Below are 98,621 nucleotides of genomic sequence, written 5' to 3'. Positions count from 1 at the left end.
CGCCCTCCGGGAGAGGGCTAGGGTGAGGGCTGTTGATTCACACTTTGAGGCTCAAGTTCGGCTCGGTATTGCACGTCGGCGTATCTCGCCCAAACACCTCGGTCAGTTCCCTCTCCCTCCGGGAGAGGGCTAGGGTGAGGGCTGTTGATTCACACTTTGAGGCTCAAGTTCGGCTCGGTATTGCACGTCGGCGTATCTCGCCCAAACACCTCGGTCAGTTCCCTCTCCCTCCGGGAGAGGGTTAGGGTGAGGGGCTGTTGATTCACGCTTTGAGGCTCAAGTTCGGCTCGGTATTGCACGTCGGCGTATCTCGCCCAAACACCTCGGTCAGTCCCCTCTCCCTCCGGGAGAGGGTTAGGGTGAGGGGCTTTTCAGTTGTGGGTTGGGGCTTGGGATATTTCGTGGTTATCCAGCACGCGGTTCACCGCGAGTTCGGCGAGCATGATGATTTGCTGGATCGCCAGAATGGTGCGTCGCTGCGGCAGTTCGATGTACGCGGCGATGTCGCTGGTCATGAGGCTGGCCTGGGCCAGTGATTCACAGGCGTGGACCAGCAGGCTTTCGCTGTCTTGATCGGGGGCGACCTGGAACATGGTGCTGGGTTTGTGGAAGCGCAGGGTCAAGGCGTTGGGTTTGAGGTAGTGGTCGAGGGCGCGTTCGGCGGCCTCGTGGAATCTTTTTGAACCGGGGAATTCGTAGGGGGTGGTGTCGTCCGCTGCGGGCGGATTGGGGGTTGGTTTGATCATGGTGAATACTCAGTTGGTGAAAGTGGAGCTGCCTTCGATTGCCGCGACGCAATCTGAGGTGGCAGCTGTACGCGGGTTCGCGGACCGATAACTGAGAAATCGGCATACCTCCAAGGACGGTATCCCGCGCACAGCCGCCATGACACAAGCTACAGGCACCGAGGTGCCGTGAGGTTGGCGATTATGCATCAGTTATCGGACCGCGACGCCCGTTCGCTGAATTTGCAGCGACCCTCAGAGCCTATCCAGCCGATTTCCGAGGCACAACCGACGCGACTTGTCGGAAAACTCTCGCTGACAATGCGCTTCTGTAGGACGAACACCGTCCTTTGTAGGAGTGAGCCTGCTCGCGATAGCGGTAAATCAGTCACCGAAGATGTTGGCTGACATACCGCTATCGCGAGCAGGCTCACTCCTACAGGTTTTGTGGTGAATTCTGAAATGTGGTGCACAAAAAAGGCGATGTCCCTTGCGGGGCATCGCCTTTTTTTACCGCCGTTGAAGCTTATTCCGGCAGTTTGTAGGCAATGATGTAGTCGCCCATTTTGGTGCCCAGCGAACCGTGACCGCCGACAACCAACAGCACGTATTGCTTGCCGTCCTTGCCGGTGTAAGTCATCGGGGTCGCTTGACCGCCCGCAGGCAGACGCGATTTCCACAGCTCTTTACCGCTGTTCACGTCGTACGCGCGCAGGTACTGGTCGAGGGTGCCGCTGAGGAAGCCGACGCCGCCAGCCGTGACCATCGAGCCGCCCATGCTAGGCACGCCCAGGGTGAAGCCGATCGGGATTGGCGAGCTGTCGCGGCTGGTGCCGTTTTTGCGTTTCCACACGACTTTGCCGGTGGTCAGGTCGATACCGGCAACGTAACCCCAGGCCGGGGCCTGGCACGGTACGCCGAGTGGCGACATGAACGGGTGCATGATCACGGCGTATGGCGCGCCGGTGTTCGGTTGCACGCCAGCGGTTTCGCTTTCGCGTTTGCTGCCGGCGGCGACTTGCTCGCGTGGCACCATTTTCGAAACGAAAGCCATGTAGTTCGGGCTGGTGAACAGGATCTGACGAACCGGATCGACCGAGACGCCGCCCCAGTTGAACACACCCACGTTACCCGGGTAGATCAGGCTGCCCTGTTCCGACGGCGGGGTGTACTGGCCTTCATAACGCAGTTCTTTGAACTGGATGCGGCACAGCATCTGATCGAACGGGCTCGCGCCCCACATGGCTTTTTCGGTCAGTTCCGGGGCCAGCAGGTTGAGGTCCGAACGGGCCTGGGTCGGTGCGGTGTGGTCGCCTTTCACGGCGCCTTGCGGGACCGGGATTTCCTTGATCGGAATGATCGGCTTGCCGTCACGACGGTCGAGGACGTACAGGCTGCCCTGTTTGGTCGGGGCGATCAGCGCCGGTTTCACGCCGTCGGCGGTTTTCATGTCGAGCAGGGTTGGCTGGCTGCCAACGTCCATGTCCCACAGGTCGTGGTGGGTGAACTGGTAGTTCCAGCGCACTTTACCGGTGGCCAGGTCCAGAGCAACGATACCGGCGCTGAATTTCTCGGCGCCCGGGGTGCGGTCAGCGCCCCACTGGTCTGGAGTCTGGTTGCCCAGTGGCAGGTACACCATGCCGAGTTTTTCGTCGACGCTGGCCAGCGACCACATGTTGGCCGAGTTGCGGCTGTAGGTTTCACCCGGTGCCAGAGGCTCGGTGGCGTCTGGCTTGTCGCTGTCCCAGTTCCATACGAGGTGACCGTCGTGCACGTCGAAGGCGCGGATCACGCCCGATGGCTCGTTGGTCGATTCGTTGTCGGTGACGTGACCGCCCATGATCACCAGATCACGAGTAATCGCGGCTGGCGAGGTGGAGTAGTAGCCACCAGCGGTGAACGGGCCGATACCTTGGGTCAGGTCGACCACACCTTTGTTGCCGAAGCCTTCGCAGATTTTGCCGGTGTCGGCGTTCAGTGCGATCAGGCGGGCATCAGCGGTTGGCAGGTACAGACGACGCGGGCAGGCCTGAGCAACGGCTTTGCCGGCTTCGGAAATCACCGCGGAGGCGGCATTTTCAGTTTTGGCGTACGCGGCTTCGTCGTAGTACGACACGCCACGGCAGGTCATGTGCGCGAAGCCTTTGAAGCCGACCGGGCTCTTGATCTGCGGGTCGAAGCGCCACAGTTCTTTGCCGGTGTCCGGATCCAGCGCCAACACTTTGCTGTGCGCGGTGCAGGCGTAGACCATGCCGTTGGCTTTCAGCGGGGTGTTTTCGTTGGTCAGCTCGACCGGGTCATCCGCCGTCGGCAGGTCGCCGGTCTGGATGCGCCAGGCTTCTTGCAGCTTGCCGACGTTGGCCGGGGTGATCTGCTTCAGCGGCGAGTAGCGGTCACCGAATTCGGTGCGGCCGTAAGCTTGCCAGTCGCCATCGGGCATGGCTGGCGCGGTGCTGGTGGTGTCTGCGGTGTCGCGACCCAGTTCGCCGAAGGTTTCGCCCGGGTGGGTGAACAGGCTGATCAGCGCGGTGAGACCAGCGAGAACCACGGCCACGGTCAGGCCGCGAGTGCCCATTGGCGCCGGGCCGTCAAGCAGTAGCGGACGGCGGAACCACGGCAGCAACATCACGAAGCCGAGGACAAACCACAGCGCCAGACGTGGCACCAGTTGCCACCAGTCCAGACCGACTTCCCACAGCGCCCAAACGGTGCTGGCGAACAAAACGATGGCGTACAGACCCAGTGCCGCACGACGACGCATCAGCAACAGAATGCCGGACAGCGCAATGCCGATACCGGCCAGCAGGTAGTACAGCGAGCCGCCGAGCATGCTCAGCTTGACCCCACCGGCCAACATGGCCAGGCCCATCAGTAGAAGCAGAATGCCGAGCAGGCTCGGTAGCAAACGGCCCCGACTCGAAGCACTTTCGGTGCTCATAGTGTGATTCTCCGTGACGTTTCAAATAGTCCCGCGCAGTAGTCACTGTAGATGACGATTGAGCGTGGGCATGGTTCAGATAAAAACTTGTCTAGCTAACGAAATTCATTTGTAGGCCTTCGCCTGCTCGCGATGGAGGTGTGTCAGTCTCTGGAGGTGTCGCCTGAAACACCGCTATCGCGAGCAGGCTCACTCCTACATTTGATCCGTGGTGTGCTTTAGAACGAAGACTGGATTTTGATCCCGCCGATCAGGGCGTCGTCGACGTTGTTCACGCCACCGGGGTGGCGGATGTATTGCAGGTTCGGACGTACGGTCAGCCAGTTCGTTACATGCACGCCGTAATACAGCTCGGTGCTGTATTCGGTGTCTTGCGGCGGCAGGAAGGACGGATCGTCATAGTCGTAAACGGCGTTGGCCTGATTCGTCGCTTCGGCGTTTTTGCGGTAGGCCGGGTTGACGTGTACGCGGGCGAGGGCGAAACCGATGTCGTCCTTGGCGCGCGCATCGAACGGGCCTTTGTAGGTGATGCCGGCCTGCACGTAGTTGTCGATCGCGTTGGTTTTCTTGTCGTGCATGGTGCCGTTGGCGAACACGCTCAAACCGCGACTGTTATCGCTGGCCACGCTGGTGACTTGCTGCTGAATACCCAGCCAAACCCCGTGTTTGCTCGACGCGCTGCGGTAGGCTTCGCCGCTGAGGGCCGCCGGTTGGCCGTTCTGATCTTTATAAGCGTCAGTGGCTTTGGCGTTGCTGTAGTAGTAACCGGCGCGGTATTCGCCCGGCAGGCCGTTGAGTTTCGGCGTCCACACCAGTTCGATCGGCAGGATCGCGCCCTGGGTGCCGCTGCCGCTGAGTTTGAAGCCGTTGCCGCGATCGAGGTTCGACGGGTTCTGTTCGTAGGCGCCGACCTGTGCGTACAACTCTGGGGTCAGGTGATATTTGACGCGCATCGCCCATTGGCTGACCGGCCAGTTGTACCAGATGCCGCCGACCCAGTTGCCGACCTGCGAGCCGCAGAACGCGAGGTTCTGGAAGTCGCACGGGAAGATGTTGAAGTCTTCGCCTTCGCCGAAACGGCCAACCTTGATGTCGAGTTTCTGATCGAAGAATTTCTGCTGATACCACATCTGCGTCAGGCGGGTGGTCTGGCCACGGCCCCAGACTTCCTGCGCCGAGGTGAAACCACCAACGCGCGGATCGTTGATGCGGTCGTTGCTGATGTTGTTGCCGCTGCGCTTGGTGATGGTCAGTTGAAACTCGGCGTCGTCCCAGCCGAGGATCTTTTGCAGATCGAGGTGCGTGCCCAGACCGAACTGATCGCTGTAACGCGCGGTGCGATCATGGTCGTAGCCGCCGTGCAGATTACTGCCCATTTCGCCGGTGTAATCGAGTTTGAAGTCGTAGCCTTTTTCCGAGAGTTCGGTGCGCGTGCCGTTCCAGTCACCGAGCATGTACGGTGACTCACTGTCGAACGCGGGGGCCGCTTGGGCGCAAGTGGCCAGACCGAGGGCGGTGCAGACACCGATGGCGCGCAGGGTTGAGATAGCGCTGTCTCGGGAGAAGGAAAAATCGGGCATGGATAAGTCTTTTTTTGGTGTTTTCGGGGTGCAATTCGAGCGCTTCAATATGTCGCAGGCAGTGAAGCGATTCAGCAGAAGGGCGGCAGGATAATGATCTGTTACAAAAAGACAAAGGCCTTTTGTGAACATGCATCCTTTCGGATTTGGTAACAGTGCTAAAAGATCGCAGCCTTCGGCAGCTCCTACATTGAAATGCGTACACGTGTAGGAGCTGCCGAAGGCTGCGATCTTTTGACCTTGACCTACATTTGAAAGGAAGGCCTTCCACCCAACCACCCCCTCGGCTAAGGTGCGCGGCTTCTGCATTTTCACTTCGCCCAAAGGCCTGGCATGAACGACCAAACCCCCGATCCGCTGCACGGCGTCACCCTCGAACAGATCCTCAACGCATTGGTGGCCCATTACGAATGGTCGGGGCTGGCCGAGCGCATCGATATCCGCTGTTTCAAGAGCGATCCGAGCATCAAGTCGAGCCTGACGTTTCTGCGCAAAACCCCGTGGGCGCGGGAAAAGGTCGAACGTCTGTACGTGAAGTTGATGCGCACCAAGCGACCGCTCTGAGGTGGACGCCGTCGGGCGCCAACGCCTGATCACCTGCGCAGCCGTATTGGGCTGGGCAGGATTGGGCATTCAGATGTATCTGGTTTTGTATTACCGCTTGAGCAGTGGTGGCAGCCTGATGGGCGGCCTGATGAGCTATTTCAGCTATTTCACGGTGCTGACCAACATTGGCGTTGCAACGGTGCTGACCTGCGCCGTCACTGAGCGAGAATCCGCTGCGCGCCGCTGGTTTTTGCAACCGTGGGTAAGCAGTGGGATTGCTGTCAGCATTGTTGTTGTCAGCCTGGGCTACAACGTGTTGTTGCGCAGCCTGTTCCGGCCCGAAGGGGTGCAGATTGTTGCCGATGAACTGCTGCACGACATCATGCCGTTGGTGTACCTCGTTTATTGGTGGGGCTGCGTACCCAAGGGAACCTTGCAGCTTCGGCACGTGCCGCTTTGGTTGATTTACCCGGTCTTGTACTTTGCCTATGCTTTGCTGCGTGGGCATTTGCTCAGCGCTTATCCGTATTGGTTTCTCAGTGTGAGCCAGTTGGGTTATCCACAGGTGTTCATCAATGCCGGGGGGATATTGCTGGGATTTGTGCTGATTGGACTGCTGTTGATTGGCCTTGACCGAACTCGGCGATGAAAGTCAAAAGATCGCAGCCTTCGGCAGCTCCTACATTGGATGCGTACACCTGGAGCTGCGGCACGCTGCGATCTTTTGATCTTGTTTTTGAAAAATCAAAGTCAAAAGATCGCAGCCTGCGGCAACTCCTACGGGGGGGCTCAGTCCTCCTCGGGAGTGCCTTCGGCGCGCCAGTAGCCGACCGCTTTGATCAGTTGCTCATCCAGCCCATGCTCGTCGATCAGCACCCGACGAATCTGCCGTGAAACCTTGGTCTCCGTCGCGACCCACGCATACAGATTGCCCTTCGGCACCTGCAAGTGTTTCACCGTGGTCAGCAGATTGTCCTTACCGCCTTCGCGCAATACCCAGATCACGTTGACCTGCGCTGCACTCTCCAGCACTTGCTGTTCGGCGCCGTTTTCCACTTCGATCACCACCAGTGCCTTGCGATTGGCCGCCATGCCTTCGAGACGTCGGGCGATGGCGGGCAGGGCGGTTTCATCGCCGATCAGCAGATAGCTGTCGAAAATGTCCGGGACGATCATCGAGCCGCGCGGGCCGCCGATGTGCAGGAACTGTCCCGGTTTGGCCTGTTCTGCCCAAGTGGAGGCAGGGCCGTCGCCGTGCAGGACAAAATCGATGTCCAGCTCCAGCGCATCGAGGTCATACCGGCGCGGCGTGTAGTCGCGCATTTCGGGTTTCGGCCCGTCGTCCTTGCCGGCACCGAGCACCATGGTCTCCAGTGCGGCGGCCTGCTCGGCGTTCTGCGGGAACAGCAATTTGACGTGATCGTCCGTGCCCAGACTGATGAATCCGGCCAACTCCGGGCCGCCAAGGGTGATGCGGCGCATGCGCGGGGTCAGGTCGACCACGCGCAGCACTTCAAGCTTGCGGCGTTTGATTTCGTGCATCACGCGGTGAATGGTTTGGGTATCGACTGCGGTCATTCGGCTTTCTCCTGGGCAGATTGAACGGCAGGGCCGTCGACAATGGCTTTGGCGGTGTCGTTGAGCAGGTCACGCACACGCAGGATTTCTTCCGGGCTCCAGCGCCCGTGGTGCATTTGCAGGGCGTGGCGCAAGTTGTGCACCGCTTCATGAATTTCTGCCGGCCGATCATGGCCGCGCAGTGAGCGTTTGCTGACGTCGATGCGCATGCGTACGCCGTCGAGGGCGATGGCTTGTTCGCTCAAGGACAAACGCCCGGCGTCGGTGACGCTGTAGCGTTTTTTGCCGCCCTCGGCGTCGCCGGCAATCAGGTCGCTTTCTTCCAGAAAGGTCAGGGTCGGGTAGATCACACCGGGGCTCGGGCTGTAGGCGCCATCGAACATGCCTTCAATCTGGCGGATCAGGTCATAGCCGTGGCACGGCTGTTCGGCGATCAGCGCCAGCAGCAGCAATTTCAAGTCGCCTGGAGCGAACACGCGGGGGCCACGACCGCCGCGTTCGCGGCCGGGGCGCTTCTCGAAGCCGTCACGGCCGTCGCCGTGTTCGCGGTGGGGGGAATGATGGTCTCTCATTTTTCCTTCTCTCTCGTCGTGTTTAGATACAACTTAAGATATATCTTAATGCCCGCGCAAGACCTTCTGACCGACGGCGACTTTCCATCAATCGAATTTTCGGCCGCAGGGGCGCGCAAATGATCAAAAAAAACGATATTAAAGCGCCCGCTAAAGGCGCAGTTTAGTGCTAACTCTCTAATAACCGATGACAGCCTTTATTATCAGGAAAGTGTGGTATCGGTCTTACGGAAGTTACTGCAAAAGTTGGCGCGTCAAGACAGATTGCTGGCGCGCTGTAGTCTCTCTCTTACAGTTGAGCTGGTACTTTTAAGAAAATCACGGTTTTTTCTTTCCGGGGTAATGGTCGACAGGCTACAAGTTCCTCGGAAGTTGCCTGCTTACTTTAAATATAAATTGGTTGATGCTTGTCTGGCGTTGCAAGTTGGGGTGGGCGCAAATCGCTCGTGACCGTTTCGCTCGCCAAAAACTTGTAACGAATCAACCCCTTTATATAAGACAGGTATTGAATGATGCTCAAGAAACTCGCCTTTGCCGCACCTCTGACCGTATTGGCCATGAGTGCCTCCATCGCGTTCGCCGCCACCGAAGCAAAACATTCGATCAGTCTGGTTGCGCATGTGCCTGCCGACGATTTCTATGCGGTACCGGTCGATGCCGATCTGGTCAACAAGGACCAGGACATGAGCTACAACCCGTCGACTGCTTCGATGCGTGAGGTCAATGGTCATTTCGACGTGCTGCACACGGCCGGCAAGGTCCACGCTCGCTTGGAAAGCGTGCCGAAGCTTATCGCCGGCAGCCAGACTATCGATCTCAAGGTCGAACTCAATGGCAAGACGCTGACCACCACCTCCCAGGAAGTGGTCGGTGATGCAGAGTCCAATACACGCTACCGCGCACCGTTCAAAATCAGCGCGCCAGGCGCCAAGCCAACCGCTGGCGATTACACCGGCGTGGTCATGCTGGTCGTAGAACCTTCGGTTTGATCGCTACAGGCAGCAACTAACGCTTACTTTTCCAAGTAACGTAACCGGCCGGCAACTTGTCTGTTGTCCGGTCGGGCTTTTACTTTCCGGTAACCAGAGTATTCGTTCATGTTTCCGATGACGCCCATCGCGGCTGCGCTTGCATTGCTTTCATGCACCAGCGTACTGGCGGCGCCTGCACCAGTTGATAACACCCCGCGAAGCTTACTGGCGCAGGCAAAAGGTTTGCCGGCAGACTTTGAAGAGCACTTTTTTGATGTTCCATTGGCGGTTCGCGTGGAACTTGATAGACAACCGTTGGGCGAGGCAATGATTGTATTGTCGCGCGATGATCGTATTACCTTGCTCGACTTTACCGACACCAGCGACAGTCGTTTCAGCGCCAGTGAGCGTGAAACCTGGGCGAGCATTCTCAAACCCGGAGTCGCGTTGGGGGCGTGTAGCGGACAATGCCCCGAGCAATTGCTGGCGGTGCATTACAACCTGGAAAACTCCTTGCTCTCGATTGCCACGGAAAATGCCGAGCGCGATCTGCAGACCCAGCGCTTTCACGATCAGCCCGAGGGCGGCAGCAGTGGACTGATCTTGCGCAACCAGCTCAACTTCAACGGCGGTCAGGACCAGGATCCGGGTGGCCGTCTGGGCTTGGAGGCCAGTGGCAGCCTCGGTAACTGGAGTCAGACCCTCAACATGCAATTGGCGCGTCTCGGCGGGCCGGACGACAAGACTTATCACGCAATACATGAGCTTTATACCCAGCGCGAACTGCAGGGCAGTTTTTTCCGCTTGGGTTATTTCACCCCCAATTCCGAAGGCCTGACCCGTCAACCGCGTTCATTCGGTACCAGCCCCGACACGGCGGTGGGCGTGATGTACGGCAGTTCCGACAGCCTTGCGGTGGACAGTCCGCGACCGAGTGTTTATCCGATCTTTGTCACGGCCAACCGGCAGGCGTCAGTGGAAATCTATCGCGATGGCCTGCTGATCAATACCCAAGCGGTTCCCGCAGGCTTGCAGACACTTGATACCCGGCCCCTGCCTGGCGGTATCTACGAAGTGGAAGTGCGTTTGATCGAAGACGGTCAGACGACCTCGACCACTCAGGAACTGATCTACAAACCCGTCAACTGGAGCAACCTCGACGACCGCTGGCGCTACAACCTGTTCGCCGGACAGGAAAGCAAACTGTTCAGCAACTGGGATGAGCAGGACAGTGGCGACATGACCGCCGGCGCCTCGGTCAATTATCTGCTGCATCCGCGGGTGATTCTCGGACTGTCGGCGCGCCAGGTACGCGAAAAACTGCAATACGGCAGCTCGATCGACTGGAGTGTCGCGGACAACACCAGCTTTTACGCCAATCTTTATCAGACCGAGGATCACGGCTCCGGCGTAGATTTGCAGGGGTTATACAACTACGGCGCCGGGAGCCTGGTGATCAGCCACAATCGCAGTTGGCTCGACACCCGCAATACCTATGACACGCTGCCCGACGGTACGCGCGTACGCCAACGCAACGTCTTCACCGGCGAGACCAGCAATTCGTCGCTGGCGCTCAGTCACCGGATCAGCCGCAAAAACTCGCTGAGTGCGCGGGTGTCCCACAGCGAGGGCAATGTTGAAGGTGTCGGCGCCGATCTGGGCTGGTCGCAGCGTACCGAGCTATTCGGCAGCGACGCCAATTGGCGGCTGTCGTTGTTTGATCGGCCGGGCAGTTACAGCAGCGGCGATGCGCGCAATCGCGGCGTCGACCTCAGTGTCAGCATGGCGCTGGGCGGGGCAGGCCAGCAACTATCCGGCAGCATCGGCAGCCGTACCGCACGTGATGGCAGCCGTGACAACAATGCTTCGGTCGGTTATCGCAAAGACCTGCAAGACCATGTACTGCAAAGTGTGTCGGTGACGGCGCTGACTGACACTTATGGCGTCGGTCTCGCCAGCCTGGCGAACTTTCGCACCGACACGGTCAATGGCGACGGCTTCCTGCAGCGCTCCTCGTACAACGGCAACTACACCGGTGGCGTGAACCTCGACAGCACGGTTGTCGTCGGCGGTCAGCGACTGTTGATGACCAGTCAACACCATGGCCGTGGCGCGGGCATGATCGTCGATGTCGAGTCGGACATTGCCGGCATATCCCTGCGCGCCGACGACCTCAGTGGCGGCAGCGCGGCACTGCACCCCGGACGCAACTTCATCCCGCTTACAGCCTATCGAAACAGCTCGGTGAACTTTGACTTTGAGGGCAACCACGTCCCGGCGGCGAGTATCGAACCGTCGCGTACCCGTTATCACCTGAACAAGGGCGGCGTGGAGTATCGCAAGATCCGGGTGATGAAAACCCTGACCGTTCTTGGCCGGTTGCTCGATCCTCAAGGCCGGCCGCTCAAGGGCCACCACGTGATCAATCACGCCAGCCGTGGCGTCAGCGAAGTCGACGGGTTTTTCTCGATGGAGATGCATGCCGGCTCGCCAACCCTGCAAGTGCGCTACGCCGACCAGTTGCTGTGTCAGTTCCGGCTCGACACCGACAAACATCGCAGTGAAAACAACGTGCTGATGATCGGGGATCTGCGCTGCTCGCCGGATACGTTGGCCGAGGCCACCCACAAGGCAGAGACCGCGGGTTGATATCGACCCGCTTCAGGAGGTTTTACAGACATGAACGTCGCACACTCAGCTACACCCCGTCGTTGGCTGCCAGTCATTGCGTTGGCCGTGATCGCTTTTCCGGTCTACGCCGAACAGGTTTCGATTACCGCCGAGTTCAGGCCCGACTCGTCCTATCCACACCGCAACAAATTCCACAACACCACGCCCTCCAGCGGTTACTGCACTTACGATCCGGCGCAGTGCGAGCAGAACGAAATATTCAGCTTGCAGGTGCCGATCCAGTTCGATTCCCGCACGCCCATTCCGGCCAACCATGCTTCGCCCCGACAAGGCGTGATGTTTCAGGCGCCCACCCAATGGCGGGAGCTGACGGTCTATCACGAAACCACCCGTGAGCCGGAAAAGGTCAGGGTACGCATCGTCGGCGTCGGTTCCCAGGTCGTGACCGATGACGTGATCAAACTGGTCGGCGGTGCTGCTGACTACCGTATCGCTCATAACCTGTTGTGGGGCTCGAGTTGGGTCAACGCTCCGGCACCTTGTCTGTACAGCGGGGTGGGCTGGTACGGCGAGACCACTTACGCGTTTTTCTGGAAAACCCCGTCGAGCAGTGTGTGTGGCAAGCAGGCCAAGTTCGATGTTCCGTGGGTACGCCTGGGGTACCTGGATTTTGCTTATGAGCTGGAAACGCCCAACCCTTTGGGCATGTCTTCGGGGAATTACATCGGCGCGCTGACGTACACCGTCGGGCCGAACGCGGATTTCGATTTTGGCGACGTAATGTTGCCCAATAGTTCTTCTCTGACCTTGAACTTCAATCTGGATGTACAGCACACCCTCAAGGTCGAGATTCCGCCGGGTGGCGAGAAAATCCAGCTGGTGCCAGCCGGTGGCTGGCAAAGCTGGCTGCAGGCCGGGCGGCGTCCGGTCAACCTGTTCCGCGATCAGACTTTCAACATCTCGGCGTCGTCGCGTTTCAAGATGCTAATAGGCTGCGGGCCTGGCGTTAATGGCGAATGCGCACTGGAGGAGTCCGAGAATGGCCGGCGGGTCGAGCTGTTCGTCAGTGTCAGCCTGCCCAATGGCATAACCGACCTTTCCGGCCAACCGGTGCGGCGCGTGCGACTGAGCTCAGGTGCGGGGAATGAGCTGTATTTCAAACCCGGCTTCTATGTGGATCGGGCACCGGGAACCCTGCATTTCGAAGTGCCTGCGCATTCCATGGCAAACATGCTGCGGCCCGGTGAAGGCCGAGGCGGCAGTTACTCCGGTGTTGTCGTGGTGATCTGGGATTCGGATATCTGATGGGCTGTGTATCGGTGAGTCGAGCCAGCACTGTGTTAAACGACCAAGGAAGCAAGGTGATGAAACGTCTGTTGTTATTAATGGGGTTGAGCGGGTTTTCCCTCGGTCTGCAAGCCGGGCCGCAGATCAACGTGGGGGCGGTGTACGACTATCTCGATGGCGACAAAAGCACTTACCTGAAACGGGTGTTCAACAGCGGTGACAGCACCGCATTCGTCAAGGTCAACATCCTCGAAATCGTCTATGAGGCCGACGGTACGTCGCGGGAAATCGAGGTCAGAAACCAGGCGGACATGGCCAGTCGTGATGGCCTCATGGCCAGCCCGGCACGGCTGATCGTACCGGCCAATGGCATGCAGGGGACACGCTTGCTGCTGATGGGCGAGCGTGACACTGAGCGCTATTTCCGTGTGCGGTTCATTCCCGTGGTGCCGGAAAAGGAAGATGAATTCGCAGTCTCCGCCGAAGAGCGTGACGAATACAAAAACAACTTGTCTGCCGGGGTCAACGTCATGACCGGTTTCGGCACGGTGTTCTTTGTGCGCCCGAAAAACAGCCGATTCGACAGCGTGATCGAAGATGCGCCAACGACGTATCGAGTGCGTAACAACGGCAACACCGTGGTGGTGGTCGATGAGTTTCGCAACTGTGCGCTGAAGGACGAAAACACCTGCGAACCGACGACCAAACACCACATCCGCGCAGGCAACAGTTTCGAATTCGACAAGATGCCCGGACGCGAATATCGCTTCAATCTGGTCGAGGGCGACAGCAAAAAGGCTTTGCGCGTCGCCGGCAACTCATCACGGGATGACCTGAGATGATCAAGCAATCGTTCATTGCCTTGTGCACGGGCGTTCTGATGTTGTTCAGTGCTGTTTTATTTGCGGCGCGCGAGGAGCACCGGTTCCAGGTGTCGGTGGATATTCCGACGCTGGATTTTTACGTCATACCGGCCGAGACGGACTGGATTCATCGCGCGCAGATTTTGCCATGGAATGTCGACACGAAGACCTTGGGCGGAGTGCGCAAACACTTCGACGTCAGGCACGACACCAATGCGATCGAGGCCCGGCTGGACAGTGAAGCCTACCTGTCCAATGGCCGCGACGAGCAAAACATCTATTTGCGTGTCAGCTTTGCCGGTTCCGTGCTGACTCATGCGACGCCGCGTCAGGTGCTTTCCGCCGAGCAGGCCAGGGCCGGAGGGCGTTACGTGCTGGATATTCAGCCGATCGTGCCCGCCGGTGGCTACAAGCCGGGAAATTATTACGGCAACGTGCACCTGATATTCAATGCGGCGGCGCCCTGAGTTCGCAGGTCTGTCCGGTTTCAATGAACAGACCCAGGACTTTACGTCGGAATCAAAGTCCGGCGCGCTTCAATGCTTCACGGGTCAAACGTCGCGCGAGCTCCTTTTCGTCATCGCCCAGATCGATCAGTAAACGATCGAATACCGCGTCGCTGATGGGGGCTTCGTCAAAGATCACGGTCGGCGGCACCGGTAATTCGTTGATCAATGCGTTGAGTTGCTCCCGAAGCGTTGCGCGATCGTCGTCGGAGGTGGACTCAACCCATTGGCGCTGGGTTTCGCGCAGGCTTTCAAGCCGCTCATATCTGGTTTGATACAGACGTTTATTGCTTTCGCTGCGCACCGGGTATTTGTCGCTCAGGTATTGCGTCCAGAAATCGAGTTCGAGCATCGCGTTTACCAGGCCGTCACCTTCACCCAGCGCCAGTACGGTGTCATACGCCTGATCAATCATCGCATCCGAGACGCCGGACACCTGTCGGTACAGCATGCCTTCGGACTGCCAGGGCAGACCGAGGCGTTTGGCCAGTCCGGTCTGATACGCCAGGTAGATTTCAACGTCATCGGGGTTGCCGCCACGGCTCGCGACGTCGGCCCGGGCAATCTCGTTGACATGCTCCAGTCGCGCTGCACCTTTTGCCAGTGTCACCAGTTTCAGCTCAAGTTCTGCCGGACCGATGGAGTAGGCATGTGCTTCGAAAGCCAGGACGTTGATGCCCATATGGTTGAACAGCTGCGCTCCGGCATCGGCGCAGTCCACCGGTGCGACCACCATGGTGAACAGTTTTTCCCGCAGACGAGTGTCAACGTGCACGGCGTCGAGCATGCGCCAGACGCGTTGCATCAGTTGATCGCGAACGGCCCCCCCGGCGCGGTAATCGGCAAAGTCCCGGACACTGAGCAAGGTCGCCATGAACGGCTGGGCGGCAGGCTCCTCGACCAGTTCGGCCCAAGGTGTCTCGCGGTTTACGCCCCAGCCTGGAACGTCGCCCCAGTAATCGGCGCCGTAGGTCGAGACGATCGAGGTGTTTTGCGCATGACCAAGCGGTATGAGAGGCTCGGGAGGCAGGGCCATCGAGCGACGGTGTGCCTGATAGCGCAACTGGTTGATTTCCGACAGCCCGGCGACGTCGAGTCGCGTGCGTGCCACCAGCCATTGCGCATCGGATCCCGTCATCACTTCAGGCAACCGGGCGAGCGGATTGCCGCGCAAGTCGAGGAGAAAACCACGCGGGCGGGGCTTGGCCAGCGTTCCTTCGGGCCAGGCGGTCAGCCCGGTATTTCTCAGTGTGATCACCTTGAGGCGAGGCATGCGTGTGAGGTCGGGCGACAGGTGCAATGGGTTGTCGTCCAGTTTCAACACTTCCAGATAAGTCAGGCTGCGCAGACGTGCGACGGCGGCGGGATCCAGGACGATCTGGTTATCGCTCAAGCGAAGACGCTCGAGCCGACGCACCGAAGAACCTATCTGGTCCGGCAAACGTGTCAGTCCACAACCTTTGGCACTGAGCTCGATCAGGTGCGGGAAGTCTTTGAGCAGGCTGGACGGGTCCGTGGCAAACCGTGTGTTGTCGAGTTTCAGTACGGTGACTTTGTCGAGGAATTTCTTTAGCACGGGCCGCTTTGCCCACCAGGTCTGCAGGTCCAGAGGCAGCATTTCCCGCGAGAGGTCGAGGGTGTAAGACGTGGGATCTGCGCGGTTGCCGAGGTCCTCATTCATGCGTTCGAAACAGTCGAGCAGACGCTCATAAATATGCAGCCCGCCATCGTCGCGAAAACTCTGACTCTGCGGCCCCCAGGTCTCCGGTTGCTGGTAACGCCAGCGATGAACGATATTGCGCAGCTCATCGAGATCCTTTGCCTGAGTTTCAATGGCTTTGAGCGGTTCGCCTTGCTCGGTCAGGGCTTCAGCAAATACGTTGACTTCATGCGGGCTGAAATGCGGGTGCAGATCCTCGATGCGCTCCTGCAGGGTGGCGGCATTTTTGGTCAAGCCTGCGCCACGCACCAGAAACAATGTGTCGTATTCAGCCACCGGGCGTATCGGTGGGCTGGCGAGCAGCGTGCGGCGCTCACTCGGCGCCGTGGTCTTGGCGAGAATCCACTGTTTGAAGGGTTCGATCTCGCTCGGCCGGTAACCCAGGACACTGCCGCCGTCCTTGTCGATGGCGTGAAGGATCGATTCATACAGACCACTCGTGTCGTGGATGGGACGATTTTCGCCATCGCGTACTTGATAGCGGTCTGTCGCGAGCCGCACCAGCACTCGAACCTGTCCGGCTGAATCGCTACCGGCGCTGCAGCGTAACTCGCCATCAAAAGCGCCATCACGGATCTCGATCCGCAGGGCTCCGAAGGTGTCGCTGTAGTGGCGCAAGGTCCCGAGAATCAGACGCTCGCTGTCAACGTTGCTCAGCGTTTCGAGTTGCAAGCCCTGGGCGGCCCTGACCGATTGCAGTTCGAATTGCACCTCGCGCGCCAGTGTTCTCAAGCGCAGCGGCAAACGACGCCGCAGGGCAATCTGCTGCAACTCCATCGGCCGCGCCTGGGTAATGACACGTTCTGCAAGGACGGACGTGAGTTGCGGACAATCCACCAACACTTGTCGGGCGGGTAGCGACGGTGCTGGTGCGACCTCATCTGGCGCCATACCCAGGTGTATCAGGGTGTCGAGCAACAAGGGCGGAGGCGGAGTGTTTTCAACATGCATGCGACGCAGCGTGTTCTCTTCGGTGCCGGTAAACAGACGAATCTGTTCCAGTTGCGTATCGCTTGAACCTTCAGTGCCATGGACGACCCGGCGCATCAGTTGCGTAGTGGACCACTGTCGCGGGTTTTCCGTCTCGCAGACCCAGGCGCCACGGGCGTTGTGCACGAGAGCAGGCGAGTAGGCGCGGGGCCGCTGTGGATGGCGAATACGATGCTGGCCGGTAAGCCGATCCTGCTTTACTTCAAACAGATGCTCGTTTAACCGCAACAGCTGTTTGTCGCCGACCGAATGCAACCCTTGTGCATCGGGCGTTACGGTTGTCGGCAGGGCCTGATCGGGCAAGCGATAGGGCGTCAGGTCAGGATTCCACAAGCGCGTCTGGCCGTCCGCCAGTTGCACCGGCTTCATGCCCTCGATGAACGGCGACAACTTGAACCGGGCGACACGACCGAGGGTGGCTCCGGCGGCAAACGCACCCAACTGAACAACGCTTTCGAGTACGCCGATCGCTTGCTCACCCGCCTCGGCAAAGTGTCCTTCAGCCATATCCACCACTCCTTCGAATGCGCCATCAAGCAATTGATAGGTGGTGTAAGCCAGCATCAGTTCGCCCACAAAGGGTACGAACGGTGTTACTACCAGCAATGCTACGTTGAAAATGTCCGAGAGCAGTTTCTCCAGATTGTCCCACCAGGCCCAGCGCGCCATTTGATCGGCGTAGGCGGTCGAAATCGCAATCTCTGCAGCGTCACCAAGGATTTTGTTGAGCTTTTGGCGATACAGATAACCCCATAGATCACCGTTGAAACGAGTCTCGCGATCATCCCGGAACCGCAACAGGCTGAATTGCAGGTTGGGGTTGTCCACCGGTGTATCGCGCCAGCTCGGTGCGTTGGAACCGGGCGGTGCGGGTTGCCATTTAACCCGGCTCAGGCGGTCGTTCAAACGTGAAAAGAAATGCCCACGCTGTTGCTGATCGACGAACTGGCTGAAGAACGTCTGATAGCTTGCCGGCGAGGACTTGTCGCGTAATTGCCGGGTGAGCTCGCTCATGAATTCGAGCGCCGAGGCGTATTGCTTGAACGGATGTTCAGGGTCGTGGGGAACGTAGGCAATTATCGGGACAGGCGCTTTCGCGCTGCCGGCATCAGGGATGATGAGGATAACCCCGGTCAACGTCACGTCCATCAGGGCAAGGTTGTAATAATCGACCGGTTGACCGTTCCATTGCAGGTGGCGGCGGTCATCCAGCATGCCTTTGACAACGTGGTAGGCATCCTCGGTGAGGTCTTTTTTAATCAGCGCCATACGGGCGGCAACATTCATCGCGGACTTTTGGCTGAGCACGACTTTGTGCCGTAGAACCTGCTTTGCAACGCCATCGGACGGCAGTAGAAACGCATGCAAATGCTTTTCGTAGCGAGCGCCGAGATCCAGTTCCCGACACAATGACTTGAACTGTTCGACGGTCAATTTGCGTTTAAGTGGCTTAACGCTGAAACGCCCATTGGCGTCAGGGCGAGTGATGAACTCCGAGTCCTTGCTGAAGACTTCGTCACGGGAAAAATTATGCAGCGCAGCATCCAGCAGAGAGACGGTGCGGCTTTTCGTTCCGGCAGCGAAGTCATGCGTCCACCATGATGTATTCACTGGCGCATACAAGCGCAGCCAGGTGTGCTCGACGTCATCCTCGACAGCAAAGCGCTGCTTAAGCGCCTCCTGTAACAAGGGTTTGGCAAAGGCGTAGACGTCTTGCAGGTTGCTCAGTGCGCTATCGACGCCGTTCTGGCTTTTCCAGGCCAGTTGCAGGTCGTTTTTCAGGCGTTGGTGATCCCGGGTTGAAGCCTCTCGATGCCACGGTGCAAGGGGCGCGCGGATATTTTTCAACTGCTTGATGCGCGCCGCATTACTGCTCAGCAGCCAGGCTGGAAGGGCTTTTTCGATTGTCTCGTAATGAACGCTGGCATCAGCAGGCGCCAGCGTTGATGGTGCGGGCGGTCGCCCAGGCAAGGGAATGAGGGGCATTGAGGTGATCGTCCTTGATCAGAATGGGACAATCAGACTAGGCAACAACACTCGCCTGAAAAAGCGCAAAAAACCGCTCGTTACGCTAATGAAATGGATTTCTTGCTTCGAAAATCAGGGTGCAAAAAATACAATGTTATCGCCACGCCAGAAGCGCTCTGTGCATCAACGCGCTGCGGTGACCTCCGGCGTCTGGCACATCGTGTGCGTGCCCGGTTGCAAGTAAGGTGACAGGATCGGCGCCATACCCTTGAGCACCTGCACCGGCAGTGCCGAGGTAAATTTGAAGTTTTCCGCCGAGCGCCCAGGCACGAAGGCGGTCAGTGTGCCGAAATGGTTGTTGCCGATGTAGAACACAAAGGTCGCCGTGCGGTTGATTGATTTCGAGCTGAGGATGCGTCCGCCGGAGCCGATGGCTTCGATGCGGTTGTCGCCGGTTCCGGTTTTGCCGCCCATGACCAGTGGCGTGCCGTCGGCGGTTTTGAAACTGCCGGAAACACGTTTCGCCGTCCCCGAGTCCACCACTTGCGAGAGCGCCTCGCGCATGGCCGTGGCGACTTCCGATGGCATCACTCGTTTGCCCACGTGGGGGTCATTGGTCACGCGTGTTTCGTACGGAGTGTCGGCGGCAAAATGCAGGCTGTCGATACGCAGCGTCGGCATGCGCACGCCATCGTTGAGGATGGTGCCAATCAGTTCGGCCAATGCCGCAGGGCGATCGCCAGAGCTACCGATCGCAGTCGCCAGCGATGGTACGAGATGGTCGAACGGATAACCGACTTTCTGCCAGCGCTGGTGAATCTCGAGGAACGCTTCGATTTCGAGCATGGTGCGGATGCGACTGTCACGGGCGCCCTTGTGCTTGCTCTTGAATAGCCAGCTGTAGACTTCCTGACGCTCGAACTGACTGGCCTTGACGATCTGGCTGAACGTCGCGTCGGGGTTGTGCAGCAAGTAGCCCATCAACCACAGGTCGAGTGGGTGGACCTTGGCGATGAAGCCTTGATCGGGCAGGTCGTAGGTACCGGGGCCATAGGAATCGTAAAGGCGGATCAGGCGATCGTCGGTGAGTTTTTCTGTCAGCTTGGCGCCTTTGAGGTGTGCGCGCACGAAGGTGTTGAAGTCTTCCTGAGTGGCATCCGGCAACAGATAACGGTGTACCGCAGCCATGCGGATCGGCGTTGGACGCATGCTGTCGAGGAACGTATCAAGCCGCGCCTGAGTGTCCTTGTTTTTGTATTTCTTCCAGAATTTGAGCAGGAACGAGGTGCCTTCGCGGTCGGCGAAATTGGCCAGGTATTCCTGACGGCGCGGGTCGCGATCATCCTTGAGCAATTCGGCGCTGCTGTTGGGGCCGGAGTAGGTGACGTAGCGCACCACATCGCGCATCAGGCGAATGAACGGCAGGTTGATCGATTCCCGTAGAGCATCGCGCAACGTCGGTATGCGACCGTTGTCTTCCTTGCGAAAGTTGTGGAACACATGCAGACCGCCACCGGTGAAAAACGCCTCGCCGGGGCTGGCGGAGTATTTGCGATCGAGCGCTGCGCCGAGCATTTTCGACAGGTCGCGATCCTTGTTCTGCATCAGGTATTCGATGACCCACTGGCTCAGGCGATCCTGATCGGGGACTTCGACTTTCTTCAGTTCCGGCACTGACATGCCGGCGTATTTGTCGTGCAGTTCGGAGATGATTTGCAGGTACGTGGTCAGCACCCGCATCTTCGCCGTAGAGCCGAGTTCCAGCTTGCTGCCTTCGTTGATGTCGAACGGCTGATCTGTACTGTCGGTCTGGACGCGCACCCGCGAGCCGTCCGGAGTCAGTTCGAACAGTGTGAAGCTATAGCGCACCTGAGTGGTGCTGGTCGGGGTCAGCAGACGCTCGCCCATCAAGCCGATCTGCGCGGCGAAGGCCGGGTCGGCGAGTTTTTTCAGGTACTCGGTGGCCTGGGTTTGCAGGTCGCCTTGCAAGGTACTGGTGGCCGACAGATCGAGGCGATCAAGGTCGTACAGCGGACGGTTGAGCATGGTCGCCAGACGACTGCGGGCGACGCTGATGCCCTTGTTGGTTTCGATTGGCTGAATCGTCGGCTGGGTCTGCCAGTCTCGGTAGGTGACTTTGCTGGCCAGGGCGGCATCGGCCAGGGTGCTGTCGATCACAGCGTTCTGTTTGAGCAGGCGCAAGTGGCTGTCGGTGAGGTCGGCGAGCTCTTCGCGGCCCTTGGTCAGGTAATGCGACGGACGACGTTGGGCGATCATCAGCGAGAGCATTTCACGCAGGGCCAGGCCTTTGTCGGCCATGGTCTTCGGATCGGTGGCCGGGCTGTTCAGTTGCTCGTTGGCCTTATTGAAATCGCTGCCGTACCAGACCCGCAAGCCTTCGGCCATGCCGTGCACTTCACCATGCCCCGGCACCGCCGACAGAGGCACGCTGTTGAGGTAATCGCGAACGATGTTCTGCCGTGCACCAAGAGTTTCCGGGCCGGGCTGATAGGCGCGCACGCTGGCGGAAATCATCTGGCGGATCTTCTCCGCGCCGGACACCGTCAGGCCGTCCGGTGAGTGGCGGTATTTTTCCAGTTGCGTCGCCAGCGTACTGCCGCCGGCCGATTGACCGGGCAGGTGCAGCAATTTCGCCACCTGTGACCACGCGGCCATGCCGAAACGCGGCCAATCCACCGCCGGGTTGGCGCGGGGCTGTTTGGGGTCGAGCAGGAAGCGGTTTTCAATGAACAACAGACTGCTGACCACCACCGGCGGAATGGCCGCGAAGCTGGAATACAGTTGTTGCGGATAGTTGTACTTGTACAGCGGTGCAGCGCGGCAATCGGTGATGGTCAGGCCGGCCTGGATTTTTTCCGAATACGGTACGAACAGACCTTTGTCTGTGTAGCTGAGCAGGGCCGGGGAGAAACGCGTTTGCTCGGTGATCACGTAATTGCGCTTGAGCAGGCGCGGCAGGAATTCATCGAGAGAGCTGTAACCCAGGCGCAAATCAAACGGGCCGTTGCCGGGGTAGTGAATCGCTTCACTCGGGCCTGATTCCAGCTTGTAGGTGAGCGATGACGCGTATTTGCTGACTTCGGCAGACTGGAAGCGCGAGGTGCGCATTTCCTTGGACGCAGCCAGTCCTACCACGATCGCAATAATCAGCAGCAACAACCAGAAAGCCTTCCAGCCATGCCGGGAACGGCGTGGTTTTTCGGGGACAGGCGCTTGATCCACACGTTCAGTCGGAACCACGGTTTTACTCGAATCGGTTTGCCACAAAGCGCCCATAGTCGACTGATCCATTACGCAGATTGATCGGACTTGTCTGAAGCTTAGACGGTGGTTGGCGATGGTGAAAAAATTGTGAAGGGTTGAGGGTGGGGAAGTACTGAACAAATCTGGAAGTGGGGCCGATGGCATTGAGGTTTAGAAATTTTGTGGCGAGGGGATTTATCCCCGTTGGGTTGCGAAGCAACCCCAAGGCCAGTCACTGCAGTTTGTCTGATACACCGCGTTGACTGGGTTACGACTGCTGCGCAGCCGAGCGGGGATAAATCCCCTCGCCACAAGCGGGGGGTTATAGCCGCAAGCATCCCAGAGCGGGTAATCACCTACGTTTTCAACCAAGCCCGCCCGCAGCGGATTGGCCACGATATACCGAGCAAAAGGCAGCAAGTCCTCATCATCACGAATTGCACGGTCGTGAAAACCGCTTTGCCACAATGGGCCTTGGCGTCCGGTCTTGTGATTGAGGGCCTGAGTACAGCGGGCCTTTATTCCGCCAATGACGTCAGCAAGCGTGCCGCTTTGCAGCTGTACCAGCCGGTGGAAATGATCCGGCATCACCACCCACGCGATGGATTCAACTTTGCCTTGGTCATGCGCCTTGCGAAGTTCTGCCACCAGTAATCGGCCTGTTTGCCAGTCTGCAAAAACCGGTTGGCGCTGGTGAATCACTGAGGTGATGAAGTAGGCGCGGCCGGGTTCGGAGAATCGGCCTTGGCGCAGGCGATGAGAGTTGGGTTGGACGGTCATATTGCTTCCTTGCATTGATTGATCACGCATCAAGACTAGTGCCAGGTCGTCCGACTCGGATCTGCAATGCTGAAGGAAGTTTCTGAAATGAGTGAGGGACCTGTGGCGAGGGGATTTATCCCCGTTGGGCCGCGAAGCAGCCCCAAATCCAGACACCTCAATCCTTCTGTAAGAATGCATTTGCAGGTTTTGCGACTGCTGCGCAGCCGAACGGGGATAAATCCCCTCGCCACAGGAAATCCACTTACTTGTGAATGGGTAGAGGCCTGGAAATGACCGGGTTAGAGCTATCCAGCCGTAAATACTGCCAAGTCAGGGGCATGACGGTGCACCAATGCTGTGCAATACTCGGCGCCTTTTTCGGCGGCGAAAATTCCTACAAAACGCAGGGAATGCCTCTCCGCAAACCGGGCTTTTGCCGAGAGTTGTCGCTGAATGTTGTGGTTTATAGAGTGAAAACTCCTGCCCAAGGCTTTTTATACTGCACGCCCCGCTGATCTTGCAGGTTTTGTCCTACAAGACGCGTTTGCCCACGAGGCAGGCGCGGTTTCACGGCAGCCAAGGCTTATCGGCCGACGCTTCGATACTCGGTGGTCATATCCAATAACAAGACGAGGTTGCACCCCCATGCCAGTCGGCAATCACCTGCCTCACGGCGAAACCGCTCAGGGCGGTCCGCTCAAACGCGAACTCGGCGAACGGCATATTCGCCTGATGGCGCTCGGCGCCTGTATCGGTGTCGGTCTGTTTCTAGGTTCGGCCAAGGCCATCGAAATGGCCGGGCCGGCGATCATGATTTCCTACATTCTTGGCGGTCTGGCGATCCTGGTGATCATGCGCGCCCTCGGCGAGATGGCCGTACACAATCCGGTCGCCGGCTCGTTCAGCCGCTACGCACAAGATTACCTCGGCCCGTTGGCGGGCTTTCTTACCGGCTGGAACTACTGGTTCCTGTGGCTGGTGACCTGCGTCGCGGAAATCACCGCAGTGGCGGTGTACATGGGCATCTGGTTCCCCGATGTGCCGCGCTGGATCTGGGCCCTCGCGGCGCTGGTCAGCATGGGCTCGATCAACCTGATCGCGGTGAAAGCCTTCGGTGAGTTCGAATTCTGGTTCGCTCTGATCAAGATCGTCACCATCATCGCCATGGTCATCGGTGGCGTCGGCATCATCGCCTTCGGTTTCGGCAACGACGGCGTGGCGCTGGGGATTTCCAATCTGTGGGCCCACGGCGGCTTCATGCCCAACGGCGTGCAGGGTGTGCTGATGTCGCTGCAGATGGTCATGTTCGCCTACCTCGGTGTCGAGATGATCGGCCTGACTGCCGGCGAAGCGAAGAACCCGCAGAAAACCATTCCCAACGCGATCGGCTCGGTGTTCTGGCGCATTCTGCTGTTCTATGTCGGCGCGCTGTTCGTGATTCTGTCGATCTATCCGTGGAACGAAATCGGCACTCAAGGCAGCCCGTTCGTGATGACTTTCGAGCGTCTGGGCATCAAGACCGCTGCCGGTATCATCAACTTCGTGGTGATCACCGCCGCGCTGTCGTCGTGCAACGGCGGCATTTTCAGCACCGGGCGCATGCTTTACAGCCTCGCGCAAAACGGTCAGGCGCCGGCCGGTTTTGCCAAGACCTCGAACAACGGTGTGCCGCGTCGTGCGCTACTGCTGTCGATCGCCGCGTTGCTGCTGGGCGTTCTGCTCAACTATCTGGTGCCGGAAAAAGTCTTCGTCTGGGTCACCTCGATTGCAACGTTCGGCGCGATCTGGACCTGGGTGATGATCCTGCTGGCACAACTGAAATTCCGCAAAGGCCTGAGCGCCAGCGAACGTGCCGGCCTCCAATACAAGATGTGGCTGTACCCGGTCAGTTCGTACTTTGCGCTGGCATTTCTGGTACTGGTGGTCGGCCTGATGGCGTACTTCCCGGACACCCGTGTGGCGCTGTATGTGGGGCCTGCGTTCCTGGTCCTGCTGACGGTGTTGTTCTACGCGTTCAAGCTGCAACCGACCAACGTTGCGCACGGTGCGACGGGTTCGGCTTCCTGATCCATAACGCCTGAAAAGCAAAAGATCGCAACCAGCGGCAGCTCCTACAGGGAATCGCATCCCAATGCAGGAGCTGCCGCAGGCTGCGATCTTTTGACATTTACCACCGGTCTGAAAGACCGATACAAAACAATTTCTCAGGTTCAAATCGGTATCACTTCGCGCAGCAGTGAACAGAGGCGCACCGATGAGGATCAGCGATTTTGTCGTGCGCGAACTCGGCCGGCGTCAGGTGCTGCTGTTCTTTCTGCTCGCGACCGCGCTTTACGTCCTGCCGCTGATCCTTGCCGACTTCGCCTATATCGACGACAACTGGCGCGCCCTCGCGGCGGGTAATGCCTGGGCCGGACAGGGTCGTCTGTTCGCCGACTGGTTGTATCAACTGCTGACATTCACCGGCGCCGCGCCCAACATCTTTCCCCTGCCGTTATTGCTCGCCACCGTGGCCATCAGCCTGGCGCTGACACGCCTGACGTTTCACTACTTCCGTGAACCGACCCTGGCCGCTTGTCTGGTGCCGTTGCCGCTCTGGTACAACCCTTTTCTGCTGCAGAACCTCTCCTATCAGTACGACGGCCCGAACATGGCCCTGAGTCTGGTGGCGATGATCTACGCCATCACCTTTGTCGGTGCCTCTCGGGTGCAGCGCTGGCTGGTGCCGGCAGCGTTGATTGCACTGGCCGTCGGGCTGTATCAGATCAGCCTTAATGTATTTCTCGGTTTGTGTTGTGTGGAGTTGCTCAGGGCTGTGCAACAACGAACTCCCTGTGCTGACGTCTGGCGAATGCTCGCTGGAAAAGTGGCGCAACTGACCCTCGGCGTTATGATCTATGGCATCACCGCATACCCGTTCATGACCCATCAACGGCAAGCCGATTTGCTCGATTGGAGCGCGCACCCTCTGCTGCAGATCGCGATCAACCTGGGGCGAATACTGGAAAAACTCGCGCTGTTGTTTCACGGAGGCTACAGCTGGATATTCGCGGCGCTGATGCTGTGCGCACTGGTCGGTCTGGTCGGCGTGGCACGGCAAGCACAAGCATGGCGACATGTGCTTTCAGCTTCCGCGTGTCTGGCGTTGATCGCACTGTTGGTACCCGGCATCACGCTGCTGTTCCGCGATTTCAACGAAGGCGCGCGGACGCTGATGGGCTTCGGCGTCCTGCTGGTTGTGCTGTTCTACCTGGCCAATTTTGCATTGGCGCAACATCACCGCCGATTGCCTTTGCTGCTGATCATCCCGCTGCTGGCAACGCTAGCGCTTTCCTTCGCCTACGGCCGAGTGTTGACGCAGCAGAAAACCTTCGCGACGGCAGCCCTGTACAGCCTGGGGCACGATATCGGCGGTGATCGTGAGTTGCGCGAGGCCAAGCGTATTTACCTGTCGATCAATTACTCCGATCGCTGGCTGGCGAGTGCCGAGGGCTCGTTCAGGCAATTGCCGGTTTTGCGTTACCTGCTGAACGTCGACTACTACATGCTCGCGGAAAACCTGCCCTCTGTCGGCATCACCAACGTGGTCGCCGAACGCGAGCGACGCAACGCCACCCATGTCGGTTACTTGGGGTATCCAGCGCGAGTAGAGAGCCTGTACTACCGCATTTATCTGATCGGCGATTACGCCTTCATCGTCATGAAAGAACCGCCGCATGGCAGGTTGTTGCAGTGGTGAAGGACGACGACCGCTCATCGTTTTCAGCCGCGCACCTGTAATTTATGACAGTAGACCGACCTTGCGTCATGCCCTAGCGTGACCCTTCGTCAAATACGGCGATGGCAAGGAACCGCGATGAAAGGATTCTCTGCGTTGACGGTGATCGGAATTGCCGATGGACTGATCCATTGGCAGCTGTTTTTTGTCCTGTGCACTGCCGTCGGGCTGACGCAGGCGGCGAGCAATTTTGCGGCGTTTTGCGTGGCGGCAGCCTTCTCTTTCTACGTGAACATGCTCTACACCTTCGAAAGCCGGACATCGGTGTTCGGCTATCTGCTGTTCATCCTGTTGATGGGCGGGTTGAGCTTCAGCATTGGCGCGATCGCCGATGCCTGGGACTTGCCGGGGTTGATGACCGTGGCAGTGTTCACCCTGATCAATCTGCTGCTGGGGTACGGCTTCTTCAGGTTTGTACTGTTTCGCGGGCAAAAAGGATGAAGCCCTGGACGACGGCTGCGACTTTAAATCGATCGCTGGCGCCAGAGCAGGTTGATCGACTCGCTCTCGCAGCTGTTTTGCTCATTGCGCTATTCGTGCGGTTCTACGCCATTGCAGTGCCGGCAATCTGGTACGACGAAGCCTACAGCCTGTTGCTCGCACGCGAAGCACCCGCCCGAATCTGGGCGTTGACGGCGTTGGATGTACATCCGCCGCTCTACTACGTGCTACTGCATTACTGGATATTGTTGTGGGGCGATCGCCGTTTGCGGTTAGAGCCTTGAGTGCACTGGCCGATGTCGGCACGTTGCTGCTGAGTATCAAGTTGATGAGCCTGATCTCCACACGCAGAGCGACGTGGATCGCTGCTGTGCTGTTGGCTTTTTTGCCAATCTCGGTGCGTTATAGCCAGGAAGCCAGGATGTATACCTTGGTCGGGTTCTGGCTGATGGCGGCGACCGTGGTGTTGGTGTGCTGGATCAGAGCCCCGGAGCAAAAACGCTTTTCGCTTATTTACGTGTTGCTGATGGTTGCTGCGTTTTATACCCATTACTTCGCAGGACTGTGCGTGCTGGTGCACTGGTTGTTCTGGTGGCAGAGCCGGTCCTCCAACACTGCCGTTGCGATCCCGTGGGGGCATTGGACAGTCGCCAACCTTGCCATCGTGTTCTGGTATCTGCCCTGGATCCCGCCGCTCATCGAACAGCTTTCCATCACCAATAATTTGCAATGGATCCAGCCTGTCACGCTGCAAGATGGCTTGGCGCTGGTATGGCAATTCATCGTTCTGGGAGATTCGCGTCGCTCCCTTTGGCAGGTGATGCCGTTTGCGCTGATGCTGCTGTGTGCGGCAACAATCATTAGGAAACCGAGCGGCGAGCGTCGATTCAGTGTGTTGCTGGTCAGCTATTTTTTTGTCCCGGTGATCGCTCTTTATCTGATCAGCCTGGTTCTTCCATTGTTTGTGCCTCGGTACCTGGTTTTTTCGGCACCCGCGCTGGCGATGATGATTGCCGCAGCGTTGGATACCGGGGGGACACGGCGGGCGTTCCTGGCGATGATAGCGCTGATGCTTGTCGTAGCTGCGCAGTTGCATGGGCTGACAATGGTCTATCGGCAAACCGATGGATTGAATGGAACGGGCGCGCGCCAAAACACTGGACTGGCTTCATTGGTGGCGCAGTTGAATCAGAAAGCCCGTCCGGGGGACGAGATCATTATCGCCAGTGTGTTCTGGTTCTTGCCTTTCGCTTATTACAACACCACAGGCATTGAGCCAAAATACGAGATCCGCTCATCGATGGATGAGTTCTTGAGACTTACAAGTCGGGGAGCCTTGAGCCTGATCAATGATCCTGCCAAGAGCGCCTACATCGACGGCGTGACGGCGCTGGATTGTCGTAGCCAGAGGGTGTGGTGGGTAACCGATAAGTCTTTGTCGCAAGCCCGACCGCTATTTGCAAAGGACCGTGCTCCTTCGTTTGTATTCAACGGCGGGAATGTTTTCGCGTATCTGTTCAGTTCAGACGCAGTGCTGGCCCCAGGGGAGGCCAGCACGTCAGTTGCTTCTATGCCGTCACCAGATCATTCGGCTCAAAACTGTCCGCCCGCGCCATCTGCCACATCCGCGAATAGAACTCGCCATTCACCTCGCCAGTGAGCAACTCACCGGGTTTGAGGAACACATGCAGCTGCGAGAACAGTTTGATCTCGGTCGCCGACATGCGTCGCACCAGGTGCTTGGCCGACAGTTGCGATGGATGTTCAAGGCCTGCGGCGGCGAGCATTTCCGCCAGCGCCTTGAGGGTGCTGCGATGGAAGTTGAAGACGCGTTGCGCCTTGTCCGGCACGACCAGGGCACGTTGGCGCAAGGCGTCCTGGGTGGCGACGCCGGTCGGGCATTTGTTGGTGTGGCAAGACTGCGACTGAATGCAGCCGATGGCGAACATGAAACCGCGCGCGGAGTTGGCCCAGTCGGCGCCGATGGCCAGCACGCTGGCGATGTCGAAGGCGCTGACGATCTTGCCGCTGGCGCCGAGTTTGATCTTGTCGCGCAGGTTCAGGCCGACCAGAGTGTTATGCACGAACAGCAGGCCTTCGCGCATCGGTACACCGATGTGGTCGGTGAACTCCACCGGAGCGGCGCCGGTGCCGCCTTCCTTGCCGTCGACGACAATGAAGTCCGGAAGGATGCCGGTTTCCAGCATGGCTTTGGCGATGCCCATGAACTCCCACGGATGGCCGAGGCAGAACTTGAAACCCACCGGTTTGCCGCCGGACAGTTCGCGCAGTTGCTGGATGAAATGCATCATCTCGATCGGCGTGGAAAACGCGCTGTGACGTGAGGGCGACACGCAGTCTTCGCCCATCATGATGCCGCGTGTTTCAGCGATTTCTTTGGTGACTTTGTGCTTGGGCAGGATGCCGCCGTGGCCGGGTTTGGCGCCTTGGCTCATCTTGATTTCGATCATCCGCACTTGTGGATCCTGCGCCTGGGTGGCGAAGCGTTCCGGGTCGAAACGGCCGTCGCTGCTACGGCAACCGAAGTAACCGCTGCCCAGTTCCCAGGTCAGGTCGCCACCGTGTTCGCGATGATACGGGCTGATGCTGCCTTCGCCAGTGTCGTGGGCGAAGTTGCCGAGTTTCGCCCCCTGATTGAGTGCGCGAATGGCGTTGGCGCTGAGCGAGCCGAAGCTCATCGCCGAGATATTGAACAGCGATGCCGAGTACGGCTGTGTGCATTGCGGGCCGCCGACGGTGACGCGGAAACTGTTCGGATCGCTCAGCGGCGCCGGGCGCATCGAGTGACCGATGAATTCGAAACCGGCCTGGTAGACATCGATCAGCGTGCCAAACGGTTTGTCGGCGCTTTCGTTTTTCGCGCGCGAATAGACCAGCGAGCGCTGGGCGCGGGAGAAGGGCAGGGCGTCGCTGTCGGATTCGAGCAGGTACTGGCGAATTTCCGGGCGGATGCCTTCGACCAGGTAGCGGATGTTGCCGAGGATCGGGTAGTTGCGTCGCACTGCGTGCGGGCTCTGCATCAGGTCGAATACGCCGAGCAGGCTCAGCACACCGGTAACGGCGGTGATCGGCCAGAGCCAGTCATGTTCGAGGAAAGGCAGGCTGGCGAGGGTGAAAATCACGCAGACGGCAAAGAAGGCGTAGCGGCTCAGGAGTGACAGGCTCATACGGTTTCCTTGGTTCGGACTCAATGGATTGCAAACCTATTGGATGGGCCTTTGTGGCGAGGGTATTTATCCCCGTTGGGTTGCGAAGCAGCCCCAAAACCATCACGGCGATTCAACTGAAAGACCGCATGCACAGGTTTTACGACTGCTGCGCAGCCGGACGGGGATAAATCCCCTCGCCACAGGGAGATTCATCGACACAGGAAAGCGTGTCAGGCGTTTTGTGCCTGAAGAAAAATCGAAAACAGCTCGGACTGGGATTTGATCCCCAGCTTGCTGTACATGTGTTTCTTATGGACTTTCACGGTTTCTACGGAGATTTCCAGCTTACGGGCGATCTCTTTACTGGAGCAACCGCTGAGCATCAAACGCCCGACGTCCAGTTCCCGGGCGGTCAGTTGCGCGCCCTTGAGTTGCTGCACCGACGCTTCCAGTTGCACGCGCCAGTCTGGCTGCGCAGGTGTGGCGGCGAGCGCTACGGTTTCGTTGATTTCATAGGGTAGCCGCTGGCGTAACAGGCCGAGCACCCACGGCTGAATCAACGACAGCAGGGCAATCTGCTCAGCGCTGAAACGCTTTTCGCTGCCCAGTGACAGGCACAACGTGCGCTCACCTTCGAGCTGGCAATTGAACTGGATTTCGTCGGCCACCACATTCAGACGAAAGTATCGCTGGTAATACTCGGTCAGCTCGAAATGCTCCGGGGCAACCTCCGACAGGCGATACAAACCGGTGCGCGATTGCTCGCGGCAGGCAATGTAAAACGGGTCGAGCAGATACAAACCACGCAGATAATCCTGAAACAACTGGTCAGGACTGCCATCTTCACCGGGGCATTCGGCAAAGACTTGCGGGTGCTGATCGGCACTGAACAGCAACGCTACCCAGCTATCGAACGGCACGTACTGATCCAGCAGGCGCACCAGTTGCGCCCAGAAATTTGGCTTGTCGAGCGCGTCGATCAGTTGCCCGACGGCGCGGTGCCAAGTGATGTCGTCAAACGAGAGTGTCATGCAACTACCCCTATCGGGTTACCCCGGCCGCGTGATTCCCTGGCCGGCTGCTTGCTGCGCATACTGGCCCACAGACAGCCACCGGGCAATCTTTCAGCGCCCGACGCTCATAACAAGGAACTCCCATGAAAGTCGAACTCGCCCAACTGGCGGGCCGTGACAATGGCACGGCATACAACCTCGAACGCGCGCTGACGGCGATTGCCGCGTGTGCTGCCGACACACAATTGCTGGTGTTCCCGGAAACCCACCTGATGGGCTTCCCGAGCGCCGAGACTGTCGCGCAAACCGCCGAGCCAGTCGATGGGCCGACCGTCAGTGCGGTGCTGGCGGCCGCTCGCGAGCGCAACATTGCGGTGGTGATCGGCATGGCCGAGAACGACAACGGGCGCTTCTTCAACACCACGTTATTGATCACGCCTGAAGGCATCGCCCTGAAATACCGCAAGACGCATCTGTGGGCGTCGGATCGCGGTGTGTTCGAGGCCGGCGACCGTTACGCCACCTGCGAGTGGAACGGGGTGCGCGTCGGCCTGTTGATCTGCTACGACATCGAGTTCCCGGAAACCGCGCGTGCCCTGGCGCAACTGGGTGTCGAGTTGCTGATCGTGACCAACGGCAACATGGACCCGTACGGCCCGACGCACCGCACCGCGATCATGGCCCGCGCCCAGGAAAACCAGGCGTTTGCGCTGATGGTCAACCGCGTGGAAGCAGGCGATGACGGCTTGATGTTTGCCGGTGGCAGTGCGCTGGTGGATCCGCTCGGTTCGCTGCTGTTTGAAGCCGGACGTGAGCAAGGACAGTTCAGCGTCGAGCTGGATTTCACTCAGCTGGCCATTGCGCGCAAGGATTACCGTTATCTCGATGACCAGCGATTGAAGTTGCCGGGGCAGGTGGTGGAGCGCGGCGATGGTGTTCGCGAATTGTTGATTCCACACCGTTAACTGCCGCCCTCACCCTAACCCTCTCCCAGGGGGAGAGGGGACTGACCGAGTTGATTGTTCGAGGTACGCCGACCTGAAATACCGAGTCGAACTGAGGATTTGAAAGCGCAAATTCAAGGCCGAACCCAGGATTTGAAAACCCATGGAGATCTGCTCCCTTTCCCCCTCTACCCCTTGGGGGCGGTCCGACGTTTCGGGAGGGCTGGGGTGAGGGGGAGAAGATTTCAAGTCGAACAAAAAACTCAAGCAACACCAGAACAACAAAACAAACCCGAAACATTCGCCGAACTCGGCTCTGCCATAAATCCAATAAAATTCGGAGTAAGTCGCTCATGGCTCGTTTGCAACGCACCCTGTCATTAGGGTCGGTGGTGCTGTTCGGCATCGCCTACATGACGCCGATCATTGTCCTCGGCACCTTCGGCATTCTTGCGCAATCCACCGCTGGCATGGTGCCGGCCGCTTACCTGGCGGCACTGGTGGCAATGTTCTTTACCGCCATGAGCTACGGGCGCATGGCGGCCGCGTTCCCGGTCGCCGGCTCGGCTTACAGCTACGTGCGCAAGGCGATCAGCCCGAAACTCGGCTTCATCGCCGGTTGGGCGGTGCTGCTCGACTACCTGTTTCTGCCCATGGCGATCTGGCTGATCGGCGCTGCTTACCTGGCTTCGGCGTTCCCCTCGATTCCACAATGGATTTGGGTGCTGGCGTTCATCGGCATCACCAGCGCGATCAACATCGTCGGCCTGAAACTGGCCAACGGCATCAACGCCCTGTTGATGCTGGTGCAGTTCCTCGTACTGATCGCGTTCGTCGCGCTCTGCGTGCACTACATCGGCGGCGATGCGAGCACACCGCTGTGGTCGATCAAGCCGTTCTTCAACGGTGACATGCAAATGCCACTGATCATGAGCGGCGCGGCGATTGCCTGTTATTCATTCCTCGGTTTTGACGCGGTCAGCACGCTGACGGAAGAAACCCGCGATCCGCGCCGCACCATTCCCCGGGCAATCATGTTGATCACCTTGATCGGCGGATTGATCTTCGTCGGCGTGTCGTATTTTGTGCAGATCGCGCATCCGTCGTTCCAGTTCGACAGTGTCGACTCGGCGGCTTACGAGATTGCCCGCAACATCGGCGGTGATCTGTTCGTGTCGATTTTCCTCGTCGGTCTGATCGTCGGCCAATTCGCCTCCGGTCTGTCCGCCCAGGCCAGCGGTTCACGGCTGTTGTTCGCCATGGGCCGCGACGGGGTGTTACCGAAGTCGTTTTTCGGCACCCTGCACGCGCGTTTCGGCACGCCGGTCAACAGCATCCTGCTCTGCGCGGTGGTGGCGCTATTGGCGCTGAAACTCGATGTGACGACTTCTACTTCATTCATCAATTTCGGCGCGTTCCTCGCGTTCAGCCTGGTCAACCTGTCGGTGATCTTCCATTACTGGATCGCTGGCGAGAAAAAGGGCCCGCGTGAGCTGGTGCTGTTTTTGATCTTTCCGTTCATCGGTCTGGTCGCGGATTTGTGGCTGATGGTCAGCCTCGATCATCTGGCGGTCTATCTGGGGCTAAGCTGGCTGGCCATCGGCGTGGTGTATCTGGCGGTACTCACCGGCGGTTTCCGTCGCCAGCCGCCGGAAATGGATTTCCAGGAAGCGACCTGAGATCGTCGGCAACGGCTTTGCGCACAAACGGCAGGCATGTGATGCTTGCCGTTTTTGCGCCAAAGGCTTTCTCTGCCATGTCGACTTTTTCTACTCAAACGCCTGCCCTGATTCGCATCGCCGCAGCGCTGTTGCTTAACACTGACGGCCAGACCCTGTTGGTGCGCAAGCGCGGCACCACGGCGTTCATGCAGCCGGGCGGCAAGATCGAAGCGCACGAGTTACCGGTGCATGCGCTGGCACGTGAGCTGGAAGAGGAATTGGGTTTGCAGATCGATTCGGCGCAAGCGACGTTTCTCGGCCAGTTTTCCGCCCCCGCCGCCAACGAGCCGGGATTCGTTGTACAAGCAGAGATCTTCCAGCTGACCATCGACGCTGAGGTCACACCGGCAGCAGAAATCGAAGAGGTCATCTGGATCGATCCGGCCACTGATCCTGCGGTTGATCTGGCGCCATTGACACGCGACCTGATCCTGCCGTTTTATCGCCATTCGCTCACAGCAATTGCCTGATCATCCACGCAAGGGACTTTGCCATGATCCCGCTTCAAGACCTGCTGATTTTCGCCGCCGCCGCGTTGCTGATGGTACTGACACCGGGGCCGAACATGATCTATCTGATTTCACGTTCGATCTGCCAGGGACGCCGGGCCGGGGTGACATCCTTGTTGGGCGTGGTGGCGGGGTTCTTTGTGCATCTGTTTGCGGCGGCCGCCGGTCTGACTGCGGTTTTCCTCGCGGTGCCGGTGGCTTATGAAGTGTTGAAGTGGGCCGGTGCGCTCTACCTGTTGTGGCTGGCCTGGCAAGCGGTAAAACCCGGCGCGCGGTCGCCGTTCGAAGCGCAACAACTGCCACCGGACTCGTCGCGCAAACTGATCACCATGGGCTTTCTCACCAGTGCGCTGAACCCGAAAATCGCGGTGTTCTATCTCTCGGTGTTTCCACAGTTCATCAGCCCTGAACACGGCTCGGTGTTCACCCAAAGCATCATCCTCGGCCTGACCCAGATCAGTGTCAGTTTCTGCGTCAACCTGTTGATCGCAGTGTTTGCGGCAGGCATTGCCTCCTGGTTCGTACGCTATCCGACGTGGCTGGCGGTACAGCGTTATTTCATGGGGTTCGTGCTGGGCGCACTGGCCGTGCGGCTGATGCTTGAGCAACGCAGGACGGCGTGAACATGTGGATCGAACGGCTGGACGCCAGTCATGCGCTGGCTTATCGAGAATTGATGCTCGAAGCTTACGATCGCCACCCGCAGGCGTTCACTTCCAGCGTGCGCGAGCGCGCGGCGATGCCGTTGAGCTGGTGGGAAGGGCGCCTGACCAGCAAGCTTGACGTGGTGCTTGGCGCTTTTGAAGGTGGCACGCTGGCCGGTATCGTCGGCCTTGCCTTTGAGCCGCGCGAGAAAGCCCGACATAAAGCCACCTTGTTCGGCATGTACGTCTCGGCCGACTTCCGCGAGCATGGCCTGGGATTCGAACTGGTCCAGGCGGCACTCGCCGAAGCGCAGAAGCATCCTGCCTTGAAACTCATTCAATTGACGGTCACCGCCGGCAATGAGGCCGCCTTCAACCTCTATCAGCGCTGCGGGTTTATTCAGTTTGGTCTGGAGCCTTTGGCCGTGAGGGTGGGCGAAGACTATTTCGACAAGATCCACATGTGGCGCGAGGTCAGCATGCAACAGAACAGGGACGAACCAATCGATCTGCCCTTGTCCGGCTGTTGATCAAGGGTATTCAAGGTCAGGCAATGGTCCGGTATAAACCGGCAGTTCGGGATCGGCCTCGGGCGCGCTCATGACGCCGCCTGCTTCAGTGTTCAATCGCACGACTTTTATGTTCCGTATACCGAAGTCGTTGCCGTGGCTGCCATCCTGGGAATTGGTGATGTACAGGCGTGCCACCTGTCGTTCGGTGATGGTGAAGGCATTCAGAAAAAGGTACCAGATGCCATTCTTGGGCACTTCACGGCGGTCACCAGGCGCCGTCGCCAGACTGGTCGCTGCGCACAGGATGGGGTTGATCAAGTGCGGATCTGGGCTGTCGGCAACATGGGTGCCTTCAAACGTGAATCGGTACTGTCCGGGGATGAACGAGAAGTCGCGATAGAGCACCGCCCCGGCAAAACCGGTCGGGGCGCCGACGTCGGTGAAGTTGAAAAACGCGGTCACCCATTGATTGCTCATGGGGAACTGGCGGATAGAGCCGGAGCGCGCGCCGGTATGGGTGATCCAGCCGTTATAGGCGGCATCGGCCAGCGACGTGTAGTGATCCTCCCATTCCCGCGGTTTTGTGTTGATGACGATAGAACCCGTCGCCGACACCTGGCTGTTGCCCAATTGATCGACGATCCGGGCATTTACTTGATGCGTGCCGTCACCGATCTCCTTGAGTTCAGCCGCGGTCAGGGTGTACGTGATCGGATTGGCTGGAAAAACATAGGGGATTGTTTTGCTCCAGGTCCCGACCGTCAGTCTCACGTCGTCATATTGGCGCGGGTAACTGCGGGTAAAAGTGAATGTGGGCAGCTGTGTCAGGCTGACACTGGGCGGATGGCTGACGGTGATTTCGCAAGCCGGGTAATGGAACAGCACGTTCAGCACCGGGGTCGAGTCGTTGTGGTTTCCGCTGGGCCGGGTCACCCGGTAAAACAGCGTATTGGCGCCATCCACCAGCCATCCCCAAGGCAATTCCATTTCTATCCGGTCGTTCTCTTCGCCTTTCCTGATGTTCTTGATCACCGAGGTTTGCTTGCCGTTGGCCCACAATTCCACGGAGTCGCCGATGGCCAGTGTGGTCGCAAGCGTCGTCAGCGGATCAATCACCATGTACAGGCTGCTGGACGGCGAATGAATGCTAAGGGGAATGCCGCCGTGATGGGTTCCAGCCGGCAGCACGGGCGTCCTCCATCCCGGAATGAACATGGGCAGAAGCGCCAGCGCTTCGTTCGCCTGCGATGAATGGAGCGTGCTGTTCATCTTCTATCCTCGGGCCAAGGGTGCCGGAACCGGTTCGGGGCAGGCACCATCAGAGCGCGATAGCAGCGGTGTGTCACCTGTCAGACCTGACAGGTGAGGGTGGTTTCAAGACCAATGGTCATTCAGCACCTGCAGTGAACATTTTTGACACTCAGCGAACCGCGCTGACACCGTCCAGGGTCGAGAACGAGGTGTCCTTGGCGGTCAGGAGGAAATCGCGCATGTACGGCGCATCGAGCATGTCCGCACGAATCGCCGCGTACAGGGTGGCAAACAGGCCTTTCTCGCCGAGGCGCTTGGCCTTTACGTAACCACGCGAGCTGTACTCATGCAGCGCCCAGTGCGGCATGCCGCAGACGCCACGGCCGCTGGCAACCAGTTGCATCATCATCACCGTCAGCTCGGAAGTGCGTACCTGTGCAGGCTCGATGTCGGCCGGTTCAAGGAAACGGGTGAAGATGTCCAGGCGATCGCGTTCTACCGGGTAGGTGATCAGGGTTTCGCTGAGCAGGTCTTCGGGGACGATATACGGTTTGCTCGCCAATGCATGTTGATTGGCCACTGCGAGCATGGCTTCGTAGGTGAACAGCGGCACGTAGGTGATGCCGGCGATTTCCAGCGGATCGGAAGTCACCACTAGATCGAGATCGCCACGGGCGAGTGCCGGTAGCGGCGCGAAGGAAAACCCCGAGGCCAGATCGAGTTCGACTTCCGGCCACGCGTCGCGGAACTGGTCGATGGTCGGCATCAGCCACTGAAAGCAGCTGTGGCATTCGATGGCCATGTGCAGACGCCCGGCAGTGCCACCCGCCAGCCGGCTGATGTCACGTTCGGCGGCGCGCAGCAGCGGCAGTGTCGCGTCAGCCAGTTGCAGCAAACGCAACCCGGCGCTGGTGAAACGCACCGGTTTGGTTTTACGTACGAACAAGGGCATGCCCATGCGTTCCTCCAGTTCCTTGAACTGGTGGGACAGGGCCGATTGGGTCAGGTGCAGACGGTCGGCGGCGTCGACCAGGCTTTCGGCTTCGCGCAGGGCGTGCAGGGTTTTCAGATGACGGATTTCAAGCACTGCAGGCTCCATGAAACAAATTTGTGATAAGAGTGATTGCGGTGAGTTTGTCTCATGTTGGTGAAGCTGTCGACCAGCATGCCTTTCTTCGTGTCCGGGGGGTATGTCGGCGGAGCACCGGCGATGCTCCGCCGCTTTTACCTACAGCTTTGAAAAGTGCCGAATGCCCAGCGCTCTACCGACATCGCCACGCCAGATCGCCTCGACCTGCGCGCCACTTGCTGCCTGCGCCTGCTGCCATTGCAGACCAAGGTTGCGCTGCTCGGGCAGTTTCAAGTGGGCTTTGACGAAGTCCTCGAAAGGTACTTTGTCCGACGTGTAGTGAAAGTGCGCATACCAGAGCGCGCGTGGCGGATTAGCGGTCAGATCGCGCACCTCGTACTCCTGGAGAAAGTCTTTGCGCCCGTCGACTCGTTTGCCCAGTGCGCGCAGTGCGCCTTCCTTGCGGATATCGACTTTTTTCTGTTGCAGCAGATAGTCCAGATATCCCTCGGTAGGTGTTCTGCTGCGCAGTGACTGGTCGATGCGCAACGTACGGCCGAGGCTTACCAACTCCTGAGCCTTGTCCTGCAATTGCACGACCAGCGGCTCGTCTGGCGAAAGCCGCGCGATGGCGTTCGCACGGGTACTCAGTTCTGTCGATTCACTGCCGAGCATGTGTTCCAGATCGATTGGCAGCATGTCCTGGCGCGCGTAACCGGTGACTTTGCTGTTATAGGCGGGTAAGGCGGCGAGACGCTTGCGGGCTTCGCTCAGCAGGGGTTGTACGTTGGTTGGCAAGGATTGAGCAGAGGCCGCGGGTTGCGCGTCCAGATGGTACTTGCCGCTCGAACGCGGCAGCCAGGTTTCCCGGTAACCGTCGAGTCCTGCGATGGTGAACCGCTTTTGCCGGGTCCCGGCATCAATACTTTCGATACCGATCAGCAATTGGTTGTCCTCGGTTTCAAACAACTGCTTGCCGCCCGCTTCTTTGGGTTTGATCGCGGGACGTTGCTTGATCGCTTGACGGGCATGCTGTTCAACCTGGGTCAGACCGTCGAGAAACGCCTTGACCTGCTCGAGATCCAGGTGCTGCGGATAACCCAGCGTCCAGGCGTTCAACTGACGGCGAAAGCCGGCGTAGATTTCCAGGCAGTCCTCGATCACACGGTTGCGTTGGGCAAGGCTGGCATGAACTTGAGGTAAATGATGTTGCGTCAGCAGCGCACGTCCGACCTTGCCCCGGGCTTCTTTGAGTTGCACGTGAAAGTAGACCCAGGACAGGTCGGCGACCGCCTCGTAGTGGGTAATGATCTCCAGAAGGTGCGCGGTTCTGAGGTAATAGTGCGTGGTTTCGCCAAACCTCAGGTTGAGCGGCGCGAGTTCCGCCGTCATTTTGGCTTTATGCGTCTTGTTGGTGATGCGGCTATTCCACAGATTGGCCTGTTCGATGAGCCCGTGCTGGTGATCGAACTCCTTGAGGAAGTTTTTGCGCACAATCTTGCGTTGTGCCATGAGGCTGACATGGGCTGGAGTGTTATCGACGGGCGTCGCATCAGACTGCGCCACGAGTTCATCGACATTGTCCAGATGCTCAAGCAGGCGTTGGCGGGAAATGGTCTCGCGCTGCAATGACCGATCAACCTGCATCCATGCGCAGCGACTTTGAATGTCTTTGAGGAGCTGGCGTTTTCCACCATGACTCAGCGGCATTAGTTCGGCAACATTCTGGTATAGCTCCTGAGCCAGTTCGATATCGTTGATACAGGCTGCGTCGACCGTCGCTTCCAGAGTTTTTCGCTCGGTAATGGACAGTTGGTTGTAACGCTCCAGAAGTTGGTTGGAGCTTCGCGTCTGGCTATCAAGGCGCCGGATACAGGCATCGGCAGTGTTGGTCAGGGTCAGTTGCCTGCGCAGTTGGCGATCGGTCCACCAGCGCGGCAACCACTGACGGATGGATTCGGGCCAGAGCGGGTCGAGGCCATTGGCCAAATGCCCGATGGCCGCGCCACCGCCGGCACCGCCGCCGTCCATCAACGTGCCATGCACGGCGTAATGGGTGTTCCATTGACCGGCCTCATCAAGGGCGATCGGCTGTTTATAGGAGCGCGCCCACGTGCCATAGAGCCTCCAGCCGCGCGGGGTGTCGTGCAACTCAATGCGGTAGATGCGACCCTGACGCACCATGAAGTCCCCATCGGGATGGCGATAGACATTGCGATAAATGCCGTGGCTATCGGTTCGCAGACCCGTCAGGGAAATCTCGAACTCATACTCGTAGCCCTTGAAACGATCGAGTGACTGGCGCGCCCATTGCCATGAGGTCGGCATGGCACCGGACTTTGTTGTCAATGCTGTCACGCGGCGCTGGCGGGGTATCAGGCGAACGGCGGCGGGTACCGAGACCGTGCCTGGAAGAATATCCATGGCGGCATCGATCAGGGACAACAACACCGATTCGACTTCCGCCAGACCGTGCCCGATGTCTCCGCGCAGAAACGCCGCAACCGCCAGATTGGCGCTGTTCCAAGCGTCATACAGGGCGACCGAAGCGCCGATGAATGGCAGCATGCCCACAGCCATTTTCAGGTAGTTGAACAGCGTGCCGGACTTCAGTGCGCATGTTTCCAGATACAAAGCGTCATTGGAGCGAGAACTGCTGCGATGAGCTTCCAGCACTCGGCCCATGTGCACATCGAGCAGGTGCGTGGCCAGTGACGTCGAGGTTGGCCAGGCCAGCCCGGTGCCGATCAGCGCGTGGAAATTGCGCAGTTGCGCCTCATTGATCCGGCTGACATGGGTGGCAAAATCGCCGCTCAAGGTGCGCCCGGCCAAGTAGTTGACCATGCTCGCGTCTACGCAACGTTTGAACAGATCCAGACGTGCCTCTTCCAGCGTGGCGTACTGGCGCAGGAAAACGCCGTCGGTGCTGTCCGGCAAATACAGCAGCGTCAAACCGCTGACCTGTTCGACGATAAACGTCACCCCGGCCAGGGTGCTCGGTCCCTGATGGGCGGTGTCCGTGCCGCCGACGGTCAGATGTGCAGGCAACAGCACGATACGTTTGCCGTTGACGGTATACGCCTCCCGCGTCGAGGCATCGATGGCAATCTTCAGCAACGCGTGTCCGGCACTGTCGATATGCCGTTGCAGTACGGCGAACTCGCCTTGCAGCTTGAGCATCAGCCTCAACGGCTCACTAAGGCATTCGCGCCGATACGCCAGGTCGAACGCTGATTCGTCGGGCGCTCCCAGAAAGGCCTGACGGACAAGAGATTCATAATTTCCGGCTAGGTCCAGATCCGTTAATGACTTGCGCAAATAAGCCGGAGTCAATCCGCTTTCCACCGCTTTTCGATCCTGCTCATCTTCGGCGCTGACCTTGACCCGCAGGAATGACAGCCGCCACCACATCGCCTGGTCTATGTTGTCTTGCGCCAGTTCATCGAGCAGCATTTCGCTGCGCCGAAGACTCCCTACCAGAGTGTTGCGTTGCGGTGTGCCGGGCGCTGCGCCGTCGATCAGGGTTTTCTGCCAGGCGGTGCTGTCGGGCAAATCCAGCGTCACGGTCACGCTTCGCTTGAGCGAGAAATCCTTGCGCAGTCGAGCGTCAATGCGTTTTTTGCCGAAGGCAGATCGCGCTGGAAGATCGCGTTCGAGCAACGCATGGGAGCGCTGCATGGCGTGGAGGTAGTCACGGATCAACGTTTTGATGCGCGTAACTTGTGCATTCTCCAGTTTGTCCAGCCAGGCCGGCAGGTTCCCGGCCAGGGCAGCGGTGCGTTCCTGTTCGAGACGATAGGCGAATGCCAGTTCGCGTGCCTGGGACGAGGGCACGGTCAGACGTGTGAGATGTTGTTCGCGCAGTTGTTCCATCGCGGCCGCCCGTTCTCTGGCATGGGAGGGCAGTGGATTGTCACTGATGACGGTCGCTGCCTGCTGCTCGCATTGATACAACTGCTGTTCAAGTACCCAAACGAACGGATTGCCGATTACCGGCGTCAGTTGCAACAGTGATTTCTGGTCATTGGCCGAGTGCTTGAACAGCTTTTGTTCCAGCGCCTGGCGAGAACTGAACCGCTGCAGTCCGCCGAACTGCCCGGGCCAGTAGAGCAACAGGCTTTCAGTGGCATCCGGCTCCAGCGCCCAGGGTGCGGCGATGACCAGGACACCGGTTAGATCCTCAACCTTCGAGTGGTCATCTGCCATTGCCGACAGAGTCACACGGGCAATTACCGTTTCCGGGGAACTCAGTGTCTGCTCGGGCGCGTCCAGCAAGGCAATGATTCGCCGGTGCTCATCGACGGAGAGCTGATTGAGCGTCAGTTGCAGTTCGACCTCGGCGCGCAAGCCGCGCAAGCGGGCCTGATGCAGGGAGTGGTAATGGGCATTGGTGGCGTGACGCAGTTCGAGCATTTTCAGCGGAGCGCGGTGCTCGAGCAGCGCTGAAGCCGCGTTATGGCTGGCGTTTTGCGCCTCGCTCAAGGCGTCGAACTGTTGCGTCAGTTTCTGCCGCTGCGGGGTGTTCAGGCTGGCAGCCACGGCATCGCCGAGTAACTGTTCGAGGGCTTTCTGTTCAAGGGCCAATGCCTGGCTGCGCTGGTTGAAGGGAATGTCGGGGTTTAACAACCCGAACGGGGCGGGTTCGCCGTCGGTGTCCGTAGCGGCGGTCAAGAATGCGGAGGGCGCGCTGATCAGGTCCTGGATGTCGAGCCATGCTGGCGCCGGGTGTTTATCGCCCGGCAGATTGTACAGCGGCTCGAGATTAAGCTTGAGCGGGTCCAGGCCGAGCACCTCTTGCGCCAGCGTGACCTTCTCCAGCCGGGGTTGCCGAGTGCTTTTACGGCAGTGCTCGATCAACCAGTGCTGAAGTTCAGCCTGGTGCTTGAACAGGCTCAACGCTGGCGAGTGTGAAGGCAGATACAAAAAATGAGTGGCGGACAACTCGCCGTCCAGACGAATCAGCAACGCGCCCGGCAGCAGGACATGGCTGTCATCGGCACGCTTGAGCCGTGGTTGCACGACATGCACGTTGCTCACTGCGGTGGCTGCCGGATCAATGAGTCCCAGCAGTGTCTCCGATTGCCCGGTGCTGATGGACCCGGTGGCAAGTGCGAATTGGCAGGCTGCCTCAAAGTGCTGGCGATAGATGTGCAGCGCCTGCTCACGGCGTGAACGTGGCGTACCGGTCGCGCGAGCGCTCCAGTCGCGCTCGCCGGTCAACGGTAATTGAGCCATGAGCTCAAGCCATTGGCGGTGACAGTCGCGCAAGCGCGCGGCAGTGCTCAGGTGGAGGTTTTGGTCGAGGCTCTCAGGCAGTGAAAGCCCGAGGCCGAAGTCGACCGGTGCGGGCGGGGGAAGGTTGGACATGACAACAGAACTCCAAGGGCTTGAAAGACCGGACCTGGCCGGTTTTCAAGCCATTAGAGAGCAGCGCGCGAGGACGAGTGCGGTACATAGTTATCGCATTGAGCGAAACCGCGTCCCTGAGGCGTTTATCTGCCCGTTCCATTGCTCAATTGTTGTACGCGGATGTTGCGTATGGCCATGTCGTTGCCATTGGTCAAGTTCCGCAGGCTGCGAATGTAAAAGGTAGCCTTGCTCGTCACCGCAGTGAATTGCATCTGCAGCAGATAGGGCGTGCTGTCTCTCAATGGCGTAAAAGGCCCGGTCTGCCGCAAGGTATTATCCATGATGGCCAGATCCATCGATGGGTCGTAAAGGCCGGTTGCGCTCCAGTTGAAGAGCTCGGCGCAAAAGCGGTAGGTCGTTCCCGGGGTCACCGCCAGTTCCTTGTACAAGAGAATACCGGCATGGTTGACCGCGCTGCTGGTGTGCGTGAGGAATATGAATCCCCACATGTTCTGTTGGAAGTAGCCGTCGGGCATTGCCGCATTGCCGACGATCCATTTGTTCTGTGGATCGGCGCCCAATGCCCTGTCATCCAGATCCGCCTTGATGGTAACGGTCCAGGTATTGGACGTTTGACCGCCACCCGGCGTTTTGGCCGTCAGCGCATGTGTGCCGAAGCCGACATCGATGTTCATTCGCCAGATCCCGTCAGGGCCGACGGGAACGCTGAGCAATTCGATGTCGTTTCGGTAAATGAGTACGCTACTGTTCGGCGATCCTGTGCCGATCAGCTGTGGAGTGGGATCGTCGCAGCTGCCACCATTGACCACCTGCCCGGTGATGGCGCCATTGTTGTCGATCAACTGGGTAATCGCCGGACGGACAAGACTTTGCGTTTTGATCGTCAATTCGAGCATGGGAAAGAACGCGTCAACGCCTGCACGGTCGCTGAAGTTGGCGATCGAAAGTCCGAATACCTGACTTCCGTCTGTGAACAGTTTCAGCTGCTCCCGATTGATCGTGCCTGCCAGCCCGTTGCGAACGTGGTCCGCGGTAATCGTACCGTCAAACAGTAAGATGACATGGCTGGATTCATTGCCGCTCAGTGCTACGCGAAGTTGCGTGCCGACAGCAATGAACAGATAAGCTGGCAGTGACCAGTGCGCGTCGCCGCTGAAGCTGTTGAGGTTGAGTACTTTGTCGTCCGTCGCTTCTTTGATATTCATACGCGGATAGTTGATTTGCGGATTGGCTACGTCGAGTACTCGGTAGCGACGCAGACCGGAACGCCGATCGGGTTTGCCGCTTTCACTTACGCTGCAGGAAAATGTGACGTCGGTAGCGATGTTCGCTGGAATGGCGGTCGCCGGCAGATTGAACAGTATTTCGCCGCTGCTGTTACCTTGCTGTGGGCTGAGCACCGGACTGCCAAACCCGGGGCGACCGGTGACGGTAAGGGTATAGCGCTTGCTCGAGTTCATTGCCGGATCATGAACGCGCACGGTAGCGGCTTCGCGCGTGTCCAGTGGTTGCACGCGATTGCCGGGTAACGCTTGTAACAGCTCGGGTGCCGGTAGCTGGGCGGCGGCGCCAATGGTGATCGACAGTGACTCTGACTGCACCACCGGGGTGCCGGGATTTTCGATCTTGTAGAGCGTGGTCAGCGCACTGCTTTCAAATCGCCCGATATATTCGGCAGGTACGGTAAAGACCACCGGCTGGGAGGCATCAACGATGATTTGCGCGAAAATATACAAATGGGTAACCCCGTCGCTCCCTACGACCTGCCAGTACAACTGCACGGTGGCGTTATTGACCAACGGCCAATAGGTGGGGATGCGTATGTGAGCCAGCGAGGTATCGGCGGGCAGCTTTCCATCCTGCTGCTCATCGATGGTCGGCGCGGCGGCGGGCAGGCTAATGCCGCTGATGGTCGCGATATAGGATTTTGAAGAGCTGAGCGTTGCTGCTCTTTGCCGGGTATAGCTGAGTGTCAGACTCCCGCGTATACCGTTCCGGACGAAGCCGTTCTCCAGATCGACGCTCAAAGAGCGGGTATTTCTGTTCACATTGATCTCGGTGATTCGTTCGAGCCTGTCCCCGGCGGCCGTGTTCAACACCATCTTGAGCGTCACAAGGTCACCGTCAGCGAACTGTTCGTTCAGCAGTACCGTGGCTGTCGCGCCGCTCAATTGATCGTGTCTGAGATCATCCGGGTTGCCCGGGGAAGCTTCATCGATGACAGGCGCGGTCAGCAGCATTTCTGTGGGCTTGAGGTCGAGGACAACGGGCGATGACCAACCGCTGTCATTTTCGACGATGTCGACGATTTCGTAGGCGATTACCACTTTGTTCGTGTTGGGCAGGCTGCTCAGCAAGGCAGGCGTCAATTCGAACAGCAGGTCGCCAATGCGGGTGACGGTCTGGCTCAATTGACGAGGGCCGAACATCAGGTAAACCAGATCGCCGACTGCCTGATATTGGTACTGCCGCACCGTGACGTACATCCCCTTGTCGAGCACATTTTTATCGATGACCGTTTCGGATGGGATCGGTAGGGCCAGCCCTTGATTGTTGGGCAAGTCGAGACGGTTATCCTCTTCGCCCGGGCCGAAAGGTTTGTACAGCAGCGGCAGGGACGGCGAGGTCTCCTGGTTTCCGCTCAAGCGTTCAACCTCGTAGTACAGCTGTCGGACTTGCGGAACCGGTACTGGCTGGGCAAATTCGCGCTGCAGTATTTCGGCCGGAAGGTGAAAGGGAACTGGCTGATTGACGTAATCGCCCACCGCGAAAATATCGCCCAGTGGTATCGGTCGCGCGTCTTCCTTCAGAAACAGGCGGATTTTATCCGTCGCCTCCATGTTCATGTAAGGAAAAATGTAGCCCAACAAGCCGCGGCGGTCACTGTTCACCATGTTGCGATTAATGCCTGCAACGTTACTCGGCAAACTTTTGTATCCGACGATGAATGGTGGATATTGCGCCAGCACTCGTAATGGGTTCGGATCCGAGGAAAAAACCAGTAGCTGCGTCGCGGCATTGGCATTTTTGGACAGTTCGGTCATGACAATTGCTCCATCGTGGATTCTGGCGCACCGGTCCTCCTGAACAGGATGGTGCATTCCTTTGCCTGATTGAATACCGCTGGAGGCTGACTGCCTACTGACAGAACTAACAGGTGCAACAGCGTTTTCGACGAGCGGTATTGCCGTATCAGTCGACTGCCGCAACCGCTCGGCGATCTTCATCAAACTGTCACGCAACTGTGGCAGCGCGCTTGAACGAACTTCATCAGACTCGCGCTCTACTGGGGTTCTGCGTTTCGGTGTTTTCCATGCATAAAGGTTTTTCAGCAATCGCGGCCTTGGTGGTCGCGCTGTTGTTCGCGGCGCCGGTATTTGCGGCAGCGCGTTGTGACGTCGATGTACCTACTGAGCACGTTGATCTGCAACAAGTCAGCATTGCCTACCAAAGCATCGGCCGTGCATCGGATCCTGCGTTGCTGTTGGTGATGGGGCTGGGCGGGCAGTTGATCCATTGGCCGGATGAAGTCGTGGTGGCTCTGTGTCAGCAAGGCTTTCGGGTGATCCGCTACGACAACCGCGATGTCGGTCTGTCGACCTGGCGCCAGGCACCGGCCGAGGCCAACCTGACGTTTGAAGTGCTGCGCTACAAACTTGGTCTGCCAGTGGCGGCGCCCTACAGCCTGACCGACATGGCCGACGATGCGTTGGGTTTGATGGATGCGCTGCACGTCGAGCAATTTCATGTGCTGGGTGCCAGCATGGGCGGGATGATCGCCCAGCACATGGCGGCGATGGCGCCGCAGCGAGTCGAGAGCCTGACGCTGATCATGACCACTTCCGGCGCCGAAGGGTTGCCGGCGCCGAGCGCGGCGCTGGTGCAATTGCTGTCGCGACGCGGCGCACCGAATCGGCAGGCCGCGCTGGAGCAGCAGGCTGATTTGTTGGCAGCACTGGGTAGCCCGGCGGTCAGTGACGATCGGCAAGCATTGCTGCAACAGGCGGCGGCGTCCTACGACCGCGCGTTCAATCCTGAGGGCGTGAAGCGGCAGATTATGGCGATCCTCGCCGAACCGAGCCGGGTGGCGCTGCTCAATCAGTTGCGGGTGCCGACGCTGGTGGTGCATGGCACGGCAGATCCATTGCTGCCGGTGATGCATGGCGTGCATCTGGCGGCGCATATTCGCGGCAGTCAGTTGAAGCTGATTCCGGGTCTGGCGCATCGTTTTCAAGAGGCGTTCAAAGAGCCGTTGCTGGCGGCGGTGCTGCCGTATTTGCAGGCGCATCGTGAAGACACTTCGCACTGGGCGCAGATTGAGCCGGTGGTGGGCGGGAATCTGCTGTAACCAGGGTTTGCGGCGCCTTATCGCGAGCAGGCTCGCTCCCACATTGGAACGCATTCCCCGTGTAGGAGCTGCCGCAGGCTGCGATCTTTTGATCTTGAAAAACAAAGTCAAAAGATCGCAGCCTGCGGCAGCTCCTACAGGGGCGTCAGGGTGTATCGTGCGAACTTTCCCTCACGAATTCCCCTGCGAGGTGTGTGATGAGTTCTGCTTTGAAGATCGATTTTGTCAGCGACGTCTCTTGCCCGTGGTGTGTCGTCGGCTTGTATGGCTTGCTTGAAGCGCTGGAGATTCTGCGCAACGAAGTGCAGGCCGAGATCCGTTTCCAGCCGTTCGAGTTGAATCCGAAAATGAGCACTGACGGGCAGAACATCGCCGAACACATCCAGGAAAAATACGGCTCGACGCCGGAGCAGTCGCAAAAGAATCGCGAGGCGATTCGTGCGCGGGGTGCCGAGCTTGGATTTGCCTTTCGCACCGATGGCAACAGCCGCATCTACAACACTTTCGATGCGCACCGCTTGTTGCATTGGGCGGCGCTTGAAGGTGCGCAGTTGCCGTTGAAAGAGGCGTTGTTCAAGGCCTATTTCAGCGATGGCGGCAATCCGTCGGATCACCGGCAACTGGTGCAGATCGCCGAGAGTGTCGGCCTGGATCGCCAGCGTGCGGAGACGATTCTGGCGTCGGACAAGTTCGCCGATGAGGTGCGTGAAGAAGAGCAGCTGTGGCTGCAACGCGGAGTGAGTTCGGTGCCGACGGTGGTGTTCAACGGTCAGTACGCGGTGACGGGCGGGCAGCCGGTGGAGACATTTGTCGGGGCGATTCGGCAGATCATGGCCGAGTCCAAGGGCGGTACCGTCAACTGAAGAGCAAAAGCCCCTCACCCTAGCCCTCTCCCAGAGGGAGAGGGGACTGAGCGGGGGATGCTGGAGTGATACACCGACCTGAGGGTGCTTCGCTGAAGCCATAATCGACTCGGTTTTTCAGGTCGATGTAACTTGAGCGACACCTCGGTCGGCCCCCTCTCCCTCTGGGAGAGGGCTGGGGTGAGGGTCAGCTGTGCAGCCGAACCCAAACGGTCACCAAAACAGTGGCGGCCATCAACCACGCCACCGCCGCCACGGCCAGTGACGCTTCAAGCCGCAATCGATCAACCATCACGTACAACGTCGCCAGATAGATAAAGTACGGAATGATCGACCACATGCCGAACACGATCGTGGTCTTCAGATCTTCAATCGAGCGCCCCTTGCCAACGATGTAATGCGCAATCAGCGCAAACGTCGGAAACAGCGGTATCAGCCCGGCGATGTAATAGTTTCTGGTTTTCGACAGCGCTGCGATGATCACCACCACCGCTGCGCCCAACAAGGCTTTGAAAATCAGGTCCACGTGGTTCTCGCTTAATGGCTCAGGCCGTATTTTTTGACTTTGTCGAACAGCGTGGTCTTGGCCATGCCCAGCTCGAGACTCGCCTGGGTCAGGTTGCCGCCGCTGCGCTGCAAGGCGTCGTTGAGCAGGTTGCGCTCGAACGCTTCCACCGCTTCGGCGAATGCCAGGCCCTGTGCGCCACTGCTGGCACCGGACTTCTTGAACGCTGGCAAACCGAGGGCAAAACGCTCGGCGACGTTGCGCAGTTCACGCACGTTGCCCGGCCAGTCGTGGCTCATCAAATTTGACAGGGTCTGGTTGTCCAGCTCCGGCAGCGCGCGATCAAAACGCAAGGCCGACTGTTGGGTGAAGTGTTCGAACAGCTGCAGGATGTCTTCGCGGCGCTCGCGCAGTGGCGGCAATTCCAGCGTCACCACGTTGAGTCGATAGTACAGATCGCTACGGAATTCGCCGGACTTGCTCGATTCGTCGAGGTCGGATTTGGTCGCCGCGATCACCCGGCAATCCACCGCCACGCTCTGGTTCGAACCGAGGCGTTCGAGAGTGCGCTCCTGCAACACGCGCAGCAATTTGATCTGCAACGGCAGCGGCATGCTTTCCACTTCGTCGAGGAACAGCGTGCCGCCGTCGGCGTGTTCGATCTTGCCGATGCGCCGTTTGCCCGCGCCGGTGAAGGCGTTGGCCTCGTGGCCGAAAATCTCGCTTTCGAAGAGGTTCTCCGGCAGACCGCCGCAGTTCAGCGCGACGAACTGTTTGCTGTGACGACGACTGAAATCGTGCAGGCAACGCGCGACCAGTTCCTTGCCGGTGCCGGTCTCGCCTTCGATCAATACGTTGGCCGAAGTGTCGGCGACGTTGGCGATCAGTTCGCGCAGGTTCTGCATGGCCGGTGAGCGACCGATGATGCGGCCTTCAAGGGAATCGCGTTCGGCCAGTTGCCGGCGCAGCGACGACACTTCGCGGGCAAGGCTGCGTTGCTCCAGCGCTCGCCGTGCGACATCGACCAGACGTTCCGGCGAGAACGGTTTCTCCATGAAGTCGTAGGCGCCTTTCTGCATCGCGCCGACAGCCATGGAAATGTCGCCGTGGCCGGTGATCAATACCACCGGCAGGCTGCGATCACGTTGCTTGAGGCGGGTCAGCAGTTCCAGGCCATCGATGCCTGGCAGGCGAATGTCGCTGATGACGATGCCGGCAAAGTTGTCGCCGACCCGTTCCAGCGCTTCTTCGGCACTGCCGACGCCGACGCAGGGAATGTCTTCCAGCGTCAGCGCCTGCTGGCAGCCGAGCAGCACATGGGGGTCGTCTTCGACGATCAGCACACTAAGTTCGGGGTTCATATTGGCTCGGCAGGTGTAGGGCTTACCAACGGTAAACTGAGGGCAAAGGTGGTACCACCGCTGGCCGGGTGTTCGACACCCAGATGCCCGCCGGTGGCGGCGGCGAAGCTGGCGGAAAGGGTCAAGCCGAGACCCAGGCCCTGTTCGCCAAGTTTGGTTGTAAAGAACGGTTCGAACAGATGCTTGCGCGCTTCGGCATCGATGCCGTGCCCGTTGTCGCGTACACGCAGGCGATACTTGCCGTTGAATTCTTCGCCCTCCAGCCACAGTTCAGGTTGTGGTTGCGCCTGCATGGCGTCGAGGGCGTTGCCGATCAGGTTGACCAGAATCTGTTCGAGGCGGGTCTGGTCGATCTGCACCTGGACGTCGATGAATTGCCGATGCACCTGCAACGCGGCGCTTTCGACCCGAGCGCCGAGCACTTGCAGCGCCGCGTCGACAGCTTTGCCGAGGCTGGCCTGGCCCTGATTGTCGCCGCGCCGGGCGAACGAGCGCAGGCTGGCGGTGATGCGGCCCATACGATCGATCAAGTCGTTGATGGTCTTCAGATTGGTACTGGCGACATCGAGTTGGCCGCGCTCCAGAAAGCGAATGGTATTGCCGGACAGCGTGCGCATCGCTGCCAGTGGCTGGTTCAATTCGTGGGCGATGCTGGTCGACATCTGGCCGATCGCCGCAAGCTTGCCGGCCTGCACCAGCTCATCCTGCGCGCGGCGTAAGGTCTCTTCGGCCTGACGGCGTTCGCGGATCTGACTCTTCAGACGCTCGTTGCTCGCGCGCAGGTCGGTGGTGCGTTCGGTAATCCGACGCTCCAGTTGATTGTTGGCTTCCTGCAAGGCCTCGCGGGCGGCGAGGCGGGTGGCGATGACCTTGCGCCGCTCGTTCCAGGCGATCAGCAGGAACGCCACCAGCGCAAACGCGACGGCGACGAGAATGCCCTGGTTGATCGCTTCGCGGCGCAGATCCTGCAACGGCGTGAGCAGGGTGAAATTCCACGGTGTGTCGGTCAGTGGCCGGGTTTGCGCCAGATAGCTGATGTCGTCTTCGTCGGACTGCAGTTCGCTGTTGGCGGGGAAGGTGAGTTTCTCCACACCCTCAGACAACGTCTCGCGCGCCAGCGGTTGCAGTTCATTGAGCGGGAACCAGTAATACTGCAGGCTGCGGGCGAGTTTCTCTTTGGTCTCTTCGCTCAGCGGAATGACTGACTTGAGCCGTCGGGCGGGATCGCTGGAGAGAATGATGATGCCGTTTTCATCGCTGACGAACGCTTCGAGACGCGCTCGCTGCCAGCGTTCTTCCATGGCTTCCAGGCGCACCTTGACCACGGCGACGCCAATGATCTTGCCGTGTTCTTCGAGGCCGTGGGCGAGGTAGTAACCCGGCTCGCCATTGGTGCTGCCGATCCCGTAGAAACGACCAGGTTCGCCACGCACGGCGCGCTGAAAGTAGGCGCGGAAGGACAGGTCTTCACCGAGATAACTGTCGACATCGCGCCAGTTGCTGGTGGCCATGACACGGCCGGTGGTGTCCATCACGTAGATGGCCCGACTGCGGCTGCGCCGGTTCAGGCCTTCAAGGTAGGCGTTGACCGTTTGCCGGTGTTCCGGGGTCGGGTCGGCCAGCAACTGCGGGACACTGGTTTCGAGTTCCAGCAGGCTGGGCAGATAGGTGTATTTGCTGATCTCGCTTTCGACGGCGCGGGCGTGCAATTCCAACTGACGCTGGCCGTTCTCGCCGAGGCTGCGGATGCCGAAATGTTCACTGGTCCAGAAGCCGATGAAACCCAGTCCGATCATCAGGGTGATGATCAGCGGCGGCAGGAACAAATGACGAATCAGACGGGGCTTCACGGCAAGTGATGGCGGCGCGGCGCGATAGAGATTGGGGTCGCATTTCATCACAGATGCCTTGGGTCAACCACCACAACAGACCTTGCCATTCCCCTGTAGGAGCTGCCGTAGGCTGCGATCTTTTGATCTTTAAAAACAAAGTCAAAAGATCGCAGCCTGCGGCAGCTCCTACAGGGGCCGGCGGTGGTGGTTTTAGTGCTGCAGGATTTTCTCGAGGAAGTGCTGCGCGCGTTCGGAGCGGGCGCTGATGTCGCCGAAGAATTCCTCTTTCGGGCAGTCTTCGATGATCTTGCCGGCGTCCATGAAAATCACCCGGTCGGCCACTTTACGGGCGAAGCCCATTTCGTGGGTCACGCACATCATGGTCATGCCTTCGTGGGCCAGTTGCACCATCACGTCGAGTACTTCGTTAACCATTTCCGGGTCGAGCGCCGAGGTCGGTTCGTCGAACAGCATGACGATCGGGTCCATCGCCAGCGCACGGGCAATCGCCACGCGCTGTTGCTGACCACCGGACAGTTGCCCCGGATATTTGTGGGCGTGTGCGGACAAGCCGACGCGCTCAAGCAACTGCAGACCTTTCTTGGTCGCCTCTTCCTTGCTGCGGCCCAACACTTTGATCTGCGCAATGGTCAGGTTTTCGGTGATGGTCAGGTGCGGGAACAGTTCGAAATGCTGGAACACCATGCCCACGCGCGAACGCAGTTTTGGCAGATTGGTCTTTGGGTCGGCAATTGAAGTACCGTCGACGACGATGTCGCCTTTCTGGAACGGCTCCAGCGCATTGACGCATTTGATCAGGGTCGATTTACCCGAACCGGACGGGCCGCAGACCACGATCACTTCGCCTTTTTTGACCTCGGTGCTGCAATCAGTCAGCACCTGGAAGTCCCCATACCACTTGTTGATGTTCTTGATAGAGATCATACGGCGAACCTTTTTTGCAGACGCTTGACCAGCAGCGAGGCGGAAAAGCTGATGATGAAGTAGACGACACCGGCGAAAATCAGGAACTCGGTGGAGCGGCCACTGAGGTCGCCGTTGGAGCGGGCGGAGTTGAGGAAGTCCACCAGGCCCACGGTGTAGACCAGCGAGGTGTCCTGGAACAGGATGATCGACTGTTGCAGCAGCAACGGGGTCATCTTGCGGAACGCCTGGGGCAGGATGATCAGGCGCATGGTCTGGCCGTAGGTCATGCCCATCGCCTGCGCGGCGGCCATCTGGCCTTTGGGGATCGACTGCACGCCGGCCCGGACGATTTCACAGAAGTACGCAGCTTCGAACATCATGAAAGCCACGACGCAGGAAGTGAACGCACCAATCGGCGTGTCTTCGCCGGTGATCCAGCGCAGCACGAACGGGACCGCCAGGTAGAACCAGGTGATCACCAGCAGCAGCGGGATCGAGCGGAAGTAGTTCACATAAGCGCCAGCCACACGTGACAGCAGTTTGCTGGACGACAGGCGCATCAGTGCCAGGATCGTCCCCAACACGATGCCGCCGACCACGCCCATGACCATCAACTGCAAGGTCATGACCATGCCGTTCCACAGGCCCGGGATAGCGGGGATGATGCCGCTGAAATCGAAGTCCATTATTTACCCCCCACGGAGATCAGGCCGGGCACCGCGACTTTCTTCTCGACCATGCGCATCAGCAACATCAGGCTCATGTTCAGGGTGAAGTAGATCAGCGTGGCCAGGGTGAAGGCTTCAAACAGGTTGGCCGAGAATTCGGCAGTCTGTTTGGTTTGCGCCAGCAGTTCCATCAGGCCGATCAAGGACGCCACGGAGGAGTTCTTGAAGACGTTGAGGAATTCCGAGGTGAGCGGCGGAATGATGATGCGGTAGGCCTGGGGCAGCAGCACGTTCCAGTAGATCTGCGGCAGCTTGAAGCCCATGGCACGAGCGGCCGATTCCTGGCCGCGTGGCAGCGCCTGGATGCCGGTACGCACTTGCTCGCAGACGCGGGCGGCGGTGAACAGACCCAGGCAAACGACAACGCTCAGATACGCCGAGGTGGTCGGGTTGAGGTCTTGCTTGTACCAATCCTGCAGGTTTTGCGGCAGCAGGTCGGGTACCAGGAAGTACCAGATGAACAGCTGAACCAGCAGCGGCACGTTACGAAACAGTTCGACGTAGCAGGTCGCGATGCCCGATACGATGCGGTTCGGCACGGTGCGCATGACCCCCAGAACGGAGCCAAGCAACAAGGCGACAATCCATGCCACGACAGCGATGGCAATGGTCCAGCCCAGACCGGCGATGTACCAGTCGAGATAAGTCTCGCTGCCAACGCCGGTGGACTTGAAGAACACGCCCCAGTCCCAGTTGTAATTCATTAGGGTCTCCCCTCGAGATCGATCGATGTACAAGTACCTGTTTGGGGAAGATCCTTTCCCGCCCGACGTTGAACGCCAGGCACACGCGATCGGCTCGGAAACCGCCAGGTCGAGTGTTCCAAAACAAAGCCAGCAGGTAGTAACTGACGCCTGAGGGAGAGTCGGTTCCCTCAGGCGATAAGGTTAGATCAGAGTCAGATTTTTACGTCAGGCGCTGGCTTGTCGCTCGGATTGGCGATCAGCTCCTTGAACTTGTCGCTCATCGGGAAGTTGAGGTTCAGGCCTTTAGGTGGGATCGGGCTCTCGAACCACTTGCTGTAGATCTTGTTGATCTCGCCGGACTTGTACAGGCCGACAATTGCGTCATCCACGGCTTTCTTGAAGGCCGGGTCGTCTTTGCGAACCATGCACGCGTAGGCTTCGAAGGACTGTGGAGTACCGGTGATGACCCAGTCAGTCGGCTTCTTGGCCTTGGCTTCTTCACCGGCCAGCAGGGCGTCGTCCATCATGAAGGCAACGGCGCGGCCGCTTTCCAGCATGTTGAAGGATTCGCCGTGGTCCTTGGCGGAGATGACGTTCATGCCCATCTGCTTGTCGGCGTTCATCGCTTTGATGATGCGCTCGGACGTGGTGCCGGCGGTGGTCACGACGTTCTTGCCTTTCAGGTCGGCAAAGTCAGCGTAGGACGGCTTGCCATCCTTGTCTTTCTTGACCAGCAGACGGGTGCCGATTTCGAAGATGTTGACGGTGAAGTCGACTTGCTGGGCGCGTTCGGTGTTATTGGTGGTGGAGCCGCACTCGAGGTCCGCGGTGCCGTTCTGGATCAGCGGGATACGGGTTTGCGAGGTGACGAGGTTGTACTTGGCTTGCAGGTCGGGTTTGTTCAGGTCTTTTTTCAGGGCTTCAACGATAGCCATCTGAATGTCGTGGGAGTAGCCCACTGGTTTGCCCGAAGCGTCTGCAATGTAGGAAAACGGAATGGAGCTGTCGCGGTGAGCGAGCGTGATGGTGCCGGATTCGTTGATTTTCTTCAGGGTGCCGGTGAGTTCGGCGGCGAAAACTGGCGTGCTGATCAGAGCGGCAGCAATGGCTGCGCCCAGGATATGGGGAACGATGCGCATCAAATTTTCCTCGACATTGTTTTTTTTATGGAGCCAGTTCGTCGGCCCTTTTGTGCTTCGAATGCCTGACGGCTCCTGAAGTGTTGGCTCAACAGGCATTCGTCGAGAGAGTGTAGAGCATGAGTCGTGCCAGACCAGTCTCGATTGGTTAAGTTGATGATTTATAAAGTGATTAAAGTTTTATGGCGAATTTTTTTGTATGAGTGGATCCGGTTAACCGAATTGACCAGGGAGTCTCGTTCGGAAAACCGAACGGTGAAGAGCCCCTCACCCTAGCCCTCTCCCGGAGGGAGAGGGGACTGACCGGGTTGTATGGGCGAGATGCACCGACTTGGGATCCCGAGTCGAACTCTAGTTTCGAAGCCTATGAAGATCGGCTCCCTTTCCCCTCTACCCCTTGGGGGAGAGGGCTGGGGTGAGGGGGAAAGATCTCACTGACCCAACCAGTGTCAATAAACCCCCAAAACAAAAAAGCCCCTGAACCTTACGATTCAGGGGCTTTTTGTTTAACCGATGTTCAGATCACGCCGCTTCAATCTTGCTACGGTTGTGTTCGACCTTACCCAGATACACCGCAAGCTTCTCCTGCTCAGCCGGAGTGGTGAACAACCCCAGCTTGCTACGGCGCCAGAGAATGTCGTGCGCAGTGGTCGCCCACTCTTCGCTGCACAGGTAGTCGACTTCCCGGGTGTAGAGCCCGCCACCGAGGTGTTCGCCCATGTCGGCGAGGGTTTCCACGCCTTCGAGCATGCGCCAGGTGCGGCTGCCGTAGGTGGTCGACCAGCGACGCGCGATCTCGCTCGGCACGAAGTCGAACTTGTCGCGAATCAGTGCGCTCAAGTCCTGTGGCGTGGTCATGTCTTCGCCGCCGGGCAGGGTGGCCGTGGCTGTCCAGCTCGGGCGCATCTGGGTGAAGAACGGCAGCAGTTGCGCCATCGCCGATTCGGCGAGTTTGCGGTAGGTGGTCAGCTTGCCGCCAAAAACCGAAAGCAGTGGCGCTTCTTCGCTGTTGCCCGACAAGGCCAGGGTGTAGTCGCGGGTAACGGCCGACGGGTTGTCGGATTCGTCGTTGCACAGCGGGCGTACGCCCGAGTAGCTGTGTTGAATGTCGTCGCGGCTGATCTGCTTCTTGAAGTGCGCGTTGACCACTTTCAGCAGGTACTCGGTTTCGCCATCGGTGATTGCCACTTTTGCCGGATCACCGGTGTATTCACGGTCGGTGGTGCCGATCAGGGTGAAGTGGTTCAGGTACGGAATGGTGAAAACGATGCGCTGATCTTCGTTTTGCAGAATGTGCGCGTGATCGCCTTCGTACAGTTTCGGCACGATGATGTGGCTGCCCTGAATCAGACGGATGCCGTACGGCGATTCCATCTTCAAGTCATCACGGATGAACTTGGCAACCCACGGGCCTGCCGCGTTGACCAGTGCCTTGGCGGTGATCGAAAACAGGCTGCCGTCGGCACGTTCCAGGTTCAGGTGCCACAGGCCTTTGGCGCGACGGGCGCTAACGCAACGGGTCTGGGTGTGGACGTGGGCGCCTTTTTCGCGGGCGGCCAAGGCATTGAGTACTACGAGGCGGGCGTCGTCGACCCAGCAATCGGAGTATTCGAAGCCTTTCCTGATTTCGCTTTTCAACGCGCTGTCGGCGCCGAACTTCAGGCTTTTCGAACCTAGCAGTTTTTCGCGTTTGCCGAGGTTGTCATACAGGAACAGGCCGGCACGAATCATCCACGCCGGGCGCAGGTGCGGACGGTGCGGCAACACGAAACGCATCGGTTTGACGATGTGCGGCGCCTTGGCCAGCAACACTTCGCGCTCGGCCAACGCTTCACGCACCAGACGGAATTCGTAATGTTCGAGGTAGCGCAGGCCACCGTGGATCAGCTTGCTGCTGGCCGACGAAGTGTGGCTGGCGAGGTCGTCCTTTTCGCAAAGGAACACCGAGAGACCGCGACCGGCGGCATCCGCTGCGATTCCCACGCCATTGATCCCGCCGCCGATGACGGCGATGTCGTAGATCTCGGAGATTGGGGGCGTACGCAAGGTAGAGGTGGACATCGGCTGGCCTCGGGCTCTTTTGATTTTCTGTCTTGGAAATCGAACATTAATGTTCATTTGCGAAAATGGTAGCCCATAAAGACGCGCGCAGCCAGTCACGTTCGATTGAAAAAACTCATCGAAGGGCAGGAAAAAGAAAATTTTCGAACATGAAAAGCAAAAGATCGCAGCCTGCGGCAGCTCCTACAGGGTTCACTTGACCTGTAGGAGCTGCCGAAGGCTGCGATCTTTTGATCTTGGGGGGGTTAAACCACTTCCAGACGAATCTTGTGCTGGCTCAACAACTGCGCCAACGCCGGCACTGGCTGCTGATCGGTCACCAAACAATCAATCAGACTGATCGGCCCCAACCGGATCATCGCGTTGCGCCCGAACTTGCTCGAGTCCGCCGCCAGAATCACCTGTCGCGCATTGGCAATGATTGCCTGCGAAACCCGCACTTCCTGATAATCGAAGTCGAGCAAGCTGCCGTCTTCATCGATGCCGCTGATCCCGACCAGGGCAAAATCAACCTTGAACTGATTGATGAAATCCACGCTCGCCTGACCGACGACACCGCCGTCACGACGCACGTTGCCGCCGGTCAGCAGCACGTCGAAGTCATCCTTGGCACTGAGCATCGACGCTACGTGCAGGTTGTTGGTGATGATCTTCAGGTGGTTGTGATTGAGCAGGGCGCGGGCAATCGACTCGGTCGTCGTGCCGATATTGATGAATAGCGAGGCGTGATCGGGAATCTGTGCGGCGATGGCTTCACCGATGCGTTGTTTTTCATCGCGCATCTGATCAGCGCGCATCGCATAGGCAGTGTTTTCGACGCTGGAATCATAGGCGGCGCCGCCGTGGTAGCGACGCAGCAGATTGGCTTCCGCGAGCTGATTGATGTCGCGGCGGATGGTTTGCGGGGTAACAACGAACAGCGTGGCCATTTCCTCGATGCTCACATAGCCGCGTTCGCGGACCAGCTCGAGGATTTGCTGCTGACGGGGAGGCAGATTCATGGGGCTTCCTTTGGGCTGCCGTGCAAAATTTGCCCATGATGCCGCAGGAATCCGCTCCCGACCAGTTAGATGCCTATCTGGAACTGTACGTTGGCTTATTCAGCGTCTTCACGCGCCCAGTCGCGGGTGCGGCTGACGGCTTTTTTCCAGCCTTTATACAGCTTCTCTTTGGCAACTTCGTCGAGGCTCGGTTCGAACTCACGCTCGATTACCGCTTTGCCACGCAGTTCTTCCAGGCTGCCCCAGAAACCGCACGCCAGACCGGCCAGATACGCCGCGCCGAGTGCCGTGGTTTCGCGCATTTGCGGGCGCTCGACCTGGGTGCCGAGGATGTCCGCCTGGAACTGCATGAGGAAGTTGTTCGCTACCGCGCCGCCGTCCACGCGCAGGGCTTTGAGGCGTTCGCCGGAGTCCTGTTGCATGGCGTCGAGTACGTCGCGGGTCTGGTAGGCGATCGATTCCAGCGCCGCGCGGATGATGTGATCGACGCGAACGCCGCGTGTCAGGCCGAACAGTGCGCCACGGGCATACGGGTCCCAGTACGGAGCGCCGAGACCGGTGAATGCCGGTACCAGGTACACGCCATTGCTGTCCTTAACCTTATTGGCGAAGTATTCGGTGTCGTGGGCGTCGTTGATGATCTTCAGTTCATCACGCAGCCACTGCACGGTCGAGCCGCCGTTGAATACCGCGCCTTCCAGTGCGTAAGCGACTTCGCCACGCGGGCCGCAAGCGATGGTGGTAAGCATGCCGTGCTGCGATTTCACCGCTTTGTCGCCGGTGTTCATCAGCAGGAAGCAGCCGGTGCCGTAGGTGTTTTTAGCCTGGCCTGGCTCGACGCACATCTGGCCGAACAGGGCGGCCTGCTGGTCGCCGGCGATACCGCCGATAGCGATGCCGCTCTTGGTACGACCGTAGATTTCCGAAGAGGCCTTCACTTCCGGGAGCATTTCGCGCGGGATGTCGAGGATCTCCAGCATCTTCGAATCCCACTCCAGCGAGTGAATGTTGAAGAGCATGGTGCGCGAGGCGTTGGTGTAGTCGGTGACGTGTACCTTGCCGCCGGTGAATTTCCATATCAGCCAGCTATCGACGGTGCCGAACAGCAGTTCGCCGTTGCGCGCACGCTCGCGGCTGCCTTCGACGTTGTCGAGGATCCACTTCAGTTTGGTGCCGGAGAAATACGGGTCGGTGACCAGACCGGTGGTGTCGCTGATGTATTGCTCATGGCCATCGCGCTTGAGCTGCTGGCAGATCTCGGTGCTGCGGCGGCACTGCCAGACAATGGCGTTGTACACCGGGCGACCGGTGGTCTTGTCCCAGACTACGGTGGTTTCACGCTGGTTGGTGATGCCGATGGCGGCGACTTGGTCGTGATGCAGACCGGCTTGCGCCAGCGCTTCAACCATCACCGCGCTCTGGGTGGCGAAGATTTCCATCGGGTCGTGTTCGACCCAACCGGCTTGCGGGTAATGCTGGGCGAACTCGCGCTGTGCGGTGCAGACCACGTTCGCATCGCGGTCGAAAATGATCGCGCGGGAGCTGGTCGTACCCTGATCAAGGGCAATGATGTAGTTCTTATTCTGAATGTCGGTCATGTCGATTGCCTTGGACGAAATAAGGGAGAGTGGGCCGTGGCGCAGGCTCGGATTGGCAGGAGCCTGCGCCGACTGTTTCAAGAAGTTCTTGGTTTGCCGTCAATGGCCGGTTCTGCATCCTTTGTAGCAGGTGTGGCGCCGGTCAGGTGACGGGCGATGAGCCCGCGATACCCGGCAGCGCCGAGGCAGGCACCGACAATCGGTGCAAAAATCGGAATCAGGAAGTACGGAATATCGCGGCCGCCAGTGAAGGAAATTTCACCCCAGCCAGCGAAGAAAGTCATCAGTTTCGGACCGAAGTCACGCGCCGGGTTCATCGCGAACCCGGTCAGCGGGCCCATCGAACTGCCGATCACCGCGATCAGCAAGCCGATCAGCAGCGGCGCCAGCGGGCCTTTCGGCAAGCCGTTGTTGTCGTCGGTCAGTGACATGATCACGCCCATCAGAATCGCGGTGATGATCATCTCGACCAGGAAAGCCTGGGCAGTCGACAGCACCGGATTCGGGAACGTCGAGAACACCGAGGCCAACTCAAGGCTGGCGGCCGAACCGCGAACCATTTGGTGAGTTTGTTCGTAATCGAAGAAAAGATTGCTGTACAGCGTGTAAACCAACAGCGCGCCGCAGAAGGCGCCAGCGATCTGCGCAAGAATATAGAAGGGCAGTTTGCGCTTTTCAAAGTCGGCGAATATTGCCAAGGCGATGCTGACAGCCGGGTTCAGGTGAGCGCCGGAAACCCCGGCCGTGAGGTAGATGGCCATGCTCACGCCGACGCCCCAGATGATGCTGATTTCCCACAGGCCGAAGCTGGCGCCCGCGACTTTGAGCGCGGCGACACAGCCGGTGCCAAAAAAGATCAGCAGTGCAGTACCCAGAAACTCGGCCATGCATTGGCTCGAAAGCGATGGTTGCTGTAAAGCAGTTGTCATTGAAAACCTCGGTTTTTGTTGTTGTCTGGCGCATTGCCGATACGGCAGGGCGCGATTTTCGCCGGGTAGGAATCCCCATTCCGTTGCCCGGTTTACTGCTGGGTGCTGCAATGATGATAATTCTTACATTATTCAGATTCGAAAAAATATAGACAAGAAACAAACCTGTCAAAGGTCGAAAGTGAACCATCGGTCACAATATAACTATTCGCTGGGTGAATGATCCTCTGCCATGGTGCTGGGACGATGCGCTCGAAATGCCTGTAAGCCACAGGAATCGTGGCTTGGAATAGAGCCTTTTGAGGGCTGATCACCTAGAATCCGCCGGAGGATTTTTAAGTCACTGCCGAGCCTGGAGCTGCCATGACCCCTGCGTTGGACTTGTTGAAAAAAGTTCGTGCCGAACATCGCGTGCACAGTTACGAACATGACCCGAAGGCTGCCTCCTATGGGCTGGAGGCCGCAGAAAAACTGGCACTTGAGCCGGCGCAGGTGTTTAAAACGTTGCTGGCGGCCAGCGAAAAAGGTGAGCTGCTGGTGGCGGTGGTTCCGGTCGTCGGAAGTCTCGACCTGAAAGGTCTGGCGCATGCCGCGGGAGTGAAGAAAGTCGAAATGGCTGACCCCGCAGCAGCACAGCGTTCCAGCGGTTATCTGCTGGGCGGCATCAGCCCGTTGGGGCAGAAGAAACGCCTGCGCACCTTCATTGATAACTCGGCTCAGGGTTTTGCGACTATTTATGTCAGTGCCGGTCGGCGTGGCCTGGAAGTCGAGTTGGCCCCGGCGATTCTCGCCGAACACACCCAGGCCAAATTCGCCGACATCGGCCGCGCCTGACGTTCGCCCGCGCTGTATGAAGAAAATTGGTCGGTTCTGTCACTGGCGCTGATCCGTCACGCGCTGCATGCTTTGCCGACTGACCCAGGGAGAAAGTTATGCAGCTCGAGTTTCATCAGGTCGACGCATTCAGTGATCGGCCGTTCAGTGGCAACCCGGCGATGGTCTATCGGCTCGATGCGTGGCTCGCCGATGAGCTGATGCAGAAGATCGCTGCCGAACACAATCTGGCGGAAACCGCGTTTCTGGTGCGTGAGGGATCGGCCTGGCATATCCGCTGGTTCACCCCGACCACCGAAGTGCCGCTGTGCGGGCACGCCACGCTGGCCAGTGCTTATGTGCTGTTCGAGATCTACCAGGAAACAGCCGAGCGTATCGACTTCACCTGCAAGTCCGGGCCGTTGAGTGTCAGCCGTGAAGCGGGTCGCTTGTGGCTGGACTTCCCGTCGATCGTACCGTCAGAGATTGGCGTGACGCTGGATGTCGAGCGCGCATTGGGGGTCGAAGCGGTTGATGTGCTGGGCTCCAACGAACTGTTTGTGGTGCTGGAGTCGGAGCAGGCGGTGCTTGATTGCAAGCCGGACATGGTCGCGTTGGCCAAGCTGCCGTGGTTGGGCGCAATCGTCACAGCGCGTGGTAATCAGCATGATTTCGTCTCGCGCTATTTCGCCCCGGCGATTGGTATCAATGAGGATCCGGTCACCGGGTCGACGCATTGCAGCCTGATACCGTATTGGTCCAAGCGTCTGGGAAAATCCAGTTTGACCGCATGCCAGCGTTCGGCGCGGGGTGGTGAGTTGTTCTGTCGGCTGGAAGGTGAGCGAGTGAAGATCGGCGGACATGCGACGCTCGTTGCGAGCGGCACCCTGATCCTCGGTTAAACGCTAAAAGATCGCAGCCTTCGGCAGCTCCTGCAGGGATCAATGTAGGAGCTGCCGAAGGCTGCGATCTTTTAATCTTTAAAGCGCAGTGCTGTAGCGGCGGACGCCGTTCTCAACTGCCGGAATCTGCGCAGCGGTGCTGCCGGATGCCTGAAACAATACGAGATGTTCAGCCGCAACCCGAATCCCTACTTCCGCGCCGACCTGATGATCCGCATGGCTCGGAAAAATCGATTCCAGCTGCGCTCCAGTCGGCAGTTGCAGGCGATACAAGGTCGAAGCCCCCAGGAACGTCTTGCCAACAATCCGTGCTTTCAACTCACTATCCGGCGCATAAACAATGTCATCCGGACGCAGTAATACATCAACAGCCCCGCCAATCGGCCACCCATATGCGCGGTTGCCGCGCAGTACGCCCAGTTCGGTCTGCACCGATTCGGGGCTGCCGAGCTGGCCGCGAACGAAGTAACCCTGACCGATGAAACTGGCCACGAATGGCGTCGCCGGCTCGTGATACAGGTTGTACGGCGTGTCCCACTGTTCCAGTCGACCTTCCTTGAACACACCAACGTGATCGCTGACGGCAAAGGCTTCTTCCTGGTCGTGGGTCACCAGAATCGCGCTGGTGCCGCGGGCCTTGAGAATGTCGCGCACCTCATGACTCAGTTTGCGGCGCAACTCGCCATCGAGGTTGGAGAAGGGTTCGTCGAGCAGCAGCAATTGCGGCTCGGGTGCCAAGGCGCGGGCGAGGGCGACACGTTGCTGCTGGCCGCCGGACAACTCGTGCGGGAAGCGCTTGCCGAGGTTTTTCAGGTTGACCAGTTCGAGCAGCTCTTCGGTGACGCGCGCCTTGTTCGGATGCTTGCGGATACCGAAGGCGATGTTGTCGGCGACGCTCAGGTGCGGAAACAGCGCGTAATCCTGGAATACCATGCCGATCCGGCGTTTCTCCGGAGCGAGGGTAAAGCCGGCGCTGGAGATGGTTTCGCCACCGAGGGTGATTTCACCTTCGTGCACCGGTTCGAAACCGGCGATGGCGCGCAGGGTGGTGGTCTTACCGCAGCCGGACGAGCCGAGCAGGCAGCCGATGTCACCGGCGTTGAGGTGCAGATTGAGGTTCTGCACCACACGTTGATCTTGGTAGCCGCAAGCGAGGTTGCGCAGGTTCAGCAGTAATTCATGGCTCATGCGTGGTGATATGCCGGTTCGACGAGGAACTCGAGCAGGGCCTTCTGTGCGTGGAGACGGTTTTCTGCCTGATCCCAGGCGACGGAGCGCGGGTCATCGAGCAGGTCGAGGCTGATTTCTTCGCCACGGTGCGCAGGCAAGCAGTGCATGAACAGCACGTCCTCGGCAGCGAGGTCGAGCAGGGCACGGTTGACCTGGAACGGGGCGAACAGCTTGAGGCGCTTGGCAGTTTCCTCTTCCTGGCCCATCGAAGTCCAGACGTCGGTGCTGACCAGATGTGCGCCGCGCACGGCGTCCTGCGGATCGCGGACGATGGTCACGCGATCGCCAGCCTTGGCGACGAATTCAGGGTTGGGTTCATAGCCTTCCGGGCAAGCAATGCGCAACTGGAAGTCGAACTGGATGGCCGCTTCTATATAGCTGTTGCACATGTTGTTGCCGTCGCCGATCCAGGCCACGGTCTTGCCCTGGATCGAACCACGGTGCTCAAGGAACGTCTGCATGTCGGCCAGCAACTGGCACGGGTGCAGATCATCGGACAGGCCGTTGATTACCGGCACGCGCGAATTGGCAGCGAATTCGGTCAATGTGCTGTGGGCAAAGGTGCGGATCATCACCGCGTCGAGCATGCTCGACATGACGATGGCGCAATCACCGATCGGCTCGCCACGGCCCAGTTGAGTGTCGCGTGGCGACAGGAAGATCGCCTGGCCACCGAGCTGGATCATGCCCGCCTCGAACGAAATCCGCGTACGGGTCGAGGATTTCTCGAAAATCATGCCCAGCACGCGGTTTTTCAGAGGCTCGAACAGTACGCCGCGGTTACGCAGGTCCTTGAGCTCAACGCCTCGACGAATCACGCTGACCAGCTCTTCGGGCGTGCAATCCATCAGGGAGAGAAAGTGCCTTGCGCTCATCATTGACTACCTTTTTGCTACAAACCGCAGATGCTCAAGGCCTTGTTTAACGGAACAACGGGCGAGACCTGCGGCGTAAGCCGCACGGGGCGACGAAATAGGGGGAGGCGCGATATTGACACTAAATGTCGCGTTTTTCCAATAGGCTACGGTTTTTGCGGGAATCGAAGAGCGCACTGGATGTTGCAGTCGCGCATTTGAAGCCGGGTTCAGGCAGCAGCGAGCCCCTTTGTACACTGGCCTCGCGGGGCTTGGCAATCCAGCGTGGCGGGGATGGTGCCACTCTGGTCGGTTTAAGACTGGCCGGTTATGGATTCGCTTGGTCGGATGGCCAGCCTGAAACATTTGCTAAAGCAAAGTGCTGGGTTATAAATACCTTTCGAGCGACGCAGGAAGCCTCCGCATGGAATCGAAAGAAAAATTGTTAATGGAATTGCTGGGCCACACGGCTCGCTCTCTGACCCATCTCACCGCGTCGGTCACCTCTATGTCCTTCGAACTGCTGCGCAGCGAAGACGAAGTGGTGAAGACTGCCGGCCGCCACATGATTGATCGCATGGCCACCATCAGTGCCGGGCTTGACGAGCACTGGCGGTTGATCGGCGAACTCACCGGCGTACACGTCGCCCACGAGCAGATCGAAACCATCCAGGAAATCCAGCTGGCCGCGCCGCCTCAGCTGCCCTCCAGTTGAACATGGCGGTGTATCTGCGCACCTGATAGTCGGCGATTCACAAGACGAACGTCGCTGGCGCCTAACCTGCGCCGGGGCCATAGTTTTGTTCCCGCGGGCGTGATTGCCCGCCCAGAACAAGACAGAGACTGGCCATGACCAAGACTCTCCATCACCGTGCCTGCCACCTGTGCGAAGCCATTTGCGGGCTGACCATCGAGACCACCGAAACCGATGGCAATGTCGCGATCACCTCGATCAAGGGCGATGCGCTCGACACCTTCAGTCGTGGCCACATCTGCCCCAAGGCTGTGGCGCTGCAAGATATCCAGAACGATCCGGACCGCCTGCGCCAGCCAATGCGCCGAGTTGGCAGCGAGTGGCTGCCGATCGATTGGGACGAGGCGTTTGCGCTGGTGGCGGAGAAACTGGCGACGATCCAGGAGCGGCATGGGCAGAACGCCGTGGCGGTCTATCAGGGCAACCCGAGCGTGCACAATTACGGGTTGATGACCCACAGCAATTATTTCCTCGGTTTGCTGAAGACGCGTAATCGCTTCTCGGCGACGTCGGTCGATCAGTTGCCGCATCACCTGAGCAGTTATCTGATGTACGGCCACGGCCTGCTGCTGCCGATTCCGGACATCGACCACACCGATTTCATGCTGATCCTCGGCGGTAATCCGCTGGCCTCCAACGGCAGCATCATGACCGTGCCAGATGTTGAGAAACGTTTAAAAGCGATCCAGGCACGCGGTGGTAAGGTCGTGGTGGTCGACCCTCGGCGCAGCGAGACGGCGGCGATGGCCGATCAGCATCTGTTCGTCCGTCCGGGCGGTGATGCGGCGTTGTTGTTTGGCCTGCTCAACACCTTGTTCAGCGAAGGCCTGACTCGCGACAGTCATTTGCCGGTTGATGGCCTGTACGAGGTCCGCGCTGCGGTGGCGACATTTACGGCCGAGACCATGAGCCCGTTGTGCGCGGTTCCTGCCGAGCAGATCCGCCAACTGGCCCGTGACTTCGCTGCGGCGCCGAGTGCGGTTTGTTATGGACGTATGGGGGTTTCCACGCAGGCGTTCGGCACGCTGTGTCACTGGGTGGTGCAGTTGATCAATCTGGTCACCGGCAACCTCGACCGCGTTGGCGGCGCGTTGTGCACCGAGCCGGCCGTGGATCTGGTGGCGTCAACCTCCGGCGGGCATTTCAACAAATGGCAGAGCCGGGTTTCCGGGCGTCCGGAATACGGCGGCGAGCTACCGGTCTCGGCGCTGGCCGAAGAGATGCTCACCGAAGGCGAGGGGCAGATCCGTGCACTGATCACCGTGGCCGGCAATCCGGTGTTGTCGACCCCGAACGGGCGGCAACTGGAACAGGCACTGGACGGCCTGGAATTCATGCTCAGCATCGATCTGTACATCAATGAAACCACGCGTTACGCCGACCTGATCCTGCCGTCGACCTCGGCGCTGGAGAATGATCACTACGACACCACGTTCAACCTGTTCGCGGTGCGTAACGTTACTCGCTTCAATCGCGCGATCCTCGCCAAACCCGAAGGCGCGTTGCACGACTGGGAGATTTTTGTTGGCCTGGCCAAGGCTTTCGCCGAGAAGACCGGTAAAGAACTGAAGCCAACGATGCCGCCGGCGAAGATGATCGACATGGGTTTGCGCATGGGTCTGTACGGTGACGCCTCCGAGCAGAAACTTTCGTTGGCGACACTGTTCGATCATCCCCACGGCATTGATCTGGGCGCGTTGAAAGCGAATCTGGCGACGCGCCTGAAAACACCGAACCAGCGGGTGCAGGCTGCGCCGCCAGAGATCCTTGGCGATCTCGCACGCTTCGCTGCCTTGCAGGCGCCAGCGGCCGATGAACTGTTGATGATTGGCCGCCGCCATGTGCGCAGTAACAACTCGTGGATGCACAACTACCACCGTTTGGTGAAGGGCAAGCCGCGTCACCAGCTGCTGATGCACCCGGAAGACCTTGCCAATCGTGGCCTTAACGACGGTCAGTTGGTGCGGGTCAGCTCGCGGGTCGGGCAGATTGAAGTGGAAGTGCTCGGCAGTCTGGACATGATGAAAGGCGTGGTCAGCCTGCCGCACGGTTGGGGCCATGCGCGACCGGGCGTGCAGATGGCGATTGCCAGTGGTCAGCCAGGTTCGAGCGCCAATGACCTGACCGATGAATGTCAGCTCGACGAATTGTCGGGCAACGCGGCGCTCAATGGCGTGCCGGTGACGGTGGCGGCGGCTTGAGCAGGTCTGTCGGGGAGACCGAGCATGGCGCTCAGGATTCCGTTACAATGCGTCACCGTGCCGACCCATGAGTCGGAAAGTTCAGCCGAGGTGCTCCATGGATATCATCGAAACGATTAAAGAGCAGATTGCCAACAATACCATTCTGCTTTACATGAAAGGCTCGCCGAATGCCCCGCAGTGCGGCTTCTCCGCGAAAGCTGCGCAGTCTGTGATGGCGTGTGGCGAAAAGTTTGCGTACGTGGACATCCTGCAGAACCCGGAAATCCGCGCCAACCTGCCCAAGTACGCCAACTGGCCGACTTTCCCGCAACTGTGGGTCGGCGGCGAGCTGGTCGGCGGTAGCGACATCATGACCGAGATGGCTGCAGACGGTTCGCTGCAAAGCACCATCAAGGCGGCTGTTGAAGCGGCAGCGGCGAACAAGTCCGAAGCCTGATCCGGCTTTTGTGGGAGCGAGCCTGCTCGCGAATGCTTTCTGCCGCTGACGACGTTGTCGGCTGACATGACGCTATCGCCAGAAGGCTGGCTCCCACAGGGATTACGGTATTGACCGCAATCCGGGCAATAAAAAGCCCCGCGCCTCGAAAGAGGGCGGGGCTTTTTAGTGTCTCGAGTTTAGCGAGCGCTAACTTACTCTTCGCCCATCTGCGATTGCAGATAGTTCTCAAGACCGATTTTATCGATCAGGCCCAGTTGGGTTTCCAGCCAGTCGATATGTTCTTCTTCGGATTCGAGAATGTCTTCGAGCAGTTCACGGCTGCCGAAGTCGCCAACGGTTTCGCAATGTGCGATCGCGGTCTTCAGGTCAGCATGGCCGGTCTTCTCGATGCGCAGGTCGCACTCAAGCATTTCCTTGGTGTGCTCGCCGATGTGCAGCTTGCCCAGATCCTGCACGTTCGGCAGGCCTTCGAGGAACAGGATGCGCTTGATCAGCTTGTCCGCGTGCTTCATCTCATCGATGGATTCTTTGTATTCGTGCTTGCCGAGCTTGTTCAGACCCCAATCTTCATACATGCGGGCATGCAGGAAGTACTGATTGATCGCGACCAGCTCATTGGCAAGGATCTTGTTGAGATGCTGGATGACTGTAATGTCGCCTTTCATGATCGGAGTCCTGCCCTGTAATAGCTGTATATACGGCAGAGTTTGAGCTTCGTATTTATATGTGTCAAACCTAAGTTATTGAATAATATATGAAAATTAATCGGAATAAGAATGTTTGTGTTCCGCGTCTAGAGCGTAACCGATTGATTTGCAGGCATAAAAAAACCGGACATAAGTCCGGTTCTTCGAAATGGGGGTAATTACGCAGCGGTAAATTCTACCGGATAGGGGATCGCGGCCTGAGCGGTTTGCAGCTTGGTCAGGGTTTCGCGTACGACTTCCTTGGCAAGGCAGGCACATTTGCCGCATTGGCTGGCGACGCCGGTAGCCTGGCGGACTTCTTTATAGCTGCAGCAACCTTCATAGATCGCTTCGCGGATCTGTCCGTCGGTGACGCCAGTGCAGAGACAAACATACATAAGTGAGAACCGTCGCTGGTTGTGACTCAATTGCGATGGATCTTAATGTTAACGAGAATGATTGTCAAAGTGCTTTCGGAAGGCTTTCGCCGATTGACAGCGGTGACTGACGAACGGTGGTGACTGGCAATTTGCCTGGCCCCGTAAATGCAGCCGTCTGTTGCGCTGCTGCAAAAAACCGTTAAGGACAGGCCAAATTCGCAGTGTATGATGGTCGGCCCTTGCGAAGGGGGTTCGTGTCACAGGGCTGTCGCCTGAGGGTGGCAGGCTGGCGCGGACCCTGAACTTCAAGTTTTTACACCAGGAGATATCAATGAGCGTACTCGTAGGCAAACAAGCCCCTGACTTCACCGTCCCGGCCGTACTCGGCAATGGCGAGATCGTTGACAGCTTCACCCTGTCCTCGGCCATCAAAGGCAAATACGGCCTGGTGTTCTTCTACCCACTGGACTTCACCTTCGTCTGCCCGTCCGAGCTGATCGCTCTGGACAACCGCATGGCTGACTTCAAGGCGCGCAACGTTGAAGTGATCGCTGTGTCGATCGACTCGCACTTCACTCACAACGCATGGCGCAACACCCCAGTGAACAATGGCGGCATCGGCCAGGTGAAATACACCATGGCTGCCGACATGAAGCACGACATCGCCAAGGCCTACGACGTTGAGTCGGAAGGCGGCGTAGCGTTCCGTGGTGCGTTCCTGATCGACGACAAAGGCGTTGTCCGCTCGCAGATCATCAACGACCTGCCGCTGGGCCGTAACATGGAAGAGCTGATCCGTCTGGTCGACGCTCTGCAATTCCACGAAGAGCACGGCGAAGTCTGCCCTGCCAACTGGAAAAAAGGCGACAAAGGCATGAACGCTTCGCCAGAAGGCGTTGCTGCATACCTGACCGAGAACGCTGCTGCCCTGTAAGGCGCAACGTTGAGGTAGAAAAAAACCGGCCCACGTGGCCGGTTTTTTTATGCGCGGGATTTACTCGACGAGGATCAGTCGTCGAAGTCTTCCCAGCCGCCCATCTGTTTCCAGCGATTGACGATGCCACAGAACAGCTCAGCGGTTTTCTCGGTGTCGTAACGCGCGGAGTGCGCTTCACGGCCGTCGAAGTCGATGTCGGCGGCCTGGCAGGCTTTCGCCAGTACGGTTTGACCGTAGGCCAGACCGGCCAGCGTCGCGGTGTCGAAGCTGGAGAACGGGTGGAACGGATTGCGCTTCATGTCCAGACGCGCGACGGCCGCGTTGAGGAAGCCGAGATCGAAGCTGCTGTTGTGGCCAACCAGAATCGCACGCTTGCAGCCGTTGGCTTTCAGCGCTTTGCGGATGCCACGGAAGATGTCGGTCAGCGCGGTTTCTTCGCTGACGGCCATGCGCAGCGGGTGATCGAGCTTGATCCCGGTGAACTCCAGCGCCGCTGCTTCGATGTTGGCGCCTTCGAATGGCTCAACGCGGAAGAAGTAGGTGTGATCGGGGTAAACAAAACCCTTTTCATCCATGGCGATGGTGGTCGCAGCAATCTCCAGCAGCGCATCGGTGGCCGAGTTGAAGCCACCGGTTTCTACGTCGACGACAACCGGCAGGTAGCCACGAAAACGTGCTGCCATCGGGTGACGGGAACCGCCGCCGCCACTTTGACCGTCCAGTTCGTCGTCGAAATGGTCTTCACTCACGCGTGTTCCTCCAGCAGGCGCCAGCGCAGTTTTTCACCGGCGCGCAGCGGGATAACGGTCAGCTCGCCGAATGGCAGGCTGGTCGGGGCGGTCCATTCTTCACGGACCAGGGTGATGCGATCGGTGTTTGCCGGCAGGCCGTAGAAACGCGGGCCGTTGAGGCTGGCGAAGGCTTCGAGCTTGTCCAGCGCGTTACGCTGTTCGAAAGCTTCGGCATACATTTCGATGGCAGCGTACGCGGTGTAGCAGCCGGCGCAACCGCAAGCGGCTTCCTTGGCGTGCTGGGCGTGCGGTGCCGAATCGGTGCCAAGGAAGAACTTCGCGCTACCGCTGGTGGCGGCATCGAGCAGGGCTTCCTGATGCGTGTTGCGCTTGAGGATCGGCAGGCAATAGAAGTGCGGCCGAATGCCGCCCACCAGCATGTGGTTGCGGTTGTAGAGCAGGTGATGCGCGGTGATGGTTGCACCAACGTTGGCCGAAGCCTCGTTGACGAACTGCACGGCGTCAGCGGTGGTGATGTGTTCGAACACCACTTTCAACGTCGGGAAACGCTCGACCACGCGGCGCATGTGCTCATCGATGAAAATCTTTTCGCGGTCGAACACATCGACGTCGCCACGGGTGACTTCACCGTGGATCAACAGCGGCATGCCGACTTCGGCCATGGCTTCGATCGCCGGCAGAATCTTGTCGATGCTGGTTACACCGGAATCGGAGTTGGTGGTCGCGCCGGCCGGGTACAGCTTGGCGGCGTAGACAAAACCGCTGGCCTTGGCTTCACGAATTTCTTCGGGCTGGGTGCGGTCGGTGAGGTACAGCACCATCAGCGGCTCAAAGCGACTGCCGGCCGGGCGGGCAGCGAGGATCCGCTGGCGATAGCCATCGGCCTCGGCGGCGTTGCGCACCGGAGGTACCAGGTTGGGCATGATGATCGCGCGGCCAAAAGTGCGCGCAACATCGGCAACGGTATTGGTCAACACAGCACCATCGCGAAGATGAATATGCCAGTCGTCGGGACGCAGCAGGGTCAGGCGGTCGGACATGAGGGGATTCCAGGCGGGTCAAACTGAGGCGAATGCTACCGGAAAAGACTCTTGCAGGCACTCGCTATCAAGTTTTGCGGGAAGCTTCCGATATCCCGTAGGTATGCCGTAAACATAGTGTGAATCGGTCTTTGTGTTTCAGAAGCCAATGGAGCCTCCCGTGCGCCAGCGTTATTTAGCCTTGCTCAGTGTGTTTGCCAGCCTCCCCGCGATGGCGCTCACGTACCAGACCCGTCTGGAGAACATTGAGTGGACGGTCGCCGGCGACAAGTTCGAATGCCGCCTGACCCAGCCGATCACCGACTTCGGCTCGGGCGAATTCGTGCGCAAAGCGGGCGAGCAGGCGATCTTTCGTCTGAATGCCTACAACGCCATGCTCGGCGGTGGTTCGGCGACGTTGCTGGCGGCGGCCGCGCCGTGGCAGCCGGGGCGTGGCGACATCAATCTGGGCAGTGTCAGGCTGGGCAGCGGCAATGTTTTGCTCAGCAGTTCGCAGTCGCAGGCCGGCGGTTTGATCAGCGGTCTGCTGGACGGACGCAGCCCGGTGGTGCGCCGTGCCTCGGGCGATGGCCGCGTCTCGGAAGTGCGTTTATTGCCGGTCAAGTTCAGCAAGGCGTTCAACGATTACCAGACTTGCGTGGCGAAATTGCTGCCGCAGAATTTCGAGCAGATCAAGCAGTCGCAGATTGGCTTCCCCGGCGAGGGCGTTGACCTTGATGCCGCCGCCAAGGCCAGGCTGCAAGTGATGCTCGAATACATGAAGGCCGATCCGACGGTCAATCACATCGAACTCGACGGCCATTCCGACAACAGCGGCAATCGCCTGACCAATCGTGAGCTGTCGCGCCGTCGGGCGCTGGCGGTGGTCGACTTCTTCAAGGCCAACGGCATTCAGGAATCGCAGATCACCGTGCGTTTCCATGGCGAGCAATACCCCATCGTGCCGAACACCAATGCGGCCAATCGCGCGAAAAACCGCCGGGTCAATGTCAAACTGGCGCGTGTGGCTCCTATCACCACTCCGGCACCGCAAGCGAGCACTCCAGCCAGTACTGCGGCGACTTCCTGACCCGCCGGTCATCGTCGCGCTCTCGACAGATTCTGTCGCTTTGTCGTCTTAAGCTGTCGCGCCTCTGTAAATTATCGCGTTTGGGCGGTAGACTCCTCGGCTTTCCGTAGAACCCCGTGGAGTGATGGCATGGCGGACGTAAACAAGGTCGTTCTGGCGTATTCCGGCGGCCTGGACACTTCGGTGATCCTCAAGTGGCTGCAGGATACTTATAACTGTGAAGTGGTGACCTTCACCGCTGATCTCGGTCAAGGCGAAGAGGTCGAGCCGGCCCGCGCCAAGGCTCAGGCCATGGGCGTCAAAGAAATCTACATCGACGATCTGCGCGAAGAATTCGTGCGTGATTTCGTGTTCCCGATGTTCCGCGCCAACACCGTTTACGAAGGTGAGTACCTGCTCGGTACTTCCATCGCACGTCCGCTGATCGCCAAACGTCTGATCGAAATCGCCAACGAAACCGGCGCTGACGCCATTTCCCATGGCGCCACCGGCAAGGGCAACGACCAGGTGCGTTTCGAGCTGGGTGCCTACGCACTCAAGCCTGGCGTAAAAGTCATTGCTCCATGGCGTGAGTGGGACCTGCTGTCCCGCGAGAAGCTGATGGACTACGCCGAGAAGCACGCGATCCCTATCGAGCGTCACGGCAAGAAGAAGTCACCGTACTCGATGGACGCCAACCTGCTGCACATCTCCTATGAAGGCGGCGTGCTGGAAGACACCTGGACCGAGCACGAAGAAGACATGTGGAAATGGACCGTCTCCCCGGAGAACGCTCCCGACAAACCACAATACCTGGAACTGACCTACCGTAACGGCGACATCGTGGCACTGGACGGCGTCGAAATGACCCCGGCCACCGTGCTGGCGACGCTGAACAAGATCGGTGGTGCCCACGGTATCGGTCGTCTCGACATCGTCGAAAACCGTTACGTCGGCATGAAATCCCGTGGTTGCTACGAAACCCCGGGCGGCACCATCATGCTGCGCGCTCACCGCGCCATTGAGTCGATCACCCTCGACCGCGAAGTCGCTCACCTGAAAGACGAGCTGATGCCGAAATACGCCAGCCTGATTTACACCGGTTACTGGTGGAGCCCTGAGCGTCTGATGCTGCAACAGATGATCGACGCTTCGCAGGTCAACGTGAACGGTGTGGTTCGCCTGAAGCTGTACAAAGGCAACGTGATCGTTACCGGCCGCAAGTCCGACGATTCGCTGTTCGATGCCAACATCGCGACCTTCGAAGAAGATGGCGGTGCTTACAACCAGGCCGACGCGGCGGGCTTCATCAAGCTCAACGCGCTGCGCATGCGCATAGCTGCCAACAAGGGCCGCAAGCTGTTCTGAGTCCTTCAGACGCGCAATAAAAAAAGGCGGCTTGTCGTTATGACAAGGCCGCCTTTTTTTATCCACTACAAAAAACTGCCTGTGTTTCATGCTGCTTTCAGAATCGTACTGGCTTGCGTACATACGTTGTAAGTAATCACATGGTTCGCGCCAACGCGTTTTTTTGCCTGCCGGATAAAGTCCGCCATGATTTGCATAAGCAAAACTTCAGACACCGGATCGGTCAGCAACACGATGACTTTCGAATGTTTGCCAGGATGGGAGAAGTTTTCCAGCAAGGCGTCAAACTCCATTCGATTATTCATCTGGCGCACGTCGATGGCTCTCAGGGTGCCCAGAGGCTTCGGCCAATGAACGTTATGCTCGATCCATGCACATTCTTTGTCGGCATCGCCCTGTTCTGAAGGCTGGCTTGGCAGATGCGAGTCCGTTTCTACTGCAGATATTCCATTACTGAAAAAAGCTTCTGTTGCCTTGGTTTCAGCCGTCGGCTTTTTTTTCTTCGAACTGTTGCGCAACCCATCTTCAGAGCCTTGGGTATCGGTGGAAAGCTTTAAAAAACTGTCGTCCTTGTCGAAGTCGGAAGGAGCGTAAAGAGATCGGTAGTTAAAGTTTAATGTAATGAAGAATAGCAGCAGCAAGTAAAACGGAAAGCTCATAAGGAACCAGATGTACATCTCGCGCTCACGATCACCAAGGAATGGCAGCGACACGGCGGCAGAGGATTCGGATATAAAAGCAAATACAACGATTACCGTCATCGGGTTGGCGATTTTCTTTTTGAATTTCATCATATTCAGTACTCATGAAATGTAGTTGTCCGCATTTGTGATTCGTTTTTTAGTTGATGTGCATTTTTATATTAAAAGCATAGAGTTTGGTAGAAGTATCTTGTTTCAGTTGTTTATGTTTCAGGCGCTGACGGACTTTGATTGAAAAATACATGCGGTTTTTGCGGGGTTGGAATCTTCGATAGCGCCGGGCAAGGTTCTCCAATATATTACGGATCGCAACGCAGGCCGTACAATGGTTCTCTCGCGGACTTAGCCGGTAGACGTTTTAAAGGATTGGCAGGGATGTAGACCACGTCCGAGTGACACTTCACTTGCAGAAGTCTGGATTTTTGTAGGAAAAGTCTTTGTTTGTCGTAGGGAATGTCTTTCGCTGTGAGTGCAACGGAACTCTCTTGTGCCATGGCACAAGTGACTAGGCTATTGTGCCGGCTCTAAAAATTCGAACAGCGAAACTGGACTTGCCCATGAATAAAGTGCTGATCGTGGATGATCACCCCGTCATTCGTCTTGCTGTGCGTATGCTGATGGAACGTCATGGCTACGAAGTTATTGCAGAGACGGATAATGGTGTAGATGCCCTGCAACTTGCGCGCGAACAAATGCCGGATATTGTCATTCTGGATATTGGAATACCCAAACTTGATGGTCTTGAGGTTATTGCGCGTCTGGCTTCGACTGCCATGCCAATGAAAGTCCTCGTGTTGACCTCCCAGGCACCGGGGCACTTTTCAATGCGTTGCATGCAGTCTGGCGCTGCGGGCTATGTTTGCAAACAACAGGATTTGACTGAATTGCTGAGCGCCATCAAGGCGGTACTGTCCGGTTACAGTTACTTTCCCAATCAGGCATTGCATACAGTACGCACCAGCCTGGGGAATGCCAGCGAAGCCGATATGGTCGATCGTCTTTCCGGGCGCGAAATGATGGTGTTGCAGCAATTGGCCCGGGGCAAGACCAACAAGGAAATTGCCGATGGCATGTTTCTCAGTAACAAGACCGTGAGTACTTACAAGACTCGATTACTGCTGAAACTCAATGCCCGTTCACTGGTTGATCTGATCGAGCTGGCACAGCGCAATGGACTTGTCTGAGTGTATTTTCAGCGAAGGGGTGGTGGGCCGATCAATACCAGCGTGCAACGGACAGAAAAAAGCCTCCGTTTCGGGAGGCTTCAGGTGTCAAAGATCAAAATCGTAATCGGCCAATTGTCTTTTCAACCGGCGCTCCTCTAGCAAATTGTCGATGGTGCGGCGTTTGCTGAGGTTGGTTTTTGCCACCTCGACCACTGGTTCTGCGTCATCGGTCTCAGCGGCAGTAAAATCGTCTTCTACGTCCAATTGCTCTTTATCGGTACTCATAGGTTAACTCCCGGCTAAGACTGCCTTTGGCGCTCCTTATATCGACAATACAGCGGCTGGTAAAAAAGATTTTTTCAATCGATAGATACAAAAACCTAATAGTTACTCAATCGTCTGAAGTTTTGTCCTTGTACTCGCACAAATCCTCGATCCGGCAGCTGCCGCAGCGGGGTTTGCGCGCCAGGCACACGTAACGTCCATGCAAAATCAGCCAGTGGTGGGAATCGAGCAGGTAATCCTTGGGCACAAATTTCATCAATTTCTTTTCCACTTCGACGACATTCTTGCCGGGTGCAATGCCGGTGCGATTGCTGACGCGGAAGATGTGCGTGTCGACAGCCATGGTCAGCTGGCGAAAGGCGGTATTGAGTACCACGTTCGCGGTTTTGCGCCCTACACCGGGCAGGGCTTCCAGCTCTTCACGGGTTTGCGGAATCTCGCTGCCGTGGCGTTCGACCAGTAAGCGGCAGGTTTCTATGACGTTTTTTGCCTTGCTGTTGTACAGGCCGATGGTCTTGATGTATTCGGACAGACCCTCGACGCCCAAGGCATGAATCGCTGCTGGCGTATTGGCTACCGGGAAAAGCCTGGCCGTAGCCTTGTTGACGCCCACGTCGGTCGATTGCGCCGAAAGAATCACAGCGATCAACAACTCGAACGGCGATGAGTACGCCAGTTCGGTTTTTGGCTCGGGATTGTCTTCATGCAGTCTGCGAAAAATCTCAAGACGTTTTGCGGCATTCATGGGCGATGCGTTTCCTTCGATATGGAGTTCGGGCGCGTCCACGCCTGACGGGCTGCGAGCAGCAGCCCCAGTAAAATCAGTGCGCCGGGAACCAGCGTCAGCCAATGCACCCCTTCGCTGAGAATCAGCAACCCACGCCAGTGTTCCGACAGATCACCACCGAGGCTGCCATGACCGGCGATTTCACGCAGCGCCGCGAGTATCACCATGAGCCCGGCGAACTGAATCCCGAGTTTGAGGCGCCGGGTCAGCGATTGGCGAAAGAAGCCATTATGTTCCAGCACCACGCACTGCAGAGCGATCAGGCCGATATACAGACTGAAAGCCTGATGCCATTGCACAGACCAGCGTTGCGCCAGTGTGTCGGCGCAACTGGTCAGGGCGGCGGCGAGCACCACGCTGCTCAGTAACACGCTCAGGTGCGTCAGGTGCGGGCGCAGCAGTGACATGCACAAGCCGTAGACGCCCACCACCAGCAGCGACATCAGCAGCATGCCTGATGCGCCCGCAAGCGAGTTGCTGGTGCCAAGCAGCAGCACCAGCACCATTGAGTTCGACAGCTGCGCTGATGTGTTCATGTGCCATTCCCCAGCAAGGCTGCGCGATGCTCATCGAAGTAGCGCAAGGCATCGTGGATGGCATTGATCGTCGCACGCGAGGTAATGGTCGCACCCGCCATCTGGTCGAATTGACCCTGATCCTTTTTCAGTGCCCAGCCATTATCAGAGAGGTCTTCGCGTGACTTGCCAGTAAACGCCTGCAGCCAAGCGTTCGGCCAGTCGCCAAGATGTCCGCCAAGTGCCGGAGTTTCGTTTTGCCTGAGGGTTTTCACGCCAATCAGCTTGCCGCCGGTATTAATGGCAATCAGCAGCTCGAGGCTGCCGGCGTAACCTTGGGCTTCACTGCGCAACAACAGCGCAACGGGTTGTCCAGCCTTGGTGGCGCGATAAGCGCCGATCAGCCGGCTATGCGCCAAAGCGCTGTCGACCAGCGACAGTGGTTGTTCCAGCGGTTGATTGTCATAGGTTTCGGCAGGGAGCACATCGAGCAATTTGCGATTGTCGAGTCGACGCTGTTCGGCGGTAATCTGCGGTGCATTGGCGCGTTGCAACAGATAGGTCACGCTGACGCCGATGATCGTCAGGGCCAGTACGATGGCGATATTTGCGGTGCGATTCATGGGGTCACCTGCGCCTGTCGCGTGGCGGCGAACCTTTCCAGTGCCGGCACGCAAAGATTCATCAGCAGCACCGCAAACGCCACCCCGTCCGGGTAGCCACCCCATGTGCGAATCAGATAAGTCAGCAAGCCGACGCCGACACCAAACAGCAGGCGGGCAAGTGCGCTTTTGGCGCCGGAGACCGGTTCGGTAATGATGAAGAACGCGCCCAGCATGGTCGCGCCGCTCAACAGGTGAAACAGTGGCGAGCCATGCGAGTCCGATCCCGAGCCGTTCCAGCACAACAGGCTGACGACAAACAGACTGGCGAGCATGCCGACCGGCGCGTGCCAGGCGATGACCCGCCGTTGCAATAAAAGCAGTCCACCGGCGAGAAATGCCAGATTGATCCATTTCACACCGCGCCCACCGAAGCGCCCGAACGCCGAATTGCTAGCGAACAACTCGTCCATGGTCAGGCTTTTGTTGATGCGCAGACTGTCCAGAGCAGTGGCCTGCACCCACGCATCCGGCGCCTGAGCCGGATTGAACACCTGCTGCACGGCGGCGAGCAGGTCCAAGCCGTGCGCGGGCCAATGGGTCATCGGTTGCGGGAACATCACCATGATCAGGGCGAAACCAAGCATGGCAGGGTTGAACGGATTCTTGCCGATGCCACCGTACAAGTGCTTGCCGAACAGCAGACCTGAAGCGATCGCGGTCACTGTCAGCCACCAAGGGCAATAAGCCGGCAGGGCCACGGCCAGCAATGTTGCGCTGACCACCGCGCTGCCATCGCTCAGCGTCGGCTGCAAGGGTTGCTGACGCAGTCGTGCGACACCGACTTCGACGATCAGCGCCGTGCCAACGCAGAGCATCAGGTTGATCAGCACGCCCCAACCGTACAACCAGAACAGCGCGAGCAGCCCCGGCAGCAGCGCGAGCAGCACCAGCTTCATCGCCTGTTGCAGGCGACCGTCCGGCGTCTCAAGGGGCGACATGGTCTTGCACCTGACGCTCGGCGTCGTGCAGCGCTTGCTCCAGCGCGGCGATCTGCTCCGGTGCGGCTTCGGCGTTCTGCGCCTTCTTCAGTTCGGCGCGGCGCATGGCCAGTTGGATTTTGGCGCGTTTCAGATCGGCGTCCGGCGCAGGTGCCGTTGTCACGGCGGGAGTGGCCGGTGTGTTGATTTCGAGTTTTGCCAATGCCTGTTCGGCGGCTTCGAACTGCTGCTGCAACACGATCAATTGCGATTGCTGGTCGAAGGTCGGTGGATGGCCGAAGGCTTTCAGCGATTTGTGCAACTGCGCGCGGCTCATCGCGACATCGATCTTGGCTTTCTTCAGCGCCGCGTCGGCGCTGGCAGTCTTCTGTGCACGCACGCGTTCCAGCGCCGCCTGCACCGGATCAAGCGTGCTGACTTCGGGTTGCGCCGCGCGTTTGGCCCGCGCCTCACGTTCGGTCTGTTTCTGTTGTTCTTCGCGTTGCAAGCGGGCATTGCGCTGCTCGAAGCGCTGACGTGCATGATCGCGTTTGCCCGCGCGGGCACGCTGTTCTTCGAGACTGAATGCCAGGCCGCCGATCACCGGCAATGTGCTTGGCGGCAGCGGATGCATTTCGATGCAGTCGACCGGGCACGGCGCGACACACAGATTGCAACCGGTGCACTCGTCAATCAGCACGGTGTGCATCAACTTGGCGGCGCCGACGATGGCATCGATCGGGCAGGCCTGGATGCACTTGGTGCAGCCGATGCATTCGGCTTCGCGGATATAGGCGACCTGCGGCGGTGCCGAACCACGGCTGATGTCCAGTTCCAGCACCGGCACTTTCAACAGCTCGGCCAACGCCGCAATGGTTTCATCACCACCGGGCGGGCACTTGTTGATCGCCTCGCCCGCGGCGAGGCCTTCAGCGTATGGCTTGCATCCGGGATGGCCACACTTGCCGCATTGGGTCTGCGGCAGGAGGGCGTCGATGCGTTGAATCAGACTCATGTTTTGATCAGTCCACTGAATCCGAGAAAAATCACTGCGATCAATCCGGCGCCGATCAGGTCGATCGGCAGGCCGCGAAAGGGCAGGGGAATATTGCTGTCGGCGGTGCGCTCACGCAAATCGCAGAACAGGCTGAGTACCAGCCAGAAACCCAGCCCGGCGCCGAGGCTCAGCGCTGTCGCGTGGAGCAGACCTTGATCGTTTTGCGCATTGATCAACGCCAGTCCGAGTACGCCGGCATTGCCCAATAACAGCGGCCATAAGCCGTCAAACGGCAGATTCGGCAACCCGCGCGCCAACAGTTTCAACAGCGGCGCGATCAGCAAGACGCTTAACGGCAAAAACACGAACAGGCGCAGCGCCTCAAGGTGCAGCGGCACCAGCAACCAATGCCAGATCGCGTAACCGATGACACCAACGATCAACATCAGGCACATCGTCGCCAGCCCCAACGCATGCACCTGTTGACGACGGCCCGCCAGCAGCGGATCGACGCCCAGCGGCCAGTGCAACACGAAGTTGTTGAGTAGCGCAGCACTGATGAGCGTAAGCACAAATTCGGTCATGGTTCTGCCAGCGAAACGGGCGGCTGTCTCTTAAGGTTAGGCATTATCCGGCCAGATATGAAAAATCCCACAGGCATGCCGGGCACGCCTGTGGGATCGATTCACCGCCGAGTGTTACTTGATGCGTTGACCCGGCTTGGCGCCGCTGTCCGGGCTCAGCAGGTAAATCTCTTCACCGCCAGGGCCGGCCGCCATCACCATGCCTTCAGATATACCGAACTTCATTTTCCGTGGCTTGAGGTTGGCGATCATCATGGTCAGGCGACCGTCGAGTTTGGACGGATCCGGATACGCGCTCTTGATCCCGGAGAACACGTTGCGTTGCTCGTCACCGATGTCCAGCGTCAGGCGCAGCAGCTTGTCGGCACCTTCCACATGTTCGGCTTTGACAATCAACGCGACGCGCAGGTCGATGGCCGCGAAGGCGTCGAAGTCGATTTCCGGCGACAGCGGATCCTTGGCCAGTTCGCCATTGCCGGCCGGGGCGGCTGCACCGGTGTCGGTCTGGCTGGCGGTGAGGTCTTCTTTCGAGGCGTCGCTCATCGCTTGCACTTTTACCGGGTCGATGCGGGTCATCAACGGCTTGAATTCGTTCAACTGGTGGTTGGCCAGCAGCGTGGTGTGGTCGTTCCAGGTCAGCGGGGCGACGTTGAGAAACGCCTCTGCATCGGCGGCCAGCAACGGCAGCACCGGCTTGAGGAAGATCACCAATTGGCGGAACAGGTTGATGGCGGTGGCGCAGATCGCCTGGACTTCATCCTGTTTGCCTTCCTGTTTGTTCAGCGACCACGGCGCCTTGTCGGCGATCCAGGCGTTGGCGCGGTCGGCCAGGGCCATGGTTTCGCGCATGGCACGGGCAAAGTCGCGGGCTTCATAGGCATCGGCAATGCTTGGCGCGGCAGCGAGGAAAGCCTCGGTCAGCTCCGGCGCAGCATTGGTGTCGACCAGCAGGCCGGCGTTGCCTTTCTGAATGAAACCGGCGCAACGGCTGGCGATGTTGACCACTTTGCCGACCAGGTCGGAGTTGACCTTCTGCACGAAATCTTCGAGGTTCAGGTCGAGGTCATCGACGCCACGGCCCAGTTTGGCCGCGTAGTAGTAGCGCAGGTATTCCGGCGACAGGTGATCCAGATACGTACGCGCCTTGATGAAGGTGCCGCGCGATTTCGACATCTTCTGGCCGTTGACGGTCAGGTAGCCGTGCACGTTGATGCCGGTCGGCTTGCGGTAGCCAGCGCCTTCGAGCATCGCTGGCCAGAACAGCGCGTGGAAGTTGACGATGTCCTTGCCGATGAAGTGGTAGAGCTCGGCGGTGGAGTCCTTGGCCCAGAACGCATCGAAGTCCAGCTCCGGCGTGCGGTCGCAGAGGTTCTTGAAGCTGGCCATGTAGCCGATCGGTGCGTCCAGCCACACGTAGAAATACTTGCCTGGCTCGTCCGGGATCTCGAAACCGAAGTATGGCGCATCGCGGGAGATGTCCCACTGTTGCAGGCCGGCATCCAGCCATTCGGCGATCTTGTTGGCGACGGCGTCTTGCAGGGTGCCGCTGCGGGTCCAGGTCTGCAGCATTTGCTGGAAGTCTGGCAATTTGAAGAAGAAGTGCTGGGAATCCTTGAGCACCGGGGTGGCGCCAGAGATTGCCGACTTCGGATCCTTCAGGTCAGTCGGGGCATAGGTGGCACCGCACTTTTCGCAGTTGTCGCCGTACTGGTCTTCGGTGCCGCATTTCGGGCAAGTGCCCTTGATGAAGCGGTCGGCCAGGAACATTTTCTTTTCCGGGTCGAAATACTGGGTGATCGAGCGTTGGGCGATGTGCCCGGCGTCACGCAGCTTCAAGTAGATCTGGCTCGACAGCTCACGGTTTTCTTCAGCGTGAGTGGAGTGGAAGTTGTCGAAATCAACCAGGAACTCGGCAAAGTCGGCGCTGTGTTCAGCCTGCACGTTGGCGATCAGTTGTTCCGGGGTGATGCCTTCCTTCTCCGCGCGCAGCATGATCGCCGAACCGTGGGCGTCGTCGGCGCAGACGTAGATGCATTGATTGCCGCGATGCTTCTGGAAGCGCACCCACATATCGGTCTGGATATATTCCAGCATATGGCCAAGGTGAATCGAACCGTTGGCGTAGGGCAGGGCGCTGGTGACGAGGATCTTGCGTGGTTCGGACATGTGGGGCTTCGCTACTTGATGAAACGGAGGTCGGCCACTATAAAGCGCTGGCGCATATTTTTCACCCCTGCGCCGCTGGGTACTTTGAGTGCATTTGTGGCGAGGGGATTTATCCCCGTCCGGCTGCGCAGCAGTCGTAAAACCAGAGAGCTCGGTCAACCTGATACACCGAGCTTTGCGGTTTTGGGGCGGCTTCGCCACCCAGCGGGGATAAATCCCCTCGCCACAATGGTTTTCCAGCTCAAGTAATCTGTTCGCCTCAAATCGGTGTCCAGCGTACGATACCCGCCATCTTTTCCCAGTCTTGTTATCGGAGTTGCCCATGAGCGCCGTCACTCGCGCAGCGGTGGAAGCCGTCCTCAGCCAATACACCGACCCTTACCTGAATCAGGACCCGGTCAGCGCCGGATGCGTGAAAAACATCGAGATTGTCGGTGACCGCGTCAATGTGCAGCTGGAAATCGGTTACGCCGCCGGCCTGTTCAAAAGCGGCTGGGCGCAACTCCTGCAACTGGCCATCGAAAACCTCGACGGCGTGGTGATCGCCAAGGTTGAAGTGAACAGTGTCATCGCCGCGCACAAGGCTCAGGCGCAGATTCCGGGGCTGGCCAACGTCAAGAACGTAGTCGCCGTGGCGTCCGGCAAGGGCGGCGTGGGCAAGTCGACCACCGCCGCCAACCTCGCCCTGGCCCTGGCCCGTGAAGGCGCCAAGGTGGGCATTCTCGACGCCGATATCTACGGCCCGAGCCAAGGCATCATGTTCGGCATCCCCGAGCGCACCCGCCCGGAGGTCAAGGATCAGAAGTGGTTCGTACCGCTCAAGGCCCACGGCGTCGAAGTCATGTCGATGGCCTTCCTGACCGACGACAACACGCCGATGGTCTGGCGCGGGCCGATGGTTTCCGGCGCGCTGCTGCAACTGGTCACGCAAACCGCGTGGGGCGATCTCGATTATCTGGTCATTGACATGCCGCCAGGCACCGGCGATATCCAGCTGACCCTGGCGCAGAAAGTCCCGGTGGCCGGTGCGGTGATCGTCACCACACCGCAGGACCTGGCCCTACTCGACGCACGCAAAGGCGTGGAAATGTTCCGCAAGGTCAACATTCCGGTACTGGGCGTGGTGGAAAACATGGCGGTGCACATCTGCTCGAACTGCGGGCATGCCGAGCATCTGTTCGGTGAAGGCGGGGGCGAGAAGCTGGCGACCCAATATGGCGTCGAGCTGCTGGCTTCGCTGCCATTGTCGATGCTGATTCGCGAGCAGGCCGATGGCGGCAAGCCAACGGTGATCGCCGAGCCGGACAGCCAGATTGCCATGGTCTATCAGGAACTGGCCCGCCACGTCGGCGCACGGATCGTGTTGCAGGAAGCGGCAACGCCGGCGATGCCGAACATCACCATCAGCGACGATTAACCGAAAAGATCGCAGCCTGCGGCAGCTCCTACAGAAATCCCATGTAGGAGCTGCCGCAGGCTGCGATCTTTTGATCTTGCTTCAGATACGCAAACCGCCATCCATCTCCAGAATCCGCCCGGTGTAATAGTCGTTCTCGAAGATATACGCCGCCGAATGCGCAATCTCTTCCGGCTTGCCCATACGCTTGAGCGGAATCCCCGAGGTCATCTTCTCCAGCGCTTCCGGCTTCATGCCCAGGGTCATCTCGGTCTCGATGAAGCCCGGCGCAATGCCCGCCACGCGAATGCCATAACGCGCCAGTTCTTTCGCCCAGGTCACTGTCGCTGCCGCCACGCCAGCCTTGGCCGCCGAATAGTTGGTCTGGCCAACATTGCCCGCCCGCGAGATCGACGAAATGTTGATAATCGCGCCGCTGTTCTTCAGCTCGACCATTTTCGCCGCCACCTCACGGGTGCAGAGGAATACGCCGGTCAGGTTGACGTCGATCACGGCCTGCCACTGTGCCAGGCTCATCTTGGTCATTTCGCCGTCCTTGACCTTCAACAGCAGGCCATCACGCAGAATCCCGGCGTTGTTGATCAGACCGTGGATCGCGCCGAAATCGGCAGCAACCTGAGCGACCATGTGCTCGACCTGCTCTTCATTGGCGACGTTGCACAGGTAGCTGCGCGCCTCGACGCCCTTGGCCTTGCAAGCCGCCACCGCGTCGTCGAGTTTTTCCTGATTGAGGTCGACCAGCGCGAGCTTCGCGCCTTTGCCGGCGAAATACTCGGCCATGGAGCGGCCCAAACCCTGGCAACCGCCGGTGATAATGATTACTTTGTCGTTGAGTTGCATTCGCATGCCCCGATAGCAGGTCTGAGTAGTTTTTGTTATCAGCGCCTCTCGATCTGCACCGGCCGTGGCTGGCTTGCACATGAGAATTTCCCGATGGCGTGACCGAAACTTCTATTCGGGCGCCTGTCCGTTTTTGCGACGGATTCTATTTAAGGAGTCATAAATTGAGCGTTGAAGTGGCCAAGAATGCCCGAGAATTGCTTCTCAAGGAATACCGCGGAGTGTTGTCGACCCACTCCAAATCGATGCCCGGTTTTCCCTTTGGCTCCGTCGTGCCGTACTGCCTGGACGAGCAGGGCCGCCCGCTGATCCTGATCAGCCGGATTGCCCAGCACACCCACAACCTGCAGAAAGATCCGAAGTGCTCGCTGCTGGTGGGGGAGCGCGAAGCCGACGATGTGCAAGCCGTTGGTCGCCTGACTTATCTGGCTGAAGCGCAAAAGCTCGAAGACGCCACTGCTATCGAAGCTGCCGCCGAGCGTTATTACCGTTATTTCCCGGATTCGCAGAACTACCACAAGGCCCACGATTTCGATTTCTGGGTGCTGACTCCGGTGCGTCACCGCTACATCGGCGGTTTCGGCGCGATCCACTGGGTTGATCAAGTGACCTTGGCCAATCCGTTCGCCGGCAAGGCCGAGATCAGCATGGTCGAGCACATGAACAGCGACCACGCCAAAGCCATCGCGCACTACGTCGACCTCGCCGGTCTGCCGAACAGCGTGCCGGCGCAACTGGCCGGCATCGACACCGAGGGCATGCACTTGCGCATCGGTCAGGCGCTGTACTGGCTGGCGTTTCCAACGCCTTGTAATACGCCGACACAAGTGCGCGAAGCCTTGGTTTCTCTGGCTCACGCCGAGGTCTGGCCAAAAAATGCGCTGGCTGACGCTTGAATTCACGAAAGGGCGACGTCATCTAAGGCTTACTGCAAGGCATTTCTTGCGTTGAGGAAACTTTGATGCGCCCTTTTCTGTTGCTCTTTCTGCTGTTTCCGGTGCTGGAGCTGTTCGTATTCGTCAAAGTGGCAGGGGCTATCGGGTTTTTCCCGGCCCTGCTGCTGATCATTGTCGGCTCGATGTTCGGTGTGTTCGTGCTGCGCGTCGCCGGACTGGCCACGGCATTGCGTGCCCGTGAAAGCCTGAACCGCGGCGAATTGCCTGCGCAAACCATGCTCGAAGGCCTGATGCTGGCACTGGCCGGTGGTCTGTTGATCCTGCCGGGTTTCATCAGCGACGTGGTCGGCCTGGTCATGCTGCTGCCGTTCAGCCGTCGTCTGCTGGCAAACAAAATGCGTCAGCGCGCCGAAGAACAGGCCATGCGCCAGCGTGCGTTCGCCGACGACCTGCAACCCCGTGGCGGTCCTGCACCGCGTCAGCCTCTGGGCCGCGAGGGTGATGTGATCGAAGGCGAGTTCGAACACCGCGACACCAAGTAACTGCGTTATCGACACGGCACCTGCGGGTGCCGTGTTCATTTGTGGGCTGCTTTTGTGCAGAGCCTCGGTGAAAAATTTTTCGCCTCGCCCTTGTAATAAGCTTATGCGCCCTTATGTATCGGTCACCGAAAGGTTTCTGGCATTTGCGCCAGTCAGTCTTCCGCGTCTCGCTCGACGAGGCGCAACCGGCGAAGGCCGGATTTGTTAAACCCGCCGGGAATACACCGGCCGATGAAAACCACAATTAGGAGAGATCGACAATGAAGCTTCGTCCTCTGCATGACCGCGTCGTAATCCGTCGCAGCGAAGAAGAAAAGAAAACCGCTGGCGGTATCGTCCTGCCAGGTTCGGCTGCTGAAAAAGCCAACCACGGTGTGATTCTCGCTGTAGGCCCGGGCAAAGCTCTGGAAAACGGCGAAGTGCGCGCACTGTCCGTGAAGGAAGGCGACAAGGTTGTGTTCGGTCCTTACTCCGGCAGCAACACTGTGAAAGTCGACGGCGAAGACCTGCTGGTAATGAGCGAGAACGAAATCCTCGCTGTTATCGAAGGCTGATACCCCCCGTTCATTTTCCCGCTACTACAAAGTATTTAAGGAATATCGATCATGGCTGCTAAAGAAGTTCTGTTTGGCGATTCCGCCCGTAAAAAAATGCTCAAGGGCGTCAACGTCCTGGCTGACGCAGTAAAAGCGACCCTGGGCCCGAAAGGCCGTAACGTGATCATCGAGAAGAGCTTCGGCGCTCCGACCATCACCAAGGACGGCGTTTCCGTCGCCAAAGAAATCGAACTCGAAGACCGTTTCGAAAACATGGGCGCGCAGCTGGTCAAAGACGTTGCCTCCCGTGCCAACGATGACGCAGGTGACGGTACGACTACCGCTACCGTTCTGGCTCAGTCGATCGTCAACGAAGGCCTGAAAGCCGTCGCTGCCGGCATGAACCCGATGGACCTGAAGCGCGGTATCGACAAAGCGACCATCGCTATCGTCAAAGAGCTGAAGAACCTGTCCAAGCCTTGCGCTGACACCAAGGCAATCGCTCAGGTCGGTACCATCTCCGCCAACTCCGACAGCTCCATCGGCGACATCATTGCCGAAGCCATGGAAAAAGTCGGTAAAGAAGGCGTGATCACCGTTGAAGAAGGCACTGGCCTGGAAAACGAACTGTCGGTTGTTGAAGGCATGCAGTTCGACCGTGGCTACCTGTCCCCGTACTTCGTCAACAAGCCAGAGACCATGGTTGCCGAGCTGGACAGCCCGCTGATCCTGCTGGTCGACAAAAAGATCTCGAACATCCGCGAAATGCTGCCAGTGCTGGAAGCCGTTGCCAAAGCCGGCCGTCCACTGCTGATCGTTTCCGAAGACGTTGAAGGCGAAGCCCTGGCGACTCTGGTTGTGAACAACATGCGCGGCATCGTTAAAGTCGCAGCCGTCAAGGCGCCAGGCTTCGGCGACCGTCGCAAGGCCATGCTGCAGGACATCGCTGTTCTGACCGGCGGTACCGTTATCTCCGAAGAAATCGGCCTGAGCCTGGAAGCTGCAACCCTGGAAAACCTGGGTAGCGCTAAAAAGGTCAGCATCTCCAAGGAAAACACCATCATCGTTGACGGTGCTGGCGTTGAAGCAGACATCCAGGCGCGCATCACTCAGATCCGTGCCCAGGCTGCTGAAACTTCCTCGGACTACGACCGTGAAAAACTGCAAGAGCGTCTGGCCAAGCTGTCCGGCGGCGTTGCAGTGATCAAGGTTGGCGCTGGTTCCGAAGTAGAAATGAAAGAGAAGAAAGCCCGCGTTGAAGACGCCCTGCACGCAACTCGTGCAGCCGTTGAAGAAGGCGTGGTACCTGGCGGTGGCGTTGCGCTGATCCGTGCTCTGCAAACCCTGAACGACCTGAAAGGCGACAACGCTGATCAGGACGTCGGTATCGCTGTTCTGCGCCGTGCTGTTGAAGCGCCGCTGCGTCAGATCGCTGCCAACAGCGGCGACGAGCCAAGCGTTGTGGTCAACGAAGTCAAGAACGGCACCGGTAACTTCGGTTACAACGCCGCAACTGGCGAATACGGCGACATGATCGAAATGGGCATCCTGGACCCAACCAAGGTAACCCGTTCCGCTCTGCAAGCTGCATCGTCGATCGGCGGTCTGATCCTGACCACCGAAGCGGCAGTAGCTGACGCGCCGAAGAAAGACGGCGGCGCTGGCGGCGGCATGCCAGACATGGGTGGCATGGGTGGCATGGGCGGCATGATGTAAGCCAGCCTTACCCCCGTAACGCAAAAACCCCGCTGACGCGAGTCAGCGGGGTTTTTTATTGTCCGGATTTCAGCTTCACACATAACCCATGTGGGAGCGGGCTTGCTCGCGAAAGCGTCGGATCAGCCAACATACATGTTGAATGACACGCCGCATTCGCGAGCAAGCCCGCTCCCACAGTTTTGATTTGTATTTCAGGCGCCGACTGGTTGCGCTCTGACGACCGTCTCGGCCCTCACCGCCGGACGATACAACACCCAGTAATACGACCCCAGACAGATCAGCCAGCAGAAAATCGCCGTCCACACGTTGTGCGAGAAAAAGTGCGCGCCCTGCATCATTCGGCTGATCGAGAACACCGAACCCAAGGCAAAGGCAAAGATAAACGCCTGTTTGGCCAGGCGCGGACGACGGTCACGCAATACAAAGAACAACGCAAACAAGGTGAACCCCGTAGCGGCATGACCACCCGGCCAGCAACGCCCCGGCTTGTTGGTCTGCGGACGATGTTCCATCAACTTGCTGTAAGTCTCATGGCCGCCAAACTGCTCCAGGCTCCAAGGGCACTGCACGGCAGTCACCGCTTTCATCGGCGTGACAAACGAAGTCGCCAACCCCAACGACAACACCAGACAACCCAGTTCCCGCTTGAACGGTTTCAGTCGTTCGATGAAAAACGAGGCAATAAAACCCAGTACCGCAAACACCGAAAAGCCGATCACCACTTCTTTGGCGCGGTCGTGAAGGATGTTCTCGAGGAAGTAACTGTGCCGCCCGATGAAATCGCCGGCCGCCGGGTCGTAAAACAGTCGGGCCAGATCCATGTCCAGATCGGTCAGTTCCAGCAGTACCAGAATGATCGCCGCGACAACGGGAATCCCCAGGCACAACCACCAATTCAGCGGGCGAGGGGTGGGACGTACAACGTTTGATGACATGTCGGATCCTGCACAAAAGAAAACGCCCCGGAACATCAGCCCGGGGCGGTTCGATTAACGTTCGCTGACTTGCGGGGCACCCTCCTTGGGTGCTTTCCAGCCAAGCAGCTGTTGCTTGAAGCCATAACTGGCAGATTGGTAATAGGTGATGGCGCGGCTGATCAGCGGATCAGCGCTGGTCGCCCGGGATTCACGGCTTTCGCTCAGCGCATCGTCATGGCGACGCAGGCCTTGGCGCGGGCTGAGAATCGCCAGATCCTTGCCGTTGAACAGGCCCAGATGCTGGTAGTTGCCGACCACAACACGCGGCGGCAACGGGTTGTCCTGCAACAGGTTGCGGCCAAAGAACGTCGATTGGTAATCCAGGTTCAACAGGCCCAGCAGCGTCGGCGCAAGGTCGATCTGGCTGGCCAGTTGGCCGTTCTCGCGAGGCTCGATGAACTTCGGTGCATAGATGAACAGCGGGATCTGATAGTTGGCGATTGGCAAGTCTTCCTTGCCCGCACTCCCGGCAGTGTGGTCGGCGACGAAAATGAAAATCGTGTTGTCGAACCACGGTTTCTGCCGTGCCTGTTCAAGGAACTGGCCGATCGCATAGTCGGTGTACTTCACCGCACCATCACGACCGTTGCCGGATTTGATGTCGATGCGATTATCCGGGTAGGTATAGGGACGATGGTTGGATGTAGTCATCAGCTGCAACAAAAATGGCTGCTGTTTCGCATAGTCCGCATCGGCCAGCTTCAGCGTCTGTTTGTACAGATCCTCGTCGGCCATGCCCCAGGCATTCTTGAAGTGAATGTCGGCTTCATCGACGCTGCTCTGATCGACCACGCGGTAACCGTTGCCGCTGAAGAACGCGTTCATGTTGTCGAAGTAACCGCGTCCGCCGTAGACAAACACGCTGTCGTAACCCACCGCACTCAGTTGCTGGCCAAGGCTGGCAAAGCCGCTTTCACGACCGATGCGTTTGACGATCGAGCGGCCCGGCGTCGGTGGAATCGCCAGGGTGATGGCTTCCAGACCGCGGTCGGTACGGGTGCCGGTGGCGTAGAAATTGTTGAAGTACAGGCTCTGCTTGCGCAGGGCATCGAGGTTCGGCGTCAGGTTGCGATCGTCACCATTGCTGCCCAGATACTTGGCGCTGAGGCTTTCGATGGTCACCAGGACGATGTTCGGTGTGCGCGCGGTGCCAGGGTTGTCGATCATCCGGCGGATGTCCTGCGGATCCTGGCCGATGAAGCGGGCGTTGGGTTCGTTCAGTTCGGCGCGAATCTGCCGGGCGACCACGTCAGGCGCGTGGCTGCTGTAGAACTGCGTGTAGTCGAGTTCGTTGTTACGGAAGGCGGCGAAGAACTGGTACGGGCCATTGCTCGCCAACTCATTCTGATAGGCATTGCCGCCTTGGGCGCGGGGAGCATCCTGGCTGAGCAGTTGCAGGCTCAACCCCGTTACCAGGAGCAATGCCAATGCATTGAGCAAACGTCGACGCAACGGCGGCAGCGGAGCGTCCAGTGCAGCATTGAACGGCTTGCGCAGGGCAAAACTGATGGCAACCGCCAGCAGCGCCAGAATGCTCAGCAGCGTAGCGATCGGATACGACTCCAGCACGTTGTTCAGCACTTCATCGGAATACACCAGGTAGTCGACGGCGATGAAGTTGAAGCGCACGCCGAACTCATCCCAGAACAACCACTCGGCCACCGAGACGAACAGCATGGCGAACAGGCTGGCCGTGAACAGGCCTTGCAGAAACCAGCGATGGCCGCGACGCCGCCATAACGCCGGCGGGCACAGCAGCAAATACAGGCCCATCGGCAATGCTGCATAGGCAAGAAAGCCGAGGTCATACAGCAGGCCGATGCCGAACACGGAAAAGGTTCCGCCACCGGCCTCATCCAGATGCGTCAGCAGCAACACGGCGCGGGTTACGGAAAAGATCACCAGCCAGGCGCCGGTGATCAGCAGCAAAAGGCGCAGGGGCGCCGTCTTGAAAAAGTCCATTGTCTACATTCCCTATATCTAATGGCGCGAGAGTGTCGCGTGGGGACTGTAGTCAGGTTGTGAACCGATAGTGAAAAACTTGTTAAGACTTTAATTTGGTTGAGAGAGTTGATTTACGCGGCTTTCAGCCCTAGCTCTGAGCTGGCGATGGCCTTAAGCTGCGCGGGCCATGACGGCCGTTACTGTGTACGGAGGAGTGCCCATGCGAATTCTATTGGTCGAAGACAACCGCGATATCCTGGCCAATCTGGCCGATTATCTGGGGCTCAAAGGCTATACCGTCGATTGCGCCCAGGACGGTCTGTCGGGCCTGCATCTGGCCGCCACCGAGCATTACGACCTGATCGTGCTCGACATCATGTTGCCAGGAATCGACGGCTACACCCTGTGCAAGCGCCTGCGTGAAGACGCCCGTCGCGATACACCGGTGATCATGCTCACCGCGCGTGATCAACTCGATGATCGCTTGCAGGGCTTCAAGTCCGGCGCCGACGACTATCTGGTCAAGCCGTTTGCCTTGTCCGAGCTGGCTGCGCGCGTGGAAGCGGTGATGCGCCGGGCGCAGGGCGGCGGACGCCGTGCCTTGCAGGTCGGTGACCTGAGCTACGACCTCGACACTCTCGAAGTGACCCGCGAAGGCAAGCTGCTCAAGCTCAACCCGGTCGGCCTCAAGTTGCTCGCGGTGTTGATGCAGAAGAGCCCGCATGTGTTGCGCCGGGAAATTCTCGAAGAGGCCCTGTGGGGCGATGATTGCCCGGACAGCGACAGCCTGCGCAGCCACGTTCACCAATTGCGCCAAGTGATCGACAAACCGTTCGCCAAGCCGCTGCTGCACACCGTGCACGGCGTCGGTTACCGCTTGGCCGAGGGGCGTGATGGAGTTTAAGCAAAGCCTTTCCCAGCGGATCATCATTGCCTTTGCGCTGATGAGCGCTCTGGTGGCCGGTGCCTTCGCCATGGGCATTGTCGCCACCGTGCACCTGGTGGAAGAAAAACTGATTTCAGCAGGCCTGGGCGGCGACTTGCAGCGCCTGCTCCTGATGGACAACGTTTTGGACTGGAGCCATCGGCCGGAGCCGGATCAGTTGTTCTATTTCAGCGGCGGCCCCGGTGATTTCGAGCTGCCGAAGGATTTGCGTCACCTCGATTCCGGTTTCCACGAAGTCTTCCGTGAGCAGCTGTCGTATCACGCGATGGTCGAAATCGTCGACGGTCGCCGTTATGTGCTGCTGCAGGATCAAAGCGATTTTGAAGAGCGCGAGCGCGTGCTGTTTGCCGTGGTGCTGGTGGGCTTCGTGCTCAGTCTGGCGCTGGCGGTATTCCTCGGCTGGGTGCTGGCGCGCAAAGTGATGGCGCCGGTGGTGCGCCTCGCACGGCAGGTGCGTCACCGAGACCAGTTGCTCGGATTGGCGCCGCCGCTGGCGCCGGATTACGCCGCTGATGAAGTCGGTGAACTGGCGGTGGCGTTCGACGCCACGCTGGGCAGGCTGCGGCAGGCACTGACCCGCGAGCGCTTATTTACCAGTGACGTCAGCCACGAGTTGCGTACACCGCTGATGGTGCTGGCGAGTTCTTGTGAGTTGTTGATGGAAAACCCGGCGATCGATCAACGCGGCCGCTCGCAGGTCGAGCGCATTGCCCGGGCCAGCGAGGAAATGCGCGAGCTGGTGCAGACCTTCCTGATGCTTGCCCGTGCTCAGCGCGAAGATGCGGGCATGGCGCCGCAACACGATCTCGCGCATGTCGCCGACAATCTGTTGTGCGTATGGCGTGAGCCGATCGAAAGCAAAGGGCTGAAATTGCAGTTCGAACGCGGCAACCCGCCGGACACCAGTTTCAACGCCACGTTGCTGACCGCAGTGATGGGCAATCTGTTGCGCAATGCCTGTCACTACACCGAGCAGGGCTTCATTCGCCTGACGCTGAAAGCTAACGGGTTCGTCGTTGAGGATTCGGGTGTGGGTATTCCCGAGGAGAAACGCGAGGCGATGTTCCAGCCGTTTGTCCGTGGCAGCGAAAATCGTGGTGAAGGTCTCGGGCTTGGCTTGTCGCTGGTGCAGCGCATCTGCGAGAACCAGGGCTGGACGGTGACTTTGAGCACCATGGAGCCCAATGGCTGTCGTTTCGAAGTGGATCTGGGCAAAGACTGACAGGCGGTGGTGGCACCCAGCCACTCCCGCCAACCTGTCTAAATCCTGTATAACCTTGAAATAGTTTGCGGGTTTACCGGACATTTTTTTCACAAATGGATGACCTGACGCTGACATGCCGCTCCCTAAGGTGGTGACATCAGCAATTCAGGAGTCCTGGTGATGGCCGGCCCGATCAAACTCGATTTTTCCGAAAAGTACGACGACAACCACGCGCAAAAATATTTGCGCAAGCATCAAGCCGATCTCGGTCGCCGGTTGTCACATTGGCGCGACGAACAGTTGGCCCGCAAGGCGCTGACGTTGGCCGGTGAACCGGGTCTGGTGCTGGATTTGCCGTGCGGTGCGGGGCGCTTCTGGCCCTTGCTGGCGGAAAAACCGAATCGGGTGATCATCGGTGCGGATAACTCCGAGTCGATGATCCGGACGGCGATGCAAGCGCAACCGGCGGATGTGGTGAAACGGGTACAACCCTTGCACACCTCTGCGTTCGACATTGCCTTGCCTGATAACGCCGTCGACAGCATTTTTTGCATGCGGTTGCTTCATCACATCGGTGAAGCCGAGCATCGACGGGCCATTCTGCGTGAATTCGAGCGCGTCACCCGCGACAGCGTGATCATTTCGCTGTGGGTGGATGGCAACTTCAAGGCCTGGAAACGCAAAAAGGCCGAGGCCAAGCGTGGGCAGGAAGGTTACCAGAACCGTTTTGTGTTACCGGCTGTTACGGTGGAAAAAGAATTCGAAGAGGCAGGGTTCCGCATACAGGAACAACTGGATTTCATCCCGCTCTATTCCATGTGGCGGGTTTACGTATTACGCAAGAGGTAGTGGGATGGCAGTGCAATTTGCAGCAGAAACGGACGTCGCTCCGCAGGATCGTTTTGACTATTACTGGAACCAGCGTGGTGAGTGGGTAGAAGAACCCAACGTGCGGCGTGGTGGCGAAAGTGGTGTGCAACGAGTCACCGGGCGTGACGGTCAATTGCTGTATGCAAAACGCCAGACCGGACACATCTACCGCAGTTGGCTGCATCCGTTCGGCCGCCCGACGGTGTTGCGGGAGCTGGACGCCCTGACCGGCGTGAGCAAACTTGGCGTGCGCGTGCCGGAAATCGTCTTCTGCGGCGCGCAGCCTGATCCGCAGTACAAGTGGCGTGCGCTGCTGGTGACCAAGTCGCTGGACGGCTTTGACGAACTGGAAAAGTGGGAAGCGGCGGGTGGTCGCGCGCAATACGGCGAAACCGTTTACGAACGCGTGCTCAAAGACCTCGCCGAGAACCTTGCGCGCATGCACAAGGGCCGTTGGCAGCACAGCTGCATCTATATCAAACACGTATTTGTACGGGTAACCGGCGAAGGCGATTCGGCCAAGGTCGAAGTAGCGTTGATCGACCTGGAGAAATGCCGCCAGCGTCTGACCGCTTATCGCGCCGCCTCCCATGACATGAAGCAATTGCGCCGCCATTCGTCGTTCAGCGATACGGACTGGAAAAAACTCGTCTATTTTTATGAGACGGCGTTTGGCAGCGCTATCAAAGGTTTATAGCGATGAAACTAGAAATTGCACGAGGTTTGTTTCTGGTTGGAGCCTTGGCAGTTGCATCATTGGCGGTGGCGGCTTGGGAGCAGCCCCGCATGCAGGTTGTTGGCGCGTCAGTAGACGACGCTCACTGCGCAATGCCACGGGTGGCGAAAGCCTCCGTGGCGACTAAACCCGACCATGATTTATTGTTGTTCATGTTCGGACTTTCCCAAGGGATGAGGCCGCAGAGTTGAACCGATTGAAGCCAAAATGAAAGGCCTCGCAGATGCGAGGCCTTTTTTTATGCCCGAGACGACACAGATCCCGTGTAGGAGTGAGCCTGCTCGCGATAGCGGCCTGTCAGTTAATAATGATTTGAATGGCACACCGCTATCGCGAGCAGGCTCACTCCTACAGGGGTTACGCGGTTGGTTTGGGATCGGGTTTTGCCAGCAGGGTGTAAACGCACGGCAGGACGAACAGCGTGAACAACGTGCCGATCGACATCCCCGTGGCAATCACCATGCCGATATCAAAGCGGCTGACCGCCCCCGCACCGGTGGCCAGAATCAACGGCACCATGCCGAACACCATCGCTGCCGTGGTCATCAGCACCGGACGTAGCCGAATCGCTGCCGCTTCTTCAACCGCCTCACGTGCCGTCAGGCCCTTGTCCTTGCGCAACTGGTTGGCGAATTCGACGATCAGGATCCCGTGCTTGCTGATCAGACCGATCAGCGTCACCAGCCCGACCTGGGTGTAGATGTTCATGCTCGACCAGCCGAGGAACAGCGGAATCAACGCGCCGCAGATCGACAACGGCACCGTCACCAGAATCACCAGCGGATCACGGAAGCTTTCGAACTGCGCCGCCAGCACCAGAAAAATGATCGCCAGGGCGAGGGCAAACGTCACCCACAAGGCGCTGCCTTCCTGGACGAATTGCCTTGATGCGCCGCCATAGTCGAAGGCGAAGCCGGCCGGCGCTTCTTCGCGGGCGATCTGCAGCACGGTGTCGATGGCTTCGCCCATGCTCACCAGCGGAAAACCGGAAATCTTCGCCGCGTTGAGTTGCTGGAACTGGTTGAGCTGACGCGGTCGGGCGCGGTCGCTGACCTTGATCAGCGTCGACAGCGGCAATAATTCGCCCTGAGTGTTTTTCACGTAGTAATTGTTCAGCCAGTCCGGGTTGTCGCGGTACGGCCGTTCGACCTGGGCGATGACCTTGTAGCTGCGCCCTTCAATGGTGAAGCGGTTGATTTCAGCTTCACCGAGCAATGTTGCCAGCGTGCCACCGAGGTCCTGCATCGACACGCCCATCTGCGCTGCCTTGGCGCGGTCGATATCGACCACCACTTCCGGTTTGTCGAACGCCAGATCAAGGTCGACGAAGGCGAACTTGCCCGACTCCATCGCACGTTTCTTGATCCGGTCGGCCACTTGCAGCAGCAGTTCGTAATCGTTGGCCGTATTGATCACGAATTCGAACGGCAACCCTTCGCCGGTGCCGGGCAGGGAGGGCAGGTTGAAACCGAAAATCTGCAGGCCCGGGATGTTCCCCAGTTTGCCTTGCACCTCGGGGAGGATCTGCATCTGCGTGCGGCTGCGCTCGTTCCAGGGTTTCAGCAGGAAACCCCCGATGCCCGCCTGCACACCGTTGTAGCCGTTGATCTGGAACGAGGAGTAGTACTCCGGGAATTCCTTGAAGATCTTGATGAATTCGTCGGTGTAGGTGCTCAGGTAATCGAGGTTGGTCGGCTGCGGCGCGTTGGCCATCATGAAAATGATGCCTTGGTCTTCGTCCGGCGCCAGCTCCGATTTGGTGAATTTGAGGAACACCGGGATCAGGCACAACACGATCACCGCAAACACCAGCACCACCGGCCGCGTGTTCAGCGTGCCGTGAAGCATGCTCTGGTAGCGGCGCTTGAGGCTGTCGAAGATCCGGTCGAGGCGATGTGCCAGGCCTGTGGGGTTTTGTTCGTGGCGCAGCAAGTAGGCGCACATCATCGGCGACAGGGTCAGGGCGACGATCCCGGAGATCACCACCGCACCGGCCAGGGTCAGCGCGAACTCCTTGAACAGCGCCCCGGTCAGCCCGGTGAGAAAGCCGATCGGCGCGTACACCGCCGCCAGCGTGATGGTCATCGACACCACCGGCATGGCGATTTCCCGCGCGCCCTCAAGCGCGGCCTCGAATGGCGTCTTGCCTTCCTCGATATGCCGATGGATGTTCTCCACCACGACAATCGCATCGTCCACCACCAGCCCGATGGCCAGCACCATCGCCAGCAACGTCAGCAGGTTGATCGAGTAACCCATGATCTGCATGAAGAACATCACGCCGATCATCGACAGCGGAATGGTCACCACCGGGATCACCACAGAACGCAGCGCACCGAGGAACAGGAACACCACGACGATGACGATCAGCACCGCTTCGAACAGGGTTTTCACCACTTCATCGATAGAGGCCTGAATGAACAGCGTGGCGTCGTAGGCAATCTCGCTTTTCAGGTTCGGCGGCAGTTGCGCTTCCAGCTCGGGCATCAGCTTGCGCACTTCC

At 58.7% G+C, this 98,621-nt stretch carries 81 protein-coding genes and 2 pseudogenes (1 of these 83 cut by a window edge); 39 read left to right on the top strand and 44 right to left on the bottom strand.

Annotated elements, in window-relative coordinates:
* Nucleotides 1–371 precede the first annotated feature (371 nt).
* From ACIPZE_RS10655 to ACIPZE_RS10645, 3 genes are all read right to left on the bottom strand, one after another.
* Nucleotides 372–746 carry a DUF6124 family protein gene (locus ACIPZE_RS10655; protein ID WP_400772776.1) on the bottom strand — a complete coding sequence of 125 codons (375 nt, stop codon included), beginning with the start codon at nucleotides 744–746 and terminating at the stop codon, nucleotides 372–374.
* Nucleotides 747–1,251: 505 nt separating this feature from the next.
* A complete protein-coding gene (locus ACIPZE_RS10650) occupies nucleotides 1,252–3,663 on the bottom strand; it encodes a glucose/quinate/shikimate family membrane-bound PQQ-dependent dehydrogenase (protein ID WP_400772774.1) in 2,412 nt (803 codons plus the stop codon).
* 218 nt (nucleotides 3,664–3,881) lie between these two features.
* Nucleotides 3,882–5,243 (bottom strand): carbohydrate porin, encoded by a 1,362-nt coding sequence (locus ACIPZE_RS10645; RefSeq protein ID WP_400772772.1) that lies wholly within the window; start codon nucleotides 5,241–5,243, stop codon nucleotides 3,882–3,884.
* 333 nt (nucleotides 5,244–5,576) lie between these two features.
* Here ACIPZE_RS10645 and ACIPZE_RS10640 point away from each other — a divergent pair, with 333 nt between their 5' ends.
* Both ACIPZE_RS10640 and ACIPZE_RS10635 read left to right on the top strand, forming a co-directional pair.
* Nucleotides 5,577–5,807, top strand: a complete 231-nt coding sequence (locus ACIPZE_RS10640) for a VF530 family DNA-binding protein (protein WP_129395362.1) — start codon at nucleotides 5,577–5,579, stop codon at nucleotides 5,805–5,807.
* A gap of 1 nt (nucleotide 5,808) precedes the next feature.
* Nucleotides 5,809–6,438, top strand: coding sequence for a Pr6Pr family membrane protein (locus ACIPZE_RS10635; RefSeq protein ID WP_283439348.1), 630 nt, complete (start codon nucleotides 5,809–5,811; stop codon nucleotides 6,436–6,438).
* Nucleotides 6,439–6,578: 140 nt separating this feature from the next.
* Here ACIPZE_RS10635 and ACIPZE_RS10630 read toward each other — a convergent pair whose 3' ends face one another.
* Together ACIPZE_RS10630 and ACIPZE_RS10625 are read right to left on the bottom strand one after the other, a co-directional pair.
* Complete coding sequence (locus tag ACIPZE_RS10630; RefSeq protein WP_283439347.1) at nucleotides 6,579–7,367, bottom strand: siderophore-interacting protein; 789 nt, start codon at nucleotides 7,365–7,367, stop codon at nucleotides 6,579–6,581.
* Complete coding sequence (locus tag ACIPZE_RS10625; RefSeq protein ID WP_283439346.1) at nucleotides 7,364–7,939, bottom strand: PadR family transcriptional regulator; 576 nt, start codon at nucleotides 7,937–7,939, stop codon at nucleotides 7,364–7,366. The genes ACIPZE_RS10630 and ACIPZE_RS10625 overlap by 4 nt, the downstream gene beginning before the upstream one ends.
* Before the next feature lie 512 nt (nucleotides 7,940–8,451).
* Here ACIPZE_RS10625 and ACIPZE_RS10620 point away from each other — a divergent pair.
* The 5 genes from ACIPZE_RS10620 to ACIPZE_RS10600 all read left to right on the top strand — a co-directional run bounded on the left by ACIPZE_RS10620 (nucleotide 8,452) and on the right by ACIPZE_RS10600 (nucleotide 14,158).
* Complete coding sequence (locus ACIPZE_RS10620) at nucleotides 8,452–8,928, top strand: CS1 type fimbrial major subunit (RefSeq protein ID WP_283439345.1); 477 nt, start codon at nucleotides 8,452–8,454, stop codon at nucleotides 8,926–8,928.
* A gap of 108 nt (nucleotides 8,929–9,036) precedes the next feature.
* Nucleotides 9,037–11,559: a CS1-pili formation C-terminal domain-containing protein gene (locus ACIPZE_RS10615; RefSeq protein ID WP_400772769.1), complete on the top strand. Its 2,523-nt coding sequence runs from the start codon at nucleotides 9,037–9,039 to the stop codon at nucleotides 11,557–11,559.
* A 30-nt stretch (nucleotides 11,560–11,589) separates the two neighbouring features.
* Nucleotides 11,590–12,846: a hypothetical protein gene (locus tag ACIPZE_RS10610; RefSeq protein ID WP_400772767.1), complete on the top strand. Its 1,257-nt coding sequence runs from the start codon at nucleotides 11,590–11,592 to the stop codon at nucleotides 12,844–12,846.
* Between the two features lie 59 nt (nucleotides 12,847–12,905).
* On the top strand, nucleotides 12,906–13,670 hold the full coding sequence (locus ACIPZE_RS10605; RefSeq protein WP_400772765.1) for a molecular chaperone: 765 nt from the start codon (nucleotides 12,906–12,908) through the stop codon (nucleotides 13,668–13,670).
* Nucleotides 13,667–14,158 (top strand): CS1 type fimbrial major subunit, encoded by a 492-nt coding sequence (locus ACIPZE_RS10600; RefSeq protein ID WP_400772763.1) that lies wholly within the window; start codon nucleotides 13,667–13,669, stop codon nucleotides 14,156–14,158. Before ACIPZE_RS10605 ends, ACIPZE_RS10600 begins: the two co-directional genes overlap by 4 nt.
* 52 nt (nucleotides 14,159–14,210) lie before the next feature.
* On the opposite strand, the gene ACIPZE_RS10595 is transcribed toward ACIPZE_RS10600, so the two are convergent.
* From ACIPZE_RS10595 to ACIPZE_RS10585, 3 genes and pseudogenes are all read right to left on the bottom strand, one after another.
* Complete coding sequence (locus tag ACIPZE_RS10595; protein ID WP_400772762.1) at nucleotides 14,211–18,893, bottom strand: dermonecrotic toxin domain-containing protein; 4,683 nt, start codon at nucleotides 18,891–18,893, stop codon at nucleotides 14,211–14,213.
* Nucleotides 18,894–19,058: 165 nt separating this feature from the next.
* On the bottom strand, nucleotides 19,059–22,172 hold the full coding sequence (locus ACIPZE_RS10590; protein ID WP_400772761.1) for a transglycosylase domain-containing protein: 3,114 nt from the start codon (nucleotides 22,170–22,172) through the stop codon (nucleotides 19,059–19,061).
* A 297-nt stretch (nucleotides 22,173–22,469) separates the two neighbouring features.
* Nucleotides 22,470–22,919 (bottom strand): annotated as a pseudogene (locus ACIPZE_RS10585) (REP-associated tyrosine transposase); the annotation flags it as partial.
* Between the two features lie 627 nt (nucleotides 22,920–23,546).
* Between ACIPZE_RS10585 and ACIPZE_RS10580 the strand changes: the two are divergent.
* The 5 genes from ACIPZE_RS10580 to ACIPZE_RS10560 all read left to right on the top strand — a co-directional run bounded on the left by ACIPZE_RS10580 (nucleotide 23,547) and on the right by ACIPZE_RS10560 (nucleotide 28,780).
* Nucleotides 23,547–24,968 carry an amino acid permease gene (locus tag ACIPZE_RS10580; protein WP_400772759.1) on the top strand — a complete coding sequence of 474 codons (1,422 nt, stop codon included), beginning with the start codon at nucleotides 23,547–23,549 and terminating at the stop codon, nucleotides 24,966–24,968.
* Between the two features lie 187 nt (nucleotides 24,969–25,155).
* Nucleotides 25,156–26,640, top strand: coding sequence for a glucosyltransferase domain-containing protein (locus tag ACIPZE_RS10575; RefSeq protein ID WP_400772757.1), 1,485 nt, complete (start codon nucleotides 25,156–25,158; stop codon nucleotides 26,638–26,640).
* A gap of 117 nt (nucleotides 26,641–26,757) precedes the next feature.
* Nucleotides 26,758–27,120, top strand: coding sequence for a GtrA family protein (locus ACIPZE_RS10570; protein ID WP_283439336.1), 363 nt, complete (start codon nucleotides 26,758–26,760; stop codon nucleotides 27,118–27,120).
* Nucleotides 27,121–27,215: 95 nt separating this feature from the next.
* Nucleotides 27,216–27,404, top strand: a complete 189-nt coding sequence (locus ACIPZE_RS10565; RefSeq protein ID WP_400772755.1) for a hypothetical protein — start codon at nucleotides 27,216–27,218, stop codon at nucleotides 27,402–27,404.
* Complete coding sequence (locus tag ACIPZE_RS10560) at nucleotides 27,401–28,780, top strand: hypothetical protein (protein ID WP_400772754.1); 1,380 nt, start codon at nucleotides 27,401–27,403, stop codon at nucleotides 28,778–28,780. Before ACIPZE_RS10565 ends, ACIPZE_RS10560 begins: the two co-directional genes overlap by 4 nt.
* On the opposite strand, the gene ACIPZE_RS10555 is transcribed toward ACIPZE_RS10560, so the two are convergent.
* Nucleotides 28,689–30,308: an FMN-binding glutamate synthase family protein gene (locus ACIPZE_RS10555; RefSeq protein WP_283439334.1), complete on the bottom strand. Its 1,620-nt coding sequence runs from the start codon at nucleotides 30,306–30,308 to the stop codon at nucleotides 28,689–28,691. The genes ACIPZE_RS10560 and ACIPZE_RS10555 overlap by 92 nt on opposite strands.
* A 212-nt stretch (nucleotides 30,309–30,520) precedes the next feature.
* On the bottom strand, nucleotides 30,521–31,321 hold the full coding sequence (locus ACIPZE_RS10550) for a LuxR C-terminal-related transcriptional regulator (RefSeq protein ID WP_129395346.1): 801 nt from the start codon (nucleotides 31,319–31,321) through the stop codon (nucleotides 30,521–30,523).
* 125 nt (nucleotides 31,322–31,446) lie between these two features.
* On the opposite strand from ACIPZE_RS10550, the gene ACIPZE_RS10545 reads away from it, so the two are divergent.
* The 5 genes from ACIPZE_RS10545 to ACIPZE_RS10525 all read left to right on the top strand — a co-directional run bounded on the left by ACIPZE_RS10545 (nucleotide 31,447) and on the right by ACIPZE_RS10525 (nucleotide 35,651).
* On the top strand, nucleotides 31,447–32,268 hold the full coding sequence (locus tag ACIPZE_RS10545) for a carbon-nitrogen hydrolase family protein (protein ID WP_283439333.1): 822 nt from the start codon (nucleotides 31,447–31,449) through the stop codon (nucleotides 32,266–32,268).
* Nucleotides 32,269–32,600: 332 nt separating this feature from the next.
* Nucleotides 32,601–33,926: an APC family permease gene (locus tag ACIPZE_RS10540; RefSeq protein ID WP_283439332.1), complete on the top strand. Its 1,326-nt coding sequence runs from the start codon at nucleotides 32,601–32,603 to the stop codon at nucleotides 33,924–33,926.
* A gap of 77 nt (nucleotides 33,927–34,003) precedes the next feature.
* Nucleotides 34,004–34,438 (top strand): NUDIX domain-containing protein, encoded by a 435-nt coding sequence (locus tag ACIPZE_RS10535; RefSeq protein WP_283439331.1) that lies wholly within the window; start codon nucleotides 34,004–34,006, stop codon nucleotides 34,436–34,438.
* Nucleotides 34,439–34,461: 23 nt separating this feature from the next.
* Complete coding sequence (locus ACIPZE_RS10530; RefSeq protein ID WP_400772751.1) at nucleotides 34,462–35,100, top strand: LysE family translocator; 639 nt, start codon at nucleotides 34,462–34,464, stop codon at nucleotides 35,098–35,100.
* Between the two features lie 2 nt (nucleotides 35,101–35,102).
* Entirely contained in the window at nucleotides 35,103–35,651 is a 549-nt protein-coding gene (locus tag ACIPZE_RS10525; RefSeq protein ID WP_400772750.1) for a GNAT family N-acetyltransferase, read from the top strand.
* On the opposite strand, the gene ACIPZE_RS10520 is transcribed toward ACIPZE_RS10525, so the two are convergent.
* The 4 genes from ACIPZE_RS10520 to ACIPZE_RS10505 all read right to left on the bottom strand — a co-directional run bounded on the left by ACIPZE_RS10520 (nucleotide 35,652) and on the right by ACIPZE_RS10505 (nucleotide 46,367).
* On the bottom strand, nucleotides 35,652–36,902 hold the full coding sequence (locus ACIPZE_RS10520; RefSeq protein ID WP_283439328.1) for a hypothetical protein: 1,251 nt from the start codon (nucleotides 36,900–36,902) through the stop codon (nucleotides 35,652–35,654). It lies immediately after the preceding gene.
* A 151-nt stretch (nucleotides 36,903–37,053) separates the two neighbouring features.
* Complete coding sequence (gene metR, locus ACIPZE_RS10515; RefSeq protein WP_129395340.1) at nucleotides 37,054–37,971, bottom strand: transcriptional regulator MetR; 918 nt, start codon at nucleotides 37,969–37,971, stop codon at nucleotides 37,054–37,056.
* 141 nt (nucleotides 37,972–38,112) lie between these two features.
* On the bottom strand, nucleotides 38,113–43,320 hold the full coding sequence (locus tag ACIPZE_RS10510; RefSeq protein WP_400772747.1) for a dermonecrotic toxin domain-containing protein: 5,208 nt from the start codon (nucleotides 43,318–43,320) through the stop codon (nucleotides 38,113–38,115).
* Nucleotides 43,321–43,445: 125 nt separating this feature from the next.
* Complete coding sequence (locus tag ACIPZE_RS10505; RefSeq protein WP_400772745.1) at nucleotides 43,446–46,367, bottom strand: hypothetical protein; 2,922 nt, start codon at nucleotides 46,365–46,367, stop codon at nucleotides 43,446–43,448.
* A gap of 269 nt (nucleotides 46,368–46,636) precedes the next feature.
* On the opposite strand from ACIPZE_RS10505, the gene ACIPZE_RS10500 reads away from it, so the two are divergent.
* Nucleotides 46,637–47,671 (top strand): alpha/beta fold hydrolase, encoded by a 1,035-nt coding sequence (locus ACIPZE_RS10500; RefSeq protein WP_400772744.1) that lies wholly within the window; start codon nucleotides 46,637–46,639, stop codon nucleotides 47,669–47,671.
* Between the two features lie 197 nt (nucleotides 47,672–47,868).
* Nucleotides 47,869–48,534 (top strand): DsbA family oxidoreductase, encoded by a 666-nt coding sequence (locus ACIPZE_RS10495; RefSeq protein ID WP_400772742.1) that lies wholly within the window; start codon nucleotides 47,869–47,871, stop codon nucleotides 48,532–48,534.
* 187 nt (nucleotides 48,535–48,721) lie between these two features.
* On the opposite strand, the gene ACIPZE_RS10490 is transcribed toward ACIPZE_RS10495, so the two are convergent.
* From ACIPZE_RS10490 to ACIPZE_RS10440, 11 genes are all read right to left on the bottom strand, one after another.
* Nucleotides 48,722–49,051 (bottom strand): GlpM family protein, encoded by a 330-nt coding sequence (locus tag ACIPZE_RS10490; RefSeq protein ID WP_283439488.1) that lies wholly within the window; start codon nucleotides 49,049–49,051, stop codon nucleotides 48,722–48,724.
* Between the two features lie 20 nt (nucleotides 49,052–49,071).
* On the bottom strand, nucleotides 49,072–50,400 hold the full coding sequence (locus ACIPZE_RS10485) for a sigma-54 dependent transcriptional regulator (protein WP_283439324.1): 1,329 nt from the start codon (nucleotides 50,398–50,400) through the stop codon (nucleotides 49,072–49,074).
* Complete coding sequence (locus ACIPZE_RS10480) at nucleotides 50,397–52,298, bottom strand: ATP-binding protein (protein WP_283439323.1); 1,902 nt, start codon at nucleotides 52,296–52,298, stop codon at nucleotides 50,397–50,399. Before ACIPZE_RS10480 ends, ACIPZE_RS10485 begins: the two co-directional genes overlap by 4 nt.
* A gap of 144 nt (nucleotides 52,299–52,442) precedes the next feature.
* The gene (locus ACIPZE_RS10475) at nucleotides 52,443–53,177 is read right to left on the bottom strand and encodes an amino acid ABC transporter ATP-binding protein (protein ID WP_283439322.1); all 735 of its coding nucleotides are present in this window, start codon (nucleotides 53,175–53,177) and stop codon (nucleotides 52,443–52,445) included.
* On the bottom strand, nucleotides 53,174–53,845 hold the full coding sequence (locus ACIPZE_RS10470) for an amino acid ABC transporter permease (RefSeq protein ID WP_400772739.1): 672 nt from the start codon (nucleotides 53,843–53,845) through the stop codon (nucleotides 53,174–53,176). Before ACIPZE_RS10470 ends, ACIPZE_RS10475 begins: the two co-directional genes overlap by 4 nt.
* Nucleotides 53,845–54,591 (bottom strand): amino acid ABC transporter permease, encoded by a 747-nt coding sequence (locus tag ACIPZE_RS10465; protein WP_129395332.1) that lies wholly within the window; start codon nucleotides 54,589–54,591, stop codon nucleotides 53,845–53,847. The genes ACIPZE_RS10470 and ACIPZE_RS10465 overlap by 1 nt, the downstream gene beginning before the upstream one ends.
* Nucleotides 54,592–54,785: 194 nt before the next feature.
* A complete protein-coding gene (locus ACIPZE_RS10460) occupies nucleotides 54,786–55,712 on the bottom strand; it encodes a glutamate/aspartate ABC transporter substrate-binding protein (protein ID WP_400772738.1) in 927 nt (308 codons plus the stop codon).
* Nucleotides 55,713–56,234: 522 nt separating this feature from the next.
* Nucleotides 56,235–57,773 carry a glycerol-3-phosphate dehydrogenase gene (glpD, locus tag ACIPZE_RS10455; protein WP_400772737.1) on the bottom strand — a complete coding sequence of 513 codons (1,539 nt, stop codon included), beginning with the start codon at nucleotides 57,771–57,773 and terminating at the stop codon, nucleotides 56,235–56,237.
* A gap of 245 nt (nucleotides 57,774–58,018) precedes the next feature.
* A complete protein-coding gene (locus tag ACIPZE_RS10450) occupies nucleotides 58,019–58,774 on the bottom strand; it encodes a DeoR/GlpR family transcriptional regulator (RefSeq protein WP_007916700.1) in 756 nt (251 codons plus the stop codon).
* Nucleotides 58,775–58,869: 95 nt separating this feature from the next.
* A complete protein-coding gene (gene glpK, locus ACIPZE_RS10445) occupies nucleotides 58,870–60,372 on the bottom strand; it encodes a glycerol kinase GlpK (protein WP_129395329.1) in 1,503 nt (500 codons plus the stop codon).
* Between the two features lie 77 nt (nucleotides 60,373–60,449).
* Nucleotides 60,450–61,301 (bottom strand): MIP/aquaporin family protein, encoded by an 852-nt coding sequence (locus ACIPZE_RS10440; protein ID WP_007916695.1) that lies wholly within the window; start codon nucleotides 61,299–61,301, stop codon nucleotides 60,450–60,452.
* A gap of 363 nt (nucleotides 61,302–61,664) precedes the next feature.
* On the opposite strand from ACIPZE_RS10440, the gene ybaK reads away from it, so the two are divergent.
* A complete protein-coding gene (ybaK, locus tag ACIPZE_RS10435; protein WP_129395328.1) occupies nucleotides 61,665–62,135 on the top strand; it encodes a Cys-tRNA(Pro) deacylase in 471 nt (156 codons plus the stop codon).
* Between the two features lie 98 nt (nucleotides 62,136–62,233).
* The gene (locus ACIPZE_RS10430) at nucleotides 62,234–63,016 is read left to right on the top strand and encodes a PhzF family phenazine biosynthesis protein (RefSeq protein WP_400772736.1); all 783 of its coding nucleotides are present in this window, start codon (nucleotides 62,234–62,236) and stop codon (nucleotides 63,014–63,016) included.
* Between the two features lie 78 nt (nucleotides 63,017–63,094).
* Here the strand turns inward: ACIPZE_RS10430 and ACIPZE_RS10425 are convergent, their stop codons facing one another.
* Complete coding sequence (locus ACIPZE_RS10425; RefSeq protein ID WP_129395326.1) at nucleotides 63,095–64,204, bottom strand: ABC transporter ATP-binding protein; 1,110 nt, start codon at nucleotides 64,202–64,204, stop codon at nucleotides 63,095–63,097.
* Complete coding sequence (gene argF, locus ACIPZE_RS10420) at nucleotides 64,201–65,121, bottom strand: ornithine carbamoyltransferase (RefSeq protein ID WP_100845205.1); 921 nt, start codon at nucleotides 65,119–65,121, stop codon at nucleotides 64,201–64,203. The genes ACIPZE_RS10425 and argF overlap by 4 nt, the downstream gene beginning before the upstream one ends.
* A 403-nt stretch (nucleotides 65,122–65,524) precedes the next feature.
* Here argF and ACIPZE_RS10415 point away from each other — a divergent pair, with 403 nt between their 5' ends.
* From ACIPZE_RS10415 to grxD, 3 genes are all read left to right on the top strand, one after another.
* Nucleotides 65,525–65,815 (top strand): hypothetical protein, encoded by a 291-nt coding sequence (locus tag ACIPZE_RS10415; RefSeq protein ID WP_038369077.1) that lies wholly within the window; start codon nucleotides 65,525–65,527, stop codon nucleotides 65,813–65,815.
* A gap of 134 nt (nucleotides 65,816–65,949) precedes the next feature.
* The gene (locus ACIPZE_RS10410; RefSeq protein ID WP_400772733.1) at nucleotides 65,950–68,055 is read left to right on the top strand and encodes a molybdopterin oxidoreductase family protein; all 2,106 of its coding nucleotides are present in this window, start codon (nucleotides 65,950–65,952) and stop codon (nucleotides 68,053–68,055) included.
* A gap of 97 nt (nucleotides 68,056–68,152) precedes the next feature.
* Nucleotides 68,153–68,494 carry a Grx4 family monothiol glutaredoxin gene (grxD, locus tag ACIPZE_RS10405; RefSeq protein ID WP_129395324.1) on the top strand — a complete coding sequence of 114 codons (342 nt, stop codon included), beginning with the start codon at nucleotides 68,153–68,155 and terminating at the stop codon, nucleotides 68,492–68,494.
* A 194-nt stretch (nucleotides 68,495–68,688) separates the two neighbouring features.
* On the opposite strand, the gene bfr is transcribed toward grxD, so the two are convergent.
* Nucleotides 68,689–69,162: a bacterioferritin gene (gene bfr / locus ACIPZE_RS10400; protein WP_095123255.1), complete on the bottom strand. Its 474-nt coding sequence runs from the start codon at nucleotides 69,160–69,162 to the stop codon at nucleotides 68,689–68,691.
* Nucleotides 69,163–69,362: 200 nt separating this feature from the next.
* A complete protein-coding gene (locus ACIPZE_RS10395; protein WP_003227725.1) occupies nucleotides 69,363–69,581 on the bottom strand; it encodes a bacterioferritin-associated ferredoxin in 219 nt (72 codons plus the stop codon).
* A gap of 313 nt (nucleotides 69,582–69,894) precedes the next feature.
* Here ACIPZE_RS10395 and ACIPZE_RS10390 point away from each other — a divergent pair, with 313 nt between their 5' ends.
* Nucleotides 69,895–70,497, top strand: coding sequence for a peroxiredoxin (locus ACIPZE_RS10390; protein WP_003227723.1), 603 nt, complete (start codon nucleotides 69,895–69,897; stop codon nucleotides 70,495–70,497).
* 74 nt (nucleotides 70,498–70,571) lie between these two features.
* Here ACIPZE_RS10390 and rnt read toward each other — a convergent pair whose 3' ends face one another.
* Both rnt and pyrC read right to left on the bottom strand, forming a co-directional pair.
* Nucleotides 70,572–71,249 carry a ribonuclease T gene (gene rnt, locus ACIPZE_RS10385; protein ID WP_007916667.1) on the bottom strand — a complete coding sequence of 226 codons (678 nt, stop codon included), beginning with the start codon at nucleotides 71,247–71,249 and terminating at the stop codon, nucleotides 70,572–70,574.
* Nucleotides 71,246–72,292: a dihydroorotase gene (gene pyrC, locus ACIPZE_RS10380; RefSeq protein WP_008079419.1), complete on the bottom strand. Its 1,047-nt coding sequence runs from the start codon at nucleotides 72,290–72,292 to the stop codon at nucleotides 71,246–71,248. The genes rnt and pyrC overlap by 4 nt, the downstream gene beginning before the upstream one ends.
* Nucleotides 72,293–72,452: 160 nt before the next feature.
* Between pyrC and ACIPZE_RS10375 the strand changes: the two genes are divergently transcribed.
* Together ACIPZE_RS10375 and ACIPZE_RS10370 are read left to right on the top strand one after the other, a co-directional pair.
* Nucleotides 72,453–73,361 carry an OmpA family protein gene (locus tag ACIPZE_RS10375; protein ID WP_129395323.1) on the top strand — a complete coding sequence of 303 codons (909 nt, stop codon included), beginning with the start codon at nucleotides 72,453–72,455 and terminating at the stop codon, nucleotides 73,359–73,361.
* A 129-nt stretch (nucleotides 73,362–73,490) separates the two neighbouring features.
* The gene (locus ACIPZE_RS10370) at nucleotides 73,491–74,708 is read left to right on the top strand and encodes an argininosuccinate synthase (RefSeq protein ID WP_129395322.1); all 1,218 of its coding nucleotides are present in this window, start codon (nucleotides 73,491–73,493) and stop codon (nucleotides 74,706–74,708) included.
* Between the two features lie 86 nt (nucleotides 74,709–74,794).
* Here the strand turns inward: ACIPZE_RS10370 and ACIPZE_RS10365 are convergent, their stop codons facing one another.
* Nucleotides 74,795–75,502, bottom strand: coding sequence for a hypothetical protein (locus ACIPZE_RS10365; RefSeq protein ID WP_400772731.1), 708 nt, complete (start codon nucleotides 75,500–75,502; stop codon nucleotides 74,795–74,797).
* A gap of 464 nt (nucleotides 75,503–75,966) precedes the next feature.
* Here ACIPZE_RS10365 and ACIPZE_RS10360 point away from each other — a divergent pair, with 464 nt between their 5' ends.
* Nucleotides 75,967–76,593, top strand: a complete 627-nt coding sequence (locus tag ACIPZE_RS10360; RefSeq protein ID WP_064391960.1) for a response regulator transcription factor — start codon at nucleotides 75,967–75,969, stop codon at nucleotides 76,591–76,593.
* An 87-nt stretch (nucleotides 76,594–76,680) separates the two neighbouring features.
* Here the strand turns inward: ACIPZE_RS10360 and ACIPZE_RS10355 are convergent, their stop codons facing one another.
* From ACIPZE_RS10355 to metG, 8 genes are all read right to left on the bottom strand, one after another.
* A complete protein-coding gene (locus tag ACIPZE_RS10355; protein ID WP_400772729.1) occupies nucleotides 76,681–76,860 on the bottom strand; it encodes a PA3496 family putative envelope integrity protein in 180 nt (59 codons plus the stop codon).
* Nucleotides 76,861–76,966: 106 nt separating this feature from the next.
* Complete coding sequence (nth, locus tag ACIPZE_RS10350; protein WP_129395319.1) at nucleotides 76,967–77,605, bottom strand: endonuclease III; 639 nt, start codon at nucleotides 77,603–77,605, stop codon at nucleotides 76,967–76,969.
* Nucleotides 77,602–78,183, bottom strand: a complete 582-nt coding sequence (locus ACIPZE_RS10345) for an Rnf-Nqr domain containing protein (protein WP_400772727.1) — start codon at nucleotides 78,181–78,183, stop codon at nucleotides 77,602–77,604. Before ACIPZE_RS10345 ends, nth begins: the two co-directional genes overlap by 4 nt.
* The gene (locus ACIPZE_RS10340) at nucleotides 78,180–78,785 is read right to left on the bottom strand and encodes an RnfABCDGE type electron transport complex subunit G (protein WP_400772725.1); all 606 of its coding nucleotides are present in this window, start codon (nucleotides 78,783–78,785) and stop codon (nucleotides 78,180–78,182) included. Before ACIPZE_RS10340 ends, ACIPZE_RS10345 begins: the two co-directional genes overlap by 4 nt.
* Nucleotides 78,782–79,765: an RnfABCDGE type electron transport complex subunit D gene (locus ACIPZE_RS10335; RefSeq protein ID WP_400772723.1), complete on the bottom strand. Its 984-nt coding sequence runs from the start codon at nucleotides 79,763–79,765 to the stop codon at nucleotides 78,782–78,784. The genes ACIPZE_RS10340 and ACIPZE_RS10335 overlap by 4 nt, the downstream gene beginning before the upstream one ends.
* Entirely contained in the window at nucleotides 79,752–80,759 is a 1,008-nt protein-coding gene (gene rsxB, locus ACIPZE_RS10330) for an electron transport complex subunit RsxB (RefSeq protein WP_400772721.1), read from the bottom strand. The genes ACIPZE_RS10335 and rsxB overlap by 14 nt, the downstream gene beginning before the upstream one ends.
* A complete protein-coding gene (locus ACIPZE_RS10325; RefSeq protein WP_400772720.1) occupies nucleotides 80,756–81,325 on the bottom strand; it encodes an Rnf-Nqr domain containing protein in 570 nt (189 codons plus the stop codon). Before ACIPZE_RS10325 ends, rsxB begins: the two co-directional genes overlap by 4 nt.
* Nucleotides 81,326–81,439: 114 nt before the next feature.
* Nucleotides 81,440–83,491: a methionine--tRNA ligase gene (metG, locus tag ACIPZE_RS10320; RefSeq protein ID WP_283439310.1), complete on the bottom strand. Its 2,052-nt coding sequence runs from the start codon at nucleotides 83,489–83,491 to the stop codon at nucleotides 81,440–81,442.
* A 322-nt stretch (nucleotides 83,492–83,813) separates the two neighbouring features.
* On the opposite strand from metG, the gene apbC reads away from it, so the two are divergent.
* A complete protein-coding gene (gene apbC / locus ACIPZE_RS10315; RefSeq protein WP_008079385.1) occupies nucleotides 83,814–84,908 on the top strand; it encodes an iron-sulfur cluster carrier protein ApbC in 1,095 nt (364 codons plus the stop codon).
* Between the two features lie 81 nt (nucleotides 84,909–84,989).
* Here the strand turns inward: apbC and ACIPZE_RS10310 are convergent, their stop codons facing one another.
* On the bottom strand, nucleotides 84,990–85,748 hold the full coding sequence (locus ACIPZE_RS10310) for an SDR family oxidoreductase (RefSeq protein WP_053123391.1): 759 nt from the start codon (nucleotides 85,746–85,748) through the stop codon (nucleotides 84,990–84,992).
* A gap of 164 nt (nucleotides 85,749–85,912) precedes the next feature.
* On the opposite strand from ACIPZE_RS10310, the gene ACIPZE_RS10305 reads away from it, so the two are divergent.
* From ACIPZE_RS10305 to ACIPZE_RS10285, 5 genes and pseudogenes are all read left to right on the top strand, one after another.
* On the top strand, nucleotides 85,913–86,644 hold the full coding sequence (locus ACIPZE_RS10305) for a HugZ family protein (protein WP_400772718.1): 732 nt from the start codon (nucleotides 85,913–85,915) through the stop codon (nucleotides 86,642–86,644).
* A 65-nt stretch (nucleotides 86,645–86,709) separates the two neighbouring features.
* Nucleotides 86,710–87,186: an FxsA family protein gene (locus ACIPZE_RS10300; RefSeq protein WP_129395309.1), complete on the top strand. Its 477-nt coding sequence runs from the start codon at nucleotides 86,710–86,712 to the stop codon at nucleotides 87,184–87,186.
* A gap of 260 nt (nucleotides 87,187–87,446) precedes the next feature.
* Nucleotides 87,447–87,740: a co-chaperone GroES gene (locus tag ACIPZE_RS10295; RefSeq protein WP_007916610.1), complete on the top strand. Its 294-nt coding sequence runs from the start codon at nucleotides 87,447–87,449 to the stop codon at nucleotides 87,738–87,740.
* 51 nt (nucleotides 87,741–87,791) lie between these two features.
* On the top strand, nucleotides 87,792–89,438 hold the full coding sequence (gene groL / locus ACIPZE_RS10290) for a chaperonin GroEL (RefSeq protein ID WP_053123383.1): 1,647 nt from the start codon (nucleotides 87,792–87,794) through the stop codon (nucleotides 89,436–89,438).
* A 57-nt stretch (nucleotides 89,439–89,495) separates the two neighbouring features.
* Nucleotides 89,496–89,618: pseudogene (locus tag ACIPZE_RS10285) on the top strand (metal ABC transporter ATP-binding protein); the annotation flags it as partial.
* 14 nt (nucleotides 89,619–89,632) lie between these two features.
* Here ACIPZE_RS10285 and ACIPZE_RS10280 read toward each other — a convergent pair.
* Complete coding sequence (locus tag ACIPZE_RS10280; protein ID WP_129395308.1) at nucleotides 89,633–90,376, bottom strand: phosphatase PAP2 family protein; 744 nt, start codon at nucleotides 90,374–90,376, stop codon at nucleotides 89,633–89,635.
* A 54-nt stretch (nucleotides 90,377–90,430) separates the two neighbouring features.
* Nucleotides 90,431–92,380 (bottom strand): LTA synthase family protein, encoded by a 1,950-nt coding sequence (locus ACIPZE_RS10275; RefSeq protein WP_400772715.1) that lies wholly within the window; start codon nucleotides 92,378–92,380, stop codon nucleotides 90,431–90,433.
* Nucleotides 92,381–92,582: 202 nt separating this feature from the next.
* On the opposite strand from ACIPZE_RS10275, the gene colR reads away from it, so the two are divergent.
* From colR to ACIPZE_RS10250, 5 genes are all read left to right on the top strand, one after another.
* Nucleotides 92,583–93,266 carry a two-component system response regulator ColR gene (colR, locus tag ACIPZE_RS10270; protein WP_129395306.1) on the top strand — a complete coding sequence of 228 codons (684 nt, stop codon included), beginning with the start codon at nucleotides 92,583–92,585 and terminating at the stop codon, nucleotides 93,264–93,266.
* Nucleotides 93,256–94,530 carry a sensor histidine kinase gene (locus tag ACIPZE_RS10265; RefSeq protein WP_400772713.1) on the top strand — a complete coding sequence of 425 codons (1,275 nt, stop codon included), beginning with the start codon at nucleotides 93,256–93,258 and terminating at the stop codon, nucleotides 94,528–94,530. Before colR ends, ACIPZE_RS10265 begins: the two co-directional genes overlap by 11 nt.
* Before the next feature lie 162 nt (nucleotides 94,531–94,692).
* Nucleotides 94,693–95,361 carry a class I SAM-dependent methyltransferase gene (locus tag ACIPZE_RS10260; RefSeq protein WP_400772711.1) on the top strand — a complete coding sequence of 223 codons (669 nt, stop codon included), beginning with the start codon at nucleotides 94,693–94,695 and terminating at the stop codon, nucleotides 95,359–95,361.
* Nucleotides 95,362–95,365: 4 nt separating this feature from the next.
* Nucleotides 95,366–96,079, top strand: coding sequence for a lipopolysaccharide kinase InaA family protein (locus ACIPZE_RS10255; protein ID WP_400772710.1), 714 nt, complete (start codon nucleotides 95,366–95,368; stop codon nucleotides 96,077–96,079).
* A 2-nt stretch (nucleotides 96,080–96,081) separates the two neighbouring features.
* Nucleotides 96,082–96,309 carry a hypothetical protein gene (locus tag ACIPZE_RS10250; protein WP_129395302.1) on the top strand — a complete coding sequence of 76 codons (228 nt, stop codon included), beginning with the start codon at nucleotides 96,082–96,084 and terminating at the stop codon, nucleotides 96,307–96,309.
* Nucleotides 96,310–96,475: 166 nt separating this feature from the next.
* Here the strand turns inward: ACIPZE_RS10250 and ACIPZE_RS10245 are convergent, their stop codons facing one another.
* Nucleotides 96,476–98,621 carry the 3' portion of a multidrug efflux RND transporter permease subunit gene (locus ACIPZE_RS10245; RefSeq protein ID WP_129395301.1) on the bottom strand. The gene runs 890 nt beyond the window's last position, so only the last 2,146 of its 3,036 coding nucleotides appear in the window; its start codon lies off the right edge, out of view; its stop codon occupies nucleotides 96,476–96,478.

It is taken from the genome of Pseudomonas sp. NPDC089741 (assembly GCF_044748825.1).
Lineage (GTDB): Bacteria > Pseudomonadota > Gammaproteobacteria > Pseudomonadales > Pseudomonadaceae > Aquipseudomonas > Aquipseudomonas helmanticensis.
The sequence above is the reverse complement of the archived record's forward strand: the minus strand, read 5'-3'. Positions and strand labels throughout refer to the sequence as shown.

Coding starts and splice junctions, on each gene's coding strand:
- ACIPZE_RS10655 (WP_400772776.1), bottom strand. CDS start 746: ATGATCAAACCAACCCCCAATCCGCCCGCAGCGGACGACACCACCCCC.
- ACIPZE_RS10650 (WP_400772774.1), bottom strand. CDS start 3,663: ATGAGCACCGAAAGTGCTTCGAGTCGGGGCCGTTTGCTACCGAGCCTG.
- ACIPZE_RS10645 (WP_400772772.1), bottom strand. CDS start 5,243: ATGCCCGATTTTTCCTTCTCCCGAGACAGCGCTATCTCAACCCTGCGC.
- ACIPZE_RS10640 (WP_129395362.1), top strand. CDS start 5,577: ATGAACGACCAAACCCCCGATCCGCTGCACGGCGTCACCCTCGAACAG.
- ACIPZE_RS10630 (WP_283439347.1), bottom strand. CDS start 7,367: ATGACCGCAGTCGATACCCAAACCATTCACCGCGTGATGCACGAAATC.
- ACIPZE_RS10625 (WP_283439346.1), bottom strand. CDS start 7,939: ATGAGAGACCATCATTCCCCCCACCGCGAACACGGCGACGGCCGTGAC.
- ACIPZE_RS10620 (WP_283439345.1), top strand. CDS start 8,452: ATGCTCAAGAAACTCGCCTTTGCCGCACCTCTGACCGTATTGGCCATG.
- ACIPZE_RS10615 (WP_400772769.1), top strand. CDS start 9,037: ATGTTTCCGATGACGCCCATCGCGGCTGCGCTTGCATTGCTTTCATGC.
- ACIPZE_RS10610 (WP_400772767.1), top strand. CDS start 11,590: ATGAACGTCGCACACTCAGCTACACCCCGTCGTTGGCTGCCAGTCATT.
- ACIPZE_RS10605 (WP_400772765.1), top strand. CDS start 12,906: ATGAAACGTCTGTTGTTATTAATGGGGTTGAGCGGGTTTTCCCTCGGT.
- ACIPZE_RS10600 (WP_400772763.1), top strand. CDS start 13,667: ATGATCAAGCAATCGTTCATTGCCTTGTGCACGGGCGTTCTGATGTTG.
- ACIPZE_RS10595 (WP_400772762.1), bottom strand. CDS start 18,893: ATGCCCCTCATTCCCTTGCCTGGGCGACCGCCCGCACCATCAACGCTG.
- ACIPZE_RS10590 (WP_400772761.1), bottom strand. CDS start 22,172: ATGGGCGCTTTGTGGCAAACCGATTCGAGTAAAACCGTGGTTCCGACT.
- ACIPZE_RS10580 (WP_400772759.1), top strand. CDS start 23,547: ATGCCAGTCGGCAATCACCTGCCTCACGGCGAAACCGCTCAGGGCGGT.
- ACIPZE_RS10575 (WP_400772757.1), top strand. CDS start 25,156: ATGAGGATCAGCGATTTTGTCGTGCGCGAACTCGGCCGGCGTCAGGTG.
- ACIPZE_RS10570 (WP_283439336.1), top strand. CDS start 26,758: ATGAAAGGATTCTCTGCGTTGACGGTGATCGGAATTGCCGATGGACTG.
- ACIPZE_RS10555 (WP_283439334.1), bottom strand. CDS start 30,308: ATGAGCCTGTCACTCCTGAGCCGCTACGCCTTCTTTGCCGTCTGCGTG.
- ACIPZE_RS10550 (WP_129395346.1), bottom strand. CDS start 31,321: ATGACACTCTCGTTTGACGACATCACTTGGCACCGCGCCGTCGGGCAA.
- ACIPZE_RS10545 (WP_283439333.1), top strand. CDS start 31,447: ATGAAAGTCGAACTCGCCCAACTGGCGGGCCGTGACAATGGCACGGCA.
- ACIPZE_RS10540 (WP_283439332.1), top strand. CDS start 32,601: ATGGCTCGTTTGCAACGCACCCTGTCATTAGGGTCGGTGGTGCTGTTC.
- ACIPZE_RS10535 (WP_283439331.1), top strand. CDS start 34,004: ATGTCGACTTTTTCTACTCAAACGCCTGCCCTGATTCGCATCGCCGCA.
- ACIPZE_RS10530 (WP_400772751.1), top strand. CDS start 34,462: ATGATCCCGCTTCAAGACCTGCTGATTTTCGCCGCCGCCGCGTTGCTG.
- ACIPZE_RS10525 (WP_400772750.1), top strand. CDS start 35,103: ATGTGGATCGAACGGCTGGACGCCAGTCATGCGCTGGCTTATCGAGAA.
- ACIPZE_RS10520 (WP_283439328.1), bottom strand. CDS start 36,902: ATGAACAGCACGCTCCATTCATCGCAGGCGAACGAAGCGCTGGCGCTT.
- ACIPZE_RS10510 (WP_400772747.1), bottom strand. CDS start 43,320: ATGTCCAACCTTCCCCCGCCCGCACCGGTCGACTTCGGCCTCGGGCTT.
- ACIPZE_RS10505 (WP_400772745.1), bottom strand. CDS start 46,367: ATGACCGAACTGTCCAAAAATGCCAATGCCGCGACGCAGCTACTGGTT.
- ACIPZE_RS10500 (WP_400772744.1), top strand. CDS start 46,637: ATGCATAAAGGTTTTTCAGCAATCGCGGCCTTGGTGGTCGCGCTGTTG.
- ACIPZE_RS10495 (WP_400772742.1), top strand. CDS start 47,869: ATGAGTTCTGCTTTGAAGATCGATTTTGTCAGCGACGTCTCTTGCCCG.
- ACIPZE_RS10485 (WP_283439324.1), bottom strand. CDS start 50,400: ATGAACCCCGAACTTAGTGTGCTGATCGTCGAAGACGACCCCCATGTG.
- ACIPZE_RS10480 (WP_283439323.1), bottom strand. CDS start 52,298: ATGAAATGCGACCCCAATCTCTATCGCGCCGCGCCGCCATCACTTGCC.
- ACIPZE_RS10475 (WP_283439322.1), bottom strand. CDS start 53,177: ATGATCTCTATCAAGAACATCAACAAGTGGTATGGGGACTTCCAGGTG.
- ACIPZE_RS10470 (WP_400772739.1), bottom strand. CDS start 53,845: ATGGACTTCGATTTCAGCGGCATCATCCCCGCTATCCCGGGCCTGTGG.
- ACIPZE_RS10465 (WP_129395332.1), bottom strand. CDS start 54,591: ATGAATTACAACTGGGACTGGGGCGTGTTCTTCAAGTCCACCGGCGTT.
- ACIPZE_RS10460 (WP_400772738.1), bottom strand. CDS start 55,712: ATGCGCATCGTTCCCCATATCCTGGGCGCAGCCATTGCTGCCGCTCTG.
- glpD (WP_400772737.1), bottom strand. CDS start 57,773: ATGTCCACCTCTACCTTGCGTACGCCCCCAATCTCCGAGATCTACGAC.
- ACIPZE_RS10450 (WP_007916700.1), bottom strand. CDS start 58,774: ATGAATCTGCCTCCCCGTCAGCAGCAAATCCTCGAGCTGGTCCGCGAA.
- glpK (WP_129395329.1), bottom strand. CDS start 60,372: ATGACCGACATTCAGAATAAGAACTACATCATTGCCCTTGATCAGGGT.
- ACIPZE_RS10440 (WP_007916695.1), bottom strand. CDS start 61,301: ATGACAACTGCTTTACAGCAACCATCGCTTTCGAGCCAATGCATGGCC.
- ybaK (WP_129395328.1), top strand. CDS start 61,665: ATGACCCCTGCGTTGGACTTGTTGAAAAAAGTTCGTGCCGAACATCGC.
- ACIPZE_RS10430 (WP_400772736.1), top strand. CDS start 62,234: ATGCAGCTCGAGTTTCATCAGGTCGACGCATTCAGTGATCGGCCGTTC.
- ACIPZE_RS10425 (WP_129395326.1), bottom strand. CDS start 64,204: ATGAGCCATGAATTACTGCTGAACCTGCGCAACCTCGCTTGCGGCTAC.
- argF (WP_100845205.1), bottom strand. CDS start 65,121: ATGAGCGCAAGGCACTTTCTCTCCCTGATGGATTGCACGCCCGAAGAG.
- ACIPZE_RS10415 (WP_038369077.1), top strand. CDS start 65,525: ATGGAATCGAAAGAAAAATTGTTAATGGAATTGCTGGGCCACACGGCT.
- ACIPZE_RS10410 (WP_400772733.1), top strand. CDS start 65,950: ATGACCAAGACTCTCCATCACCGTGCCTGCCACCTGTGCGAAGCCATT.
- grxD (WP_129395324.1), top strand. CDS start 68,153: ATGGATATCATCGAAACGATTAAAGAGCAGATTGCCAACAATACCATT.
- bfr (WP_095123255.1), bottom strand. CDS start 69,162: ATGAAAGGCGACATTACAGTCATCCAGCATCTCAACAAGATCCTTGCC.
- ACIPZE_RS10395 (WP_003227725.1), bottom strand. CDS start 69,581: ATGTATGTTTGTCTCTGCACTGGCGTCACCGACGGACAGATCCGCGAA.
- ACIPZE_RS10390 (WP_003227723.1), top strand. CDS start 69,895: ATGAGCGTACTCGTAGGCAAACAAGCCCCTGACTTCACCGTCCCGGCC.
- pyrC (WP_008079419.1), bottom strand. CDS start 72,292: ATGTCCGACCGCCTGACCCTGCTGCGTCCCGACGACTGGCATATTCAT.
- ACIPZE_RS10370 (WP_129395322.1), top strand. CDS start 73,491: ATGGCGGACGTAAACAAGGTCGTTCTGGCGTATTCCGGCGGCCTGGAC.
- ACIPZE_RS10365 (WP_400772731.1), bottom strand. CDS start 75,502: ATGATGAAATTCAAAAAGAAAATCGCCAACCCGATGACGGTAATCGTT.
- ACIPZE_RS10360 (WP_064391960.1), top strand. CDS start 75,967: ATGAATAAAGTGCTGATCGTGGATGATCACCCCGTCATTCGTCTTGCT.
- ACIPZE_RS10355 (WP_400772729.1), bottom strand. CDS start 76,860: ATGAGTACCGATAAAGAGCAATTGGACGTAGAAGACGATTTTACTGCC.
- nth (WP_129395319.1), bottom strand. CDS start 77,605: ATGAATGCCGCAAAACGTCTTGAGATTTTTCGCAGACTGCATGAAGAC.
- ACIPZE_RS10345 (WP_400772727.1), bottom strand. CDS start 78,183: ATGAACACATCAGCGCAGCTGTCGAACTCAATGGTGCTGGTGCTGCTG.
- ACIPZE_RS10340 (WP_400772725.1), bottom strand. CDS start 78,785: ATGAATCGCACCGCAAATATCGCCATCGTACTGGCCCTGACGATCATC.
- ACIPZE_RS10335 (WP_400772723.1), bottom strand. CDS start 79,765: ATGTCGCCCCTTGAGACGCCGGACGGTCGCCTGCAACAGGCGATGAAG.
- rsxB (WP_400772721.1), bottom strand. CDS start 80,759: ATGAGTCTGATTCAACGCATCGACGCCCTCCTGCCGCAGACCCAATGC.
- ACIPZE_RS10325 (WP_400772720.1), bottom strand. CDS start 81,325: ATGACCGAATTTGTGCTTACGCTCATCAGTGCTGCGCTACTCAACAAC.
- metG (WP_283439310.1), bottom strand. CDS start 83,491: ATGTCCGAACCACGCAAGATCCTCGTCACCAGCGCCCTGCCCTACGCC.
- apbC (WP_008079385.1), top strand. CDS start 83,814: ATGAGCGCCGTCACTCGCGCAGCGGTGGAAGCCGTCCTCAGCCAATAC.
- ACIPZE_RS10310 (WP_053123391.1), bottom strand. CDS start 85,748: ATGCAACTCAACGACAAAGTAATCATTATCACCGGCGGTTGCCAGGGT.
- ACIPZE_RS10300 (WP_129395309.1), top strand. CDS start 86,710: ATGCGCCCTTTTCTGTTGCTCTTTCTGCTGTTTCCGGTGCTGGAGCTG.
- ACIPZE_RS10295 (WP_007916610.1), top strand. CDS start 87,447: ATGAAGCTTCGTCCTCTGCATGACCGCGTCGTAATCCGTCGCAGCGAA.
- groL (WP_053123383.1), top strand. CDS start 87,792: ATGGCTGCTAAAGAAGTTCTGTTTGGCGATTCCGCCCGTAAAAAAATG.
- ACIPZE_RS10280 (WP_129395308.1), bottom strand. CDS start 90,376: ATGTCATCAAACGTTGTACGTCCCACCCCTCGCCCGCTGAATTGGTGG.
- ACIPZE_RS10275 (WP_400772715.1), bottom strand. CDS start 92,380: ATGGACTTTTTCAAGACGGCGCCCCTGCGCCTTTTGCTGCTGATCACC.
- colR (WP_129395306.1), top strand. CDS start 92,583: ATGCGAATTCTATTGGTCGAAGACAACCGCGATATCCTGGCCAATCTG.
- ACIPZE_RS10265 (WP_400772713.1), top strand. CDS start 93,256: ATGGAGTTTAAGCAAAGCCTTTCCCAGCGGATCATCATTGCCTTTGCG.
- ACIPZE_RS10260 (WP_400772711.1), top strand. CDS start 94,693: ATGGCCGGCCCGATCAAACTCGATTTTTCCGAAAAGTACGACGACAAC.
- ACIPZE_RS10255 (WP_400772710.1), top strand. CDS start 95,366: ATGGCAGTGCAATTTGCAGCAGAAACGGACGTCGCTCCGCAGGATCGT.
- ACIPZE_RS10250 (WP_129395302.1), top strand. CDS start 96,082: ATGAAACTAGAAATTGCACGAGGTTTGTTTCTGGTTGGAGCCTTGGCA.